Annotated in this window: 119 protein-coding genes and 2 pseudogenes; 59 read left to right on the top strand and 62 right to left on the bottom strand. The window is 70.4% G+C overall.

The features are described 5' to 3' along the window. The first annotated feature begins 143 nt into the window (after positions 1–143). Complete coding sequence (locus BLT36_RS03880; RefSeq protein ID WP_092092086.1) at positions 144–788, top strand: hypothetical protein; 645 nt, start codon at positions 144–146, stop codon at positions 786–788. Here BLT36_RS03880 and BLT36_RS03875 read toward each other — a convergent pair. The 8 genes from BLT36_RS03875 to BLT36_RS03845 all read right to left on the bottom strand — a co-directional run bounded on the left by BLT36_RS03875 (position 785) and on the right by BLT36_RS03845 (position 7,946). Then, positions 785–1,729 carry a hypothetical protein gene (locus BLT36_RS03875; RefSeq protein ID WP_139166355.1) on the bottom strand — a complete coding sequence of 315 codons (945 nt, stop codon included), beginning with the start codon at positions 1,727–1,729 and terminating at the stop codon, positions 785–787. The two genes, BLT36_RS03880 and BLT36_RS03875, sit on opposite strands and share 4 nt — an antisense overlap. Then, entirely contained in the window at positions 1,726–2,250 is a 525-nt protein-coding gene (locus BLT36_RS03870) for a hypothetical protein (protein ID WP_139166354.1), read from the bottom strand. The genes BLT36_RS03875 and BLT36_RS03870 overlap by 4 nt, the downstream gene beginning before the upstream one ends. A gap of 112 nt (positions 2,251–2,362) precedes the next feature. Next, positions 2,363–3,973, bottom strand: a complete 1,611-nt coding sequence (locus BLT36_RS03865) for a tyrosine-type recombinase/integrase (protein WP_175529470.1) — start codon at positions 3,971–3,973, stop codon at positions 2,363–2,365. Between the two features lie 196 nt (positions 3,974–4,169). Next, a complete protein-coding gene (locus BLT36_RS18585; protein ID WP_058726285.1) occupies positions 4,170–4,403 on the bottom strand; it encodes a hypothetical protein in 234 nt (77 codons plus the stop codon). After that, positions 4,393–5,697 (bottom strand): replication initiator, encoded by a 1,305-nt coding sequence (locus BLT36_RS18290; RefSeq protein ID WP_139166353.1) that lies wholly within the window; start codon positions 5,695–5,697, stop codon positions 4,393–4,395. The genes BLT36_RS18585 and BLT36_RS18290 overlap by 11 nt, the downstream gene beginning before the upstream one ends. 43 nt (positions 5,698–5,740) lie before the next feature. Continuing rightward, positions 5,741–6,148 (bottom strand): hypothetical protein, encoded by a 408-nt coding sequence (locus BLT36_RS03855; protein ID WP_092092077.1) that lies wholly within the window; start codon positions 6,146–6,148, stop codon positions 5,741–5,743. After that, on the bottom strand, positions 6,145–7,548 hold the full coding sequence (locus tag BLT36_RS03850; RefSeq protein ID WP_254787502.1) for an FtsK/SpoIIIE domain-containing protein: 1,404 nt from the start codon (positions 7,546–7,548) through the stop codon (positions 6,145–6,147). Before BLT36_RS03850 ends, BLT36_RS03855 begins: the two co-directional genes overlap by 4 nt. Continuing rightward, on the bottom strand, positions 7,548–7,946 hold the full coding sequence (locus BLT36_RS03845) for a hypothetical protein (RefSeq protein WP_058726288.1): 399 nt from the start codon (positions 7,944–7,946) through the stop codon (positions 7,548–7,550). The genes BLT36_RS03850 and BLT36_RS03845 overlap by 1 nt, the downstream gene beginning before the upstream one ends. Positions 7,947–8,096: 150 nt before the next feature. Between BLT36_RS03845 and BLT36_RS03840 the strand changes: the two genes are divergently transcribed. The 3 genes from BLT36_RS03840 (at position 8,097) to BLT36_RS03830 (ending at position 12,086) form a co-directional block, all read left to right on the top strand. Next, complete coding sequence (locus BLT36_RS03840; RefSeq protein ID WP_092092073.1) at positions 8,097–8,576, top strand: hypothetical protein; 480 nt, start codon at positions 8,097–8,099, stop codon at positions 8,574–8,576. Between the two features lie 235 nt (positions 8,577–8,811). Next, positions 8,812–10,680, top strand: a complete 1,869-nt coding sequence (locus BLT36_RS03835; protein WP_175529469.1) for a type I restriction-modification system subunit M — start codon at positions 8,812–8,814, stop codon at positions 10,678–10,680. Continuing rightward, positions 10,680–12,086: a restriction endonuclease subunit S domain-containing protein gene (locus tag BLT36_RS03830; protein ID WP_139166352.1), complete on the top strand. Its 1,407-nt coding sequence runs from the start codon at positions 10,680–10,682 to the stop codon at positions 12,084–12,086. Before BLT36_RS03835 ends, BLT36_RS03830 begins: the two co-directional genes overlap by 1 nt. A 375-nt stretch (positions 12,087–12,461) precedes the next feature. On the opposite strand, the gene BLT36_RS03825 is transcribed toward BLT36_RS03830, so the two are convergent. Next, positions 12,462–13,472, bottom strand: coding sequence for an aldo/keto reductase family protein (locus tag BLT36_RS03825; protein ID WP_092092067.1), 1,011 nt, complete (start codon positions 13,470–13,472; stop codon positions 12,462–12,464). 335 nt (positions 13,473–13,807) lie between these two features. On the opposite strand from BLT36_RS03825, the gene BLT36_RS03820 reads away from it, so the two are divergent. Both BLT36_RS03820 and BLT36_RS03815 read left to right on the top strand, forming a co-directional pair. Further along, complete coding sequence (locus BLT36_RS03820; protein ID WP_092092065.1) at positions 13,808–14,002, top strand: hypothetical protein; 195 nt, start codon at positions 13,808–13,810, stop codon at positions 14,000–14,002. 59 nt (positions 14,003–14,061) lie between these two features. Then, positions 14,062–15,054 (top strand): NAD-dependent epimerase/dehydratase family protein, encoded by a 993-nt coding sequence (locus tag BLT36_RS03815; protein ID WP_092092063.1) that lies wholly within the window; start codon positions 14,062–14,064, stop codon positions 15,052–15,054. Positions 15,055–15,270: 216 nt separating this feature from the next. Here BLT36_RS03815 and rocD read toward each other — a convergent pair whose 3' ends face one another. Continuing rightward, the gene (rocD, locus tag BLT36_RS03810; RefSeq protein WP_092092062.1) at positions 15,271–16,491 is read right to left on the bottom strand and encodes an ornithine--oxo-acid transaminase; all 1,221 of its coding nucleotides are present in this window, start codon (positions 16,489–16,491) and stop codon (positions 15,271–15,273) included. Further along, positions 16,491–17,384: a dimethylargininase gene (ddaH, locus tag BLT36_RS03805; RefSeq protein ID WP_092092060.1), complete on the bottom strand. Its 894-nt coding sequence runs from the start codon at positions 17,382–17,384 to the stop codon at positions 16,491–16,493. Before ddaH ends, rocD begins: the two co-directional genes overlap by 1 nt. A 245-nt stretch (positions 17,385–17,629) precedes the next feature. Here ddaH and BLT36_RS03800 point away from each other — a divergent pair, with 245 nt between their 5' ends. The 5 genes from BLT36_RS03800 (at position 17,630) to BLT36_RS03780 (ending at position 21,372) form a co-directional block, all read left to right on the top strand. Next, entirely contained in the window at positions 17,630–18,067 is a 438-nt protein-coding gene (locus BLT36_RS03800; protein WP_071293350.1) for an Lrp/AsnC family transcriptional regulator, read from the top strand. Between the two features lie 10 nt (positions 18,068–18,077). Further along, positions 18,078–18,446 (top strand): hypothetical protein, encoded by a 369-nt coding sequence (locus BLT36_RS03795; protein WP_092092058.1) that lies wholly within the window; start codon positions 18,078–18,080, stop codon positions 18,444–18,446. A gap of 18 nt (positions 18,447–18,464) precedes the next feature. Next, positions 18,465–19,298 (top strand): nitroreductase family protein, encoded by an 834-nt coding sequence (locus BLT36_RS03790; RefSeq protein ID WP_092092057.1) that lies wholly within the window; start codon positions 18,465–18,467, stop codon positions 19,296–19,298. Beyond that, positions 19,295–20,044 carry a YqjF family protein gene (locus tag BLT36_RS03785; RefSeq protein WP_092092055.1) on the top strand — a complete coding sequence of 250 codons (750 nt, stop codon included), beginning with the start codon at positions 19,295–19,297 and terminating at the stop codon, positions 20,042–20,044. The genes BLT36_RS03790 and BLT36_RS03785 overlap by 4 nt, the downstream gene beginning before the upstream one ends. 62 nt (positions 20,045–20,106) lie before the next feature. Beyond that, on the top strand, positions 20,107–21,372 hold the full coding sequence (locus BLT36_RS03780; RefSeq protein ID WP_139166351.1) for a phosphatidylserine decarboxylase family protein: 1,266 nt from the start codon (positions 20,107–20,109) through the stop codon (positions 21,370–21,372). A gap of 2 nt (positions 21,373–21,374) precedes the next feature. Here BLT36_RS03780 and BLT36_RS03775 read toward each other — a convergent pair whose 3' ends face one another. Continuing rightward, positions 21,375–21,893, bottom strand: coding sequence for a hypothetical protein (locus tag BLT36_RS03775; RefSeq protein WP_139166350.1), 519 nt, complete (start codon positions 21,891–21,893; stop codon positions 21,375–21,377). Positions 21,894–21,951: 58 nt separating this feature from the next. Between BLT36_RS03775 and BLT36_RS03770 the strand changes: the two genes are divergently transcribed. The 4 genes from BLT36_RS03770 to BLT36_RS03755 are packed head-to-tail and all read left to right on the top strand — an operon-like array spanning position 21,952 to position 24,118. Beyond that, on the top strand, positions 21,952–22,956 hold the full coding sequence (locus BLT36_RS03770; RefSeq protein ID WP_092092049.1) for an SDR family oxidoreductase: 1,005 nt from the start codon (positions 21,952–21,954) through the stop codon (positions 22,954–22,956). After that, a complete protein-coding gene (locus BLT36_RS03765; RefSeq protein ID WP_092092047.1) occupies positions 22,953–23,336 on the top strand; it encodes a hypothetical protein in 384 nt (127 codons plus the stop codon). Before BLT36_RS03770 ends, BLT36_RS03765 begins: the two co-directional genes overlap by 4 nt. A gap of 11 nt (positions 23,337–23,347) precedes the next feature. After that, on the top strand, positions 23,348–23,890 hold the full coding sequence (locus BLT36_RS03760) for a dihydrofolate reductase family protein (protein ID WP_092092045.1): 543 nt from the start codon (positions 23,348–23,350) through the stop codon (positions 23,888–23,890). Between the two features lie 30 nt (positions 23,891–23,920). Beyond that, complete coding sequence (locus tag BLT36_RS03755) at positions 23,921–24,118, top strand: hypothetical protein (protein WP_092092043.1); 198 nt, start codon at positions 23,921–23,923, stop codon at positions 24,116–24,118. Positions 24,119–24,163: 45 nt separating this feature from the next. On the opposite strand, the gene BLT36_RS03750 is transcribed toward BLT36_RS03755, so the two are convergent. Next, a complete protein-coding gene (locus BLT36_RS03750) occupies positions 24,164–24,892 on the bottom strand; it encodes a tyrosine-protein phosphatase (protein WP_092092041.1) in 729 nt (242 codons plus the stop codon). Further along, the gene (locus BLT36_RS03745; protein WP_092094291.1) at positions 24,885–28,448 is read right to left on the bottom strand and encodes a proline dehydrogenase family protein; all 3,564 of its coding nucleotides are present in this window, start codon (positions 28,446–28,448) and stop codon (positions 24,885–24,887) included. The genes BLT36_RS03750 and BLT36_RS03745 overlap by 8 nt, the downstream gene beginning before the upstream one ends. A 117-nt stretch (positions 28,449–28,565) precedes the next feature. Here BLT36_RS03745 and BLT36_RS03740 point away from each other — a divergent pair, with 117 nt between their 5' ends. After that, entirely contained in the window at positions 28,566–29,042 is a 477-nt protein-coding gene (locus tag BLT36_RS03740; protein ID WP_092092039.1) for a MarR family winged helix-turn-helix transcriptional regulator, read from the top strand. 39 nt (positions 29,043–29,081) lie between these two features. Here BLT36_RS03740 and BLT36_RS03735 read toward each other — a convergent pair whose 3' ends face one another. Genes BLT36_RS03735 through BLT36_RS03720 form a run of 4 tightly spaced genes read right to left on the bottom strand, consistent with a single transcriptional unit; the run spans position 29,082 to position 31,491 of the window. Next, complete coding sequence (locus tag BLT36_RS03735) at positions 29,082–29,804, bottom strand: anti-sigma factor (RefSeq protein ID WP_092092038.1); 723 nt, start codon at positions 29,802–29,804, stop codon at positions 29,082–29,084. Continuing rightward, positions 29,801–30,316, bottom strand: coding sequence for a sigma-70 family RNA polymerase sigma factor (locus BLT36_RS03730; RefSeq protein ID WP_092092036.1), 516 nt, complete (start codon positions 30,314–30,316; stop codon positions 29,801–29,803). The genes BLT36_RS03735 and BLT36_RS03730 overlap by 4 nt, the downstream gene beginning before the upstream one ends. Next, positions 30,313–31,002 carry a YceI family protein gene (locus BLT36_RS03725; protein ID WP_092092034.1) on the bottom strand — a complete coding sequence of 230 codons (690 nt, stop codon included), beginning with the start codon at positions 31,000–31,002 and terminating at the stop codon, positions 30,313–30,315. The genes BLT36_RS03730 and BLT36_RS03725 overlap by 4 nt, the downstream gene beginning before the upstream one ends. Before the next feature lie 48 nt (positions 31,003–31,050). Further along, positions 31,051–31,491: a hypothetical protein gene (locus BLT36_RS03720; protein WP_092092032.1), complete on the bottom strand. Its 441-nt coding sequence runs from the start codon at positions 31,489–31,491 to the stop codon at positions 31,051–31,053. Positions 31,492–31,573: 82 nt separating this feature from the next. On the opposite strand from BLT36_RS03720, the gene BLT36_RS03715 reads away from it, so the two are divergent. After that, entirely contained in the window at positions 31,574–32,431 is an 858-nt protein-coding gene (locus tag BLT36_RS03715) for an NAD-dependent epimerase/dehydratase family protein (protein WP_092092030.1), read from the top strand. 145 nt (positions 32,432–32,576) lie between these two features. On the opposite strand, the gene BLT36_RS03710 is transcribed toward BLT36_RS03715, so the two are convergent. Then, the gene (locus tag BLT36_RS03710) at positions 32,577–33,524 is read right to left on the bottom strand and encodes a DNA-3-methyladenine glycosylase family protein (protein WP_368086363.1); all 948 of its coding nucleotides are present in this window, start codon (positions 33,522–33,524) and stop codon (positions 32,577–32,579) included. A gap of 76 nt (positions 33,525–33,600) precedes the next feature. On the opposite strand from BLT36_RS03710, the gene BLT36_RS03705 reads away from it, so the two are divergent. The 4 genes from BLT36_RS03705 (at position 33,601) to BLT36_RS03690 (ending at position 37,224) form a co-directional block, all read left to right on the top strand. Beyond that, entirely contained in the window at positions 33,601–34,629 is a 1,029-nt protein-coding gene (locus BLT36_RS03705; RefSeq protein ID WP_092092028.1) for a 6-phosphofructokinase, read from the top strand. A gap of 58 nt (positions 34,630–34,687) precedes the next feature. Next, positions 34,688–35,665 carry an MDR family oxidoreductase gene (locus tag BLT36_RS03700; RefSeq protein ID WP_092092026.1) on the top strand — a complete coding sequence of 326 codons (978 nt, stop codon included), beginning with the start codon at positions 34,688–34,690 and terminating at the stop codon, positions 35,663–35,665. 88 nt (positions 35,666–35,753) lie between these two features. Then, the gene (locus tag BLT36_RS03695) at positions 35,754–36,422 is read left to right on the top strand and encodes a GntR family transcriptional regulator (protein ID WP_092092024.1); all 669 of its coding nucleotides are present in this window, start codon (positions 35,754–35,756) and stop codon (positions 36,420–36,422) included. Between the two features lie 16 nt (positions 36,423–36,438). Next, positions 36,439–37,224 carry an ABC transporter ATP-binding protein gene (locus BLT36_RS03690; RefSeq protein WP_175529467.1) on the top strand — a complete coding sequence of 262 codons (786 nt, stop codon included), beginning with the start codon at positions 36,439–36,441 and terminating at the stop codon, positions 37,222–37,224. A gap of 76 nt (positions 37,225–37,300) precedes the next feature. Here the strand turns inward: BLT36_RS03690 and hemL are convergent, their stop codons facing one another. From hemL to hemE, 11 genes are all read right to left on the bottom strand, one after another. Next, complete coding sequence (hemL, locus tag BLT36_RS03685; protein ID WP_092092022.1) at positions 37,301–38,650, bottom strand: glutamate-1-semialdehyde 2,1-aminomutase; 1,350 nt, start codon at positions 38,648–38,650, stop codon at positions 37,301–37,303. Beyond that, positions 38,647–39,702: a porphobilinogen synthase gene (gene hemB, locus BLT36_RS03680; RefSeq protein WP_302847103.1), complete on the bottom strand. Its 1,056-nt coding sequence runs from the start codon at positions 39,700–39,702 to the stop codon at positions 38,647–38,649. Before hemB ends, hemL begins: the two co-directional genes overlap by 4 nt. Continuing rightward, positions 39,699–40,508, bottom strand: a complete 810-nt coding sequence (locus BLT36_RS03675; RefSeq protein ID WP_092092020.1) for a uroporphyrinogen-III synthase — start codon at positions 40,506–40,508, stop codon at positions 39,699–39,701. Before BLT36_RS03675 ends, hemB begins: the two co-directional genes overlap by 4 nt. Before the next feature lie 31 nt (positions 40,509–40,539). After that, a complete protein-coding gene (gene hemC / locus BLT36_RS03670) occupies positions 40,540–41,595 on the bottom strand; it encodes a hydroxymethylbilane synthase (RefSeq protein ID WP_175529466.1) in 1,056 nt (351 codons plus the stop codon). After that, positions 41,592–42,824 (bottom strand): ferrochelatase, encoded by a 1,233-nt coding sequence (locus tag BLT36_RS03665; RefSeq protein WP_092092018.1) that lies wholly within the window; start codon positions 42,822–42,824, stop codon positions 41,592–41,594. Before BLT36_RS03665 ends, hemC begins: the two co-directional genes overlap by 4 nt. Next, positions 42,821–43,561 carry a hydrogen peroxide-dependent heme synthase gene (gene hemQ / locus BLT36_RS03660; protein ID WP_092092016.1) on the bottom strand — a complete coding sequence of 247 codons (741 nt, stop codon included), beginning with the start codon at positions 43,559–43,561 and terminating at the stop codon, positions 42,821–42,823. The genes BLT36_RS03665 and hemQ overlap by 4 nt, the downstream gene beginning before the upstream one ends. Before the next feature lie 96 nt (positions 43,562–43,657). Then, entirely contained in the window at positions 43,658–43,888 is a 231-nt protein-coding gene (locus tag BLT36_RS03655) for a hypothetical protein (protein WP_092092014.1), read from the bottom strand. Positions 43,889–43,926: 38 nt separating this feature from the next. Then, positions 43,927–44,385 (bottom strand): phage holin family protein, encoded by a 459-nt coding sequence (locus BLT36_RS03650; RefSeq protein WP_092092012.1) that lies wholly within the window; start codon positions 44,383–44,385, stop codon positions 43,927–43,929. After that, positions 44,382–44,636: a hypothetical protein gene (locus tag BLT36_RS03645; RefSeq protein WP_092092010.1), complete on the bottom strand. Its 255-nt coding sequence runs from the start codon at positions 44,634–44,636 to the stop codon at positions 44,382–44,384. The genes BLT36_RS03650 and BLT36_RS03645 overlap by 4 nt, the downstream gene beginning before the upstream one ends. Positions 44,637–44,734: 98 nt before the next feature. Further along, the gene (locus BLT36_RS03640) at positions 44,735–46,129 is read right to left on the bottom strand and encodes a protoporphyrinogen/coproporphyrinogen oxidase (RefSeq protein WP_254787314.1); all 1,395 of its coding nucleotides are present in this window, start codon (positions 46,127–46,129) and stop codon (positions 44,735–44,737) included. Continuing rightward, positions 46,126–47,271, bottom strand: coding sequence for a uroporphyrinogen decarboxylase (gene hemE, locus BLT36_RS03635; RefSeq protein WP_092092008.1), 1,146 nt, complete (start codon positions 47,269–47,271; stop codon positions 46,126–46,128). Before hemE ends, BLT36_RS03640 begins: the two co-directional genes overlap by 4 nt. A gap of 90 nt (positions 47,272–47,361) precedes the next feature. Between hemE and BLT36_RS03630 the strand changes: the two genes are divergently transcribed. Further along, a complete protein-coding gene (locus BLT36_RS03630) occupies positions 47,362–48,684 on the top strand; it encodes a glutamyl-tRNA reductase (RefSeq protein ID WP_092094280.1) in 1,323 nt (440 codons plus the stop codon). Next, positions 48,681–49,112, top strand: coding sequence for an NUDIX hydrolase (locus BLT36_RS03625; RefSeq protein WP_302847113.1), 432 nt, complete (start codon positions 48,681–48,683; stop codon positions 49,110–49,112). Before BLT36_RS03630 ends, BLT36_RS03625 begins: the two co-directional genes overlap by 4 nt. A gap of 3 nt (positions 49,113–49,115) precedes the next feature. On the opposite strand, the gene BLT36_RS03620 is transcribed toward BLT36_RS03625, so the two are convergent. Continuing rightward, positions 49,116–49,400 (bottom strand): hypothetical protein, encoded by a 285-nt coding sequence (locus BLT36_RS03620; protein WP_092092004.1) that lies wholly within the window; start codon positions 49,398–49,400, stop codon positions 49,116–49,118. Between the two features lie 106 nt (positions 49,401–49,506). Between BLT36_RS03620 and BLT36_RS03615 the strand changes: the two genes are divergently transcribed. The 3 genes from BLT36_RS03615 to BLT36_RS03605 are packed head-to-tail and all read left to right on the top strand — an operon-like array spanning position 49,507 to position 51,486. Then, positions 49,507–50,187, top strand: coding sequence for a DUF4232 domain-containing protein (locus tag BLT36_RS03615; protein ID WP_092092002.1), 681 nt, complete (start codon positions 49,507–49,509; stop codon positions 50,185–50,187). Beyond that, positions 50,132–50,602, top strand: coding sequence for a GNAT family N-acetyltransferase (locus tag BLT36_RS03610; protein ID WP_254787310.1), 471 nt, complete (start codon positions 50,132–50,134; stop codon positions 50,600–50,602). The genes BLT36_RS03615 and BLT36_RS03610 overlap by 56 nt, the downstream gene beginning before the upstream one ends. 29 nt (positions 50,603–50,631) lie before the next feature. Then, positions 50,632–51,486 (top strand): phosphotransferase family protein, encoded by an 855-nt coding sequence (locus tag BLT36_RS03605; RefSeq protein WP_254787308.1) that lies wholly within the window; start codon positions 50,632–50,634, stop codon positions 51,484–51,486. A 40-nt stretch (positions 51,487–51,526) separates the two neighbouring features. Here the strand turns inward: BLT36_RS03605 and BLT36_RS03600 are convergent, their stop codons facing one another. Further along, positions 51,527–52,483, bottom strand: a complete 957-nt coding sequence (locus BLT36_RS03600; RefSeq protein WP_254787306.1) for a serine hydrolase — start codon at positions 52,481–52,483, stop codon at positions 51,527–51,529. After that, on the bottom strand, positions 52,483–54,447 hold the full coding sequence (locus BLT36_RS03595; protein WP_092094275.1) for a M13 family metallopeptidase: 1,965 nt from the start codon (positions 54,445–54,447) through the stop codon (positions 52,483–52,485). Before BLT36_RS03595 ends, BLT36_RS03600 begins: the two co-directional genes overlap by 1 nt. An 81-nt stretch (positions 54,448–54,528) precedes the next feature. On the opposite strand from BLT36_RS03595, the gene BLT36_RS03590 reads away from it, so the two are divergent. Further along, positions 54,529–55,866, top strand: coding sequence for a uracil-xanthine permease family protein (locus BLT36_RS03590; protein WP_092092000.1), 1,338 nt, complete (start codon positions 54,529–54,531; stop codon positions 55,864–55,866). 28 nt (positions 55,867–55,894) lie between these two features. Here the strand turns inward: BLT36_RS03590 and BLT36_RS03585 are convergent, their stop codons facing one another. Continuing rightward, entirely contained in the window at positions 55,895–56,557 is a 663-nt protein-coding gene (locus BLT36_RS03585) for a GAP family protein (protein ID WP_175529465.1), read from the bottom strand. A gap of 197 nt (positions 56,558–56,754) precedes the next feature. Between BLT36_RS03585 and BLT36_RS03580 the strand changes: the two genes are divergently transcribed. Both BLT36_RS03580 and BLT36_RS03575 read left to right on the top strand, forming a co-directional pair. After that, positions 56,755–58,089, top strand: coding sequence for an MATE family efflux transporter (locus BLT36_RS03580; protein ID WP_092091996.1), 1,335 nt, complete (start codon positions 56,755–56,757; stop codon positions 58,087–58,089). 90 nt (positions 58,090–58,179) lie between these two features. Then, positions 58,180–58,575 (top strand): hypothetical protein, encoded by a 396-nt coding sequence (locus BLT36_RS03575; RefSeq protein WP_254787305.1) that lies wholly within the window; start codon positions 58,180–58,182, stop codon positions 58,573–58,575. A 61-nt stretch (positions 58,576–58,636) separates the two neighbouring features. On the opposite strand, the gene BLT36_RS18580 is transcribed toward BLT36_RS03575, so the two are convergent. After that, positions 58,637–58,780 (bottom strand): hypothetical protein, encoded by a 144-nt coding sequence (locus BLT36_RS18580; RefSeq protein WP_175529464.1) that lies wholly within the window; start codon positions 58,778–58,780, stop codon positions 58,637–58,639. Positions 58,781–58,786: 6 nt separating this feature from the next. Between BLT36_RS18580 and BLT36_RS03570 the strand changes: the two are divergent. From BLT36_RS03570 to BLT36_RS03545, 6 genes and pseudogenes are all read left to right on the top strand, one after another. Beyond that, a pseudogene (locus tag BLT36_RS03570) lies at positions 58,787–59,026 on the top strand (MATE family efflux transporter); the annotation flags it as partial. 84 nt (positions 59,027–59,110) lie between these two features. Next, complete coding sequence (locus tag BLT36_RS03565) at positions 59,111–59,845, top strand: DUF4129 domain-containing protein (protein ID WP_092091992.1); 735 nt, start codon at positions 59,111–59,113, stop codon at positions 59,843–59,845. 11 nt (positions 59,846–59,856) lie between these two features. Next, positions 59,857–60,336 carry a hypothetical protein gene (locus BLT36_RS18280; RefSeq protein ID WP_175529463.1) on the top strand — a complete coding sequence of 160 codons (480 nt, stop codon included), beginning with the start codon at positions 59,857–59,859 and terminating at the stop codon, positions 60,334–60,336. 29 nt (positions 60,337–60,365) lie between these two features. Then, on the top strand, positions 60,366–61,379 hold the full coding sequence (locus tag BLT36_RS03555; protein ID WP_092094273.1) for an AAA family ATPase: 1,014 nt from the start codon (positions 60,366–60,368) through the stop codon (positions 61,377–61,379). Further along, complete coding sequence (locus tag BLT36_RS03550; protein WP_139166347.1) at positions 61,376–62,704, top strand: DUF58 domain-containing protein; 1,329 nt, start codon at positions 61,376–61,378, stop codon at positions 62,702–62,704. Before BLT36_RS03555 ends, BLT36_RS03550 begins: the two co-directional genes overlap by 4 nt. Then, positions 62,701–63,234 (top strand): hypothetical protein, encoded by a 534-nt coding sequence (locus BLT36_RS03545; RefSeq protein WP_092091987.1) that lies wholly within the window; start codon positions 62,701–62,703, stop codon positions 63,232–63,234. Before BLT36_RS03550 ends, BLT36_RS03545 begins: the two co-directional genes overlap by 4 nt. Before the next feature lie 46 nt (positions 63,235–63,280). Here BLT36_RS03545 and BLT36_RS03540 read toward each other — a convergent pair whose 3' ends face one another. Beyond that, on the bottom strand, positions 63,281–64,402 hold the full coding sequence (locus BLT36_RS03540; protein ID WP_092091985.1) for a LacI family DNA-binding transcriptional regulator: 1,122 nt from the start codon (positions 64,400–64,402) through the stop codon (positions 63,281–63,283). Between the two features lie 93 nt (positions 64,403–64,495). On the opposite strand from BLT36_RS03540, the gene BLT36_RS03535 reads away from it, so the two are divergent. The 4 genes from BLT36_RS03535 (at position 64,496) to BLT36_RS03520 (ending at position 68,551) form a co-directional block, all read left to right on the top strand. Further along, positions 64,496–65,803, top strand: coding sequence for an MFS transporter (locus tag BLT36_RS03535; protein WP_254787303.1), 1,308 nt, complete (start codon positions 64,496–64,498; stop codon positions 65,801–65,803). Positions 65,804–65,813: 10 nt separating this feature from the next. Continuing rightward, positions 65,814–66,509, top strand: a complete 696-nt coding sequence (gene nucS, locus BLT36_RS03530; RefSeq protein WP_092091983.1) for an endonuclease NucS — start codon at positions 65,814–65,816, stop codon at positions 66,507–66,509. A 117-nt stretch (positions 66,510–66,626) separates the two neighbouring features. Beyond that, complete coding sequence (locus BLT36_RS03525) at positions 66,627–67,295, top strand: HAD hydrolase-like protein (protein WP_092091981.1); 669 nt, start codon at positions 66,627–66,629, stop codon at positions 67,293–67,295. Continuing rightward, positions 67,292–68,551, top strand: coding sequence for an MFS transporter (locus tag BLT36_RS03520; protein WP_092091979.1), 1,260 nt, complete (start codon positions 67,292–67,294; stop codon positions 68,549–68,551). The genes BLT36_RS03525 and BLT36_RS03520 overlap by 4 nt, the downstream gene beginning before the upstream one ends. Positions 68,552–68,589: 38 nt before the next feature. On the opposite strand, the gene BLT36_RS03515 is transcribed toward BLT36_RS03520, so the two are convergent. After that, positions 68,590–69,429 (bottom strand): SDR family oxidoreductase, encoded by an 840-nt coding sequence (locus BLT36_RS03515; protein ID WP_092091977.1) that lies wholly within the window; start codon positions 69,427–69,429, stop codon positions 68,590–68,592. A gap of 37 nt (positions 69,430–69,466) precedes the next feature. Then, positions 69,467–70,108 (bottom strand): nucleoside/nucleotide kinase family protein, encoded by a 642-nt coding sequence (locus tag BLT36_RS03510; protein WP_254787301.1) that lies wholly within the window; start codon positions 70,106–70,108, stop codon positions 69,467–69,469. A 55-nt stretch (positions 70,109–70,163) separates the two neighbouring features. Between BLT36_RS03510 and BLT36_RS03505 the strand changes: the two genes are divergently transcribed. Further along, positions 70,164–70,532, top strand: coding sequence for a VOC family protein (locus BLT36_RS03505; protein WP_092091975.1), 369 nt, complete (start codon positions 70,164–70,166; stop codon positions 70,530–70,532). A 52-nt stretch (positions 70,533–70,584) separates the two neighbouring features. Here BLT36_RS03505 and BLT36_RS03500 read toward each other — a convergent pair whose 3' ends face one another. The 4 genes from BLT36_RS03500 to BLT36_RS03485 form a co-directional block, all read right to left on the bottom strand. Next, complete coding sequence (locus BLT36_RS03500) at positions 70,585–71,025, bottom strand: NUDIX hydrolase (protein ID WP_092091973.1); 441 nt, start codon at positions 71,023–71,025, stop codon at positions 70,585–70,587. A 76-nt stretch (positions 71,026–71,101) separates the two neighbouring features. Next, on the bottom strand, positions 71,102–71,731 hold the full coding sequence (locus tag BLT36_RS03495) for a TetR/AcrR family transcriptional regulator (protein WP_092091971.1): 630 nt from the start codon (positions 71,729–71,731) through the stop codon (positions 71,102–71,104). A gap of 268 nt (positions 71,732–71,999) precedes the next feature. Then, positions 72,000–73,322, bottom strand: a complete 1,323-nt coding sequence (locus BLT36_RS03490) for a carboxylesterase family protein (protein ID WP_092091969.1) — start codon at positions 73,320–73,322, stop codon at positions 72,000–72,002. A gap of 76 nt (positions 73,323–73,398) precedes the next feature. Then, a complete protein-coding gene (locus BLT36_RS03485; RefSeq protein WP_092091967.1) occupies positions 73,399–74,607 on the bottom strand; it encodes an MFS transporter in 1,209 nt (402 codons plus the stop codon). Between the two features lie 216 nt (positions 74,608–74,823). On the opposite strand from BLT36_RS03485, the gene BLT36_RS03480 reads away from it, so the two are divergent. Next, on the top strand, positions 74,824–75,624 hold the full coding sequence (locus BLT36_RS03480) for a sugar phosphate isomerase/epimerase family protein (protein ID WP_175529462.1): 801 nt from the start codon (positions 74,824–74,826) through the stop codon (positions 75,622–75,624). Next, entirely contained in the window at positions 75,621–76,724 is a 1,104-nt protein-coding gene (locus BLT36_RS03475; RefSeq protein ID WP_092091963.1) for a Gfo/Idh/MocA family protein, read from the top strand. Before BLT36_RS03480 ends, BLT36_RS03475 begins: the two co-directional genes overlap by 4 nt. Before the next feature lie 114 nt (positions 76,725–76,838). On the opposite strand, the gene BLT36_RS03470 is transcribed toward BLT36_RS03475, so the two are convergent. The 6 genes from BLT36_RS03470 to BLT36_RS03445 all read right to left on the bottom strand — a co-directional run bounded on the left by BLT36_RS03470 (position 76,839) and on the right by BLT36_RS03445 (position 82,587). Then, positions 76,839–77,453, bottom strand: coding sequence for a TetR/AcrR family transcriptional regulator (locus BLT36_RS03470; protein ID WP_092091961.1), 615 nt, complete (start codon positions 77,451–77,453; stop codon positions 76,839–76,841). Positions 77,454–77,518: 65 nt separating this feature from the next. Then, a complete protein-coding gene (locus BLT36_RS03465) occupies positions 77,519–78,076 on the bottom strand; it encodes a MarR family winged helix-turn-helix transcriptional regulator (RefSeq protein WP_092091959.1) in 558 nt (185 codons plus the stop codon). Positions 78,077–78,125: 49 nt separating this feature from the next. Next, positions 78,126–78,308: a hypothetical protein gene (locus tag BLT36_RS03460; RefSeq protein ID WP_092091957.1), complete on the bottom strand. Its 183-nt coding sequence runs from the start codon at positions 78,306–78,308 to the stop codon at positions 78,126–78,128. A gap of 142 nt (positions 78,309–78,450) precedes the next feature. Then, positions 78,451–79,056 (bottom strand): hypothetical protein, encoded by a 606-nt coding sequence (locus BLT36_RS03455; RefSeq protein WP_092091955.1) that lies wholly within the window; start codon positions 79,054–79,056, stop codon positions 78,451–78,453. Between the two features lies 1 nt (position 79,057). Then, positions 79,058–81,016: a primary-amine oxidase gene (locus BLT36_RS03450; protein ID WP_092091953.1), complete on the bottom strand. Its 1,959-nt coding sequence runs from the start codon at positions 81,014–81,016 to the stop codon at positions 79,058–79,060. A 77-nt stretch (positions 81,017–81,093) separates the two neighbouring features. Further along, entirely contained in the window at positions 81,094–82,587 is a 1,494-nt protein-coding gene (locus BLT36_RS03445) for an APC family permease (RefSeq protein WP_092091952.1), read from the bottom strand. A 224-nt stretch (positions 82,588–82,811) separates the two neighbouring features. Between BLT36_RS03445 and BLT36_RS03440 the strand changes: the two genes are divergently transcribed. Both BLT36_RS03440 and BLT36_RS03435 read left to right on the top strand, forming a co-directional pair. Next, on the top strand, positions 82,812–84,326 hold the full coding sequence (locus tag BLT36_RS03440) for an APC family permease (RefSeq protein WP_092091950.1): 1,515 nt from the start codon (positions 82,812–82,814) through the stop codon (positions 84,324–84,326). Beyond that, a complete protein-coding gene (locus tag BLT36_RS03435) occupies positions 84,326–84,985 on the top strand; it encodes a helix-turn-helix domain-containing protein (protein WP_092091948.1) in 660 nt (219 codons plus the stop codon). Before BLT36_RS03440 ends, BLT36_RS03435 begins: the two co-directional genes overlap by 1 nt. Before the next feature lie 45 nt (positions 84,986–85,030). On the opposite strand, the gene BLT36_RS03430 is transcribed toward BLT36_RS03435, so the two are convergent. From BLT36_RS03430 to BLT36_RS03420, 3 genes are all read right to left on the bottom strand, one after another. Next, complete coding sequence (locus BLT36_RS03430) at positions 85,031–85,429, bottom strand: hypothetical protein (RefSeq protein ID WP_139166346.1); 399 nt, start codon at positions 85,427–85,429, stop codon at positions 85,031–85,033. Positions 85,430–85,442: 13 nt separating this feature from the next. Then, positions 85,443–85,661: a hypothetical protein gene (locus BLT36_RS18275; RefSeq protein ID WP_139166345.1), complete on the bottom strand. Its 219-nt coding sequence runs from the start codon at positions 85,659–85,661 to the stop codon at positions 85,443–85,445. Between the two features lie 741 nt (positions 85,662–86,402). Then, a complete protein-coding gene (locus tag BLT36_RS03420) occupies positions 86,403–86,609 on the bottom strand; it encodes a hypothetical protein (protein WP_092091942.1) in 207 nt (68 codons plus the stop codon). A gap of 403 nt (positions 86,610–87,012) precedes the next feature. On the opposite strand from BLT36_RS03420, the gene BLT36_RS03415 reads away from it, so the two are divergent. The 4 genes from BLT36_RS03415 to BLT36_RS03400 all read left to right on the top strand — a co-directional run bounded on the left by BLT36_RS03415 (position 87,013) and on the right by BLT36_RS03400 (position 90,307). After that, complete coding sequence (locus tag BLT36_RS03415; RefSeq protein WP_092091940.1) at positions 87,013–88,431, top strand: MFS transporter; 1,419 nt, start codon at positions 87,013–87,015, stop codon at positions 88,429–88,431. Further along, a complete protein-coding gene (locus BLT36_RS03410; protein ID WP_092091938.1) occupies positions 88,424–89,404 on the top strand; it encodes an alpha/beta hydrolase in 981 nt (326 codons plus the stop codon). The genes BLT36_RS03415 and BLT36_RS03410 overlap by 8 nt, the downstream gene beginning before the upstream one ends. Before the next feature lie 136 nt (positions 89,405–89,540). Then, the gene (locus BLT36_RS03405; protein WP_092091936.1) at positions 89,541–89,972 is read left to right on the top strand and encodes an Hsp20/alpha crystallin family protein; all 432 of its coding nucleotides are present in this window, start codon (positions 89,541–89,543) and stop codon (positions 89,970–89,972) included. An 11-nt stretch (positions 89,973–89,983) separates the two neighbouring features. After that, positions 89,984–90,307 carry a hypothetical protein gene (locus tag BLT36_RS03400; RefSeq protein ID WP_092091934.1) on the top strand — a complete coding sequence of 108 codons (324 nt, stop codon included), beginning with the start codon at positions 89,984–89,986 and terminating at the stop codon, positions 90,305–90,307. Positions 90,308–90,376: 69 nt separating this feature from the next. Here BLT36_RS03400 and BLT36_RS03395 read toward each other — a convergent pair whose 3' ends face one another. Both BLT36_RS03395 and BLT36_RS03390 read right to left on the bottom strand, forming a co-directional pair. Continuing rightward, positions 90,377–91,258, bottom strand: a complete 882-nt coding sequence (locus BLT36_RS03395) for a manganese catalase (RefSeq protein ID WP_092091932.1) — start codon at positions 91,256–91,258, stop codon at positions 90,377–90,379. A 31-nt stretch (positions 91,259–91,289) separates the two neighbouring features. Continuing rightward, positions 91,290–92,123 (bottom strand): SDR family oxidoreductase, encoded by an 834-nt coding sequence (locus tag BLT36_RS03390; protein WP_092091930.1) that lies wholly within the window; start codon positions 92,121–92,123, stop codon positions 91,290–91,292. Between the two features lie 154 nt (positions 92,124–92,277). Here BLT36_RS03390 and BLT36_RS03385 point away from each other — a divergent pair, with 154 nt between their 5' ends. Genes BLT36_RS03385 through BLT36_RS03375 form a run of 3 tightly spaced genes read left to right on the top strand, consistent with a single transcriptional unit; the run spans position 92,278 to position 93,819 of the window. Next, the gene (locus BLT36_RS03385; protein ID WP_254787300.1) at positions 92,278–92,544 is read left to right on the top strand and encodes a hypothetical protein; all 267 of its coding nucleotides are present in this window, start codon (positions 92,278–92,280) and stop codon (positions 92,542–92,544) included. Next, the gene (locus BLT36_RS03380) at positions 92,541–93,131 is read left to right on the top strand and encodes a DoxX family protein (RefSeq protein ID WP_092091928.1); all 591 of its coding nucleotides are present in this window, start codon (positions 92,541–92,543) and stop codon (positions 93,129–93,131) included. The genes BLT36_RS03385 and BLT36_RS03380 overlap by 4 nt, the downstream gene beginning before the upstream one ends. Position 93,132: 1 nt before the next feature. Beyond that, positions 93,133–93,819 carry an SDR family NAD(P)-dependent oxidoreductase gene (locus BLT36_RS03375; RefSeq protein ID WP_092091926.1) on the top strand — a complete coding sequence of 229 codons (687 nt, stop codon included), beginning with the start codon at positions 93,133–93,135 and terminating at the stop codon, positions 93,817–93,819. A 104-nt stretch (positions 93,820–93,923) separates the two neighbouring features. Here BLT36_RS03375 and BLT36_RS03370 read toward each other — a convergent pair whose 3' ends face one another. Beyond that, positions 93,924–94,256, bottom strand: a complete 333-nt coding sequence (locus BLT36_RS03370) for an ArsR/SmtB family transcription factor (protein ID WP_092091924.1) — start codon at positions 94,254–94,256, stop codon at positions 93,924–93,926. A gap of 87 nt (positions 94,257–94,343) precedes the next feature. Here BLT36_RS03370 and BLT36_RS03365 point away from each other — a divergent pair, with 87 nt between their 5' ends. After that, positions 94,344–95,558: an MFS transporter gene (locus tag BLT36_RS03365; protein ID WP_092091922.1), complete on the top strand. Its 1,215-nt coding sequence runs from the start codon at positions 94,344–94,346 to the stop codon at positions 95,556–95,558. Positions 95,559–95,614: 56 nt separating this feature from the next. Here the strand turns inward: BLT36_RS03365 and BLT36_RS18575 are convergent, their stop codons facing one another. Both BLT36_RS18575 and BLT36_RS03355 read right to left on the bottom strand, forming a co-directional pair. Next, positions 95,615–96,112: a GNAT family N-acetyltransferase gene (locus BLT36_RS18575; RefSeq protein WP_302847112.1), complete on the bottom strand. Its 498-nt coding sequence runs from the start codon at positions 96,110–96,112 to the stop codon at positions 95,615–95,617. Further along, positions 96,109–96,741 (bottom strand): TetR/AcrR family transcriptional regulator, encoded by a 633-nt coding sequence (locus BLT36_RS03355; RefSeq protein WP_092094267.1) that lies wholly within the window; start codon positions 96,739–96,741, stop codon positions 96,109–96,111. The genes BLT36_RS18575 and BLT36_RS03355 overlap by 4 nt, the downstream gene beginning before the upstream one ends. Positions 96,742–96,824: 83 nt before the next feature. Between BLT36_RS03355 and BLT36_RS03350 the strand changes: the two genes are divergently transcribed. Together BLT36_RS03350 and BLT36_RS03345 are read left to right on the top strand one after the other, a co-directional pair. Then, on the top strand, positions 96,825–97,235 hold the full coding sequence (locus BLT36_RS03350) for a nuclear transport factor 2 family protein (RefSeq protein WP_092091920.1): 411 nt from the start codon (positions 96,825–96,827) through the stop codon (positions 97,233–97,235). Positions 97,236–97,330: 95 nt separating this feature from the next. Continuing rightward, entirely contained in the window at positions 97,331–98,140 is an 810-nt protein-coding gene (locus BLT36_RS03345) for an alpha/beta fold hydrolase (RefSeq protein WP_092091918.1), read from the top strand. A gap of 859 nt (positions 98,141–98,999) precedes the next feature. On the opposite strand, the pseudogene BLT36_RS19160 reads toward BLT36_RS03345, so the two are convergent. The 3 genes and pseudogenes from BLT36_RS19160 to BLT36_RS03330 form a co-directional block, all read right to left on the bottom strand. After that, positions 99,000–99,266 (bottom strand): annotated as a pseudogene (locus BLT36_RS19160) (RHS repeat-associated core domain-containing protein); the annotation flags it as partial. Positions 99,267–100,277: 1,011 nt separating this feature from the next. Then, the gene (locus BLT36_RS03335; protein WP_139166342.1) at positions 100,278–100,511 is read right to left on the bottom strand and encodes a hypothetical protein; all 234 of its coding nucleotides are present in this window, start codon (positions 100,509–100,511) and stop codon (positions 100,278–100,280) included. After that, positions 100,511–104,896 carry an RHS repeat domain-containing protein gene (locus BLT36_RS03330; RefSeq protein ID WP_139166341.1) on the bottom strand — a complete coding sequence of 1,462 codons (4,386 nt, stop codon included), beginning with the start codon at positions 104,894–104,896 and terminating at the stop codon, positions 100,511–100,513. Before BLT36_RS03330 ends, BLT36_RS03335 begins: the two co-directional genes overlap by 1 nt. 514 nt (positions 104,897–105,410) lie before the next feature. On the opposite strand from BLT36_RS03330, the gene BLT36_RS03325 reads away from it, so the two are divergent. From BLT36_RS03325 to BLT36_RS03315, 3 genes are all read left to right on the top strand, one after another. Then, positions 105,411–106,037: a M15 family metallopeptidase gene (locus tag BLT36_RS03325; protein WP_092091910.1), complete on the top strand. Its 627-nt coding sequence runs from the start codon at positions 105,411–105,413 to the stop codon at positions 106,035–106,037. A gap of 226 nt (positions 106,038–106,263) precedes the next feature. Further along, the gene (locus tag BLT36_RS03320) at positions 106,264–107,475 is read left to right on the top strand and encodes a sensor histidine kinase (protein ID WP_175529461.1); all 1,212 of its coding nucleotides are present in this window, start codon (positions 106,264–106,266) and stop codon (positions 107,473–107,475) included. Further along, positions 107,472–108,146: a response regulator gene (locus BLT36_RS03315; RefSeq protein WP_092091906.1), complete on the top strand. Its 675-nt coding sequence runs from the start codon at positions 107,472–107,474 to the stop codon at positions 108,144–108,146. The genes BLT36_RS03320 and BLT36_RS03315 overlap by 4 nt, the downstream gene beginning before the upstream one ends. A 66-nt stretch (positions 108,147–108,212) precedes the next feature. On the opposite strand, the gene BLT36_RS03310 is transcribed toward BLT36_RS03315, so the two are convergent. Then, entirely contained in the window at positions 108,213–108,608 is a 396-nt protein-coding gene (locus tag BLT36_RS03310; RefSeq protein WP_092091904.1) for a MerR family transcriptional regulator, read from the bottom strand. A 58-nt stretch (positions 108,609–108,666) separates the two neighbouring features. Between BLT36_RS03310 and BLT36_RS03305 the strand changes: the two genes are divergently transcribed. Next, the gene (locus BLT36_RS03305) at positions 108,667–109,395 is read left to right on the top strand and encodes an SDR family oxidoreductase (protein WP_092091902.1); all 729 of its coding nucleotides are present in this window, start codon (positions 108,667–108,669) and stop codon (positions 109,393–109,395) included. On the opposite strand, the gene BLT36_RS03300 is transcribed toward BLT36_RS03305, so the two are convergent. Continuing rightward, on the bottom strand, positions 109,392–110,114 hold the full coding sequence (locus BLT36_RS03300) for a TetR/AcrR family transcriptional regulator (protein ID WP_092091900.1): 723 nt from the start codon (positions 110,112–110,114) through the stop codon (positions 109,392–109,394). The genes BLT36_RS03305 and BLT36_RS03300 overlap by 4 nt on opposite strands. Before the next feature lie 80 nt (positions 110,115–110,194). On the opposite strand from BLT36_RS03300, the gene BLT36_RS03295 reads away from it, so the two are divergent. Then, positions 110,195–111,037 carry an NmrA family NAD(P)-binding protein gene (locus tag BLT36_RS03295; RefSeq protein ID WP_092091898.1) on the top strand — a complete coding sequence of 281 codons (843 nt, stop codon included), beginning with the start codon at positions 110,195–110,197 and terminating at the stop codon, positions 111,035–111,037. On the opposite strand, the gene BLT36_RS03290 is transcribed toward BLT36_RS03295, so the two are convergent. Next, on the bottom strand, positions 111,030–111,533 hold a 504-nt coding region (locus BLT36_RS03290; protein ID WP_139166421.1), incomplete at its 5' end, for a triose-phosphate isomerase. The two genes, BLT36_RS03295 and BLT36_RS03290, sit on opposite strands and share 8 nt — an antisense overlap.

Genomic DNA, 111,533 nt, shown 5'->3' with positions numbered 1-111,533 from the left:
GCAGGAAGCCCCCGGTGAAGCCGGGGGTTTTCTTGTTTCCGGGGTCGGATTCGCTGCCGCTCCGGTGACGCTGTGCCGGTTCTGTGCCGGTTGCTCGTCGCCAGGCAACTCCCCCAGGGCCCCCGATCGAGCTAGCGTCGGAAATGGAAGACGCACGACGAGTACCCGAAGATGGAGCTCCGACGTTCGACTTCGATGCCGTCGACTTCGTCACCGCAGACCATCACTTCGGGCATGCTCGGATCATCGAGCACGCGAGGCGTCCGTTCGGCAACGTCGAGGAGATGAACTCCTACCTCGTCGAGCGATGGAACTCGATCGTCGCGCCGGATGCTGTCGTGCTACACCTCGGCGATCTCCTCATGGCCTCGATGAACGACATCGGTGATGCTCTTGCCCTCACGCGTCAGCTGCACGGCCGTCGGCTGCTCGTTTCTGGCAACCATGACTGGATCTCGCGAGCGACGCAGACACACACTCGCATCCAATCGATGATTCCGCTGTACGAAGCAGCCGGCTGGACGGTGCTTCCCGAAGTCCTGAACGGGTCTCGTCGAGGGCGACTGCTCCGAGCGTCGCACTATCCGTACGACAGCGCGGCACCCGACAAGTTCAGGAAGATCCGCCCGGTAGACGACGGAGTTCCGCTTCTCCACGGGCACACACACTCCTGGGCTCAGACTGACGGTCGCCATCTGATGCACGTCGGTGTCGACGCTTGGAGCTTCGTCCTCGTGACCATGGGCGACGTCGACGCTTGGCTCGTATCCCTGGGTGACGAACCCTAGGAGGAGACTCGGTGCTTCGATCCAGCCTCGTAGCTTCGGTCAGTCAGGAAGCTATGTAGGTAGTCATCCGCGAGCAGCCGCGGAATTTGGTGGCGGTGCTGCGGAGAAGAATCGAACAGAAGTGCCGGACCATCGGCAGTATCGGATAGAAGGATATCGTAGTCGGGATATTTCTTCACGAAATCGACCAGCGAGTCCGTCGTCAAAGCATCGGCGTAATCCGGATCAGCTTCAATCAATCGAGCCACGGAAGCCATCTTCGCGCGAAGAGTGGGGTCCTTCGAGACGGCTTCCTCGAGTTCAACGAGGCCAACGATTCTCACTTTTGCAGTGACGGTGGCCAGCGTCTTTCTGGCCAGCTCCTGCGACTTCTCTGGAGCTTGCAGCTTATTCTGAATAAGAGACACCGTCTCGAAGAACGCGAAGCCCCCACAGGTGAAGACGTCGAAGTTCGCTTCGTAATAGAGCAAGTCACCTCTCACCACACGGTAGACGCCGTCGTTGGGGAGCAGCGGGACACCTTGGCGTCGGGTGGCCACCCCGGGGCCCTTCAAACGGTACGCAACGACCATATTGTCGCCCGCCCCGAGAGAATGGACCATCGCCACCGCAGAATCGCCGCCAGAATCGATCGGCACGTCGCCGCTGCGAATTACGCTGTCCACAGCCGCCAACTCTGGAACGCTATCCAGGTCTTCAACCAGGACCTGAGATGAACTCGTCTGATAGGAAGGATCGTACGCAAGAAACTGCTTGTCAGAAAGACGGCTTCCGGCCCTCCAGATATCTTCCATCACTCTATTGCCCATGCGGCTTTCCAGATCAAACCGTGCCACTTCTGCGGTGGCTAACGAGTCTCCCCGAAGCGTGAAATTGCCTAAGCCACCCGTTCGGTCCGCGAGTGCCGCCACCAGCACGTCGCGCGCGGTTTCATCGGTCATCGATCCCCCTTGAGCTGTATGGCAACGCCTTGCGACAGGTACCGACAGGTGACCGCGCCCTCCTGAGGGAGATGATCAGCCCGCGTCAGAAGCATAGTCACAACACCGTTCGTTGCGGTGACTTCGAATAGATGGAAACCAGCGAGGGCAAGCGTCGGGTTCAAGTGATAGAGCCCGCCCCGCACATAGATCACGGCGACGAAGGCCACGAGCACGATCGATCCTGTGAACGCGGGCACTGCAGCGTTGCCGAGCACGGAAACAGCGACGGGAACGACGTAGCTGGAGGTGAAGGCCAGCACGCGGTCGTCTGCAGACCGGACAGTCTTCGTGCGGATCTCGCGAGGGGAAATGCCAGCCAGACTCCGGAAAGACATGCGGAGAGCCACAACTGCTCCAGCGCACGCCGCGATGCCTCCCCAGCCCCACCACCCGAAGTCACCGAGCCGAACGATCAAAATCACGGCAACCACCGGAGCGAAAGCGGAAGCGAGCAGCCCAGCACCGGCAGTCAGCCTCATGCTCAGACTGTACGGCGAGCTACCGACTTTGAGTAGCTCTCGCGCGTGGTGGCTGGCATCGGCGGGTACGGCCTGGCCAGAGCGCTCACCAGCATGCAAAGAGACGATCGAGCTAGATGGAGTAGCTCCAACCAGGCAAACGGGAAAGCGCACCCAACGAGTTCAAGGCCCACACATCAGGGACACCGAACGCATCACTCCAGAACTCCGTAAAGCCCGTCGTCTGGGCCAGCCAAAGTGGAGGTTCCGTCCGCGCGTCCTCACTGAGCGCGAGATAGTCCCCCTCAATAACTGTTGCAGCCCAGCGATTCGCGGTTGAATGCGATCGAATCAGAACGCCTCCCGCGCCGCGGAATTCATGGATTCGCCTCGACCCCGAGCGGGTCAAGCCAACCTTCACAACATGGGCCTCAGGAAAGTGGATCACGTATACATCGTGCGGCTTCCACCAGGGAAGCTCCGAGTCGGCGGGATTCGGAGGTAAACTTAGTTGGTTGACCGCGTTTCGATCGAGCAGCCGACGCCGGAGCCGTTGGTCAGATGGCGAATGCGCGGCCAGGTGGGTGACGTGCACAAAGTCGACTCCAGCCTCATGCGCTCTCGGATGGCAATCGGCCGCGAGCCAGCTTCGAGCTCGTTGCTTTGTAGGGATAACCGTCCACCACGTAGGCACCGTGAGCGCCTCCCGGGGGAGAGTAAGTCCGACGATTGATTGCACCTGCTGGTAGCTGAGGCTGACGGCCTGTTCCGAGCTATTCCGAGCCAAATATTCGTAGAGCGGGCGCCAGGGACCCATGCGAATCTCGGTGGACGTCATGACTGTGATTCTCCGCCGATCATCCGGTCGAGAGCGCCGCTCGCCCGAACCGCTGCGTCGGAACGAGCCCGGCTGTACCGCTCGGTGACCTGCATCGAGGAGTGGCCCAAGATCGCCTGTACGTCGTTGGCAGCACTGCCAGCGTCGAACAGAAGGGTTGCGAGCGTGCCGGAGGTCATGGATGCGGAAGTCAGGCCGGTCCAGAAGCACCCGGAGCTGCGGCCAGTCGACGGCACGGCGGACGTTGGAGACCTGCAGGCGTCCACCCTTTGGCCCCGTGAAGACCAGATCGTTGCGCCGCTTGCCCTCGATCTGCACAGTGATGGACGGCAGAAGGACACCGGGAAGCGGGACGGTTCGCTCCTTGTGGCTCTTCGGGCTCTGCTCGATCAGCTCACCATTACGCCCCGGCGAGAAGCTCCGACGTACGTGGATCACTCGTCCCGCCAGGTCGACGTCGGACACCCGCAGAGCACTCGCCTCGCCCGCTCTCATCCCGGTGAACACGAGTGCCGAGAGGTATGCACGGTAAGGACCGTCCTCGACCGCAGCGAGAAGCGTGCGGACCTCCTCGGAAGAGAGCGCCCTCGACCGAAAACTCCGTGCTCCGTCTTCGCGAGGCCGACGAACCAGTCGTGCCGGGTTCCCGCCGATCACGCCGAATCGGACCGCACCGTCGAGCAAGCGGCTGAGCATGGCAAGAGCGTCGTTGCGCGTCGAAGCCGATCCGCTCCACTGTCCGATTTCCTCATCTACATCGCCGGCAGAGATCGTCTCCAACTTGCGGTGCCCGAACCACGGCTGCACGCGGCGTCGCCAAGCCACGTCGTAACCACGAGCCGTAGCCGGACGGATACTCGCCTCGATCGTCGGCCAGTAGCGCGAGTGCCAAACATCGAGGGTCATACCGCCGTCTGGCTTGATCCGAGTTCGAGCTTCACTCCGCACACGCTTCGCTTCGGCAAGCGACCCAACGAGGAAGCTCCGCTCTCGATCCTCCCCGTTCAGACCTGTAGCCCAAACACGGACCTGGTACTTCCCGCGGTCAGTCCGGTACCTGATTCCTTCGGGGAGCGGCTTGCGAGTCCGCGGGTCCAGCCGCTCAGTGCGCTCGGCCACTGGTACCACCCGATTCGAGGAAGCCGACGATGGTCGAGGTCTTCCAGAGCATGTGTTTCCCCATGCGCGCGTCCGGGTACGGAACCCTGGACTGGCGGCGGAGCGCATCGAACGTCGAGAGCGGGACACGGCAACGAGCAGCCGCCTCGCGTCGCGTGAGGTAAACGTCCTCCTCGACGAGTGTCGTTTCTTCGTGAGCTTCCTGATCAGCGAACATCGCCCTCTCCTCTGTCTGGCCCCTTGGTGTTTCGCGAATCTCTCCATTCCCTCGCCGCGCGGGCAGCCTCGATCGCGAGAGCCTTGTCGCCCTGCGAGGTCCATCCCATCCCGGCGTAGGACCAACTCCCAATGACGAGCACGCTCTCGACTTCCCCCGCGTCAGGCTCACTCGCAGCCGCGGCGATGCGTTCAAGTCGCCACTGATGTCGTGCTTCCCGGAGAGAGCCGAGCGTTACCGAGTAGCGCCTCGACTTCGTTGAGAAGTGGCCACGAAAGCCGAGCATCCGCGACCAGCGTTCAAGAAGTACATAGGGCGACTGCTGGTCTGCAGCGACGCCGATCTGTTCGGCGATGTCGCGGAGCCTGACGAGGTGTGGACGGGGCGAAGCCCCCGCATCCAGATCCTCCGTCGCCTTGGTCGCGTACTTGGCGATGTAAGCGGCGACCGCACGATCCGACAGCCGTCCATCGAGACCTTCGCTTCGAACGATCGGCTTCACATCGATCTGTCGCCCCCAACGGAGCGCGTTCGGTAGGCGTCCAGAGGGAAGGCTAGGCGGTTGATACCGCACCGCACGCGCAGCCTGGCGGATCGCTTGCGTCAGGTGAGCGGTCGTCATGCGATCATCTGGCGCTGGGAAAGCATCATCGCTGTCGACACCGTCGAGTCGCACGATCGCGTGGAAGTGGACGGCGCCCCGCTTCTGGAACTCCGCCACTTTCGCGAACTGTGGTCGGACGAGGGTGGAAGCCTCTCGCTGACTCATGCCGAGGACTCTGGCGAGCTCCCTCCGAAGCTGGATGGTGAATCGCCTCCACAGCTCGGACGCGAAGTACTGCCACACGACGTGGCCCTCGTAGTCGTAGCAGTCTGGGCAGATCGCATCGCCGAGCTCGGGACTACCCCCTCCGTGTCCGGTCGCGCATTCCGGTCGACTACCGTGTGTGCAAAGTTTGGCCCTCGCGCAGGACACGCCGTGGACGGTGCCGAATGACGGAGCGGTGAGCGTCAGGAAGACCATCGGGTGGGCCGCGACTGAGTTGGGAACGCCCTTCATCCCGCCGGCTGCGCCAGCCATGATCATGTGCCAGGTGTCGCCCTTGTACTCGTGGCTGCACGAGGCGCAGCGTTGCGCGCGGCGGTTGCCGCAGCGGGTGAAGAGGACGTGATCCGGCTGGTCGGCCGACGAGAACCTGGCGCGCTCCTCCCCCGTCTCAGATCCGAAGGTCGTGGATGCTCCGACGAGCCACACCGGGTTCGTGCAGAAGCCCACCCGGGCGGCACCACGCATCCAACGATCGAACTCCGGACTACGGAGACGGCGCGCGACTGACTCAGCGAGGCCCATCAGACACCACCAGTTCGGGGACCGCGCATCCGATTGGGTACACGTGCCCAGTCACGTCGTCTGTGCGCAACACTGGACGGCAGACGTCGACCGCGGCGTGCTCCTTGCGTCGTTGATCGATCCAGTCGGTGAGCTGCGCGTCAGTGCACGACTGGTTCGCGATGTGCCCGTACCGCTGGACGAGTGAACGGTCTGCAGGATCCGGCGCGACGTAGATCGCGTGCTCTGCACCGTTCGTCGTGTCCCACGAGATGCGCAGGTTGCACATCGACGGTTTCGCCTCGGCCGCGGCTGGAGCGTGTTCCGCTGCGGTGAAGTGACCGACGATCGCACCGCCGGCGACGAGCACCCCAGCGACGACGATGACCAGTGCGGATCGTGCGATGTTCTTCATGACTCCTCCTTCGATCGAGCAGCGCTCCGCGTCCGACGTCGCGGCGGGGCAGGCTCACGCGCACTTTGTGTCTCAGGTACGAGCACCGGCTTGAAGCGCGGCGCTGCGAAGGCTCGTGCCGTTCGCGTGATCAGGGCATCGTCCGCGTATCCAGCCCGCACCCGCTGCGGTGTCGCGAGCTCGTCGGACAGGACGTAGGCGGTGCCGGGCGCGCCGATCGGTATCTCGTGGCAGAGCGCACCGGCAGCGACAGAGCCGTCACCGAGCACCATCGACGTTTCGGTCCGGTCGCGGAGACGAAGCCCGATCGTCTGGGTGAAGAGCCCCCGCGCGGGCAGCGTCTCCTTGCGTGGATCCTGCAGGCACGCGATCACCACGAAGCCGACAGCACGCCCTTGTGACGCCAGCGTTGCGATGCTGGCGTTCGCCCGGCGCTGCAGATCCCGGTCTGATTCGTACGCCGTCAGGGCAGCGAGTTCGTCGATCAGGACGATCACGAGGGGAGCCTCGGTGGAAGCTTCGTGCTGCCGAGTCGTCCCGGCGAGGTCGCGAGCCCGTGCCTGCATCTGAGCGACGGCTTCCTCGAGCATGGCCACCGCGTGCATCGAGTCGTTCGCGAAGCGAGTCAGGAGAGGCTTACCCATCCCGAGCTCCATGCCGCCCTTGAGGTCGACGCCCCACACTTCGACCATCCCGGACCGGACTGCCCCGGCGAGCCCCAAGAGGAGCGCCCAGACGATCGACGCTTTGCCGCTTCCCGAGGCACCAGCAACCAGCGTGTGCGGGCCGAGACGGAGCCTCCAGTCCTCACCCTCTTCGGTCCGGCCCATCGTGACCGCTCGTCCGTCCCATTCATCGCTTGGAGCAAGTACGAACGGTTCGGCAAGAGGGTCGGCGTAGTACAGGCGAAGTTCGAGCTGATCGATCCGCGTCCCGGACAAAGTGGCGCGACGCGCCCCGAATGCTGCCGCTATCCGGTTCAGGTGAGCTCCGACGTCCCCGGACGTGAGACCGCTCGGGAGGTACAGCGGCACAAGACACGCGTCTGCGTCCCAGCTCGGTGAACCGACACCGGCGGCGATGCGCGACCCACTCGGACCATGCGCGTCAAGCCGGAGTGTCTGCGCAAGAGCTGGCCACGCGGCCACGATGTGCCGAGAGATCGAGCGCTGCTGCGCTCGGTGGAGGGCTGCGTCGATGTTGCCCCACACCCGCAGACGGCGGAGCACGAAGATCAGTCCCACGAAGCCGTTGAGCCACCACACAAGTGGCAGCCAAGTGGTCACGAGTTCCACGAGGGTGAGGATCGTCAGTCCGATCAGCACCCACCGGAAGCGCCGGGCGAACCCCTCGAACTCGTCAGCCCAGTAGCGGGCCTCCTTACGAACGGACCAACGCATCACTCACCACCCCGGGGCTTCGCGGCGGCCTTCATCTCGCGAGCCCGGAGCGAGTACGCGACGCGTGGTCGACCGCCGTTCTCCTTCACGTACGGGGTGACCGACAGACCATCGAAGACCACCGGCCGGAACGGGAGGCCTTGGATCTCCGGCGGGGCGACCGGCTCGCTGATGCTGATGATCTTGACCGTGACCTCGTTCTGGCCCTTGCGCGCGTCAGGATCGGCGTCGATGACGCGCACCTGCCACATCGGCTGACCGGAGTTCTTGTCGAGGTCCTGCCCCTGACGCTGGCCGTCATCGGACCACTTCACGACCGGCTCGACCTCGCCCACCATGAACGCGCCCTTAGGGAAGTACGCGTCGAAGCTCACCGGGATTGCTGACTGGATCGCCATCTCTGGCTCCTCTCGATCGTTGCTGTTGATCTCAGTCTGAACACGTCTGCTCACGCTGTCAACAAATGTTTTGCCTCAACGCAGATGTTGCCGGGGTTTGCTCATCAGAAGACGTGGCCGCGAACGGTAGCCTGAGGGCCGGAGGCAAGCATGGAGTCAGCGATCGAGTGGGGCACCGTCCCGCCGCCCCTTCTTGCTGCCCTGACCACGCTCGCCAAGAAGGCCAAGAAGGATGCGGAACACCTCGGCCGGATCCGTTGGCCTGAAGGCCCTGCAGACATCCAGGACGAGCTCCGGGCAGCTATCTCCGACGCTCACAAGATCTCGAAGGCCGGAACTGAGCTTCGGGCAGTGCTCTCCGCGTACGCGCACCGAGTACACCAACCACGGCCAGTGATCTCGGACCTGGCGCGTGCTCAGGACACGGGATCGCAAGGCTTCATCCGCCGGTACTCCGACGCAACCCTGGCCGCTGTGCAGCAGCTCGTGTCGGACTCTCCCGACATCGAGACGGTCAGAGCGGGTATCCCGTCGCTCTCCCTCTACGACCTGCGTGACCTCGGCGGGCCGGTCGGTGACGCAGCCCAGCGGCGCATCGCAGCGAATGAGGGCGCGCGGGGCGACCTGTGAGAACTTTCTCTACTCGTTCAAGGCCGGCCTTCGGCCGGCGAGGCCTCGGCCACCTGCGGTGCGTGCGGTCCTCGCTTCGCTGCGGTCCGCGCGCTCCTCGCTCGCCGAGGCCTCGAGAGCCATCGTCGCTATGCCTTCCCTCTAAGCAACCGCTCCCCACTCTTTTGGACACAGCATGAGTAGCACTCCTTCCGTACGCACTATCTCCACCGGCTCCTACAAGGGAGCGCCCTCCATGGAGCTGCACGAGCACGAAGATGGCTCGAATGATGTGCTCATCATCGGGGCTGGCAGCCAGCCTATCGCCACCGGAGTCGCACTCATCGACGACCCAAAGGGCCTGAAAATTCGATGCCGGATCCGCAATCGCGATCTGAAGTACAAGCCAGAAGAGGTCATCCGGCAGATGACACTCAACTATCTGATCGACGACCTTGGATACGGAGCCGACCAGATCTCAGTTGAAGTGCCCGTTCAGATGGGCAGTACGGTACATGATAAGCCCGCGGACATCGTCGTATACTCCGAGTCAAACAAGACTGACGCACTAATCATTGTCGAATGCAAGCAGCCGACGCGTAAAGACGGAATCGAACAGCTCAAGTCGTACATGAACCCAACCGGAGCTCTCTTCGGCCATTGGTCCAACGGAATTGACGAAAAGTTCCTTCTCCGATCCGGCGCCAATGACTTCAGCAGGCCAATCTGGCGTTTGCCTCGCGCAGGAGAGACGCTGGAAGACATTGACGAGCCACTGACCAGAAAGTCCCTCGAGCCCGTCCGCGATCTGTACTCGGTATTCCGTGACATGGAGCAGGAGATTCTTGCCCATCAGTCTGTCGAGACCTTCAATGAAATCTTCAAGATTGTGTTTGCCAAGCTCTACGACGAGCGTGTGAATCTCCCCAACGATGATGCTGTCGCCCAATTTTGCATCGGACTTCAGGAGCCAGTAAGCCAGGCGGTCACTCGCGTGGGCTCTCTGTTTGACAAGGCCAAGGCGAAGTGGAAGGACGTCTACGGAGCGGGAGAAACCCTCTCTCTAACAGACCGCAACCTTGCCTACTGCATTCAGACTCTTCAGCAGTATCACCTTATGAAGAGCGGTGATGTACTAGGCGTTGCTTTCGAGCTGATGGTGAACCAGGAAATGAAGGGCGAGATGGGGCAATACTTCACACCCCGTCAAGTCGTGCAAATGATGACGGACATGATCAACCCGTCAATTAGCGAGACAGTGCTGGACCCGGCATGTGGTTCCGGCGGCTTCCTTATCTACCCCATGCGCAAGGTCTTCGAGCACATCAACGCGACGTGGGACGACGCGGACGATCGCGCCGAACAGCGGAAGGACTATGCGCAGGAGAACCTGATCGGTATGGACAACGATCAACGCCTTGTTCGCGTTGCAAAGGCCTACATGATCATGGAGAATGACGGTCGCGGCGGCATCGCTTCAGTCGATTCCCTCGATTACGCCGCGTGGCCGAGCACACTCAAATCCCGGATCGCCGGGCGCCAGCTGAGCGGAAGCGACCTCGCACCTAACGCACTCGTGAAGGGGACACGACGCCTACCCTCGGATGGTGTGGATGTCGTGCTCACCAACCCGCCGTTCGCGGGTGCGATCAAGTCGGCGACCACTTTGCGCCAATACGACCTCGCAGTCGTAGAGGGCCGCGCCTCGTTGAAACCGCAGATCGTTCGCGCTAACCTTTTTATCGAACGATGCCTCGACGTCCTGAAGCCGGGCGGAAGAATGGGGATCGTGCTTCCTCAGGGGATTTTCAATAATATTACGGATCAGGACCTCCGCAACTTTGTAGACAAGAGGGCGCGCATTCTCGCCGTAGTCGGCCTTCATCCCTATACTTTCAAACCGTTCACCCTTGCGAAGACGTCGGTCCTCTTCGTCAAGAAGTGGGGTGTCGATGAGCAGCCCCTCGATGATTACCCGATCTTCACTGCGGTCTCGATGCGTCCTGGAAAGACCAAGCTCGGTCGCCCTGCTTTCTTGGAGGATGGCGTCACGCTCGACTGCGATATGGATGAGATTGCGTCCGAGTTCCGTAAGTTTGCCGACGCAAATAGCCTTGGGTTCTGATGAGTGTCATTAGCCGCAAGGCTCTCGGAACCCGCGAGTCTTCTCGATTCGACGCAGAAGCTTTCAGACAGGATGACATCGACCATGAGGCGTGGCTACGCAACGACCATGCAGCACGCACGCTAAGCAGCGTGATTGGCGACCGAAAGCGCTCGCAATTTGACAAGCGGGGCCTAACCGATGATGTCTCCTACGTCTCAATCACCAGCATTGATGGGCAGGATGGAGCCGTTTTTGCGGACCTAATAAAGAAGGATGATCTGCCTAGTCGAGCGAAGTGGCTTATCTCGGCCGGGGACATTCTTGTGTCGCAGGTTCGTCCCGAACGCGGAGCAGTCGGCTGGGCAAGTTCAGACTTGCAGGGATCCATTGGATCGTCCGGATGTTATCTCGTCCCGGCGTCCAAGATGGACGCCATGGAGCGAGCAGCGCTGTTCCTATACCTCCGCACCGATTCTGCCCGACGTCAGATCGTCCGCAGGAACCGCAACTCCATGTATCCCGCGGTAGCAGCACAGGATCTGGACCAGATCCTGATTCCGGACTTCTCTACCGCAGACTTTGACCTTGCGGCGAAGAAGATGGACGAATTCGAGAAAGCTCTCGCGGAGATGCGTGCGCGCCGCGCAGAGGCACTGGATCTCATTTCGGACCTTCTACGGGTTCCCGGAATTCCGCCCTCCCCCTTTGATTCAGCCAAGCCGGTCGATACCACGGTCATCACACGCTCAGCCGTGCGCAGTGCATCTCGAATCGATGCTGAGTTCTTCCGCTCCGAGTATGGCGACTTTGCCGAGAAGCTTCAGCGCGCCGACCATTTCCCCTTGAATAAGTACTTTGAGCTCATTTCCGGGCGCGTGGTAAACGGCGACGATCCGGTGCCCATCATCAAGCAGGGGATGCTCACGAACTACGGTCCAAACGTGACCGCCGTCGAAGTCGAGTCCGCGAAGCGCGGTAAGGGAGTCAGCGCCAGGAAAGGCGACATCGCTCTCGCCTCAACAGCGCACGAAGTCGCATATGTCGGACGTAAGGTCGACCAGATCCGTGAACTACCATCCTTGCTGGACAACAACCAGGTTGTGGCGGAGCTTATGCTTATCCGCCCACGCAACGACAATCAGCCGGTTTCGACGTCCTACGTGACCGATTTTCTTCGACACCCAGCCGGACGGCATCAAGTCCAGCGATGTATCCGCGGCCTGCGAGGTGGTCATACCTATCCGCAGGACGTGGGCGCCTACGTGCTACTCCCGCACCCCGACGATGCTTGGATGGCTCGGTACGAGTTGGTGGCCTCTGCGGGCGAGACGGCGCGCGCGAGGGCGATTGAAAGTGTAAGAGTCGGCGTCCGCCATATGAGTGAGCGCTTCAACGGCTCTACGACCGTGCCACCCGGTCCATGACCACCCAGCCGGGCCGGTGTGGGGCCGGGAGGTCTGCTGAACGCATCCAAAACCAGTCGTCACCAACGAACACGACATCGGCGGAATCACGCAGCAAACGAGCACTCATGAGCACTCGTAGACCCGGCGCATACAACTGAAAATCGAAAGGTCCACGGATCGATGCCGTGTCCAGCCACCGGTGAAGGCCCCCTGCTTCGGCAGGGGGCCTTTTCCGTTGTCTGAGCGGTGTGACGTGATCGCCGCGCACAACCAAAGTCACCCCGAACCACGCAGCAGCGCAGTTCGGGGTGACTTTGGTTGTGCGGCTCGCGTTGGCGCCGGGTCGCCGACGGCCGGGATGCGCGGTGCCACTCCGCGCGTCGGCTTCGGCTGCTAGGCCTCGCGGGTCTTCGGGCTGCTGTCGTTCGTCTTCGCCGGGTCGCGCTCGACCACGGAGCCGAGGGCGTCGTCGATGCGGGACATCAGCTCCGCCGGGATCTCGACCCCGGCAGCGCCGGCGTTGTCGTGCACCTGCTCCGGTCGCGATGCGCCGATGATCGCGGACGCGACGTTCTGGTTCTGCAGCACCCAGGCCACGGCGAGCTGCGCCATCGACAGGTTCAGCTCGTCGGCGATCGGCTTCAGGTCCTGCACCGCTGTGAGCACCTCGTCGCGCATGAACCGCTTGATCATGTTCGCGCCGCCCTTGTCGTCCGTGGCGCGCGAGCCCTCGGGCAGCGGCTGTCCGGGCTGGTACTTGCCCGTCAGGACGCCCTGGGCGATCGGCGACCAGACGATCTGCGAGATGCCGAGCTCCTCGGACGTCGGGACGACCTCGCCCTCGATGACCCGCCAGAGGGCGGAGTACTGCGGCTGGTTCGAGATGAGCTGCACGCCGAGGTCGTCGGCGAGCTCGTGGCCCGCGCGGAGCTGCTCCGCCGTCCACTCGCTCACGCCGATGTACAGCGCCTTGCCCTGCCGGACGACGTCCGCGAAGGCCAGCATCGTCTCCTCGAGCGGGGTCTCGTAGTCGAACCGGTGCGCCTGGTAGAGGTCGACGTAGTCGGTCTGCAGGCGCTCGAGCGACCCGTTGATCGACTCGAGGATGTGCTTCCGGCTGAGACCCGTGTCGTTGTGGCCCTTCGGCCCGGTCGGCCCGAACACCTTCGTGGCGATCTCGAGCGACTGCCGCCGCTCCCCCTTGAGGGCCTCGCCGAGGACCGTCTCGGCACCGGTGTTCGCGTAGACGTCGGCGGTGTCGAACGTCGAGATGCCGACGTCGAGCGCCGCCCGGACGCAGGCGATCGCCGCGTCGTTCTCGACCTGGGAGGCGTGGGTGAGCCAGTTGCCGTAGGTGATCTCGGAGACCTTGAGGCCCGAGTTGCCGAGGTAGCGGTACTCCATGTGCGTGTCACTCCTGTCGTGGCCGCGTCGGTGCGGCTCGATCGGTGACAGTAGTCCTCGGGTCCTCAGCACGAGCCAGCGACTGTACGCTGATGTTTCAGGAGAGCAGGACAAAGACGAAACCCCGGCGATGTGGCCTGGGCCAGTGATCGTTCCGGGGTCTTCGTTGACAACGGTAGCAGAGAGGGCGTGATGCCGGACGGGTCATCGCGGAGCTCAGCTTCGGGTTCTGGCGGTACCTCGTCGAATCGCGGTACCACACCTCGCTCTGGGTGCCTGGCCTGCATCGAGCCTTTCCGCACGGGCCGGACAACCTGCGCATCCGACGGAGCGAGGTGGCGCGACGGCTCCAGCAGCTGCACTTCGTGCGGAACCGCGCCGCGCACCACGAACCCATCCACGCGCGGGACCTGCAGCGGGACCACGACTTCGCACTCGAACTGCTGGGCTGGGTCAGCCCGCATGCAGCGCTCTGGGCGGCTGACACGACTTCGCTCCGAGCCGTGCTCGACGCCCGCCCCAGCCCCTGAGGTGCAGGATCGGAGGGGTTGCGGTGCAGTGGTGCACCGCCGGGAGCGAAGGAGCATCCATGTCGGGACCGAGCGTGCTGTTCATCGGCGGCAGCGGGGTCATCAGCGCCGCCTGCGTCCGCGAAGCCGTCGAGCAGGGGTTCGACGTCACCGTGCTCAACCGGGGGACCACCGGGGGCAGGCCGATCCCGGATGCGGTCACGCGCCTCCAGGCCGACGTGTCGGACCGCAGCGCCCTGGCGGACGCACTCGACGACCGCCACTTCGACACCGTCGTGAACTGGATCGCGTTCACGCCGGACCAGGTGCAGGCCGACGTCGACTTCTTCGCCGGGCGGACGCGGCAGTACGTCTTCATCAGCTCGGCCTCGGCGTACCAGACGCCGGCGACGCACCTGCCGATCACCGAGTCGACGCCGCTGAAGAACCCGTACTGGCAGTACTCGCGGGACAAGATCGCGTGCGAGGAACTGCTGATGGAGGCGTACCGGGAGCAGGACTTCCCGGTGACGATCGTCCGACCCTCGCACACGTACGACGAGACGAAGCTGCCGCTGACCGGTGGCTGGACGGCGGTCGCCCGGATGCGCGCGGGGAAGCCGATCATCATCACGGGTGATGGCTCGTCGCTGTGGACGATCACGCACAGCCGCGACTTCGCGGTCGGGTTCACCGGGCTGCTCGACCGGGGCGAGGCCATCGGCGAGGCGTTCACGATCACGAGCGACGAGGCGCCGACATGGAACGCCATCGCGCAGGACATCGCGGCTGCGGCCGGGGTCGACGACCTGCGGATCGTGCACGTCCCGGCGGATGCGATCGCCGCGGCCGACCCGGAGTGGGGCGCGGCGCTGCTCGGCGACAAGGCGAACAGCTCGGTGTTCGACAACAGCAAGATCCGGTCGCTCGTGCCCTGGTACCGGCCGCGCACACCGTACCGGCACGGGGTGCGCGAGGTGATCGCCTGGTACGAGGCGCACCCCGAGGAGCAGGTCGTCGACGAGCGGCTCGACGCGCTGATGGACGAGCTCGCGGAGCGCTGGGCGGTCTGAGGCCAGACCGGCGCCAGGCGGCCGAGCCGGCCGGCTGGCGCGGGCCAGCCGCCGGCCGGCTGGCGCGGAGTCGGGCGCCGGCTGGCGCGGAGTCGGGCGCAAAACACCGGTGTTCGTCCGCCACACCCCGGAATGCGGGGGTTCGGCGCGCGAACACCGGTGTTTTGCGATCAGAGGGGCCGACGGGAGACGCCGATCAGAGGGGCCCGACGCGGGTCAGCGTGCGGCCAGCACCTCGCCGAGCGTCCCGATCGCGAGCCGCACCTCGTCGTCGGTGACGACGAGCGGCGGGGCGAAGCGGATCGTCGACCCGTGGGTGTCCTTCACGAGCACGCCCCGATCGGCGAGGTCCTTCGCGATCGCTTTGCCGGTGCCGAGCGCGGGGTCGATGTCGATCCCGGCCCAGAGTCCGGCGACCCGGTGGGAGACGACCCCCTTGCCGACGAGTTCGTCGAGCAGCCCACGGAGGAGCGGTTCGCCGTCGAGCGCCCGCTGCTGGAAGGTGCCTTCGCCGAGCATCGCCACGACCTCGGAGCCGACGGCCGCCGCGAGCGGGTTGCCGCCGAACGTGGATCCGTGCTCCCCCGGACGCAGCACACCGAGCACGTCAGCCGAGCCGACGACGGCGGACACCGGGACGATCCCGCCACCGAGCGCCTTGCCGAGCGTGATGAGGTCCGGCCGGACGCCGACGCGCTGCACGGCGAGGGTGTGCCCGGTGCGACCGAGACCGGACTGGATCTCGTCGGCGACGAACAGGGCACCGAACTCGTCGCAGATCTCGCGGACGGCCGGCAGGTAGGACTCAGGTGGGATGACCACGCCGCCCTCGCCCTGGATCGGCTCGAGCAGGACGGCGACGACGGTCTCGTCCATCGCCTCACGGAGTGCCGCGGCGTCGCCGTACGGGACGGTGCGGAACCCGGGCGTGTACGGCCCGAAGTCGTCGTGCGCCACGGGGTCGTCCGAGAACGAGATGATCGTCGTGGTGCGGCCGTGGAAGTTCCCGGACGCGACGATGATCGTGGCCTGGCCCGCGGGCACGCCCTTCACCCGGTAGCCCCAGGCGCGCGACACCTTGATCGCGGACTCGACGGCTTCGGCTCCGGTGTTCATCGGGAGCACCATCTCGGTGTCCGTCAGGGACGCGAGCCCCGCGGCGAACGGTCCGAGCTGGTCGTTGACGAACGCCCGCGATGTCAGGGTGACGCGGTCGAGCTGTGCCCGGGCGGCATCGAGCAGGCGCGGGTTCCCGTGCCCGAAGTTCACCGCCGAGTACGCGGCGAGGCCGTCCAGGTAGCGCTTGCCGTCGACGTCGGTCACCCAGGCGCCGTCACCGGAGGCGATGACGACCGGGAGCGGGCTGTAGTTGTGGGCGAGGGCACGGTCCTCGACGGCGAGCGCCGCCGCGGTCCGGGTGCCCAGCGCGCTGGTCATCAGGCGCCCCGGGCGACGGAGGTGCCGGTGCCGACCGGGTGCAGGTCGAGCGTGCAGCACTTCACGCCGCCGCCGCCGAGCAGCAGCTCGGACAGGTCGACGCCGATCGGGTTGTAGCCCTTCTCGCGCAGCTGTTCGGCGAACCGGACAGCCCGGGAGGCGATCACGACGTTGTAGCCGTCGGAGTACGAGTTGAGGCCGAGGATCGCGGCGTCCTCCTCCGTGGCGATGATCGCGTCCGGGAAGCGCTCGCGCAGGATCGCCAGGGACGGCTCGTCGAACGCCGACTCGAGGTACGCGATGTTCGACCGGCCGGAAGCATCGGGCTCGGGGTCCAGCACCGCGATGGCCGTGTCGAGGTGGTAGAAGTTCGGGTTGATGAGCTTGAGCGTGACCACCTCGCGGCCGTAGATGCGGGCGAGCTCCTCGTGGGAGGTGCTGTCCGAGCGGAAGCCGGTGCCGGCGAAGATCGTGTTGCCGACGAGCAGGAAGTCGCCCTCGCCCTCGTTGGTCTCCTCCGGCTCGGCGACGGTCAGGCCGGCGTCACGGAACCAGTCCATGTACGCGGGGCCCTCGGGCTGGCGCTCCGGGTACTGGAACTTCGCGCCGTACGCGACGCCGTCGAGCACGAACCCGCCGTTGGCCGCGTAGACCATGTCGGGCAGGCCCTCGATGGGCTCGATGTACTGGATGTCGAAGCCGAGCTGCTCGTACACGTCGACGAGCGACTGCCACTGCTCGACGGCCTTCGACGTGTCGGTCGGGTCCTCGGGGTGCATCCACGGGTTGATCCGGTAGCTGACCGTGTAGTGCGTCGGCTTGCACATCAGGATCGAGCGCTTCGTGGCCGTGCGGGCCGGGGCGGTGAGGGATTCGGGTGCGGTGTTCGACATCAGTCCTCCTGGAGGGACCGGGGCCCGAGCCTGCCAGGAACCGAAACTGGACGAGAGTGAAGTGCTCCGACGAGATGCAGGCTCACTCGCCGTAGCGGACCAGGTCAACGCCGCGTCGATCCTCGCACACCCCGTCCAGCAGGTGCAGTCCCCCACACTGCGGGTCAGTGGCACCCGTTCTGGTGACGCACGTTTCGTGCGCAGGACCCACCGGGCGTGCAACAACTCCGCGTACCATGGGCGCAATGGATTCGCTCGACCACCGCATCCTGGACCAGCTCCGGGAGAACGCCCGTGCCGGCTACGGCGACATCGGGTCGGTGGTCGGACTCTCGGCATCGGCCGTCAAGCGTCGCGTCGACCGGCTCGTGGGCGACGGGGTCATCCAGGGCTTCACGATCAAGGTCGACCCCGCTGTCGAGGACCGCGGCACCGAGGCCTGGGTCGAGCTCTACTGCCGCGGCACGGTCTCCCCCGACGAGCTCCGCTCGCTGCTCGACACGGTCCCCGAGGTCATCGACGCCGGCACCGTCACCGGCAGCGCCGACGCGGTCGTGCACATGCGCTCGAAGGACCTGTCTGCGCTCGAGGAAGCGCTCGACAAGGTCCGGCTCGCCCCGCAGGTGGACCACACGCGGTCCGCGATCGTGCTCTCCAAGCTGGTGAGTCGCGAGACCGCGTAACGTCCGGCGCATGGGACGGAAGACGGCCTGGAGGCGCGCATCGCCTCCCACGGGATCGCGTGCCGCCCGACGGCTGGTCACCGCTGCGAGCCTCGCGTACGTCGCGAACTGCCTCTGGGGCACCGCGGTCGCGGTGCGTCTGATCCGGACGAAGAAGCTCCGCGTCGTGCACCACGGCCTGTTCGTCGTGACCGCCACGCTCACCGGCGTCGCGGCGACCACCCCGGTCTGGACCCGCGACCGGAGCGCACTCTTCCTGCTGCCCGCACTCGTCCCGCTGGGAGTCGCCCCCCGAACGAACCCGCGCTCCGGAGCACACTGGAGAGTCGCGGTCGCCGCCGCGCCGTCCTACCTCGGGGCGCTCCTGTCGCGGCGCTGACCGACAGGAAGGACAGCAGTGGAGCTCTTCGAGGCGATCCGACGCCGACGCACGACCAACGGACCGTTCCTGCCGGACCCGGTCTCCCAGGAACACCAGCGGTTGCTCATGGAGCTGGCCGGCCGGGCTCCGTCCCAACTGAACAGCCAGCCGTGGCGGTTCGTGCTCATCGAGGAGCGCGAGACGATCGACCGCGTGGCTGAGATCAGTGGCAGCTCGATGACCCGGACCATGGCCGAGGGCACGTTCTTCGAACGGTACAAGCCGTACTTCCGGTTCTCACAGGCCGAGATGGACGAGCGGCGCGACGGGATGCTGTTCGACAAGCTGCCCGGGCCGCTCAAGCCGTTCACGAAGCAGGTGTTCACCAAGCGCGGGCAGCTGCTCATGAACACGCTGCGGGTGCCGCACACCCTCGGTGAGGAGAACCGGAAGCTCGTCGCCGGGTCGCCGCTCCTCCTCGGTGTGATGCTCGACCGGCACGAGTACCGGAAGGAGGAGCTCTCCGGCTTCTACTCGGTGTTCAGCATGGGCGCGGCGATGGAGAACATCTGGCTCGCCACCACCGAGCTCGGCCTCGGCATCCAGTTCGTGTCCTTCCCGATGGAGACCCCCGGTGCGTGGGAGGAGATCGAGGGTCTGCTGCACGTGCCGGACTCGCTCGAACTGATGGCCGTGTACCGGCTCGGTTACCTGCCGCCCGAACGACGACGGCCCGCGATCGACTGGACCTCGAGCGAGCGGAAGCGCCCCTCGCAGTACGTGTTCCGCGGGACCTGCGACACCCCGCAGCAGGGGTGGGACGACGCACCCGTCGCCGGCCACATCGCCCCGGAGGTGACCACCTCGTGACCGACGCCCGACCCACCGGAGCCCCGCCAGTCGCCCCGGGCCTCACCGGACGTCCCTGGATCGAACAGGCGTGGCGCGACGTCGTCTTCGTGCACTGGCGCGTCGACGTGTCGGCGGTCGCACCGCTGCTGCCGGCGGGGACCCGGCCGGACACCCTCGGCGTCGACGGCACCGACGACGGGGTGACCACCTGGGTGGGCCTCATCGCGTTCCGGTTCGAGGACACCCGGTTCCCGCCCGTCTCGGTGGGGAGCATCGGCGACTTCGTCGAGATCAACGTCCGCGTCTACACGGTCGACGACCGTGGCCAGCACGGCGTCGTGTTCCTGTCGCTCGACGCCGGCAAGCTCGCACCGACCCTCGGAGCGCGCGTCGCGACCGGCCTGCCGTACCGGTGGGCGATCGCCGAGCAGCGGAGCCACGACGGCCGCGTCGCGTACGCGATGCGTCGGCACGGCACGCACCTGCGGTCCCTGCTGGACGTCCGGGTCGAGGAGCCGATCCCCGAACCGACAGCGCTGGAGACCTTCCTCACCGCACGCTGGGGCATGCACGTGCGAAGGGGCGGACGGACCCGGTTCTGGCCGAACGAGCACGAGTCGTGGCCACTCCACCGCGCATCGGTCGTGTCGCTGCGCGACGACCTGATCGGTGCCGCCGGACTGCCGCTCGGCCTGACCACGCTCGAGCCGGACTCGGTGCTGTACTCCCCCGGCGTGACCACCCGGTTCGGTCTCGGTCGCTGACCTCGCCGAGCGGGCAGCGCTGCTGGGACCGCTCGCGGCGCGTCCTCAGTACGTTCCGAGTGGTGACAGGTGCATCCGAGGACGTCCGCCGCCGCGCCGGGTGGCTCCCCGCCGAGCAGGCCCACCTCGAGTCGTGGTTGCGCGGTCAGCGTGACCGGCTCGCCGACCGTGACCCGGACCAGGTACTGCACCCCGCAGTCGCCGCGCTCCGCGACGTGATCGAGTCGGACCCGGTGCTCCGCATGGAAGCGAACGAGATGATCGCGCAGGTCCCGAGCGGGCGGGTCTACGCCGAACGCCACCTCGAGAGCGTCGAGGAGCTGCTCGTGCTCATCGACGAGGTCATCCGGAGCGCGCCCGAGTGGTCCGAGGAGCAGATGGTGATGACGCCGCTCGACGGCGTCCTCGACTGGACGAAGGCCACGCCGGCCGGCTTCGCGTTCTACCGGGACCCCCGGGTCAACGACGCGCTGCGCGGTGTGCTCGACGCCTGGTGCACCTTCCTGTCGTCGCCGGAGTCCGCCGACGTCATCGTCGACTCGCCCTCGGGTTGGCGAAGCGACGCCGCACGCCGGGCCGTCGGCATGGACCAGTTCGAGCACGACCCGGACGACGAGCACTGGGGCTTCTCGTCGTGGAACGACTTCTTCACCCGACGGTTCCGCGACGGTGAACGTCCGGTGGCCGCGCCCGACGACGACGCCGTCGTGGTGAGCCCGTGCGAGGCGACCCCGTACCGGATCGCCAGCGGGGTGAAGCGCCGCGACGAGTTCTGGGCGAAGGCCGAGCCGTACTCGCTCGACGAACTGCTCGCGGGCGACGAGTCGGTCGACGCGTTCGTGGACGGCACGGTGTTCCAGGCGTTCCTGAGCGCGGTCGACTACCACCGCTGGCACAGCCCGGTGTCGGGGCGGATCGTGAACGCGTGGCTCCAGCCGGGGACCTACTACTCCGAGGCGGAGTCGCAGGGTGCCGACGCCGCCGAACCGACGCTGTCGCAGGGCTACCTCGCCCACGTCGCCACCCGCGCGATCGTCGTGATCGACGCGGACGACCCAGCCGTGGGACTCATCGCGGTCGTGTTCGTCGGGATGTCGGACGTGTCATCGTGCGTGATCGGGGACGGGATCGAGCCGGGTGCCCACGTTCGGAAGGGCGACGAGCTCGGGTACTTCCAGTTCGGCGGGTCGACCGTGTGCGTGCTGTTCGGGCCGGGGGTCGTGGAGTCGTTCTCGCTCGAGGCCATCCCGCAGGCGCCGGACGAGGCGCCCTCGCTGCTGCACGTGCGGGCGCACCTGGCGACGGCGCGTCGGGGGTCGGCCGGCTGAGGTCAGCGCCGTGGCGCGCTCGCGGCCCGGCGGAACTGGACGACGGCCACGACGACCGACACCAGAGCGACGGCACCGCCGCCGCCCACCCAGACGGACACGCGGTGCTGCGGGACGTCGGGCAGCGCGACGCCGAGGAGCACGAGGACGATCGCGACGCTCCCCGTCACGACCGAACCCCACGCGAGCGTGAGTCGGTCGATGCGCGGCACCGATCGGGCGAAGCGGAAGACCTGCGCGGTGGCGCCGAGCACGCCGACCGCCACACCGACCGAGGCGCCGACGACGAGGCTCGCGCTCGCCACCGCCACAGCGACGGTCACCCCCGTGGTGATGCGTGCGACGTGCGCGCGCCACGCGGCCTCGAGCGTCTGCTCGTCGTGCGCGGTACGTCCGGTGACGAAGAGCACGACCGCGGCACCGGCCACCACGGCCGCGGTGGGGATCCAGATGGTCGCCGTGAACCGGTCGCCGAACACGATCTCCACCACGACGAGCGACACGGCGGGCGCTCTGGTCACACCCGTCGGGGGACACCGGCTGAGTGACGGCGGACCGCGGCTGCGTACAACTGGGCGCATGACACGTGTGGCAGTGGTGACCGGTGGATCCGCAGGACTCGGACGGGCGACCGTCCGGGAGCTCGCCTCCCGGGGGTGGGACGTGGCCGTCCTCGCTCGCGGGCAGGAGGGCGTCGACGCCGCCGTCGCCGAGGTCGAGGCCGCCGGCCGCCGTGGGCTCGCCCTCGTGGCCGACGTCTCCGACCGCGACGCCGTGGAAGCCGCTGCCGACCGTGTCGAGCGGGAGCTCGGGCCGATCGACCTGTGGGTGAACGGCGTGATGGTCGGCGTGTTCGGGAAGTTCCTCGACACCGCGCCGGAGGACTTCGAGCGCGCCCTGCACGTCACCTACCTCGGGTTCGTGAACGGCACGCGAGCGGCGCTGTCCCGGATGGTGCCGCGCGACCGCGGTCAGGTGATCCAGGTCGGCTCCGCGCTGGGCTTCCGCGGCATCCCGCTGCAGGCCGCCTACTGCGGGGCGAAGCACGCCATCGTCGGCTTCACCGAGTCGGTCGTCTCCGAGCTCATCGAGCAGGGCAGCCACGTGCAGGTGTCCCGGGTGGACATGCCGGCGCTCAACACGATCCAGTTCCAGTGGGTGAAGTCGAAGCTGCCGCACCACCCGCAGCCCGTCGCCCCGATCTACCAGCCGGAGGTCGGTGCCCGAGCGATCGCCGCCACCGCCGAACGCCCGCGTCGCCGGACCTGGGTGGGCGAGTCCACGGTGTACACGATCCTCGGCAACCGGATCAGCGGGCGCTTCGCCGACTGGTACGCGGCGAAGACCCTGGTGTCGGGACAGCAGAACCCGGAGAAGGACGGCCTCGAGCTGCGGGACAACCTGTACGAGCCGGTGCCGGGCGACCACGGCGCGCACGGGGTGTTCGACGAGTCGGCGCACGCCTGGTCGCCGCAGACCTGGTGGGTGGAGCACCGTCGGCTCGGCAACGGACTGCTCGGCGCCGTGCTGGGTGCCGCGGGCACCGTCGGCGCCGTCGCCCTCGCGGCGGGACGACGCCGATGACGGCGCGGTCACGGCTCCGCGCTGCGGCGAGGCGGCGGGGACGAGCGGTCGAGTTCGCTCGCGCCGCCCTCGGGGTCTGGCACCTCATGCGTGCCCAGCGTGCCGGTGACCAGCACCCCGTGCTCGACCGCGTCCTCGGTGTCCGGCAGCTCGCGCAGGCTGCCGTGGTGCTCCGTGCGGGCACGGCGGACGCCCACACGGCCAGTGCGCTGGTGGATGCCGCACACGGGGTGACGATGGTGCCCCTCGCGGTGCTCGATCCCCGAGGGCGCCGGTTCGCCTGCGGGCAACTCTGGATCGCGCTGGCGCTGACGATCGCCGAGGTCGCCGTGGTCGGCCGCGGACGTGCCGGACGTGATCGTGTCGGGGGCCGTCGGTAGCGTCCTGGGGCATGACCACCACCTACTACGTCGCGTCGTCGCTCGACGGGTTCGTCTCGGCACCCGGTGACGACCTCGACTGGCTGATGCAGTTCGGGTTCGAGCCCTTCCAGGAGCACTACGACCGGTTCTTCGCGGGCGTCGGTGCGATCGTGATGGGCTCGACGACGTACGAGTGGCTGCTCGCCCACGACGACACCTGGGCGTACCCGGACCTGCCGACGTGGGTGTTCACCTCCCGCGAGCTGCCCGTGCCGGACGGCGCCGAGGTGCACTTCGTCTCCGGGTCCGTCGGCGACCACCAGGCCACGCTCGAGCGGGCAGCCGGTGAGCGTGACGTCTGGGTCGTCGGCGGCGGACTCCTGGCGGCGCAGTACCAGCAGGCGGGGCTGCTCGACGAGCTCCGGGTCACCGTGATGCCGATCGCCCTCGGTGCCGGCACGCCGCTGCTGCCGGTGGCGGCGCCCACGCCGGTGTTCGAGCTGGTCGGGACGACCCCGTTCGCCGGCGGCCCGGTCGAGCTCCACTACCGATCTGCGCACTCCCGGTCCTGACGCACACCGCTGCGGCGTAGCGTCCGTGCCATGAGCGACAAGGAACAGACCGAACCCGTCATGGACGGCGCCACCGACGCCACGAACCACGAGAAGCTCCGAGGGCTCATCGAGCAGGTCGACCACGACCACCACGGCGAGGGCGCCGGGGCGATGGCGGACCACCTCCGCGACCGGATGGACGAGACCGGCGTCGAGGACGAGGACGCCGGGGACGCGCAGGACTGAGCCGGATCCGTCCGGCCGGCGCGTGCTCTGACCTGGAGGCGCGACCTACGCGACACGCGCACGGAACGTGCGCAGCGCCTCCAGGTCGTCAGCGTCGAGACCGGACCGTTCGACGAACCGGTCGACGTCGAACCCGTCGAGCGCGGCGCGGAACGCGCCCTCGACCGTCGTGCCGTGCTCCGCGCACAGCGCCTCGATCCGCTGTTCGTTCGACGGGACCCCGATCGACGCCAGCAGCGCCGGGGCGTTCTCGACGGTCACGAGGTAGTCGCGGACGATCGCCTCGGGTTCGACACCAGCGATGGTCAGGAGTGCGAGCGCGATGATCCCGGTACGGTCGCGGCCGCCGGCGCAGTGGAAGAGCACGCCACCGGGTTCGGCTCGGGCGATCGCCCGCAGCGCCTGCCCGGACCGTTCGGGCAGCTCGGCGAGGTGCGGCCCGTAGTACAGCGGCGTGCCGACCAGACCGGTCTCCCAGTACGCCTGCCAGAAGGACGGCGCCTGGTCGAGCCCGTCGTGGTCGACGACGACCGTGGTGAGCCGCTCCGGCCGCACACCGGTGTCCTTCGCCGTCTCGGACGGTGCCCGCAGGTCGACGATCGTCCGGATGCCCGCCTCGTACAGCGCGTCCCACCCGGAGCTCGTCAGCCGGTCGACACCCTCGGACCGGAAGACCTGCCCGCTCGGGGTGGTGCCGCCGCCCTGCAGGGGCAGCCCGCCGAGGTCACGGCCGTTGAACAGGCCGTCCGCGTGCAGGGTCCTCGGGTCAGACATGCAGCTCGGAGAGGTCGGGGTCGAGGTCACCGAAGCGGTGCGCCGTGATCGACACCGACTGCTCGCGGAGGAAGGGCAGCATCTCGATGATGCCCGACTCGACCACCGGCGCGTCGTGGATCGCCACGTCCGCGCTCGCGCCGAGCGCCTCCTCGAGTGCGAGCGGGTCGCCGCCGATGAGCCGGATGCGTGCGCCCGGTCCCCCGAACGCCGTGTGCTTCGGCCGGTCCTGCCCCTGCGCCAGCACGGTCTCGAGGGCGTCCTGGGGCTCGTCGTCGCCGCTCGACCAGGTGTCCTGGAAGACGGCGCCGGACGCCGCTCGGCGGAGGAACTCGTCGTCGGACTCGACGAGGTGGTCGACGACGTCGAGGGGCGAACGGCTGGAGGCCAGCAGCTGGGTCAGCGGTCCGGGCAGCGGTCGCGCGCTGCTCAGCAGCACGTGGGCGCGGGCGGCGGTCGCGGCGGCGAGCACCCGGACGAGGTCGCCCGCCGAAGCGCGCTCGGCCTGCCGGACGATCACGGACTGCGGGCGCCACTGGAGCACGTTGCGCTCCACCACGAGCCCGGACGGGTCGTGCGACCCCCCGAACTCCGTCTCACGCGCCCGGACGTCGCTGATGGCGCCGGCCCGGACCTGGTCGAACTCCTCGAACGACAGACCGCTCCGTGCGGCCTCGATCACGGCGGTGACGCGCGGCGGCAGACCGTGCAGCTGGATGCTCTTGTGCACGGTGCGCGGGAGGGGTTCCCAGCGGCCGAGCGTCGCGACGTACATCGACCCACCGGCCTTCGTGCCGGTGCCGACGGCTGAGCGCTTCCACCCACCGAAGGGCTGGCGACGGACGATCGCACCGGTGATCCCGCGGTTGACGTACAGGTTGCCGGCCTGCACCCCAGCGATCCAGTCGGCGACCTCGTCCGCGTCGAGCGAGTGGATCCCCGCGGTGAGGCCGTAGTCGGTGCCGTTCTGGATGGCGAGGGCCTGCTCGAGGGTCTCCGCGCGCATGACGCCGAGCACCGGGCCGAAGTACTCGGTCTGGTGGAAGTCGCTGCCGGGACGGACGCCGTCGCGGATGCCCGGGGACCAGAGCCGTCCGGAGTCGTCGAGTGGGACCGGCTGCACGAGCCAGGACTCGCCCGGCCCGAGCTCGGTGAGGCCGGCGCGGAGCTTCCCCGACGGCTCGGCGATCACCGGCCCGACCTGCGCGGTGGGGTCGTCCGGCCACGCGACCCGGAGCGTGCGCGTGGCGTCGACGAGCTGCCGGCGGAACCGCTCGCTCTCGCCGACGGACCCGACCAGGATCACGAGCGACGCGGCGGAGCACTTCTGCCCGGCGTGGCCGAACGCCGACTGCACGATGTCCTGCACCGCGAGGTCGAGGTCGGCCGACGGCGTCACGACGATGGCGTTCTTCCCGCTCGTCTCCGCCGTCAGGGGCAGCCCGGCGCGCCACCACCGGAAGGACCGTGCGGTGTCGGCCGAGCCGGTCAGGATGATCCGGTCGACGGCCGGGTGCGCGATGAGGTCCCGCCCGAGCTGGTCCTCGTCGAGGTCGACGAGCTGCAGGAGCGAGTGCGGCACCCCGGCGTCCCAGAGCACGTCGGCGAGCAGGGCACCGCAGCGCTTCGCCTCGGGTGCGGGCTTGAGGATGACCCCGCTGCCCGCGGCGAGCGCGGCGAGGACCCCGCCGGCGGGGATCGCGACGGGGAAGTTCCACGGGGACACGACCACGGTGAGGCGGGGCGGAACGTACCGGGCGCCGTCGCCGTCGAGGTCGACCAGACGACGGGCGCTCTCGGCGTAGTGGTGGGCGAAGTCGACCGCCTCGCTGACCTCGGAGTCGGCTTCACCGAGGGTCTTGCCGGTCTCCGCCGCCATCACCTCGATGAGGTCGGCGCGGCGCGTCTCCAGCTCGTGCGCGATGAGGTCGAGGAGTTCCGCGCGGTCGGAGGAGTCCTGCCGCCCCCAGTTCACACCGGCCTGGGCGGTGCGGGCGACGATGCGTTCGAGCGTCGAGCGGTCGGCGACCTTCGCCCCGCGGATGGTCTGGGCGCCGAGCTGGGACCGGGGGACCCGACGGAGGACGTCGAGCGCCCAGGCACGGTTGGCGGCGATCGCCGGGTCGGTGTCGGGCGTGTTCTCGAAGGCGATCGGGTGGGCGGGCTCGCCGAGCGGTGTGTGCCGGTCCTGCGTGCGGTGCGTGGCCGGCACCGGTTCGTCGAGGGCCTCGATCGACGCCTGCCACCGGCCGCGCTCGCGGTCGAAGACGCTCTCGTCGTGGTCGATGTCCTCGGCGCTGGCGATGAAGTTCTCGGGGTTCGCGCTCTCCTGCAGCCGCCGGGCGAGGTACGAGATCGCGGAGTCGAACTGGTCCGGCTGCACGACGGGCGTGTACAGGAGCACCTGGCCGACGTCGGCACGGACGGCTTCGGCGTGCGTGGCCGCCATGCCGAGCAGCATCTCGACGTCGACCGCGTCGGTGACCCCGCGGCGCTGGGCGAGCACCCACGCGGTGGCGAGGTCGAACAGGTTGTGCCCGGCGACGCCGATCCGCACGGCGTCGGTGCGTTCCGGCGTCAGCGCGGTGTCGAGCATCCGGAGGTACGCGGTGTCGGTCTCGCGCTTCGAGCCCCACGTCGCCAGCGGCCACTCGTGCAGGATCGCGTCGACCCGCTCCATCGCGAGGTTCGCGCCCTTGACGAGCCGCACCTTGATCGGCGCCCCACCGCGGGTACGGCGGGCACGGGCCCACTCGGTCAGGGAGTCGAGGGCGGCGGCGGTGTCGGGCAGGTACGCCTGCAGCACGATGCCGGCTTCGAGCCCGAGGAACTCGTCGCGGTCGAGCAGGGTCCGGAACACCGCGAGGGTGACGTCGAGGTCGCGGTACTCCTCCATGTCGAGGTTGATGAACTTCGGCACGGGCGACGCCGCCGCCAGTCGGTAGAGCGGCACGAGTCGGTCGACGACCCGTTCGACGGTCTGGTCGAACGCCCACATCGACAGCTGCGGCACCACCGAGCTCACCTTGATGGAGACGTAGTCGACGTCGTCCCGCGCGAGGAGGTCCATCGTCCCCTGCAGCCGGCGGTCGCTCTCCGCGCTGCCGAGGACGGCTTCGCCGAGCAGGTTCACGTTCAGCCGGGTGCCGGGTCCGCCGACCTTCGCGAGCGCCGGTCCGAGCTTCGCCGGGGTCGCGTCGATGACGAGGTGCCCGGTCATCCGTCGCAGGATCTTCCGCGCGGTGGGGATGACCGCCCACGGCGCCATCGTGGCGAAGCCGCCACCGAGCGTCACCGCGCCGCGGAGGTACCAGGCGAGGAAGTCCGGGACGTCCTGGCTGACCTTCTCGAGGTTGCGTGCGGCGACCCGCGGGTCCTCGGGGCGGATCACCTTGTCGACGAACCCGCGCGTGAAGTCGAGACCGTGCTCGTCCCGGAGCGCGGCTGCCAGGCGGGCGGCCCCCGGGTCGGCCTTCAGCCCCGCGGACGCGGACAGCCACCGACGCACGAGGGCGACGGCGTCGTCGGTGCAGTCCTGCAGTCGGGCGCTCGGCATGCACCGATCGTATGCCGCGCCACCGACCGCACCTCGGAGCGAGCCGTGCGCGCCCCGCGAGTCATCCGTGCGGATGATCATGGAAGCAGGAGAGCCGGAGATCGATACGCTGGCGCCATGTCGAAGCAGGGCGCCGAAGGCCACGACTGGGCCACGTGGGACGCCTACCACGACGTGTGGCGGCGGCTCGACCGTGCGCTGGACCAGGCCGTGCAGCAGGGGGCGGGGATCTCGATCCCGGAGTTCGAGATCCTCATCGGGCTGCACCGGGCGCCGGACCACCGGTTGCGGGTCCGCGACATCTCCGCGGGCATCGGCTGGGAGAAGTCACGGGTCAGCCACCAGGTGACGCGCATGGTCTCCCGCGGCCTGGTGGAGCGGGCGGACTGCCCGACCGACGGCCGTGGCAGCTGGGTGGACATGACCCCGGACGGTCGGCGCGCGGTGCTCGCCGGCATCCGCGCGCACACGCGTGCGCTCGAGGAGCTGTTCTGGAGGCCCGTGGGGACCGACGCCGAGACGCTGCGGTCCGTCTCCGCGCGCGTCCAGGACGCCATCGGTCCGGATGAGTCCGAGCCACAGCCCGACGAGTGACCACGCACCCGGGCGGGTGAGCCCGGGCTCCGGCGCCGACTAGAGGTCGACGTCGGCGAGCGCGCCGCTCGCACCCCGGAGGCGCACCTGCACGCTCGCGATGTCCGACCGCGGGATGTCCGTCGACGCCGACAGCCCTCGGGCGTCGGCGCCCGCGGCCGTCCACGACGCCACCGTCTGCTCGGAACCGTCGGTGCGCACCACGACGAGGTCGTAGAGCACCGACCCGTCCGCCGACCACGTCTTCCCGCCGTAGGAGCACCCCCAGTCGAACCGGGTGCCCCACTGCTCCCCGCTGACCGCGAGGTCGACGTCGAGGCCGCGTTCACCGACCATGGCGTACCGGTCGGTGGCCGTGCTCGCGGACGGCGCTGACCCGGCCTGCACGCTGCCACGATCGGCAGCCGTGCCGACCGCGAGCCCACCGAGGACCGCCGCGACCACCGCGAGCCCCGCGGTGGTGGCGACCCAGACGCGGCGGTGACGCCGACGGTGTCGAACGCGGTGCGCGACCGAGGCGAGCGTGTTCTCGGAACGCGTGTCGGGCCTCCCGTCCGGTGCTGCGATCTCGATCGCCTGGTCCGCCGGCAACTTGCCCAGCAGGCCGGGCAGGCCGACCAGCTCGGCGACGGCGGCCGTGCAGCGGTCGCACGTCTCGAGGTGCCGCTCGTACGCCAGCCGCTCGTCGGGCGGGAGTGAACCGAGCACGTACGCAGCGTCCCACTCCGCGAAGTGCTCGTGCGCTGCCCTGTCGTCCGTCATCGGGTCACTCCTCGTTCCTGCAGTGCGAGCCGCAATGCCCGCAGTCCGTAGTGCAGCCGCGACTTCGCGGTGCCCTCCGGGATGTCGTGTCGTCGTGCGATCTCGGGCACGGTGTGGCCGAGCCAGTACGCGTCGACCACCACGCGACGGTGGTCGGGCGAGAGCGACGCGAGCGCGTCCGCCACCACGATGCGGTCGAGGACCGCGTCGGTCCGGTCCGACTCGGCACGGTCGACCGGCTGCTCGGTTCCGTGCTCACGCCGGTTGCGCGCCGAACGCGCGTCGTCGATGACCAGGTTCCGCGCCACCGTGAACAGCCACGCACGGGCGCTGTCCGGGGTCCGTTCGAGCACCGCGGGACGCTGCCACGCGCGCACCATCGTCTCCTGCACGACGTCCTCGACCGCGGAGCCGTCCCGCGTCAGGTGCCGGACGTACCGGGTCAGCGCGTCACCGTGCTCGGTGTAGAGCGCCCGGAGCAGCTCGTCGGCGGATCGGCTCGTCACGGTCACTTCCCGAGGTCGAGGGAGAACTCGACCGAGCCCTTCCCGTCCACCTTCACGAAACCGAGGGAGGGTGCCTGGACGCCGTAGTCGGAGAAGGTGATCGGCACCGACCCGGCGACCTGCACGGTCCCGCCCTCGGCGACCGCGACCTGCGCGTCCGCGGTGACCGGCTGCTCGACGCCGTGCAGTTCCATCGTGCCGGTCAGGGTGACGTCCTGTTTCGTGCCGTCCAGCGCCTTCGAGACGTCCACCGGCTTCGTCAGCGTGAACGTCGCCGTCGGGAACCGGTCCGTCTGCAGCGCCGTCGACCGGAAGTACTCGTCGCGAGCGGACTCGGGAGTGCTGATCTTCGCGACCTGCACCGTGACGGTCGCCTTCGTGAGGGAGCCGCCGTCGACCTCGGCGGTGCCCTTGACGTCCTTCGTGCGTCCGACCACGTTCACATCCTGGCCCTGCAGGACCTCGTGCACCCGGTACCCGGCGAACGACGTGCCCGTGCTCGTCCAGGTGCCGTCCGCGTCCGAGGCCGCGAGGCTCGACGACGAGGTCGGCGCGAGGGAGGGCGCGGCCTCGGCCTGCCCGTTGACGGTGTTCGCGTAGATGACCGGGCCGGCGATCGCGGCGGCTGCGGCGATGACGACGACGCCGGTGGAGATGCCGATGATGACCTTGGTGCGTGTGCGGAGTCCCATACCCCGACGACGAGGTGGCGGGACGGATCGTTCACCGGAGATCGGAACTCACCCGACGCCTTCGCTCGACACCCGCCAACCGTCGACGTGGTGGCGGAGGCAGAGCCCCCACGTGTACGGCCCCGGAGTCATCCCGGTGGCACCGGACTGCCGCATCCCGTAGTCGAAGCACTGCTCAGGAGCGGAGCGGGCGGACAGGCTGCGCAGGGTCGTCCACGAGGACATCGTGGGGTCGCCCTCGCCGGTCCACTGCGTCCAGAGGCTGGCCGGGCACCAGGCCGTGTCATCCGGTGCGGACAGCGCTCGCATCCCGTGACAGTCCCGACGGACGGCAGCGTCGAGGAACGCCCGCGCGACGGTTGCGGCCGAGGCGTCCGACGACGGGAGCGGCGCGGAGGGACCGGAACGTCCGGGGACGGTGACCACGACGACGCCGGCGAGGGCGACCGCGGCGAGCGCCGTGGCGAGGACGAGCGGGATGCGGCGCACGGGGTCAGGATCGCACGGGGGTGCGGCGACCGCCAGGCGAGCGTGGAGCGCGACCGCCAGGCGACCGTGGCATGGTCGATCCGTGCAGAACTCCACCACCGTCGTCATCGCCGGCTGCGGCGACCTCGGGACCGAAGCCGGGCTCCGCTTCGCCGAACAGAGCCACACCGTGATCGGTCTCCGGCGCCGCGCCGAGCTCCTCCCCGCGCCGATCGTCGGCCGGAGCACCGACCTCCGTCGTGACATCCCGGAGATCCCCGCCGACACCGCGGTGGTCGTCGTCGCCCTCGCCGCCGGCAGCCGTGCCGTCGACGAGTACCGCGCCACCTACGTCGACGGGCTCCGCAACGTGCTCGACGGCATCGATGCCTCCGCGGCCGACCCGCGTGTGATCGTGGTCTCCTCCACCGCGGTCTACGACGTGGCCGACGGCAGCGAGGTCACCGAGGAGACCCCGGCTCGGGGTGGCACCCCGACCGCAGCCGTGCTGGTCGAGGCAGAGGCCCTGCTGCGGGAGCGTGCGCCGGATGCCGTCCTGCTCCGACTGTCCGGGGTGTACGGGCCCGGTCGCGAGCGACTGATCGACCAGGTCCGGTCGGGGTCCGCACGACTCGCGTCGGGTACATCGCCGCACACGAACCGGATCCACCGGGACGACGCGGCCGCTGCGCTCGTGCACCTGGCGGCACTGCCCGACCCGGCGCCGCTCTACCTCGGCACGGACGACGAGCCGAGCCGCCTGGACGACGTGCTGCGGTTCCTGGCGGAGGAGCTGGGGCAGCCCGAGCCCGAGCGGGGCGACGGCGACGCACGCCAGGCGGGCGGCGACAAGCGGCTGTCGAACGCGCTGCTCCGCTCGACGGGCTGGACCCCGCGCTACCCGACGTTCCGCGAGGGCTACCGCGCCGTCATCGCGGGCGACGGCGCGCGCCACCCGTAGCGGCTCGCCCCACACGAGCCCACACGAGCCCGCACGAGCTCGCCGAGCTCGCCGAGCTCGCAAGACACCGGTGTTCGCAGATCGAACCCCCGCATGCCCGGGTTCGGCGCACGAACACCGGTGCTTTGCGGCTCCGGCAGCCGGGCTAGTGGTACCGGTGGTCCTGGATCGTCATCCGCGGACCGAACGACGGCTTCCGGAAGCCGGAGCCGCCGATGAGCCGCACGACCCGCTCCCGGTGTCCCCGCCACGGTTCGAGCAGTTCGAGCATCCCGTCGTCGTCGACCGGGCCGCCGGTCAGCGCCCACCCGACGAGCGCGGGCACGTGGTAGTCCCCGACGCTCGGGGAGTCCGGGTCGCCGTGGGCACGCTGCGCGGTCTCGGCAGCGGTCCACTTCCCGATGCCCGGGATCGACTGCAGCCGCGTGGACACCTCGTCGCCGCCACGACCGAGCGCGAGCGTCCGTTCGAGTGCCGGAGCGACCCGGACGGCACGCATGACGGTGGCGGAGCGACCCGGTTCGATGCCGGCGCGGTGCCACTCCCAGCTCGGGATCCGCGCCCACTCGGCGGCGGAGGGCGGCACCACCATGCCGACGGGCGCCGGCCCCGGAGCCGGTGTGCCGTACCGCCGGAGGAGGTACCGCCACGCTCCCCAGGCCTGCCGGGACGTGACCTTCTGCTCCATGATCGCCGGCACGAGCATCGCGAACACGGTGTTCGTGCGGAGCAGCCGCAGACCCGGTTGCCGGTGTCGCGCGGCGGCGAGGAACTCGTGTCCGGAGACGTCGAGCGACGACCAGTCGTCCCCGCGGCCGAGCAGCTCCGGTGCGTGTGCGACGGCCCACTCGGCGCCGTCCCCCCACGCCGACACCGCGATCTCGGCACCGGTCGGCCGGACCGCGACGGAGGCCGGACCCCCGGGCGTCCGGAGCGCGAGCCACACGATGGACCCGACCACCCTGAAGGCGGGGTCCCCCGAGCCACGTTGCAGGGGCCGCAGGGTCGACGCGACGTCCACCGCGCCTCCAGGCCGGTACACCGTGTCGACACGCGACGCGTCGACGGACGCGGCGGAAGCGAGCAGGGACACCCCAGGATGGTAATGCGGAACCACCGTCAGTCATGATGGGGCTGTCCCTCCGCCCGACGACGACCACGGAGTCCCCATGCGCATCGGCATCCTCACGTCCGGAGGCGACTGCCCCGGCCTGAACGCGGTCATCCGCGGCATCGTCCTCAAGGGCATCGCCATCTACGGACACGACTTCGTCGGTTTCCGGGACGGCTGGCGCGGTGTCGTCGACGGCGACATCGTCCCGCTGGGCCGCAAGGACATCCAGGGGATCGCGAAGCAGGGCGGCACGATCCTCGGGACGAGCCGCACGAACCCGTTCGAGGGCCCGAACGGCGGTGTCGAGAACATCGAGAAGACGCTCGCGCGGCACGGCATCGACGCCATCGTCGCGATCGGTGGTGAGGGCACCCTGGCCGCGGCGAAGCGCCTCACCGACGCGGGGCTGAAGATCGTCGGCGTCCCGAAGACGGTCGACAACGACCTCGGCGCGACCGACTACACGTTCGGGTTCGACACCGCTGTCGCGATCGCGACCGAGGCGATGGACCGCCTGCGCACCACCGGTGAGTCGCACTCGCGCTGCATGGTCGCCGAGGTGATGGGCCGGCACGTCGGCTGGATCGCACTGCACTCGGGGATGGCGGCGGGCGCGCACGCGATCCTCATCCCGGAGCAGAAGACGAGCATGGAGCAGATCGCGAACTGGGTGCGGGCCGCGTACGACCGTGGGCGTGCACCGCTCGTCGTGGTCGCCGAGGGCTTCGTCCCCGACCACGAGGACAACGCGCACACGGAGCGCGGTCTGGACGCCTTCGGACGGCCGCGGTTGGGTGGGATCGGGGAGCGCCTCGCGCCGCTCATCGAGGAGATGACGGGCATCGAGACGCGTGCGACGACGCTCGGGCACATCCAGCGGGGTGGCACGCCGACGGCGTACGACCGGGTGCTGTCGACGCGGCTGGGCCTGGCGGCCATCGACTCGGTGGTCGAGGAGCGCTGGGGCCGGATGGTCGCGCTGCAGGGCACGGACATCGTGCACGTGTCGTTCGAGGACGCCCTGGGCGCGCTGAAGACCGTTCCGCAGGACCGGTACGACGAAGCCGCCATCATGTTCGGCTAGAGCGGTCGCGTCGCGCGGGTGCGGTCGCCGGCCTGGAGGCGCGGGTAGCGTCCGACAGGTGACCCGCGCAGTCCTCGTCTCCAGTTCCACCGCCCCTGCCGTCACCGAGATCGACGTCCCGGATCCGGGTGAGGGTGAGGCGCTCGTCGACGTCGCGTTCTCGAGCGTCAACTACAAGGACGGGCTCGCCCTGGCGGGCGATCCCGGTGTCGCGCGCCTCGATCCCCTCGTGCCCGGGATCGACGTGGTCGGGACCGTCTCGGCACTCGGCCCGGGCGTGCACGACGTCCGCATCGGCGACCGCGTGGTGCTGAACGGCGCTGGGGCCGGGGAGACCCGGCACGGCGGCTGGGCGGCGCACGCCGTGGTGCCGTCGGCCTCGCTCGTGGTGCTGCCCGAGGCGATCCCGGAGGACTTCGCAGCCGCGATCGGCACCGCGGGGTTCACCGCGGCGTTGAGCGTCCTGGCACTCGCGCGCTTCGTGGAGCCGTCCGACGGACCGGTGCTCGTCACGGGCTCCTCCGGCGGGGTCGGCTCGGTCGCGATCCCGCTGCTGGCGGCGCGCGGGTACCGGGTCACGGCCTCCACCGGACGACCGGCCAACGCGGACGCACTCCGGATGCTCGGCGCCACCGACGTCGTGGACCGCGCGACCCTCAGCGAGCGCGGCAAGCCGATGCAGAAGGCGACCTGGGCCGGGGCGGTGGACAGCGTGGGCGGCGCGACCCTGGCGAACCTGCTCGCGTCGACGAAGTGGGGCGGTGCGGTGACCGCGTGCGGTCTGGCGCAGGACGTCGCACTGCCGACCACCGTGCTGCCGTTCATCCTCCGCGGCGTCTCGCTGCTCGGCATCAACTCGGTCGACGCCCCCGCGAGCCTCCGTCGCCGCGCGTGGGCACTCCTCGCCGAGGAGCTCGACCCCGCGCTGCTCGCCCGGGTCACCCGCACGGTCGGGCTGGCCGAGGCGATCGAGATCGGTCCGGAGGTCGTCGCGGGCCGCGTGCACGGCCGGACGATCGTCGACCTCTCGTACTGACGTACTGGTATTGTGTTATTCCACAAGCGCTTGCATATTGACACGTTAGGATTGGAATTCCGTACGCCCGTCATGTGAGGAGCACTGGATGCCGGTCCCGAAGTCCACCGTCGAGAACTCGCCCCGCAGGCTACTGCGCGACGTCGTCCTCGAGAAGATGCTCACCGCCATCCAGGACGGCACGCTCCAGGCCGGCGAGCGGCTCAACGACGACGAACTCGTGCAGTGGCTGGGTGTCAGTCGCACCCCCATCCGCGAGGCCATCGCCAAGCTCGTCGACTACGGCCTCGTCGAGATGGAGGCGAACCGGTACACCCGCGTGGCGACTCCGACCCGCGAGCAGTTCGACGACGCCGTCCAGGTGCTCTTCGGGTTCACCGAGCTCGCGGCGCGCTGGGGGATCCCGAAGCTGGACGAGTCCGACGCCGCCGCCTTCAGCGAGATCCTCGAATCCGTCCGGGGCTTGGCCGAGGCCGAGGACAAGCGGGTCAACGCCGAGACCGTGCGGCTCGTGATGTTCCTCGTCGAACGAGCCGACAACGCGCTCTTCACGTCGTTCGCGAACACGCTCATCCCCCGGGTGCAGTTCCTCGCGCTGACCTCCGACGAGTTCCTGTTCTGGGACGTGAAGCACAGTGTCGACCCGCTGCGCGCCGCCGTGAAGGCCCGCGACGGCGAAGCGGGCGGTGCGGTGATCCGCGCGATGGGCCGGGCCCTCGCCGGACACCTCGAGACGATCCGCGACGCGCGCGCCTGACGGCACGCGGAGCCCCGTGGACGACGTCCTGATCCACGCGGCCGGCGTCCGGGTGACCCGGTCCGGCCGCGACCTGCTGCACGGCATCGACCTGACCGTCCGACGGGGTGAGCACTGGGCGCTGCTCGGACCGAACGGCGCGGGCAAGTCCACCTTGCTCGCCGTCCTCGGCGCGAACAGCCACCCGACCGCCGGCACCGTGGAGGTCCTCGGACGACAGCTCGGCCGCGTCGACGTCCGGGAGCTCCGCACCCACATCGGGCACGTCGACCCACGGCACCGGATGCTCTCGCCGCTCACCGTCCTCGAGACCGTGCTGACCGGGCTCACCGGCACGACGGACGTCATGCTGCGGTGGGAGCCGACGGCGGCGCAGGTGGCATCGGCCGAGCAGCACATCGCCGACGTCGGCCTCACCGCACGCCGGGACGCTCGGTGGCCGGTGCTGTCCCAGGGCGAACGCGGGCGGGCCCTCATCGCCCGGGCGCTCATGTCGGAACCGCAGCTGCTGCTCCTCGACGAGCCCGCCACCGGACTCGACGTCGCGGCACGGGAGCACCTCCTCGAGACCGTCGACGCGCTCCGGCACCGGCACCCCGAGCTCGGCAGCGTCATGGTGACCCATCACCTCGAGGACCTGCCGGTGTCGACGTCGCACGCGATGCTCCTGCGCGACGGGGTCGCCGTCGCACAGGGCACCTCGGACGAGGTCATCACGTCCTCGGCGGTTTCGCACGCGTTCGACTTCCCGCTCGCGATCCTGCGCGCCGAGGGGCGCTGGGCGGCACGGCGCGCGTCCTAGCCACTCGCAGGGTCGGGGTCTCGCTCCTCCGCCGTCGCGGCCACCACGCTCCTCCGCCGTCGCGGCCGCCGCGCTCCTACGCCGTCGCGGCCGCCGCGGCCTTCGCTGCCACGGGCAGGGCGTCGAGCACCCGCCCGATGGCTCGCTCGTCGTGGGCGGCGGTGACGAACCACGCCTCGAACACGCTCGGCGGCAGGGTCACCCCGGCGTCGAGCATGGCGTGGAAGAACGGCGCGTACCGGAAGGTCTCCTGCGCCCGGACGTCGTCGTAGTTCCGCGGCGCGGTGTCGGTGAACGCGAAGGAGAACAGGTTGCCGGCACGCTGCACGGTGTGGGCGACACCCTCGGCCGACAGGGCATCCGAGGTCGCCGTGGATATCACCGACGCCGTGCGGTTCAGCGACTCGTACACGGCGGGCGTCGCGGCACGGAGCGTGGCGATGCCCGCGGCGACGGCGAGCGGGTTCCCGGACAGGGTGCCCGCCTGGTAGACGGGGCCGAGCGGCGCGAGGAAGTCCATCACCTCGCGGCGACCACCGAGTGCCGCCAGGGGCATGCCCCCGCCGATGACCTTGCCGAACGTGATGAGGTCGGGCTTCCACCCGGCACCGTCCGGGACGACCTTGGACGCTTCGAGACCCCACCACCCGGCGGGACCGACGCGGAAGCCGGTCAGCACCTCGTCGACGATGAGCAGCGCCCCGTGCGACTGCACGATCTGCGCGAGGGCACGGTTGAACCCCCGCTCGGGCGCGAGCACGCCCATGTTCGCCGCGGCGGCCTCGACGATCACGGCGGCGATGCGCTCGGAGTGCTCGTCGAACGCCCGGCGGACGGCATCGAGGTCGTTGTACGGCAGCACGAGGGTCTGCGCGGCGGTCTCGGCGGTGATGCCCGCACTGCCGGGGAGCGCCAGGGTGGCGACGCCCGAGCCGGCCTCCGCCAGCAGGGAGTCGGAGTGCCCGTGGTAGTGCCCCGCGAACTTCACGAGCAGGTCACGGCCGGTGTAGCCGCGGGCGAGCCGGATCGCGGTCATGGTCGCCTCGGTGCCGGTGGACACCATGCGGAGCTTCTCGATCGGGCCGTCGCCGTCGACGGAGACCCGCTGCTTGACGAGTTCGGCGAGCTCGGTCTCCCCCGGGGTCGACGCGCCGAACGACAGCCCGCGAGCAGCCGCCTGCTGCACCGCCTGCACCGTCTCGGGGTGCGCGTGACCGAGGATCGCCGGGCCCCACGACGCGACGAGGTCGACGTACTCACGCCCCTCGGCGTCGGTGACGTAGGCGCCCTTCGCCGAGGTGAGGAACCGCGGGGTCCCGCCGACCGAGCCGTACGCGCGCACCGGGGAGTTCACGCCGCCGGGGATGCTGTTCTTCGCACGGCTGAAGAGCTGACCGTTCGTGGTGGTCGTCGATGCGGTGGTCATTCGGGGGCCTTCCCGGTCGAGGCGATGCCGGCGACGGCCGCGGTGCTGCCGGAGGTGCGGAGTCCCGCTTCCTCGTTGAGCTTCCGGGCGATGTCGACGGCGAAGTAGGTGAGGATCGCGTCGGCACCGGCACGCTTGATGCCGACGAGGGCCTCCATCGCGGCGGCGTCACGGTCGATCCAGCCGTTCTGGGCGGCTGCCGTGATCATCGCGTACTCGCCCGAGATCTGGTATGCCCACACCGGCACGGACGAGGTCGCGGCGGTCTCGGCGAGGACGTCGAGGTAGCTCATCGCCGGCTTCACCATCACGATGTCAGCGCCCTCGTCGATGTCGAGCGCGACCTCGCGGAGGCCCTGCCGTCCGTTCGCCGCGTCGATCTGGTACGTCCGCCGGTCGCCCTGCAGCGAGGAGTCGACGGCTTCGCGGAAGGGGCCGTAGAACGCCGAGGCGTACTTCGCCGCGTAGGCGAGGAGCGCCGTGCCGCTGTGTCCGGCACCGTCGAGGGCGTCCCGCGCGGCGGCGATCTGACCGTCCATCATGCCGCTCATGCAGACGAGCTCGGCGCCCGCCTCGGCCTGCGCCACCGCCATGTCGCGGTAGCGGAGGAGCGTGGCGTCGTTGTCGACGGAGCCGTCCGCGGCCAGGACGCCGCAGTGCCCGTGGTCGGTGAACTCGTCGAGGCACAGGTCGGACTGCACGACGAGGGCGTCACCGACCTCTTCCTTCGCCACGCGGATCGCCACGTTGAGGATGCCGTCCGGGTCGGTCGCACCGGAACCGGTGGCGTCCTTCGTGGTGGGGACGCCGAACAGGTTCACCCCGCCGATCCCCTGCTGCGCCGCCTCGCCGAGCGCACGGCGGAACGAGTCGAGCGAGTGCTGCTCGACGCCGGGCATGCTCGAGATCGGGATCGCCGCAGTCGCGCCCTCGCGGATGAACATCGGCAGCACGAGCTCGGCGGGGTGGAGCCGGGTCTCGGCGACGAGCCGTCGCATGGCGGGGGTCGCGCGGAGTCGACGGGGGCGGACCTGGGGGAACTGGCCGGTCACGGGTGGCCTTCCTGATCGGGGGCGGATGGGTCGAGGGCCTCGACGACGGCGTCGAGCAGGGCTTCAGCGGAACGGGCTCGGGCCACCGTGTGCACGGGGAGACCGGCGGTGCGGGACTCGTCGGCGGTGCCGGGGCCGATGCAGGCCACCAGGGTGCGGGGGTCGAGCGGGGTCAGCCGTCGGGCGATCTCGCGGGCGACGCTGCCGCTCGTCACGAGCACGGCGTCGGGCGGTGGATCGAGGGCGATCGGCTCGTCGCCGGTCCCCACGGTACGGTACGCGACCACGTCGTCGACGTCGATCCCTCGCGTGCGCAGCGCATCGACGAGGGTGGGTGCGGCGATGTCGGACCGCGGGAAGAGGACGGTGCCGTCGGTCGCCGGCAGGGCGTCCGCGAGTGCTGCTGCGGAGGCCTCGGCCGGGACGAGGTCGACGACCCACCCCGCCTGCCGGGCGGCACGTGCGGTCGGCTCGCCGACCGCCGCGACCCGCAGGGCGGACGGGAGGCGCGGCACCCGTTCCGCGACGACCCGTACCGCCGTCGCACTGGTCACCACCAACCACACGTACCCGGCCACGTCGGATCCGTCGCCGCTGGTGGGCGGTGATCCGTGCCTCCCGGCTGCCCCGGAGGCGACCAGACGGCGGACCGCAGCGTCGAGCTGTGCGGGATCGGCGGGCGGTGCGTCGGCGATGAGGGGGACGACGACCGGGTCGAGCCCGCGGTCGCGCGCGGCCGCGGACACCCGTTCTCCCCATGCGCCGCCACGCGGGACGAGGACGACCGGGGGTCGTGCCTCGTCCACGCGGGGGGCGTTCGGGTCCGTGGTGGTCGTCCTACTCAGCCGGGGTCGCGAGACCCGGGCCGGCCGTGTGCGGACCGTCGGTGGTGTCCTCGGCGACCGAGGAGGCGAGGTCGGCGAGGTCCGCTGCGCCGTTCTCGAGGAGTTCCTCGGCGACGCGCCCACCGACCGCGAGTGCTTCGTCGAGCCGGTCCTGCGCGGACCCCTCGAGCACGGACGCGTGCGACGCGGTGCGGTACTCGGAGCCGTCGGGACGGTAGACGGTCGCGGAGACGAGCAGCAGCTCGGCGTCCACGATGGCCGTCGCGCCGATCGGCGCGGAGCAACCCGCCTCGAGCTTGGCGAGGACCTCGCGCTCGGCCGACACCGTCAGACGGGTCGGCGCGTGCTCGATCTTCCGCAGCGCTGCGAGGAGGTTCCGGTCGGACTCGTCCGCACGGGTCTCGATCGCCAGTGCACCCTGGCCCGGCGCACTCGGCCAGAAGCCCAGGTCGAGCAGTTCGGTCGCGGCGTCGAGCCGGTCGATCCGGGTGAGGCCGGCGGCGGCGAGCACGACGGCGTCGAGGTCGTCGTCCACCCGTCCGAGGCGCGTGTCGATGTTGCCGCGGATGTCCACGACGTCGAGGTCCGGGCGCTTCGCCTTGAGCTGCGCGACGCGGCGGGGCGACCCCGTGCCGACCTTCGCGCCCTCGGGCAGGGACTCGAGCGTCGCGGCGTTCCGGGCCACGAGCACGTCGCGGGCGTCCTCGCGCTTCGGGACGGCAGCAATGGTGAGGCCCGGGTACGGCGCCGTCGGCAGGTCCTTCAGCGAGTGCACGAGGACGTCGACCTCGCCGGCGACCAGGGCCTCGCGGAGCGCGCTCGCGAACACGCCCGTGCCGCCGAGGCTGGCGAGCGACGCGCGGTTCGTGTCGCCTTCGCTCGTGACCGTGACGAGTTCAACCGGACGGCCGGCCGCCTTCGCCAGACGGTCGGCGACGTCCTGCGACTGCGCGACCGCCAGCCGGCTCGCACGCGTCCCGAGGCGGATCGGGGCCGGGCCGTCGGCCGGGGTGGAGGCGCCGGGGTCGTCCGCCGTCGTGTCGGTCACGGGGCGACGCCGGCCGCGGCGGGCTTGAACCCGGCGCGGACGTTCTCGCAGCAGCCCGGACGGCACACGTCGTACCAGGGGCCGATGTCCGTCAGGTGCGGACGCTCCGACGTGGGCGTTCCGTTGACGCGCTCGAGCACGAGGTCCACCAGGCCCGCGACGTAGGCCGGGTCGACACCCGGGGTCTGCGTGCGGAGCGACCAGAAGCCGAGCTCCTGGGCGGTCTCGGTGGCCTCTTCGTCGAGGTCCCACATGACCTCCATGTGGTCGCTCACGAAGCCGAGCGGGACGATGAGCACGGCGCGGGTCGGACCGCCCTTGAGCTCCTCGTTCATGTAGTCGTTGATGTCCGGCTCCAGCCACGGCTGGGTCGGGGGGCCGGAGCGCGACTGGTAGACGAGCTTCCAGTCGGGCTTCGACGTGCCCCGGAGACCGGCGTGCTCGGGCAGCTCGAGGAGCTCCGCCCACGCCTGGTCGAGGACGACCTGCGCGACGGCCTCGTGCTGCGCCTCGTACGCGCCGTGCTCGTCGAACCCGCGGTAGTCCGGTCCGGACTTGGCGGCGTCGGTCGAGGGGATCGAGTGCGTCGAGAAGAGCACCCGCAGCTCGGTCGCCACGTCGAGGCCGTCGTTCTCGGCGATCGCCTGGGCGAGACCGTCACGGACGCCGTCGACGAACGGCCGGACGAAGCCCGGGTGGTCGAAGAACTGCCGGACCTTGTCGACCTGGATGGTGTCGATCAGGCCGGTCTCGGTGAGGACGCGGGCGTAGTCCTCGCGGTACTGCCGGCAGCTCGAGAACGACGAGTAGGCGCTCGTGGCGATCGCGATGAGCTTGTTGTAGCCCTTGTCGGCGGCCTCGGTGAACGCTTCTTCGAGGTAGGGCGCCCAGTTCCGGTTGCCCCAGAGCACCGGCATGTCGATGCCGCGCGAGGCGAGTTCGGCCTCGAGCGCCGCCTTCAGCGCACGGTTCTGTGCGTTGATCGGGCTGACGCCGCCGAAGTGCCGGTAGTGGTGGGCCACTTCCTCGAGGCGCTCGTCCGGGATGCCGCGACCGCGCGTGACGTTGCGGAGGAAGGGGATGACGTCGTCCTGGCCCTCGGGGCCGCCGAAGCCGGCGAGCAGGATCGCGTCGTACGCGGTGGGGACCTCGACGTGCTCCGGGCCGGACGCGGCGGCTTCCGTGGCGGCGAGCACCTGTCCGTTCGTGATCTGGCTCGTGTCGGTCACGACAGCACCTCCGGCAGTTCGGCGGTCGTCACGCGACGACCGGTGAAGAAGGGCACCTCTTCGCGCACGTGCATGCGCGCCTCGGTGTAGCGCAGGTCGCGCATCAGGTCGACCAGGTCGACGAGGTCGGGGCTCTCGAGCGGCAGGATCCACTCGTAGTCGCTCAGGGCGAACGTGGCGATCGTGTTCGTCAGCACGCGACGGTACTTCGCGCCGGCGATGCCGTGGTCGCGGAGCATCTTCGAGCGCTCGTCCTCCGGCAGGAGGTACCACTCGTAGGAGCGGACGAACGGGTACACCGTGATCCACGCCTCGGGGTCCTTGCCACGCAGGAACGCGGGGGTGTGCCGCTTGTTGAACTCGGCTTCACGGTGCATCGCCATCACGTGCCACACGGGCTCGGCGTCCTGGAAGAGGCCGGTGCGACGGATCTCGCGCAGCACCGCCTGGATCGCCTGCGCGTCGTCGCCGTGCAGCCACACCATCACGTCGGCGTCGGCGCGGAAGCCGGAGACGTCGTAGAAGCCGCGGACGGTGACGCCGCGCGAGGCTGCGCTGGCGACGATCGCGTCGAGTTCGGCCACGGCGTCGTCGCCGACGCGGTGGATCGGGCCGAGCGGACGGCGGAAGACGGCCCAGAGGGCGTACGCGGTCAGCAGGTTCGGGTCGATGCCGGACGTCGGGTCGACGTCACCGGCGGGCGCTTCGTGTGCGGGCGACGGCGCGGTGGAACTCATGGAATCCATTGTCCTATCGGTTGCCAGGGGGAAAAGTTCGTCGACCCCCAATTGCCGACGAGCGCTCCGCTCGTCAGCGACCACCGATCGGGCGGTCTACCGCCGTCGGAGCACCGTCACGACGATACCCCCGACCACCGCCACGCCGGCTGCGAGCCCCGCAAGGTACGGGACCGGCTTCTCGTCGATGCCGCGCTTCAGCTTGGAGGCAGCGATGCCGATCTGCTTCGGGACGTTGAGCTTGTCCTCGATCGCGTCGAGGGTGTCGAACAGCTGCGCGCGGGTCGCCGCGACGCGGTCGGCCAGGTCGTCGTGCTGATCGGTCACAGTTCCTCCGTCGGTGGTGCTGGTGTGGGGTGCGGTGGTCAGAACCGACCGCCGACGTCCGGCTTGCGGGCGCCGTTCTGCGTCGGCGGGGTCGGCTTCTTGCCCATGCCCTTCACCGCGTTGACGTCGTTCTTGACGCTGTCGATCGTGCGCTTCGGTGTGAGCGGGAGGCCCTTCTTGAAGCGCTTCCACCCGACGAGACCGAGGATCGCGGCGACGATCAGCATCACCACGGCGATCACCAGCGCCGCGAGCCACGCGGGCATCACGGTCGCGAGGCCCATCACGGCGGCGGTCAGCAGCACGCCGATGGCGTACAGGACGATGACGAGCGCGCCCACGAGCAGACCAGCGGCGAGGCCGAAGATCTTGGCCTTCGTCAGCATCTCGGCCTTGAGCAGGTTCAGCTCGCCCGTCACCAGCTCCTTGACGAGCTTCGGGACGTCGCCGACCAGGCCGAACAGCGAACGCGGCTTGCGGTCGCGGGTGTCCGTCATGAGGTTGCGGTGTCCTTCTTCTGCCCGACCTTGCGGACGACCTTCTTCGTCTGCTCACCGACGAACTCCGCGACGTCCGGGGTCTTGTCGGCGATGAAGTCCTCGGCGACGTGCACGCCCTTCTGGACGCCGTTGCTGTTCCAGATCTTGCCGCTGACGGTCTTGATCTGCTCGTACCGCGCCCGTCCGGCTCGCGATCCCAGGACGTACCCGAGTGCTGCGCCGGCGACGAACAGGAGCTTGCCTCGCATGTGCGAATCCTCCGTTGGGTCAGTGTGCGTGGTCATGCGCCGAACGGAATACGTCCGGCGTTCCTGCAACAGTAGCCCTCCACCGGGGTGCGGTCCGCTCAGGAATCCAGGATGCGTCCAGCGGCGGTCCGGGCGGACGCGACGATCCCGGCGAGCCCTCGGCCCGTCGAGGCCTCGCCAATGCCGACGACGCCCTCGGCGAGGCCCGCCGCGGTGCGGTCCGGGCCGTTCCAGTGCACCCGTGCGGCACCGACGACGGCGCCGGGGTCGATCGTGACGCCCAGCAGGGCGGTCGCGTCGCGGGTGGCGCGGGTCCCGACGGCGTCCTGCGGATCGACCTGGAGGCTCGTGGCCACGGCCGCCCCGCCGGTCGCGTCACCGGCTGCGGTCGCGTCGCCGGCTGCGGGCGCGTCGCCGGCTGCGGTCACCTCCCCGGCTGCGGTCGCGTTCGGTGTGGTCGCGTAGCTCAGCCGGAGGACGTGCTTCCCGGCGGCGGTCTCCGCCAGCCACGGCCACTTCACGGTCGCGTGCGTGATCGCCTTCGCGGCGACCCCGTGGGCGTCCGGGTGCACGAGCATCCCCGTGCCCCGCGGCGCGGCGTCGAGCTCCGGCTGGTCGACGACGAGGGTCACGAGCTCGATGCCCGTCCGCTCGGCCGGGGTCGTGCGGGCCGGGTCCGGTGTCGAGGCGAGGACGTGCTCCGCGACCAGGCGTTCGGTCCCGCCGTCGGCCGTCACCACCTCGACCGCGTGCTGCTCGATCGTGGTCGCCCGGGTGTGCAGTCGGACGTCGACCCGGTAGGTCTCCATGTCGGCGACGAGCTCGTCCACGAGCCGGACGATGCCGCCGCGGATCCCCTGCACGGCGGAGCCGGCGGTGGCACGGGCGCGCAGGGCTAGGACGGCCCGGGCGAGTGAGCCCTCGCGGAGGAGCGCCGCGCGGAGCCCGGGCGCCACGCGGTCCGGGTCGAGGTGGTCCGGGTGCGTCGAGTGCACGCCGGCGACGATCGGGACGACCAGGTCGTCGAGGACCCGCTCCCCCATCCGCTTCCGGACGAGTTCGCCGAGCGACGGGGCCTTCGCGCCCACGGGGGACGGCAGCAGGGAGTCCATCTGCGCACGGAGCGCTGCCCGCTGCCCGACGACCGCCAGGACGTCGGCCGCCATCGGGGTGCCGGGGATGCCGAGCAGCCCGGTCTGCGGGATCGGGTGGGTGTCGCCGTGGCGCGTCATCAGCCACGCGCCGCGCGGATCCGGCGTGGTGATCTCGTTGCCAAGGCCGAGTTCGACGGCGAGTCGGCCGACCGCGTCGTTGCGGGTCGCGAAGGAGTCCGCCGCCATGTCCAGGTCGAGCCCGGCCACGGTGTGCCGACGGACCATCCCACCGAGCACGCCGGAGCCCTCGACCAGGACCACGTGCGCGCCGTTCTTGGCGAGGTCCCGCGCGGCGACGAGTCCGGCGACCCCGCCGCCGACCACGACGACGTCGGTCACGCTGCGGCTCCGGTCGTCCCGCCCGCCTCGGGGGCGTCCACGGCCGTGCCGTCGCCGAGCTCGTGGACGAGCGCGACGATCCGGGTGAGCACGGCGGGGTCGGTCTCCGGCGGCACCCCGTGCCCGAGGTTCACGACGTGCGCCCGGGCCGCGCCACCACGACGGACGACGTCGCGGACGTGCGCCTCGAGTACGGACCACGGGGCGGACAGCATCGCAGGGTCGATGTTGCCCTGCACGGTGACACCGGTGCCGACCCGGGCGACCGCCTCGTCGAGGGGCAGTCGCCAGTCGACCCCGACGGCGTCGACGCCGACGGTGTCCGTGCCGAGGGTCGTCATCTCGCGAAGGACCTCGCCGCTGCCCACCCCGAAGTGGATGCGCGGGACGCCGAGGTCGGCGATGTGCGCGAGCGCCGCAGCCGAGTGCGGTGCGACGGACGCGAGGTAGTCGGCGCGGGAGAGCGAACCGACCCACGAGTCGAAGAGCTGCGCGGCCGAGGCCCCGGCGAGGACCTGCGCCCGGAGGAAGGCCCCCGACACGTCCGCCGCCCAGGCGAGCAGGCGCGACCAGGTCTCCGGCTCGGAGTGCATCAGCGTGCGCGCGCGGATGTGGTCCTTCGACGGGCCACCCTCGACCAGGTAGGCGGCGAGGGTGAACGGCGCACCGGCGAACCCGATGAGCGGGGTGTCGCCGAGCTGCTCGACCGTGCGTGCCACGGCCTCGGAGATCGGGGCGAGCGCCGCCGGGTCGAGCGGTTCGAGCGCGTCGACGTCCCGAGCCGAGCGGATCGGGGACCCCAGGACCGGCCCGCGACCGGGGACGATCTCGACGTCGACGCCCGCGAGCTTGATCGGCACGACGATGTCGCTGAAGAAGATGCCCGCGTCGACCCCGTGCCGGCGCACCGGCTGCAGGGTGATCTCCGAGGCCATCGCGGGGTCGAGGCAGGCGTCGAGCATGGCCGTGCCGACCCGGAGTTCGCGGTACTCGGGGAGCGAGCGCCCGGCCTGCCGCATGAACCACACCGGCAGGGTCTCGGGGCGGTCGCCGCGGAGCGCCCGGACGAGCGGCGAGCCCGACGTGCGCCCGGTGCTGAGCGGGTGCGAGGCGGGCAGAGCGGTGGTCGGTGCGTCGGTCACCGGACGATTCTCCCATCGGCGAACGGGACGTATCCCGTGCACGCAGGATGCGCACGGGAGCCGGAGCCGATGCGAGTTACCATGGACGACGTGCTCATCTGTCTCACGGCGTCGCACCGCAACGCCAGCTTCGACCTCCTGGAGCGACTGAGCATCGGCGCACCGACCGCCGCGAGCCGTCTCGTGACGGACTCCGACGTGCTGGACGGGGCCGTCGTCCTCGCCACGTGCAACCGCTTCGAGGCCTACCTCGACATCGCGGGCGACGACCGCGACTCCGCCGTCTCGGCCACCGTCGATGCCGTCGCCGCCGCGAGCGACCTCGACCCCGCCGAGGTCCTCGATTCGGTCAACGTGCTCGGCGGCAAGGACGTCGTGCAGCACCTCTTCGCCGTGTCGAGCGGCCTCGAGTCCGTCGTCGTCGGCGAGACCGAGATCTCCGGGCAGGTTCGTCGCTCGCTCGAGGACGCCCGCTCCAACGGCACCACCACCTCCGACCTCGAGCGCCTCTTCCAAGAGGCCGCGCACACCTCCCGCGGCGTCAAGACCCGGACCCGCATCGGCGCCGCCGGCCGGTCGCTGGTCCGCCTCGGCCTCGAGCTCGCGTCGTCCCGCGTCACCGACTGGGGCCGCGCCCGCGTGCTGCTCGTCGGCACCGGCAGCTACGCGGCCACCACGATCGCTGCCCTGCGCGACCGCGGCGCCACCACCATCCAGGTCTTCTCCCCCTCCGGCCGCGCCGCCTGGTTCGCGGCGAAGCACGACCTCGTCGCCGCGCACGACCTCCGGCACGCGATCGCCGCGAGCGACGTCGTCATCACCTGCACCTCCAGCGAGGTCCCGGTCGTCGCGCCGGCCGACCTCGACGACGGGGTCCGGCGCATCGTGATCGACCTCGGGCTCCCCCGCAACGTCGACCCCGCGGCCGCCGGCGTCGACGGTGTCGAGCTGCTCGACCTCGAGACCATCAGCATCCACGCACCGATCGCCGAGCTGAACGCCGAGTCCGAGGCCCGCGCGATGGTCGACGACGCGGTCTCCCGGTTCCGCGCCCAGGCCCTCGAGCAGTCCACCACCCCGGCGCTCGTGGCCTTCCGCAAGCACGTGTTCGACATCCTCGACGACGAGATCGAGCGCGCGAAGCGACGGAGCGACGGCGACACCGAGTCCGCCGAGCAGACCGAACGTGCCCTCCGGCACCTCGTCGGCGTCCTGCTGCACCGTCCGTCCGTGCGGGCCCGCGAGCTCGGCCGTGCCGGACGCGGCGAGGAGTTCGTCGGCGCCCTCGACGCCCTCTTCGGCGTCCGCCCCGAACCCGAGGCGGAGCTGCCGTCCCCGGTCGTGCCGCTCGCGGAGCGCACCGCGCCCGACCGGTCCACCCGCGATCGCGACGACCAGGCGGACGCGAGCTGAGCCTCCCGGCCGCCCCGCGCACCCTGCGCGTCAGTGCGCTGCTGCTGGTGCGTGACCGGAAGGTGCTGATGGTGCGCGCGCGAGCGCGCGACGTCCTCTACCTGCCCGGCGGCAAGGCGGAACCGCACGAGACCGACGTCGAGGCCGCTGTCCGCGAGGCGTACGAGGAGACCGGTCTGCGGCTGACCGCCGACGACGTCGACGCGTTCGGCACCGTGACCGAGCTGGCGCACGGACAGGGGCCCGGCACGATGGTCGCTATGGCCCTGTTCCTGGTCCGGCCTGGAGGCGCGCTGGACACCGCCACGCCCGTCGCCTCGGCAGAGGTGGACGAGGTCGAGTGGGTCACCTCGGCAGACGCCGACCGGTGCCCGCCCGCGGGTGTCGAGACGCTCCGCCGCCTGGTGGCGGCGGAGCTCATCGACTAGGCGTCAGCCCTGGTCGCGGTCGGTGTAGTGGCCGACCTCACCGTCCGACGTGGGCTCGGCCTCGCCGGGGATGTCCGACTCGACGTACTCCCCCTCGGCCTTGCCGTCGCCGGCGCCCTGGGGCCGCGCTTCACCGGGGATGTCGCTCGAGACGAACTCACCCGCGGGCTCGTTCGTCGTCACGGGCGGTTCCCCCGGGATCTCGCTGTCCGTGAAGGCTCCGGCGCGCGGCTCGACACCGTCGGCCCGACCCTCGTCGCCGCGTGCCTGTTCGTGCTTGCCTGCCATGTCCGACCTCCGTCGCTCGTGTACCTGGCTCGTCCCCCGCGAGTGTGCTCCCGGTGCCTGAGCGCGAACCGAACCTCTGCGCGTCCCGGGGTGATTGCGTTGTGTCATGCAACGCAGCAACCGATCCCTGATCCTGGTGTCGTTGGTGGGAGCCGCGGCTGCCACCGTGCTGACCGGGTGCTCGTCGGGCGGGACCAGCACCCCGACGGCGACCGAGACCGTGACCGCCACACCCGCTCCGACCACGTCGTCGTCGGGTTCCGCGGCGTCGTCGCCTGCGGATCCGTCCAGCTCCGCATCGTCGGTCGCGGGCGGCACCGGCACCGGCGGCTCGGCGGGCGGACCGGCGCGCTGCGCCGCAGACGACCTGACCGGCTCGATCGAGCCCGGCAGTGGCGGGGCGGCCGGCAGTCAGATCGTGCACCTCGCGCTCCGCAACACCGGCGCGACGACGTGCACGCTGCAGGGGTGGCCCGGCGTCTCCTTCGTCGGCGGTGGCGACGGCGCCCAGATCGGTGCCGCAGCGCGGCAGGAGAAGTCCGCTCCGCACCCGACCGTGACCCTGCGGGCCGGCGACACCGCGGTGGCCCCGCTGCAGATCGTCACCGCGAGCAACTTCGCCGCGGCCGATTGCGGACCGAAGGCAGCCGACGGGTTCCGCGTCTACCCGCCGGGCTCGAAGGCCTCGCTGTTCGTGCGCGACACGGGCCTCACCGCGTGCAGCGTGTCGAGTGCGCAGGTGCTCTCGGTCCAGGCGCTGGTGCCGGAGGGGCAAGCGACGGAGTGACCGTCCTGATCCGGCCCGGACACCCCGACGCCGCCGAGCTCCTGGCGCTCTACGACGCGGTGGGTGGAGCGCCTACACGCAGCAGCCGGACGACCTCGTCGCGGCCGTCGCAGCGTCGCACCTCGTCCTGACGGCCCGGGACACCGCCGGTGCGCTCATCGGGCTCGTCCGGACCGTCTCGGACGGGATCACGATCGTGTACGTGCAGGACCTCCTCGTCGTCCCGACACACCAGCGCTCCGGCGTGGGCGGACGGCTCCTCGACGCCGTGCTCGAGCGGTACGCGGGCGTCCGGCAGACGGTCCTCACCACCGACGCGGAACCGGGGCAGCGGGCGTTCTACGAGTCCCGCGGGTTCGTCGAGGCGCACGACGTCGAGCCGGCCCCACTGCGCTCGTTCGTGCGGCTGCGCTGAGTCCGCCGCGGGACAGTACGCTCGTCGCCGTGTCCCAGACCACCTCGGCCCCGTCGTCACCGGCACTCGTGGATGCGGCCGCCCGGCTGCTCGGACGACCGCTGACGCTCGACCGTGCGCTGACCGGCGGCCAGCACGCACGCACGCTGATGGCCGTCGACGGAGACGAACGGGTCGTCGTGCGGATGTTCCCCCGCGGGGACGACGCCGTCGACCGCGAGCGCGAGGTGCTGGGTCGCCTCGGCCCGCTGGGCTCCCTGGTGCCCCGGCTGTCGGCGCACGGTGAAGCGGACGGACACCCCGTCATCGTCACCGAGGCCGTACCCGGAGGACCGCCCGCCCCGACGCTCGACCCTGTGGTGATCGGGGAGCAGCTCGGCGTCGCCCTCGCCGCGGTCCACGGGCTGGACCCGGTCGGCCTGCCCGACGAGGTCCGCCAGCCGACCCAGCGAGCGGGCCGGCTCGCGGCGGCGGCGCACGAGGCCTGGCAGGAGGCCGACCTCGACCGGGTGCTCACGCACGGCGACTTCTGGAGCGGCAACACCGTGTGGGCGGGCGATCGGCTGACCGGGGTCGTCGACTGGTCCGGGGCGCTCTCGGCGCCGCGCGGAGTCGACCTCGCCTGGTGCCGGCAGGACCTCGTGCTGCTCGGCTCCCCGGCTGCGGCCGACCGGTTCCTGGCGGCGTACGAGGCGACGGCCGGTCGGCGGGTCCGCGACGTGCACGCGTGGGACGTGGTGGCAGCCGCACGGGCCGACACGTACGTCGAGACCTGGGCGCCGAACTACGCCGGCATCGGGCGGCCGGAGGTCACCGGGCGGGTGCTCCGGCAGCGCTTCGACGCCTGGGTCGCGTCCCTGATCGGAAGCCGCGTCGGGAGCTGAGCGCCCGGCCGCCGCCCACCGGGCGACGCACGCCAGCCGGTCAGCGGTGCGGTGGTGCGTGCACGGCCTCGAGCACCTCGGTGCCCATCGCCCGCAGCGCCTCCACCACCGACAGTCGCCGCTGCAGCGAAGCGTCGTCGAAGGTGACCGTCACCGCGTAGCTGACCGACGACGACGGCCCGCGGAGGATCCCCGCCTCGGCCCGGACCCCCGTGCCCGCTCCGGTCACCGCGACCGCCTGCAGCCCGTGGTCGAGCGCACGGTGCGCCAGCGGATCGAGGCCGAACGACCCCGCGACGAGACTGAGGTCACTCGCGAGCGACAGCCAGCCGAGCACCCGGTTCGAGACCGCTTCGTCGACGACCTCGCCGAGCGCGAGCCCACGCATCAGCCAGGCGAGCTCACCGGTCGGCGCGACCGAGGCGTCCGGGGCGTCGTCCGGCCCGCGGCGGTCCCGCACCCGGTCGATGAGCGCGGTCCGCTCGATGCCGAGCGACTCGGCACGCTCGCGCACAGCGTCGATCCCGACGGTGGACAGCAGGGCGTTCATCGCCCAGGCGTCGGCCGTCGCACCCACCAGGGTCGCGAGGTCCGGCACCTGCATCGTCGGCTCCTGCAGGAACTGCCACAGCCCCGCACCCGTCGCGGTGTCGCGCGCCATCCGCTGCAGTCGGTCGCCGTGGAGCCCGCCGTCCTCGAGACGCGCGGCGACCTCGACGAGCAGCAGCACCCGGCCGAGACTCGCCACCGGCTGCACGAGGGTGTCGTCGACGGCCAGCAGCGCCTTGCCGGTCGAGGTGTCGATGACGGAGGCGCTGACCCCCGCACCGTCCCTCGCCAACGTGCCCAGTGCCTCCAGGGTCGCCCCGAACCGCTCGTCGGCACCGCCGCGGTGCCGACCGCGGGTGCGACCGTCCGCACCCACGGCGTGCTGTCGTCGACGCGACCGTCGAGCCGCTCCCGGCTCCGACGACGGAGCCGCGTCCGGCTCGGTCATCACCAGATCGAGACGCGCTCGGCCGGGTCGAGGAACATCGCGTCCCCCTCGGTCACGCCGAAGGTGTCGTACCAGACGTCGATGTTGCGGACGACCTGGTTGCAGCGGAACTCGTTGGGCGAGTGCGGGTCGATGCTGAGCAGACGGGCTGCCTCCTCCGGACGGATCGCCATCCGCCAGGCCTGTGCCCAGCTCAGGAAGAACCGCTCGGCGCCGGTGAGCCCCTCGACCACGGGGGGCTCCTGACCGTCGAGGGACAGCAGGTACGCCTTCCACGCGATCGACAGTCCGCCGAGGTCGCCGATGTTCTCGCCGATCGTCAGGGCACCGTTGACGTGGCCGTCCGGGACCTCGGTCGGCACGAGGGCGTCGTACTGCGCGATGAGGGCCTTGGTGCGCTCCTCGAACGCCGTGCGGTCGGCCTCGGTCCACCAGTTCTCGAGACGCCCGTCACCGTCGTACTGCGAACCCTGGTCGTCGAAGCCGTGCCCGATCTCGTGGCCGATGACGGCACCGATCGCCCCGTAGTTCGCGGCGGCGTCACGGCCGGCCTCGAAGAACGGGAACTGCAGGATCGCCGCCGGGAACACGATCTCGTTGAAGCCGGGGTTGTAGTACGCGTTGATCGTCTGGGGCGTCATGAACCACTCGTCGCGGTCGATCGGCTTCCCGATCTTCCCGAGCTCGCGGTCGACCTGGAACGACGCCACCGCGCGGACGTTGCCGATGAGGTCGTCGGCCGTCACCGGGAGTGCCGAGTAGTCCCGCCACTTCACCGGGTAGCCGATCTTCGGCGTGAACTTGTCGAGCTTGTCGAGCGCGCGCGCACGGGTCTCGTCGGTCATCCAGTCGAGCGCCGAGATGCTCTGCCGGTACGCCTCGACCAGGTTCGCGACGAGGACGTCCATCGTCGCCTTCGACGTCTCGTCGAAGTGCTCCTGCACGTAGATGCGGCCGACGGCTTCGCCCATCGCGCCCTCCACCAGGGAGACGCCGCGCTTCCAGCGCTCCCGCTGCTTCGGTGCACCCGTGAGCGCGGTGCCGTAGAAGGAGAAGTTGGTCGCGGAGAAGGCGCTCGTCAGGTAGGCGGCCGAACCGCGGATGACCTGCCAGCGCAGCCAGTCCTTCCACATCTCCAGCGGCTCACCACGGAGGAGTTCGGCGAGGCCCGTGACGAACGAGGGCTCGCGGACGACGACCGTCTCGAACGCCCCGGCCGGAGCGTCGATGGCCTGCCACCACTGCTGCAGGTCGACGTCCCCGGCGAGCGCCGCGACCTCGGCCCAGGGCAGCTTGTTGTAGGTCTTCTGGCTGTCGCGCGTGGTGACGTTGTCCCAGTGCTTCGACGCCAGTGCGGTCTCGAGCGCGATCACGTTGTCGGTGCGCTCCCCACCGTCGACGAACCCGGCGAGGGGGAACATCGCGGCGACGAACTCGCGGTACTTCGTCCGGATGTCGGCGAAGCGCTCCTCGCGGTAGTACGACTCGTCGGGCAGACCGAGTCCGGACTGCTCGAGGAAGACGACGTAGGACTCCGGGGCGCCCGGGTCGTTGTCGACGAAGAGCTGCAGGAAGCTGGGCAGCCCGATCCGCTCGAAGCGGCCGACCATCCGCACGACGTCGTCGACGGAGTCGATCGCCGCGACCTCGGCGAGGAGGGGTTCGATCGGCGCGGTGCCGAGCGCCTCGAGCCGTTCTTCGTCGGTGAAGGAGGTGAAGAGGTCACCGACCTTGCGCTCCTCGGTGCCGGGCGCAGCCTGCTGGGAGCGCTCGATGATGTCCCGGACGGCGATCTCGGCTTCCTCGGCCAGCACCGTGAACGAGCCGTACCGCGCCTTGTCGTCGGGGATCGGTGTGGCGTCGATCCACGAGCCGTTCACGTGGCGGTACAGGTCGTCCTGCGGGCGGACCGTGGCGTCCAGCTCGTCGGTGTGGATCCCGGAGGTGCTTGCGACGTCGGTCATGCGGTCCACGATAGCCACCGTCGCCATGGGGCAGGTCGATCCGCGTCGTCACCTGTGGACGGCTGCCGGTACGGTCGTCGCATGGGACTCCCGTGGAAGCTGCACGGAGACGGCAAGACCGTCTCGGCGACGACGATCGTGGCACCGGACGAACGCCTCACCTGGCCCCGCACGATCGGCCTGGGCGTGCAGCACGTGGTGGCGATGTTCGGGGCGACGTTCCTCGTCCCGCTCCTCACCGGGTTCCCGCCGTCGACGACACTGGTCTTCAGCGGCATCGGCACGATCCTGTTCCTGCTCATCACCGGCAACCGGCTGCCGAGCTACCTCGGGTCGTCGTTCGCGTTCATCGCACCGATCGGCGCCGCGACGAAGATCGGCGGCATCCCGCTCGCGCTCTCCGGCATCATCGTCGTCGGTGCGCTGCTCGCGATCGTCGGGCTCGTCGTGCACCTGGCTGGTGCCGGCTGGATCGACCGCCTGATGCCGCCGGTGGTCTCCGGCGCGATCGTGGCCCTCATCGGCTTCAACCTCGCCCCAGCCGCCCGCGACAACTTCACGAAGGCACCGGTCATCGCGGTCATCACCCTCGCCGCGATCATCCTGGTGACGGTCCTCTTCAAGGGCCTGCTCGGACGCCTGTCCATCGTGATCGGTGTCGTCATCGGGTACGTCGCCGCCCTCGTCGCCGGCGAGGTCTCGTTCGACGCGGCCACGAAGGCGCCGTGGATCGGCCTGCCGACGTTCACCGCCCCGGCGTTCGATCCCGGCCAGCTCGCGATCTACCTCGGCTTCGTGCCGGTCGTCCTCGCACTCGTCGCCGAGAACGTCGGCCACGTGAAGGGCGTCGGTCAGCTCACCGGCCGCGACCTCACCCCGCTCACCGGACGGGCGCTCTTCGCGGACGGCATCTCGACGGTGCTCGCGGGCGTCGGTGGCGGGTCCGCGACGACCACGTACGGCGAGAACATCGGTGTGATGGCGGCGACCCGCGTGTTCTCGACCGCCGCGTACTGGGTCGCGGCGATCGTCGCCGTCCTGCTCGGGATGTCCCCGAAGATCGGCGCGGTCATCTCGTCGGTGCCGCCGGGGGTCCTCGGCGGTGCCACCACCGCGCTCTACGGCCTGATCGGCGTCATCGGCATCCGCATCTGGGTCGAGAACCGGGTCGACTTCTCGAAGCCGAAGAACCAGCTCACCGCCGGCATCGCGCTCATCATGGGCATCGCGGACTTCACGTTCTCGTTCGGTGGGGCCAGCTTCGGCGGCATCATCGTCGGCACGGTCGCCGCGATCGTCGTCTTCCACCTGATGGACGTCATCGGCCGGGCTCGCGGGACCGACGAACCCTCGACCGAGGTCCCCGACCCGGCCCACGCCGCCACCGGAGCCGTCCCCGCGGAACCGCGCGCGGACTGACGAGGGCGCGGGACCGTCCGAGGGCGGGTCAGCGCAACCCGACCAGCCCGATCACCAGCTGCACCACCGCCAGCACGACGAGCAGGACGACGAGCGAGATCGACCCCCACCGGGCGATCCAGTCGCGCACGGCGGCGAGCACCCGCTGCGCGCCGGACCGCATCGTCACCGCCAGCACGACCGGCAGCAGGACCGCGGCCCCGGACACGGCCACGAACAGGACCGCCACCAGCACGGTCTCCGGAGCGCTCGGATCCGCATCGCCGAACGCCAGTCCGGCGGCCAGCGCCAGCACGAGTGACTTCGGGCTGAGGAACAGGAGCGCGCCGAGCCCGAACGCCCGGCCTGGTCCGATGGCCTCCATGGCGTCCGCCCACCTCGAGCTCGCCGGCGACCCGTCCGGCAATCGCCGCCGCAGCCACTGCCACACGGCGAGTCCGGCGAGCAGCACGGCCGCGCACAGCGCGATCACGGCCTGCACCCGCGACCCCGCGACCGCCTGCGAAGGCAGCGACTCGCCCACGAGCACCGACGCCACGAGCGCGACGGCGACCGCGGCGATCCATCCGAGCGCGCACGCCAACGCCGATGCGGAGCCGCGCCGGTGGCCGAGCAGGAACACCACCGACGCGATCGGCAGCGGGCTGAGCGCGATCCCGACCGCTCCGGGGACCAGCGCGAGGACGTCCACGGCAGGATCGTATTCCCGGGCGAGCTCCCGTGCCGACCCCCGTGGTCCGCAGCCGGACGCAGCCAGCCGCCCGACGACGTGGGGAGCGACGGCCTGGAGGCCCGTGGCGGCGCCGCCACGGGCCTCCAGTCCGTCACGGGTGACGCCCACCCCGTCGGCCGGCCACGTCGTGTCGGCATCGCCGCCAGAATGGGTCGGTGCACCGACCGACGCGACACGCTGCGACCGCCCAACGGCGCGCGGTCGACCGCGACATCGTGCGATTGGCGGTGCCCGCGCTCGGGGCGCTCGTGGTCGAGCCGCTGTTCCTGCTCACCGACACCGCGCTCGTCGGCCACCTCGGGGCGACACCCCTCGCCGCCGTCGGACTCGCGAGCGTCGTGCTGCAGACCGTGACCGGACTGCTCGTGTTCCTGGCGTACTCGACGACCCCGGCCGTGGCGCGCGCGCTCGGCGGTGGCGACCGTCGCGGAGCCGTGCACGCGGGCATCGACGGCATGTGGCTCGCGCTGGTGCTGGGTGTGGTCCTCGCGCTCGTCGGGTGGCCGCTCGCCGGACCGCTCGTGTCCCTGTTCGGCGCTGCTCCCGAGGTGTCGGCGGCGGCGACCGCCTACCTGACGCTGTCGCTCATCGGACTCCCCGGGATCCTCGTCGTGACCGCGTCGACCGGACTGCTGCGCGGGCTGCAGGACACGAGGACCCCGCTCGTCGTCGCGACCGTCGGGTTCGTCGCGAACGGGCTCCTCAACGCCGTCCTCATCTACGGCGCCGGCTGGGGCGTCGAGGGCTCCGCCGCGGGCACCGTCATCGTGCAGTGGGCGATGGCCGTCGTCTACGTGCGCATCGCGATCCGTGCAGCCCGGTCGTCGGGAGCGCCGCTGCGACCCGGCGCCTCGGGCGTCGCACGGGCCCTGCGATCCGGCGCCTGGCTGTTCCTCCGGACCGCGTCACTGCGCGTGGCGATGCTCGCGACCGTAGCGGCGGCCGCCGGGCTGGGGACCACCGGGCTGGCGACGACGCAGGTCGGGCTGACGGTGTTCTCCACCCTGGCGTTCGCGCTCGACGCCCTCGCGATCGCCGGGCAGGCGCTCGTCGGGCACGGGCTCGGGGCACGGGATGCATCGCGGGTGCGGTTGGTCACGCGGCGGCTCGTGCTGCTCGGGATCGCCGGTGGTGTGCTCCTCGGCCTGCTGACGCTGGCGGCCAGCGGGGTGCTCGGGCCGGTCTTCTCCGACTCGCAGGCGGTGCGCGACGCCCTGCCCGTCGTGCTGGTGCTCGTCGCGGTCGGGATGCCCGTCGCCGGGTACGTGTTCGTGCTCGACGGGGTCCTGATCGGCGCCGGGGACGCGCGGTACCTGGCCATCGCCGGAGGCGTGAACCTCGTCGTGTACCTGCCGCTGCTGTGGTGGGCGGGCGGCACACTCGCCGGGCTGTGGGCGGCGTTCGCGCTCGGGTACATCGGGGTCCGGGCGGTGACGCTCGGGGTGCGCGCGCACCGGCGGGGGTGGGTGGAGGCGGCGTTGAGCCGCTGAGGTACCGGTGTCGGGACGCGGACGAGATAGCCTCGGTGGGCTACAAACGCTGCAAATGCAACAGGAGAAACATTGTCTACACGCTCGTCCGTGGTTCCGGCCATCCTCGTCGCTGCCCTCACCATCGGTTCCCTCGCCGCTTGCGCCACTGCACAGGGATCGAACGACACCGCCACCCCCACGGCCACGTCCTCGCCGAAGTCCGAGCCGCTGCCCGCAGACTTCCCGAAGAGCGACGTCCCGCTCATCCCCGGAACCGTCGCGGTCGCCGGTGGAGACGAGGTCAACGGCTGGTCCGTCACCATCGATCCGACTTCGAAGACGGGCTTCGCTGACGCGCGGGCCGCACTCACCGCCAAGGGGTTCACGCAGAGCGCCAGCGCCAGCGCCAGCAAGAACCGTGCGCTCTTCAGCAGTGACGAGTACACGGTCTACATCAGCACGCCGGGCATCTCCGTGACCTACACCATCACCGCCAACGAGTAGCACCGGTCGCACTGTCCAGCGGGCAACCGTCACCGCTTGACGCCGGGAGTCGCCCGAACGGTCAGGCTCGATCCGGGCGGTCGTCCGCGGGCGGCGGCCCCGTCGTGTTGCCGATCCGCAGCTCCGACGTGAACGACGCCAGCTGCGGCTCCGCCCCCTCGAGCATGGCCAGGGCAGCGCGGGCGGCGGCCTGCCCCTTCTGCACGAGATGCCCGTCGCCGGGTACGTGTTCGTGCTCGACGGAGTGCTGATCGGCGCCGGGGACGCGCGGTACCTGGCGATCGCCGGAGGCGTGAACCTCGTCGTGTACCTGCCGCTGCTCTGGTTGGCCGGCAGCACGCTCGCCGGGCTGTGGGCGGCGTTCGCGCTCGGGTACATCGGGGTCCGGGCGGTGACGCTCGGGGTGCGCGCGCACCGGCGCGGCTGGGTGGAACAGGCGTTGGCGCGGTGAGGGGATGGTCGTGGGCGGCAGCCGCCGTGGCGGAAGGCAGCGAGCGCCGGGACCCGCGGTCCGCACCCGGGGTAGCGTGACGGCATGGCGCACGACGACGGTCCGCAACGCGGCGGCTTCCCGTTCGTCCCCGTCATCGCCTTCGCCCTCGGCGGTCTCGTCGTCGCCGCGGCGGCCCTCGGGGCACATCCCGTCCTGACCGGCGCCCGGTGGTCCCCGACCGTCGCCCGGGCCACCGCGCCGCCGCCGGAGCAGGTCGCATCAGCGCCGGCCAGCACCGCGCCGCAACCGCTCGGGGCACCGTCCGCCCACCACGTCGACGCGACCTGGCTCCTCGTCGTCGCGGTGGTCGTGATCGCCGCGCTCGCCGTCCTGGCGGTGGTGTACGTCCTCCGCGGCCGACGCCGCCGTGGCAGCCCGGAACGGATCGACGTCGCCGGACTCGCGGTGGACGTGACCACGGACCCGTCGGCCGAGGTCGGGCTGCAGCACATCCGCCGTGGGCTCGGTCGCGCGCTCGCGGTGCTGGCGGAACACCGCGACCCGTCCGACGCCGTCACCGCGGCGTGGCTCGGACTGCAGGAGTCCGCAGAGGACGCCGGGTTCCGACGCGGTTCAGCGGAGACCCCGACCGAGTTCACCACGCGCATCCTCCAGCAGCTCCACGTCGACGAGACCGCCCTGAGCACCCTCCGTCGCTGCTACCTCGCGGTTCGGTTCGGCGGCGTACCGGCCACCGATCAGGACGTCGAGGCGGTCCGTGCCGCACTGCGGACACTGGAGCAGCAGTGGGCCGTGGCACCGACGGAGCGATCGTGAACCCCCGGGCCGTGGCAGGCGTCCTCGTGCTCGCTGTGATCGCGTCCGGCGTCGTCTGGTTCTTCGGCGTCGGCGTCCCGCTGTCCCTCGCCGTCGGCGGCGTGGTCGCCGCCGTGGGACTGACGTGGACCGCGATCCGTGACGGTCCGTCGCTGGCCTGGCCCGTGCCTCCCGTCCGATCCGCACCCGGCGCCCGACGCGACCTGTCCGAGACCGCCTGGGCCCTCCGGTCCCGCGGCGGCGTGCCGGAGCGGGCACTCGCCCGCGTCCGTGCCGTCGCTCGCCGTCGTCTCCGGACGCTCCACCGCCTTGACCTGGACGACCCGGACGACCGCGCCGCGATCGAGGCGGTCCTCCCGCCGGCCGTCGTCGCGGTGCTGCGGAGCGAACGGCGGCCCGAACTCGACCTCGCCGCGTTCGGGACCGTCCTCACCGCGGTCGAGTCGCTCGCACCCCTCACCGACCGCACCACGACCGAGAGGCAGCCGTGACCGTGCCCCAGCCCCAGAACGAGGCCCCGATGGCCATCGCCGACGTCGCCGCCCGAGCCCGTGACGTCCTCGACGCGGTCGGCGACGTCGTCGTCGGGATGCGTGAGCCGCTCGCCCTCGCCTTCGCGAGCGTCCTCGCCGGCGGGCACGTGCTCTTCGAGGACGTCCCCGGGCTCGGCAAGACCCTGGCGGCGCGGAGCCTCGCCGCCGCGTGCGGGCTCGACTTCCGTCGGCTCCAGTGCACCCCGGACCTGCTGCCCGCCGACATCACCGGGTCGTTCGTCTACGCCCCTGCGACCGCCGAGTTCGTCTTCCGGCCGGGCCCCGTCTTCACCGGGATGTTCCTCGCCGACGAGATCAACCGGACGTCACCGAAGACGCAGTCGGCGCTGCTCGAGGCGATGGCGGAGGGGCAGGTCACGGTCGAGGGTGAGCGCTTCCCGCTCCCCCGACCGTTCCACGTCATCGCGACGTCGAACCCGATCGAGTACGAGGGGACGTACGCCCTCCCGGAGGCGCAGCTCGACCGGTTCATGGTGCGGCTCGCCGTCGGCTACCCGACCCGTGAGGGCGAGCAGCGCGTGCTCCTCAACCGGATCGGTCGGCGGCACGAGGTCGCGGAGGTCGACGCCGTGGTCAGCGCGTCCGAGATGCTCCGCATGCAGGCCAGCGTCGAGGGCGTGCACGTCGACGAGGACATCGCCCTGTACTGCGTCGACCTCGCGAGCGCGACGCGGAGCCACCGCGACGTGCAGGTCGGGGCGTCGCCGCGCGGGGCGCAGGCGCTCATGCTCGTGGGCCGTGCACGCGCGGTCATCGACGGGCGGGACTTCGTCACGCCGGAGGACGTCAAGGGCACCGCGGTCGCAGTGCTGGCGCACCGGATCTCGCTGACGCCGCAGGCATGGGCGAACGGGGTGGACCCGGCGGGGATCGTTCGCGGCATCGTCGCGCAGGTGCCGGGGCCGCCGGTGGTCGGGGTCGGTGCGTCCGGCGCTGCGGGTGCGTCCGGTGGGTCCGGTGCCGGCCTGGAGGCGCGGTGAGCGTTCCCGACCCGCCTCCCGCCGGCCAGGCGCCCGGATCCGACGGCGCACCGGTCTGGGCGCGCAACCCGGCGCTCGTGTTCGGGCTCGCAGCCGGGGTGTTCCTCGCCGGTCTCGCCCTCGTCACCGGACGCCCGGAGCTCGCCGTCGTCGCGCTGCCGGCCCTCGTGACCGCCGGCTTCGGCGCCCGTCGGCACCTCGGCCGAGAACCGGTCCGGGTGAGGACGACGCTCGCCCCGTCCGACTCGGGCCGCGGCGTCGGGTACCGGACGGAGGTCGCACTGCCGGCCTCCGCCGAGGCCGTCGCCCTCGAGCTCCGCGTCGCGGTCGACCGACGGCACGTCGTCGTGGTCGATCGCCGGACGGCGGCGTCGCTCTCCGGGACCGTGCCGGTCTCGCACTCCGGGCCCCAGGAGATCCTGCGGACGCACGTCTCGCTCCTCGGACGGGGCGGCACCGCGGTGTCGGTACCGGCTGCGGGACCGATCGGTGAAGCGGTCGTCCCGCCGCCGCACCTCCGCATGCAGCACCTGCCGATGCCGCGTCGCGTGACGGGCATCACCGGTGCGCACGACACCGCCCGACCGGGCGACGGCGGCGAGTTCCGCGACGTGGCCCTGTTCACCCCCGGGGACCGCCTCCGGCGGATCGACTGGCGGCGCACCGCACGGCGTGCCGAACGCCCCGGGGACCTCTACGTCCGGCGCACCTTCGCCACCGCCGACGCGCTCGTCGTCCTCGTCGTCGACGGCCGCGACGACCTCGGCTCCGACGTCGCGGAGTGGGGCATCTCCCGCCACCGGGCGCACGAGGCGACCTCGCTCGACCTCGCGCGCGAGGCCGCTCTGTCCCTCGCGACCGCGTACATCGCCGCCGGGGACCGGGTTGGCTTCCGCGCCCTGTCCGGCACCGCGCGCTCGGTGGAACCGGGCGGTGGGACGCGGCACCTCGAACGCCTGAGATCGACCATCGCCACGGTGACCCCGACGGGCGACGCGACGGCGGCGGCGAGGATGCCCCTGGTCCCGGCCGAGTCCCTCGTGGTCGTCCTGTCCACGTTCATCGACGACCAGGCCGCGACGATGGCGATGACGTGGGCGGCCACCGGGCACCGGGTCGTCGCGGTGGACGTGCTCCCGACACCGGACGTACGCAGGGCGAGCAAGCACGAGCGGACGGCGTTCCGGCTCGTCGCCCTCGAACGCGACGACCGGCTGGCGGACATGGCCGCCGCCGGTGTCGAGCAGATCCACTGGCAGACGGGCGACGACGGCTCGCCCGCAGTGCAGCTGCGGCTCCTCAGCCGCCCGCGGCGGGCCGGATGAGGGCCGGCTCGCGAGCGGAGCGGACCGGGGCCCCGTCGATCGGCGCGGCCGTCCCGGCGTGGACGATCGGTGCGCTCGGCCTGGCGGCGGGGCTCGTCGGATCGGCCGTCGTCATCGGAGCGAGCGGTTGGCTCGTCGTCGCCGCGGTCCTCGCCGTGGCCGCTGCGCTCCTGCCCCGCGGTCCGTTCGCCGCCCTGCTCGTGGTGCAGCTCGCCATCGCAGGGCTCAACGGGACGAACCTCCCGGTGCTCCTCCTGACGACGCACCTCGTCCTCGCCACGAGCCTGCTCTGGGCGTGGACGCCGCGGACGGCTCGCGTGCAACTGCGAGCGCTCCGGCCGTCGGGCCTGCGGTTCGCATCGGTGCAGATCGGTGCGCAGGCAGTCGCCTTCGTGGTGGTCGCACCGTCCGCGGGTGCCGGGCCGATCGGGGGCGTCTGGCTCGCGGTCGCCGGTGCGGTCGGGCTCCTCGCACTCGCGCTCGGCCTGTTCGTGCCGACGCTGTTGCAGGACGGGGACCCGGAATCCTGAAGTGCGATGTCGCGATGCCACCCGCGTCGCGGCCGGGCCAGCTCCCCTACGCCGGCGGCGGCCCCGTCGTGTCCCCCACCCGCAACTCCGACGTGAACGACGCCGGCTGCGGCTCCGCCCCCTCGAGCATGGCCAGGGCGGCGCGTGCGGCGGCCTGCCCCTTCTGCACGAAGGGCTGCACGAGCGTCGTCAGGTGCCGGATGGGAGTGCGGTGGAGCAGGCTGTCGTCCACCGTGATGCCGTCGAACCCGACGACGCTGACGTCCTCCGGAACACGGAGCCCGGCGTCGAGTGCGGCCGAGATCACCCCGACGGCGATCAGGTCACTCTGGGCGATGACCGCCGTGGGACGCGCCCCGTCGGTCTCGAACAAGGCCACGCCGGCGAGCCGTCCCTCTTCCACCGAGCTGCCCGCGGTCTCGATCGCGGCCGCGGACGGGTAGACCTCCCGCACACCCCGCAGCCGTTCGAGCGTCGTGAAGGCGATGCCGGACGCCTGGCGGGCATCGTCGATCGGCCCACGTCGGCGTGCAGCCTCGAGGGGCAGCGTCACGACGGTCACGTCCCGGTGCCCGAGCCCCTGCAGGTACTCCGCAGCACGGCGTGAGGCGTCCCGGTTGTCGAGCTGCACGGGCACCGCGCCCTCGATCTCGTCCGCCTCGATCGCGACGACGGGGATCTGTCGACGACGCAGCACGGCGACCGCGGGGTCGATCCGGACGTTGCACCCGACGAGCACGACGGCGTCCATCGGGGCGTCCACGAGGGGACCGGCACCCTGCTCGTCGTCGAGCGGGCTCCGCACGAGCAGCAGCGACACGCCTGCGGCACCGGCGACCTCGGCGATGCCGTCGAGCGTCAGGACGTTGACGGGATCGCGAAACGCATCGCTCAGGCGCTCGTCCATCACGACACCGATGACGCCGGAGCGGCCTCGGCGCAGCGACCGGGCGCGGGGATCGGGACCGCCGTAGCCGAGCTCGGCGGCGGCGGCGAGCACGCGGGCCTTGGCGTCCTCGGACACGGGGCCACTCCCGCTGAACGCGAGCGAAGCCGTCGACGGCGCGACACCGGCGGCACGGGCGACCGCGGCCAGCGTCGGGCGCGACGAACGGGTGACGCCGCCGCGGGAAGGCGACGCGCCGAGTCCTGTTGCCGGTTCGTCCATCGCCCGTTAGCGTAACCGGAACACGCGGTCGAATCGATTCGACCGACGCAGGACACGCAGCACGACCCGCACCGCAGCACGATGGGAACCACCATGACGACGCCGTCCACCCGCACCGTCCCGACCACCAGGGCCTGGATCATCGCGGTGTTCGTGGTGTTCACCCTGTCCGGCCTCGACATCGCGACCTGGCTCGGCCGGATCCCGAGCGTCCGCGACTCCCTCGGCGCGAGCACGTTCGAGATGGGCCTGCTCGTGCTCGGCATGGCAGTCGGCTCGATCGGCGGCCTGACGTTCGCCGGCCACATCGTCGCGAAGCTCGGAGCCCGCCGGGGCGTGCAGATCGCCGCGGCCTGCCTGGCGCTCGGCATGGTGTTCGCCGGCGTCGCGGTCACGCTCGAGTGGGGCTTCGCCGCCATCTGGATCGCGCTCATCGCGTTCGGGTTCGGCAACGGCCTGTGCGACGTGTCGATGAACGTGTCCGGTGCTGCCGCCGAGAAGGCCGGTGGGCGCACGATCATGCCGCTGTTCCACGCCGCGTTCAGCCTCGGCACGCTGGCCGGCGCCGGCCTCGGGGCCCTGGCAGAAGCGCTCGAGATCCCGGTCGCGTGGCACTTCATCGTGCTGGTGATCGTCACGAGCGCCGCCATGCTCGTCGCCGTCGCGAAGTTCCAGGACGAGCACCGCTTCGCGGAGCCGGTCTCCACGGACACCAGCCCGGTCGCGACGCCGCTCACCCGCTGGCAGGTGTGGGCCCAGCCCTCCACGCTGCTGATCGGCGTGATCGTGCTCGGCATGGCGCTGGCCGAGGGATCGGCGAACGACTGGCTGCCGCTCGCCATGATCGACGGCCACGGGCTCGACAACGCCGCCGGCGCCGCCGTCCTCACGGTGTTCCTCGCGGCGATGACCGCCGGTCGGGTCGCCGGCAGCCCGCTCATCGACAGGTTCGGCCGGGTGCCGATCCTCCGCATCAGCGCCGCCGTCGCGGTGGTCGGCCTCGGCATGCTGATCTTCATCGACAACGTGCCGCTCGCGATCGTCGGCGTCGTGCTCTGGGGCCTGGGCGCCAGCCTCGGGTTCCCGATGGGCATGTCGGCCGCGGCGGACGACCCGCGCACCGCCGCCGCGAAGGTCAGCGCGGTCGCGACGATCGGGTACGTGGCGTTCCTCGCGGGACCGCCCCTCATCGGGTTCCTCGGTGAGCACATCGGACTGCTCGGTGCGCTGCTGGTCGTCTTCGTGTTCATCATCGCGGCGGGACTCGCGTCGGGTGCTGCCCGTGAGACCGGCGCCGCCACCCGCCCGGCCCGCCGCCGAGGCGACGTGGACGGCGGAGGCGAGCCGCGCCTCCAGGCCGACCGCGTCAGCGCAACCGAGGACGCGGCCGACCGCAGGTAGGCTTCCCGGCGTGCGTCTCGTCATCGCCCGCTGCTCCGTCGACTACGCGGGGCGGCTCTCAGCCCACCTGCCGCTCGCGACCCGTCTGCTCATGCTGAAGGCCGACGGTTCGCTGCTCGTGCACTCCGACGGCGGCAGCTACAAGCCGCTCAACTGGATGAGCCCGCCCTGCTCGATCGAGATCACCGAGCCGGACGACGAGCAGTCGAGCGCCGGGATCACGCAGGTGTGGACGGTCACGCAGAAGAAGACGCAGGACAAGCTCATCGTGTCCCTGTACGAGGTCGTCGCCGACGAGACCCACGACCTCGGCGTCGACCCGGGGCTCGTGAAGGACGGGGTCGAGGCGCACCTGCAGCAGCTCCTCGCGGAGCAGATCGAACTGCTCGGCGACGGGCACACGCTGGTCCGTCGCGAGTACATGACCGCGATCGGGCCGGTCGACATCCTCGCGCGGGACGAAGCCGGGGCGAGCGTCGCCGTCGAGATGAAGCGGAACGCCAACATCGACGCGGTCGAGCAGCTCACCCGCTACCTCGAGCTCATGAACCGCGACCCGCACCTGCGTCCGGTGCAGGGCGTGCTGGCAGCGCAGACGGTCGCGCCGCAGGCGCGCACCCTCGCCGAGGACCGCGGGATCCGCGTCCTCGTGCTCGACTACGACGCGATGCGCGGCATCGAGGGCGGGCACACCCGCCTGTTCTGAGCGGATGTTCGCGCCGTCGCGCGTTCGCGCGTTCGCCGGTTCCGAGACCACGGGCCTGGAGGCACGGATCGCCTCCGCCACGTCCGCTCGGCAGCGCGCCGGTAGGGTGGACAGGACATGACCAGCCCGTTCAGCGCAATCCTCTTCGACCTCGACGGCACCATCAGCGATTCCGCTCCGGGCATCCTCGAGAGCCTCTCGTACACGTTCCGCAAGGTCGGCGTCCCCGTGCCCGACCACGCGACGCTGATGTCGTTCGTCGGTCCGCCGATCATGGACACGTTCCGCACGGCCATGGGGATGGACCTCGAGCAGGCGGAGCACACGCTCGCCGTCTACCGCGAGCACTACTTCTCGCACGGGGCGCTCGACTCCGAGATGTTCCCCGGGATCGACGTGGTCCTGAAGACGCTGCACGAGGCCGGGCTGCCGATCTCCACGGCGACCAGCAAGCCCGAGACGCCCGCGACGTACATCCTCGAGCACTACGGGCTCACCGGGTACATCGACATCATCACGGGTGCGAGCGACGACGAGGTCCGCTCCTCGAAGGCCGACGTGGTGGAAGAAGCCCTCCGCCGACTGGCGGCCCGCGGCGTCGACACCAGCCGTCCGGTGCTCATCGGCGACCGGAAGCACGACGTCGAGGGTGCCACCGTGCACGGCGTCCCGGTGGTCTTCGCGGAGTGGGGCTACGGCTCCCCCGCCGAGGCCGAGGGCACGATCGCCAGCGCGGCGACCCCGCTCGACCTGCTGCCGATCCTGCTGCCGACCTCGGCTTCGTGAGCACCTCCGTCCGCACCGGGCTCCGTGGCGCTGCCTGGCTGCTCCCCGCTGCGATCGTCCTCATCGCACTGAACTTCCGCGGTCCGATCGTCGCGACGGCCCCGGTCATCGGGGACGTCCGCGCCGACCTCGGGCTGACCGCGACGGTCGCCGGGCTGCTGACGACGATCCCGGTCCTCTGCTTCGCCCTCGCGACGCCCTTCGCCAGCTGGGTGATCGCGAAGGCCGACCCCGAGCGCGCGGTGTCCCTGTCGCTCGTCATCGTGCTTGCCGGCACCGTGGTCCGGTCGATGCCCTCGGCGGCCGCCCTGCTCATCGGCACCGCCGTCATCGGCATCGGCATCACGATCGGCAACGTCGTCATCCCGGTGGTGATCCGGCGGGACACCTCGCCGGAGCGCGTCGGCCTCGTCACCGGCGTCTACACGTCGGCACTCAACGTCGGGTCGATGATCACCTCGCTCGGCACCGCCCCCGTCGCGGCCGCGTGGGGATGGCCGGTCGCGATCGCGATCTGGGCCGTCTTCGCCGTGATCGCCGGGTTCGCGTGGACCTACGCGGTCGGCGGTCGCGCCGCGTGGCTCCGTCCGGCGCCCGCCGGTGAGCCCGTCCCCGTCACCGGGCCGATCGACCAGGTGCTCGGGACCGGATCGATCCGGACGGTGTCATCACCTGCCGCGGCCGGCGAGCCCGTTCGACCCGCCCGTCGCCTCATCACCTGGGGCCTGACGCTGGCCTTCGGCGGGCAGGCGTTCTCGTACTACGCGCTCACCGCCTGGATCCCGACGCTCCTGCACGACGAGATCGGGTTCTCGAAGGCATCGTCCGGCGCGAGCTCCTCGGTGTTCCAGATCCTGGCGGTCGTCGGCGCGCTCGGCGTCCCGGTGCTCGCGTCGAAGTGGCGCCCGCGGGCGATCATCGCCCTCGTGGCGTTCCTCTGGCTGGCGATGCCACTCGGGCTGCTGTTCGCCCCGCAGCTCTGGCTGCTGTGGTCGGTGCTCGGCGGCGCTGCGCAGGGCGGTGGCATCACGGTGATCTTCATCGTGATCGTGCGGATCGTCTCGAGCGACGCCGATGCCCGCCGGATGTCCGCGTTCGTGCAGGGCGGTGGGTACCTGATCGGTTCGGCGGGGCCGCTCGTCGCCGGGTCCCTGCACGGGGCCACTGGCGACTGGACGGCGCCGCTGCTCGTGGTGCTCGCCGCGGTGCTGACGCTCGGCATCGTGGGGACGTTCGCAGCGCGTCGGGTGGCGTGACGCGGTGGCGTGACGCGCGTCGCGTCGGGTGACGCAGATCAGCGCGCGGACGCCTCGAGCACCTCGCGCAGCGTCAGGGGCCGGCGCCCCGTGATCCGCTCCACGTCGCCGGACACCCGCGCGAGCGCACCTTCGGCGATCGCCGTGTAGGTGCTCACCCACGCATCGGCCTGCCACGGCTCCGGATCCCACTGCGCCCGCGAGGCGTAGGCCTCCTCCAGCGTCTCCGGGTGGTACGTCACCGCGCGCCCCCGGACCTCGGACACGGTCGCCGCCGCCTGCTCGAGCGTGATCGCCGCCGGCCCGGTCAGTTCGTACGTCCGGTCGAGGTGCGCCGACGGGTTCCGCAGGACCTCGGTCGCGACGCGGGCGACGTCGGCACGGGCGACCGCGGCCATCGCACCGTCCGCCGCGGGACCGCGGATTACGCCGTCCTCGCCGACGAGGTCCTCGACGAAGTCCAGGTAGAACGAGTCCCGCAGGAACGTGTGCGCCATCGAGGTCGCGCGGATCGCCTGCTCGGTCGCCCAGTGGTCGCGACCCAGCGTGAAGGTCGCGTCCGCCGCCGCGCCCGCGAACGACGTGTAGACGACGTGGCGGACCCCCGCGGTCGCGGCAGCGCCCACGAACGAGCGGTGCTGCGCGAGACGGTCCTGTGCCTCGGCGCCGGAGACCATGAGGAGCAGGTCGACGCCCTCGAGCGCGGTCCGGCTCGCCTCGGCGTCGCCGAACGACGCGACCGCCACCTCGGTGCCGGGCAGGTCGGGTGCGCGCGACGCGTCGCGGACGACCATGCGGAACGGCACGCCGTCCGCCGCGAGTGCGCGGGCGACGGCGCCGCCGATCTTGCCGGTGGCACCGGTGAGTGCGATGGTCATGGTCGCTCCTGATCTGTCGGTCACGCGGTGCGTGGGGTCACGTCCGCACGGTCCTGGAGGCGCGGATCACCGTGGTCTGCACCCTCGCCGCGTTCACGCCGTCGACCTCCACCGCCCAGCTGCGGGCCGCCTCGTGGTCACGACCGTGCCGCATGTGCCGGCCGACCAGACGATCGACGCGGACGGTGTCGTCGACGGTGCAGAACCAGGTCTCGGTGAAGAGCTCGCGGAGTGCTGCCCAGGGTTCACTGTCGTCGAGGAGGTAGTTGCCCTCGGACACCACGAGCCGCGCTGCCGTCGGCACCGGGATGCTGCCCGCCACGGGTTCGTCGACGCGGCGGTCGAAGTCCGGCGCCCAGACGACCGGCTCGTCGGCCGTGACCAGGCGTCGGACCAGCGCGACGTACCCGTCGCCGTCGAACGTGTCGATCGCACCCTTGCGGTCGTGCCGGCCGAGGGAGTCGAGCGCCTGGTTCGACAGGTGGAAGCCGTCCATCGGGACCTGCACCGCCGTGCCGCTGCCGAGGGCGTCGTCGACGGCGACGACGATCCGCCGCGCCAGCGTGGACTTGCCGGCGCCCGGCGCCCCTGCGATGCCGAGGACGGTCCGGCCGGCGCCCTCGGCGAGTGCGACCGCGCGGTCGACCGCTTCGTCGACGGACATCTCGGGCGGGAACACGCATTCATCCTGGCAGAGCACACCGACGGCGGTCCGGCGGTGGTTCACTTGCCGCATGGTCGATGCGACGAAGGCGTTCAGCGGGTTCTCGGTGCGTGACGTGTCCGAGGCGAAGGCGTTCTACCAGGACGTCCTGGGGGTCGAGGTCTCCGAGGACCACGGCATGCTCACCCTGCACCTCGGCGACGGACACGGCGTGCTCGTCTACCCGAAGGGGCCGGCCCACGAGCCGGCGTCCTTCACCGTCCTGAACTTCCCGGTGCCCTCGGTCGACGACGCCGTGGACGAGCTCGCCGCGAAGGGTGTCTCGTTCCTGCACTACGAGGGGATGACCGACGAGAAGGGCGTGAACCGCAGGGGCGGCCCGCTCATCGCGTGGTTCACCGACCCCTCCGGCAACGTGCTGAGCGTCCTCGAGCTGTAGCGACGCGATCCCCGCACGCAGTCCGCAACCACGCACGAGACGGTGTCCCACCTCAGCGGCTGAGCGCGCCCGCCCAACCGAGGGCGATCGGGACGACCAGTCCGTGGCGGTGGTGCGGCAGGTCCGCGATGGCCATCCAGGCGGCCTCGTCGGTCGAACCGTCGAGCTCGGACCGGAGCGCACCCCCGACGATCGACGCCCGGAACACCACCTGCACGGCCTTCATCGGTCGGCCGTTCGCGTGGATCCGGCGTTCGGCGGGGACGATGTGGTGCCGGATGCCGAGGAGCGGTCCGACGGTGGCTTCGTACCCGGTCTCCTCCCGGATCTCCCGCACGACTGCCTGCTCGACGGTCTCGTCGAACTCGACGCCGCCGCCCGGCAGCGTCCACGTCCCGGCCTCGGGGAACCGCAGCTTCGCCAGGAGCACGCGGTCGCCCTCGGTGATCACGCCGTAGGCGGCGAGCCGGGTGTCGTAGTCCGTGTACTCCATCTCCCGACCATGCCAGGAAGCCAGTCCGGAACGGTCGAGCCGCGCCGCGCCTCCAGGCCGAGTCGACCGCCTGCGGTCAGGAGACGATCGTCGTGACGTCGGTCGGCGGGGCGGTCGAGGCGGCGGCCGCGGCGGCGGCCCAGCCGACACGCATCCGTGCGACGGCCCGGTCGAAGCCGGCCAGGGGATCGGCGTCGTCGCGGATCATCGACTGCAGCTGGAGTCCCTCGAACAGGGCGACGAGCTGCTCGGCCGCGTGCCGGGGTGAGGCGCCGCGGGGTTCGCGCCCGGCGACGACGTCACGCACGAGGGCGAGGGTGATGTCCTCGAACGAGCGGGTGTACTGCGCGCGGAACCACCCGGCCGCGGGGTGGTCCGGATTGGAGGCGGCGCTGAGCAGGGCGACGCGGAGTCGGACGAGGGCGGGTTCGTCACAGCCGGCCTCGAGTCGGGCGCGCAGGTACGCCACGGCGCCGGAGCGTTCGGCGACGACCCAGAGTGCCCGGCGGCTGCCGTTGTTCCAACGGTCCATGACGGCGACGACGAGGAGCTCCCACAGCGGGTAGACCCGTCGGACCTCGGCCTCGGTCACACCGGCGTGCGCCGCTACCTGGGCGGGACCGACGGTGTGGAAGTCGGCGGCGCGGTAGGCGTCGATCGCGCCCGTGACGATGCGGGCACGAAGATCTGCATCGGACTCGGGCATGCCGTCGATTCTCCGGCCCCGGTGACGGGAGCGCGACCGCCTGTTCTGGGGGCGCTGGCCGAGTCGGGTCCGCCGACGGCTGGGGGTCAGACCCGGCCGCGCGGAATCGGTGCGGCAGAGCGACAGATGTGCGGCATCCAGTGCGGAGGCGCCCGCACGAGCGACAGATGTCCCCGGAAGTCCGGCGGCAGACTGTCGCTTTGGCGGGAGGGAGGGGAAGGGGCGCGGGGGGCGGGAAGGGGCGCGGGGCCCGGGCGGACCCCGCGGCTCACCCGCGGTCGAAGGTCAGCGTCTCGTCGTCGGGCGCGGTGACCCGCCCGGTCCGGGCGAACTCGGCCCACACCGCGCGGAAGGCCGTGCCGCGCCGCTCCACCTCGGGCCAGTCCCGCTCGGGGACGAAGCGCGTGCCGGCCCAGGCCTCCCGGCCGCCGAGCAGCAGTGGCAGGTCGCTCATGTGCACGGCGCCGGTGGGCTTCGTCGTCACGCCGCGGTGCAGCCGGTACGAGATCGCACGGCCACCGGCGGCCCGGTGTCGTGCGGTGAAGCGTCGGACGTCCCGCCCGTAGATGACGTCCGACAGTGGCCGGACGAGCAGCCACCGCAGCAGGGGCCGCACCACGCCGATCCGGGCGACGGACCGGAGGCCCGGGATGAGCGGCACGTACATGCCGGTCTCGTCGCTGCCGGAACCGATGAGGACGTCGACGTCCGGCGCCACCGCGCTCCACGCGTCGTCGAGGTCGCGTTCGGCGGGCAGCGGCGCGAACCCGTACTGGGTGCCGTAGGGCATCCCTCCCGGCAGGCCGAACGGCGCAGCGGCCTTGGTGCCGAGCGTCTGCCGTTCGAGCAGGTCGTCGAGCGGCGTGTCCGGGTGCACGGCACCGACCGCGCGGACCATGGCACGGTTCATCCGTGCACGGCCACGGGACAGCCCGAGCGGCGCGCTCTGGATGATCGCGCGTCGGAAGAGCCCGGCGGTGCCCTCGCTGATCATGAGGTGGGCGGCCGCGTCCCCGCCGGCGGATTGGCCGAACACCGTGACGAGGTCGGGGTCTCCGCCGAACGCGGCAATGTTCGCCTGCACCCAGCGGAGCGACTCGACGATGTCGAGGAGGCCGAGGTTCGCGGGGACGGCGTCGCCGTCGCCGAGGAACCCGAGGACACCGAGCCGGAAGGTCACGGACACGAAGACCACGCGCTGCTCGGTGACGAGGTCGCGGGCGTCGTAGATCGGCAGGTCGCCACCGCCGATGACGTACGAGCCGCCGTGGATCCAGACCATGACGGGCAACTGCTCGCCCGGCTGGACGTCGGCGGGCACGGTGATGGACAGGCGCTGGCAGTGCTCGTCGACCTCGAGGCCCTCGATCGGTCGGAGCAGCTGGTCGACGAAGGTCGCGGCGGGCTGCGGCGACACCGGCGACGGTGCGGTCGCTGCGAACGGTTCCGTGAAGGGCGGGACGGGCTCCGGCGCCGCGAAGCGATCCGCGTGCGCGTAGGGGATCCCGAGGGCACGGACGACGCTCCCGTCGACGACGCCGGTGATGCGTCCGGCAGGTGGGTCGAAGGTCAGCGAGGCGGCGTCGAGCATCCGCTCACGCTATCGAGGTGACCAGGAGGGGCCCTGGAGGCGCGGGGCGGGGCCGCCACGGGCCTCCAGGCCCTCGTCAGTCGCGACCGGCGACGGGCCGCAGCGAACCGGACGCCGCGAACGCCGCGACGAACAGGACGGCGACCAGCCAGAGCGCGCTGAGCGCGCCGACGTGCTCGGCGATCGCGCCCACGACCGGCGGACCGGCGAAGTTCGCGAAGTAGCCGATCGACGCGACCACGCTGACCCGCTTCGCCGGGTTCGGGCCGCTCTGCGCGGCGGCGGACATGCCGAGGGGGAACCCCATCGAGACGCCGACCGCCCAGAGCACCACGCCGATCAGCGTGAGCCACCAGCTGCCGCCGACGATGAAGAGGACCGCGCCGACGATGCCGAGGGCGGTGGTCCACCGGATGGTGCGGACACGTCCGAGCCGGTCCACGACGGGTCCGGCGAACACGCGGGTGGCTGCCTCGGACACGGCGAACACCGTGAAGAACAGGGCGCCGACGGCTGCGCTCTGGCCGTGCCCGTCGGTGGTGGCGAGGGCGAGCCAGTTGTTGGCGGAGCCCTCGCCGAGTTCGACGCCGAGCATGACGACGCCGATGAGCAGGAGGCGCACGTCCGTCCACCCACGCGCCCACTGCGTGAGGCGCTGCCGCGGGGTGAGCGTGTGGTCGGGCGCCTCGGCGCGGCTGCCGTCCGGGACGCCGCGCACGGCGATGACGCCGACCACGAGGATGACGACGGCCTCTCCCATGAGCTGGGCCGACGGGCTGATGGCCAGCCATGCGCACAGGGCTGCGATCCCGGCGCCGAGTGCCGCGCCTCCCGACCAGGCGGCGTGCATGAGCGGGAGCAGCGTGCGCCCCGCGAGCGCCTCGATCGCCGTGCCCTCGATGTTGGCCATCACGTCGAGGCACCCGATGCCGGCGCCGGCGACCACGAACGCGACCGTCGCGAGCGGGACGGAGTGGACCGCCGCCGCGACGCCGAGGACCGCGATGGACGCGGGCACGAGCACGACGACGGCGCTGAGCGCCCGCCTGCTGCCGAGGCGACGGAGCAGCGGCGCGGCGCTCAGGAGACCGCCGATCGAACCGACGGTGACACCGCCGAGCATGAGCCCGATCGTGCCGACGTCGACGCCGAGCTCGACGCGGAGCTCGGGGAGACGCGGACCCCAGGCAGCCAGGCTCACCCCGCCGATCGCGAAGGCGACGATGACGGCGTTCCGCCACCGGGCGAGCTGTCTGCGGTCCACGTCGACGCCGAGCGAGTGCATCCCGCCATCGAACCCGCTTGAGGGGGATCACGGCAAGGGCTCGAGGACCTCGGCTGCTCCCGCACCCAGAGCATCAGGTGGGGAGCACGCCGTCACACGGGGCAGCAAAAACTACACAGCGGGTGGTTTTTGGGGTAGCGTCGTCCTCGATCTCGCCGCGGAGCATCGCTCCTCGTCGGGTCGCGACACCCAGTCAGGACCGAAGGAGCCTCTGCAATGCCCACCACTTCTGTGCAGCTGTACTCGCTGCGCGACGCCATCGCCGAAGACCTCGACAAGGCCATCGCCCGGGTTCGCGACATCGGCTACGAGAACGTCGAGCCCTACGCGTTCGTCGAGCGCGCTGCCGACCTCGAGCGCGCGTTCGCCGCCACCGGCCTCAAGGCGCCGTCCGGCCACGTCGCCGTGATCGACGCCGAGGACACGGCACCGATCTGGGACGCCGCGGAGCGTCTCGGCATCCACACCGTCATCGACCCGTTCATCCCGACCGACCGCTGGCAGACCGCCGACGACGTCGCGAAGATCGCCGAGCGGGTCAACGAGCTCACCGCCGAGGCCGCGTCGCGTGGCCTGCAGTTCGGCTACCACAACCACCAGTGGGAGTTCACGAACAAGGTCGACGGCCGCACGGTCTACGAGCTCTTCGTCGACCAGCTCTCGCCGGAGACCGTCCTCGAGGTCGACACCTTCTGGGCGACCGTCGGTGGCGCCGACGCCCCCGCCGTCCTGCGGTCCCTCGGCGACCGCGTCGTCGCGATCCACGTCAAGGACGGCAAGGTCGACGGTGACATCCGCACCGCACTGCCCTCGTCCGAGAGCGCCCTCATCGTCCCCGAGGCGCTCCAGCGTGCCTTCGAGAACCAGACCCCGGCCGGCCAGGGCGACGTCGACGTGACGTCCATCCTCGCTGCCGCGCCCCAGGCGATCCGCGTCGTCGAGTTCGACGCGTACAAGGGCGACGTCTTCGAGGGCATCACCGAGTCGCTCACCTGGCTGAAGGCCAACGACAAGTGAGCCGTGTCGGGATCGGCATCATCGGTGCCGGCAACATCTCCACGCAGTACCTCGAGAACCTGACGAAGTTCGCCGACGTCGAGGTCCGCTTCGTCGCCGACGTCCTGCTCGACCGTGCCGCTGCCCAGGCAGAGGCGTACGGGGTCGGCGCATCCGGCAGCGTCGAGGAGCTCCTCGCCCGTGACGACGTCCAGATCGTGATCAACCTGACGATCCCGGCAGCGCACGCCGAGGTCGACCAGCAGATCATCGACGCGGGCAAGCACGTGTGGAGCGAGAAGCCGATCGCGACCGACCACGCGTCGGCCGCCGCGGTGCTCGAGTCGGCCAAGGCCAAGGGACTGCGGGTCGCGACGGCGCCGGACACCGTGCTCGGCGCGGGCATCCAGACCGCGCTCCGGGCCATCGCCCGCGGGGACATCGGCGAGCCGCTCTCCGCGACGACGTTGTTCCACGTCCCCGGACCCGAGGCGTGGCACCCGAACCCGGACTTCCTCTTCGCCGAGGGAGCCGGGCCGCTGTTCGACATGGGGCCGTACTACGTGACGACCCTGGTGCACGCGTTCGGCACCGCCTCCCGCGTGCAGGCCGTGTCCTCGAAGTCGCTCGACCGTCGCACGATCGCGTCCGGCCCCCGTGCCGGCGAGACGTTCCCGGTCGAGGTCCCGACGCACCACGCGGCCCTCATCGAGTTCGCCGGCGGCCAGTCCGCCCAGTCGACGTTCTCGTTCCAGCACGCCCTGCCGCGCATGGGCTTCGTCGAGATCAACGGCACGCTCGGCACGATCTCGCTCCCGGACCCGAACACGTTCGAGGGTGCGTCGCAGCTCTGGCGGTACGGGCAGGAGGAACCGGAGACGCTCGAAGCGGTCGGCTCCACCTGGGGTCGTGGCACCGGCGTCGTCGAGCTCGCGCGGGCCATCGCCGAGGACCGTCCGGAGCGCGCCTCCGGTGCGGTCGCCCTGCACGTCCTCGACGTGCTGCTCGGCATCCGCGACGCTGCGGCGTCCGGCTCGGCGGTCGACATCACGTCGACGGTGGACCGGATCCCGCCGCTGCCGGAGGACTTCGACCCCGCGGCCGCGGTCCTCACCGCGTAGCGCATGTGACGTCGTCACCTGCGGCGCCGTCGAAGCGCCGTCGAGTGAGCAGGAGTGGTCGGGTCCCGTTCGGGAACCCGACCACTCCTGCTCACGGACGCACGAGCGTCGCGGTCAGCTTGCGGGCGGCACGATCTGCTCGAGCAGCCGGAGCACGCGTTCGCCGTCGACGGCGTCCGGGTCGAGCAGCCACTGCACCTGCAGCCCGTCCGACGCCGCGATGCTCAGCGACGCCAGGTCGACCGGGTCGAGGTCGGCACGGATCCGACCGGCCGCCTGGTCCGCCTCGATGAGGGTCGCCAGGTCTGCGCGGAGCCGGGTGAACCGCTCCCGCATGAACGCACGCGTGGTCGGGTGCCCCTCTTGCACGGCATCGGCGGCGAGCGTCGTGTAGAGCTGCACCAGGCCCGGCACGGCGCGGTTCCGCGACGCGCTCTCGCGCATGTCCCCGATCGCGGACTTCATCCGGTCGGGCGCCCCCTGTTCACGGACCTCGTGCTCGCGGTAGACGGCGAGTAGCAGTTCGTCACGGCTGGGGAAGTAGTGCCGCAGCGCCGCGTGGGTGATCCCGAGGGCTTCGGCCACGGAGCGGAGCGAGGACGCGTCGACGCCCTGGTCGGCGATGATGCGGATCATCTCGTCGAGGATCTGGGTCCGTCGCTCGGCCCCCTTGCGGTACCCGCCGCGTCGCGGCGTGGCCGCTTCGTCGTCGTCGGCGGGGTGCGTCATCCTGCCAACTTACCGCTGGAAGGTTTTTTCCGGGAGGCGCGTGGGGACACCGTCCGGGAGCCCCGTCAGTTGTCGTTCAGCTCCGCGTCGCCGTCCGGGTCGACCACGTACTCGTCGACCGGCGCGGGCCCACCGCCAGCCAGGGCCTCGGTGATCTGCTCGAGGCAGCGGGCGAGGACGCCGTTCTCCTCGTTCGACAGGTGGTCCATGACCTCGACCACGGCTTCGTGGAACCGGGCGTAGGACGCGTCGATCTTCTTGGCCGCCTGCACGGTGGGCTCGAGCACCTGCGCGCGGCGGTCCGTCGGGTGCGGGGCGCGGACGAAGTCGCCCTTCTCGACGAGCCCGTCCACGATCTTCGTCACCGAGGCGTTGGAGACGTTGAGCATGACGGCGAGGTCCTTCGGACCCATCGCCCGACCGTCCCGGTGTGCCTGGAGCATGTACCGGACGGCGAGGAACTCGTTCTTCGTGAGTCCGCTCTCGCTGCGGGCCTGCTCGAGCTGCTGCTCCTCCGCGTGCTGCAGCCGGAGGAGGGCATCGACCGCGACCTTGGCGGCACGCGACCGGGGTTCCCGGGCGTAGAGGTGCATGTGCTCACGGCGGACGACGGTCAGCGGCATCTGGTCGGGTGTTCTCTCTGCCTGGTGTTCTGGGTGTGTCTGCTGGACCCTACGCGGCGGTGACCGAGAAGAAGTCGGCGTACGACGGCTCGGAGCGCCCCGACAGGAGCGAGGGGTCCTGGATGCGCCGTTCGACGTACGCGTCGATGACGGCGGGATCGGTGAGGCCGACGCGGGTGTGCGTCCCGACGAGTCGTGCCTGTCGCGGCATCCCGGTGTACGTGCTGTGCATAGCGATCCCGCCTTCCTGCTGCCTTGCTGTCCCCTGCGGACGACAGAACTGTTTCACGGGCTGAACGATCAGTGCAACGAACTGTTCGCGATCTGTACGTTTCACGCACTGAATGGTTCTCGCGCTCGAACGACCCGTCCCGTCACACCATCGCGACGCTCATCACGGCGACCGCGATGCCCATCGTCAGCGTCTCGATCAGGGGCAGCGCCCGGGCCCGATGCCGCACCCCGTCGCGCACCATGTGTGCGGTGAGCAGCAGGTAGCCGAGGGTGAGTCCGACGAGGACGACCTGCCAGGTGACGCCCACCGTCCCGGCGTGGTGCTGCGCCATCGCCATCCCGGACATCGCCGACGCGCCGCCCGCCGCCGATGCTCCGACACCGACGGTGCCACCGACCCCCAGCGCCCCCATCACCAGCAGCCCGAGCGCCGCGTGCAGTCGGCCGAACCGACCATGCGCGGAGGCGACCCGGACGGCGGGAGCCGACCCGCGCCTCCAGGCAGTCGGGGCCGACCCCGTCTGGATCCGGTGCACCGCTGCCAGCGTGACGGCGAGGAGTGCGAGCACCACGAACCAGACGACGCCGGGCAGCACGCGCGGCGCGAACACCCCGTCCACCATCGACGCGACCATCACGACGGCGGCGACCACGTCGACCGCACGGCCGGGGCGCCACGCCCCGACCGTGCAACAGGCTCCCGCCGACGCCGGGACGATGGCGGCGAGCCCGATGAGGTCGCTCACGTCAGTGCCCGTCGTGGTGCGAGCAGTGCGACGCGGCCGAGGTCGACGCGGGGACGTTGAGCGCCGGGTTCCGCGGGAAGAACCCGTACGGCTTCAACGTGAACTTGGCGTAGTCCACCGGCATCACGGGCCAGTCCTCCGGCCGCGGGAAGTGCGTCGGCCCGAAGGTGTGCCAGACCACGATGTCCTCGCCGTCGAGGGGCCGGTCGCCCTGCACGTACCGGGCGACGCCGTCCCCGCCCGGGTTCTGGTGCACGAAGTCACCGGCGGCGAAGCGCTCCGCCGGGTCGTACTGGGTGACGTACAGGTGCTTGCGGGCGAACTCGGCGCGGGCGGCGACGGACGACGAGTCGTCGGCGAGCAGCACCGGGGCGTCCTGCGGGTACAGCACGTACCCGGTGGGGCGGTCGAGGTGGTTGCGCTCCTCGGTGTTCGAGATGAACCACGTGCGGGCCTTCGACGCGTCCGCGAGACGACCCGACGTGGCCTCGGACGACAGGCGGGTGACCGACTTCGTGAACGCGTTGCCGTGCTCGTTCCCGGGCCCGACCGGTACCCGGACGGCGTCGACCTCGTCGACCGCGTTGGACAGCCCGTCGACCATCATGTCGAGCCGCGCCGAGAACAGGTGCTGGTGGTACGGGGCACCGAGGCCGGGCGCCACCTCGGACGCGTACGGGTAGTCCGCGCCGGAGTCCGAACGCCCCGGGTACGACGAGGTGAAGAGCACGCCGGTGAGCTTCGCCTCGCACTCGATCGTGCCGTCGAGGTACAGGTACCAGTAGAACCCGTAGTCGTAGTTGCCCACGGTCGTGAAGAACGAGATCACCAGGCGGCGGGAGCGGCGGACCTCCTGCGAACCGGTGTAGATGTCGCCGTGCTTCCAGAGGGTGCCGAAGTCCTCCTCGTGCATGCAGATGCCGTTCCGGATGGTCTGCGGGTTGCCGAGCTCGTCGGCGAGGACGGCGTCGAAGTACTGGATCTCACCGACGCAGTCGCAGCCGAGCTCGAGCGAGTTCGTGAAGCGGCCGAACAGGTACTCGCCGGTGTCGAAGTAGTTCTGCCAGAACCGCACGGGCGACGGGTCGCCGTACGGCACGAGCATCTCGTCGATCGAGGCCCGGTAGACGATCGGCCGGAGCCGCTCGCCGTCCTGCCACGACAGCTGGCGGAGCACGAGGCCCTCACGGGCGTCGAAGCCGATCTGGAAGCGCCAGTTCGCCCACTCGACGAACTCGCCGTCGACCGAGAACGAGGGTCCCTCCGGCTGCGTGATGACGATCGGCTTCAGGGCGAGCGGCTCGCCCTGGAGCTCCGGGTCGTCGAAGTTGCCCGACGTCGCCGGGATCGGCATGTCCGCCACGTCGACGATGCGGGTGACGGTGCGGTTCGCGGCGTCGACGTAGACGGACAGGCCGTCGACCGGGTGCGCCCAGACGTGGTCGGCCGGGTGGTCCTGCCGGAACGCGAGGACGCGCAGGATGCGCCGGCCTTCCTCCTCCGGGTAGTCGTAGTACCCGGCGGACAGCGGGACGCACTTCACCTCGTCCGGCGTCAGGCCACGCTTCGCCAGCGCCTCGACCCACCGCTCGTCCGCGTTCGCGATCTCGCCGACGGCGTCGAACTCCTCGATGAGGACGGGGAGCTGGCCGCGGGAGCCGTCGAGCACGTCGGTCGACAGGACCGAGCCGGACGTGATCGACACGACGCTGTCCGTGGACCGGCCGGTCGCCATGTCGAGCAGCATCACGCGGGCGCGGCGGTCCGGGAGGGGGCCGTCGCCGGCCTGCCAGGCGAGCACCTCCCGCTTGTGCGGTTCCTCGAGCCCGACGTACGCGAAGCGGGTGGTGTCGGTCCAGTCCGGCTGCGCCGTGACCAGGTCGCGGACCGCCGTGAACTCGTCCGGCGTCAGGGTCGCGAGCGGGTGGGTGGTGGCGGTGATCGGGTCGGTGATGGTCATGTGCGTGGTGCTCCTTGCGCGTTGCGTCGGGCGTGGGGAAGGGGTGTCGGCCTGGAGGCGCGGGTCGGCTGGTCGGGTCAGCTCTCGGTGGCGAGACGGTCGAGCATCAGGTCGTAGCGGCTGCGGTTCCGACGGCGCAGCACCACCGCCTGCACCACGCCGATGGCGGGGACCACGACGACGAGGCCGGTGAGCACGATGCTCACGACGCCGAAGACGCTCTTCCCGGAGCCGTCGACGTCGCCGACGAGCGTCGGGAAGTTCGCCCAGATGAGCGCGGCCGACGCGATCAGTCCGACGAACCCGAGGAGCGGCGCGGCCACGGTGTTCCAGATGCGGGTGTCGGAGCGGTTCCGGCGGAAGTACACGATCACGGCGAGGCTCGTCGCGGCCATCAGGATCGCGACGCCGAGGGTGGCGACGCCGGCGAACCAGCTGAAGACCTGCAGCACCGGGTCGAGCCCGAGCACGGCGAACAGGACCATCAGGACGGCGGCGGTGACCGTCTGCACGATGCTCGAGGTGTGCGGGGAGGCGTGCTTGCGGTGCACGTCGGCCAACCGCCCGGGCAGCAGCGAGGCGTTCGCCATCGAGTGCTGGTACCGCGTGATGACGTTGTGGAAGGACAGCACGCAGGCGAACATGCTCGTCAGCAGCAGCACGTTGAGGACGGCCTCGCCCGCACTGCCGATGTAGCGCGCCGCGGTCGTGAGGATGAGCGAGCCCGGGTCCTTCGCGGCCTCGGCGAGCACACCGTCGGGCCCCCACGCCATGACGAGGCCCCAGGACGCGAGCGTGTAGAACACCCCGATGCCGATCACAGCCGTGTAGGTCGCCCGCGGGATGGTCCGCTCCGGGTCCCTGGCCTCGTCGCGGAAGATCGCCGTGGCCTCGAAGCCGATGAACGCCGCGATCGCGAACATCAGCCCGACACCCGGCGAGCCCGACATCACCTGCGCCGGCTCGAACGGTGCCAGCGACAGCCCGTCGGCACCACCGCGGAACACGATCGCGGCGACGAGCACGAGCACGATGCCGACCTCGCCGACCAGCAGGACACCGAGGACCCGGCTGGACAGGTCGATGTGCCGGTAGCCGAGCACGCCGACGAGCGCCACGACCACCAGGGACCAGACGTACCAGGGGATGTCCGGACCGCCGAGGCCGGTGACGGTCACGCCGAGCAGGTACCCGATGTAGCCGTGCACGCTGACCTGGATCGTCGTGTACGTCAGGAGCGCGAGCGTCGCGGCACCGGCTCCGGCGGGACGACCGAGCCCGTGGCCGACGAAGGTGAAGAACGCCCCGGGCCGCGGCACGTGCCGGGTCATCGCCGCGAGACCGACCGAGAACAGCAGCAGCACGACCGCCGACGCGGCGTACAGCGACGGGAACCCGACACCGTTGCCGAGGAGCATGCCGAGCGGGGCGGCACCGCCGACGACGGTGAGCGGGGCGGCGGCCGCGACGACCATGAACACGATCGCGGTGACGCCGAGCGAACCGCGCATGGTCCGGTGCGGCGCGGGAACGGCTCCGAGTGACGCGGGGTCCTTCGTGATGCTGGACATCGTGGCCTTCCGGTTCGGGTGGGGCGGGGTGACGGTGGGGTGCCGCTTCCGTGGAGCAGCGGGTGCGACCACGGTCCCGCGCTGCGGTTGCGGTCCCGTTCCGCCGCCGTGAAACCCCGTCGCACCCGAATGGGACCGCCCGCGCACCGCTGTCTCATTTGCGTGAGACACCCGCGAAACACGGACGGCACACCGGTGCAACGACCCCGCCGTACCGTTGCCGCATGACCGCGCTCGACCGTGCCATCGCCGACCCGCCCCGGGTGCCCGGTGTCGGCACGCGCTCCCCGGTCGACGGCCTGTCCCGCCGCAGTGTCGGCCCGGTCGACGTCTTCGCGCAGTCGGTGTCCGCGGTGGCCCCGTCCGCCGCGGCGACCACGATCCCGGTGCTCGTCGCGACCGTCGCCGGACCGGGGGCCACGTGGTCGCTGCTCGCGGCGATGGCGTTGTCGTTCCTGGTCGGTCGCACGGTGAACCAGTTCGTCCGGCGCGTGGCCGGCACCGGCTCCCTCTACACCTACGTCTCGCTCGGCCTCGGGCCGGTCGCCGGCGTGGTCGCGGGCGCAGCGCTCCTGCTCGGCTACGGGTTCATCGCGATGTTCTCGCTCACCGGCAGCGGGTACTACCTCGACTACCTGCTGTCTCGCTTCGTCCCCACCGCCGGGGACAGCGCGCTCGTCACCTCGGTCGTCGTCGTGGTCATGGGTGCCGCGGTGTTCGCCGTCATCGCGCTCGGCGTCCGGCTGTCCACCCGGCTGACGCTCCTCGTCGAGTCCCTCTCGGTCGCCGTCATCGTGGTGCTCATCGTCGCCCTCGTCGCCCGGCTCCACCCGGTCGACGCCTCCGCGCTGGCGCTCGGACCGACCGCACCCGCACCGTTCGCGGTCGGCACGGCCCTGGCGGTCACCGCGTTCGTCGGGTTCGAGAGCGCGTCGGTGCTCGGCGTGGAGGCACGACGACCGTTCCAGGCGATCCCCCGCGCGATCTCGTGGACCGTCCTCGTCGCCGGGGTCCTCTACGTGGCGAGTGCGGCGGCGCAGCAGATGGGGTTCGCCGCGATGGGCGGCGACCTCGCGGCGAGCGCCTCGCCCGTCAACGAGCTGGCGAACGCGTCCGGCGTGCAGTGGATCGGGTGGCTGCTCGACCTCGGCATCGCGGCGTCGTTCGCGGCGTGCGCGATCGCCTCGACGACGGCACTCGTCCGGGTCCTGTTCGCGATGGGTCGCGAGGGAGTGCTCCCCCGGGCGTTCGGGCGGGCGTCACCGCGCTTCCGGACCCCGTTCGTCGCGGGTGCGGTCGCGTGCGCGCTGCTCACCGTGCTGCCCGTCATCGGCCTGGCGTTCGGGATCCCGACGTGGTCGCTGATGGAGGCCGAGCTCGTCGTCGCCGCCCTCGGCTACCTCACCGCCTACGCGCTGACGTGCTTCGCAGCGCCGGCGTTCCTCCGCCGGATCGGCGAGCTGACGGCCGGGGTCGCCGTCGTCGCCGTCAGCACGGGTGTGCTCCTCACCGCGGTGCTCCTCACCTACCTCGGCGTCGAGGCCGCATCGCCGCACTGGCCGAGCGTCGCCCTCGCCGTCGGGTCGGTGGCGGCCGTGGTGACCGCGTTCCTGGTGGCCACGCGTCGGCGGCCCTGGTGGCGGGGTGCGAGCCGCGCCGTCTACGACGTGCCGGTCGAGGCGGACCTGCTCCGCGCCTCCAGGCCCCCGGCGGGGACCGACCACACGACGGAGGCGTGATGAGCGAACCCGGCCTGCGCGCCCGGCAGCCGAAGGCGATCCAGAACGCCCTCGCCGTGCTGGAGGCGGTCGCGCACGCCGGGCCCGGCATCACCGCTCAGCAGCTCTCCGACGCCCTCGGGATGCCGCGGGCGACCACGTACCGACTCATCACCCTGCTCGTCGAGGACGAGTACCTCGTGCGGCTGCCGGACCTGCGTGGCTTCGCACTCGGGCACAAGGTCGCCGACCTGGCCGGGGTGTCCGCACCGGCGGCGGTCGCTCCCCTGCCGCCGCTCCCCCGTGCCGTGCGGTCCGTGCTCGCCGACGTGCGCTCCGCCGTCCGTGCCGGCGTGCACCTCGCACGCTACGACGACGCCGGACTGCGCGACCTCGACGTCGACCCGGACTTCCCGCTGCTCGACGAGGGTGCCCTGCGACGGCAGCCGGACCGGAGCGCCATCGGCCGACTGCACATCCTCGGCGGGGGCGGACCGGTGCAGCAGACGGGCGCATTCGCGAAGGGGTTCGGGTGCCTCGCCCTGCCGGTGCTCGGGGAGGGCGGTGTCCTGGTCGCGGGTCTGACGCTCTCGGCGCCCGCGGCCCGGATCGACCGGCCCGGGGAGGCGCTGGCGGTGCTGCGCGGGGCGGTGGCGAAGCTGGAGCCGTTGCTCGGCTGACGACTGCGGCCGGGCTGCACCGCTCGGCGGGGCGCAGCGACGACCTCAGGAACGATCGCGACGAGCGACTTCCGGCGCGACGAGCGCGACGGCGACCGATTCCCCGATGATCACTCCCGCCGCGGCGTAGCCCCATGCGGGCGAGTCGTTCCCCATGCGGACCGTCAGCGCGATCAGTGCGACGGTGGCGGAGCCGATGAACACAGCCGTCGCGAAGGTTCGAGGCAACGCCGCCCGAGACCAGGTCGGCCCCGGCCGGATCAGCCGCGGCACGGACACGATCACCGTGATGGCGACCACGAACCCGACGCCCATGACCGGGCCGACAGCAGCTGCCAGCTCCGGGACCGCCGCGGATGCCGCAAGAGCGGCGAACCCCAGACAACTGATCAGCAGGCCTCCACGAGTGCGCGGCACGTAACTGGGTCGAGTGGTGGTGGTCATCGTGTCGTCTCCGTCACCACTGGCGGCATGGTTCGATGATCGGCCAGACAGGCGCAGCGCTCACGAACCGACGGATGCCGGCGTCGGTCATCGCCGTTCGGATGGCTTCGGTTTCCGTATCCGTGACGCGGGACTCGGCGGCGTTCGCGGGACCGGCGACGAGCATCGACCCGAACATGGCTGCGATGGCGGCCGCGACAAGGGCGGTGCGTCCTGGGGTGGTGGTGAACAACTTCGTGGCGGTCCTTCCGTTCCGAGCGGCGGTGCTCGGTAACTGAGACGCCCGGTAGCCGATCGGCGAATGAGACGAACAACCTCGATCGGCGAGTGCGCCAGCGTGAGGAGCGCCCGCGCAGCGGCGTGGAGGGTCGATCGCCTGGGTAGGCACCCCGAGCTCGCTTCGCAGCGCGGTGGCGACCTACCGGTCTGCCGGATTCAGCCGAAGCTGTAGCCGACTGTCGGACCTCCGACGAACTCCGCGATCACGCTCGCGAGGAGGACCGCGCTCATCGTGGCGACGACGATGAGCGTTGCCACGAATGCACGCGACCGCCTGGCGGGCCTCCACAACAGCAGTGCGAGGAACGCGAGTCCCAGACCGGGAACGACGGCATTGCTGAGTGCTTGCAGGAGGATCAGAACGGCAAGCAGCGCCGGCCGCACCCGTCCTGCAGACCCTCTCGGCCGGAATGTGTCGCCGCTCATCGCTGGCCCGCTTTCTGACGGTCGACATGGGACTCGTCGAGCGAGATCTTACGAGGGAGCCGCGCGCGCCTGCTTCACCTCCGCCCGGCAGCTCGCCCGCGCACTCGACCGAACCGACCTACCGGCGTGAGAACAACGGGGCGCCCGCAACGCTTTCTCCCGCTGAGCCGACAGGTCGTGATCGAGATGCCCCGAGTGTGCCGCAACCCTTGAGGGCGGTGAGGTGGGAGCTTCTCGAAAGTCGATCGTCGAACGAGGCAGGCGCGAGCTAGTCCCACAGGTAGCCGGTAGCCGGATCGATGTCCTTGAGGAAGGCGCGTATCTGGGACGTCGCCTCCTGATCGGTCATCAGGTTCGCGAGCATCGCCGCTCGATCTGCCTCGGTTCCGGCACCGGCCAGAGTTCCACCGAAGCCGTAGTCAGGGTTCGGCCCCTTGATCCACGTGAACTGGAACGAGTCGGCGCGGATCGTCAACGAAAAGGTCTCTCCATCAACCACGAAGTCGCGTCGTGTCGCGGGTTCATGCCTTTCTGACATCGCAGCTCTCCCGGTCTGAAATGAAGCCGCAGCGATTCTTGCAGGCGTTCGACGATGTCGGACCTCGTCACGACGCGTGGATCGCGGCTGTCGTCGTGGGCTCGGCGTGGCTCCCGCGCTCATGGCGGCCTGCTGTCCGGCTGGCGCTTCCGCGGCCCGTCCGTGTATGGTCTCGATCACTGAGGTAAAAGGCGCCGCTCACCGCGGCGCACCAGCACGCGGCATCGAACGAGTCGCCACTTCTTCTCTCGAAGGAGTGTGCCCCGTGTCGCCCAGCCCATCTCTCTCCCGCGGTCGCTTGTCGGCAAGCGCTGCGCCGGCTCGTCTCTCCGACGCCTGGATGGCCCTCGCTGGGTTGTCGGCGGTGTTCCTGTTCGAGATGCTCGACAACTCCGTGCTCAACGTCGCCCTGCCGACGATCGGCCGCGACCTGGGGTCGTCGACGACGGGCCTGCAGTGGGTGTCGAGCGCCTACTCGGTCGCCTTCGGCGGGCTCATGTTGCTCTTCGGCGCCGTGGCGGACCGTGTCGGCCGCCGCCGGGTGATGCTCTCCGGGCTGGTCCTGCTCGCGGTGGCGAGCCTCTCGACCACGGTGATCTCGACGACCGGACAGCTCATCGCCGTACGGGTCGTCATGGGCGTCGCCGCAGCGATGACCACGCCCGGGTCGATGGCGTTGGCGTTCCGGCTCTTCGACGACGAGGGTCTCCGCGTGCGGGCACTCACCGTCATCTCGACCGCGGGGCTCGTCGGCCTGGCCGTCGGACCGACCGCCAGTGGTTTCGTGCTCGCCGTGGCACCGTGGCAGGTGCTGCTGCTGGCCAACGTGCCGATCGCGCTGCTCGCCCTCGTCGGCATCCGGCTCGGTGTCGCTCGTGACGAGCCCGCTGGACTCCGACGCGACCCGGTCGACGTCGTCGGTGCGCTGCTCGGGACCGCCACGGTGGCCGGGGCGCTCCTGACGCCGACCGTGCTCGTCGATGCGGGGAGCGCGTCCCCGTGGGGCTCGCTCACCCTCATCCTCACCGCCCTGTGCGCGGCAGGCTTCGTCGTCCGGGAACGGACGGCACGGCACCCGCTGATCGACCTGCCGCTGCTCGCCCGCCCCCTGGTGTCGAGCGGCCTGGCGTTCAAGGCCGCGTCCGGCCTCGCCGTCGCCGGGCTGTCGTACCTCGTGACACTGCAGCTGCAGTTCGCCTGGGGGTGGCCGCCGGCCCTTGCCGCCGTCGGGACGCTGCCGCAGGTCGTCGTGCTGCTGGCCGGGGGCAGGTTCGTCGGACCGTTCGTCCAGCGGGTCGGCCTCGGCCGGGCTGCCTGGATCAGTGCAGCCGGGGTCGTTTCGGGCCTCGCAGTCTTCGGCGCCCTGAGCCGCCACGGCTACGTGTGGGTGCTCGTCGCGCTCGTGCTCGTCGCCGCCGGCATGCGCGTCGTCGGCGTCGTCGCGGGTGCCTCCGTGCTCACCGGCCTGCCCGTGGACCAGACCTCGGTGGGCGCCGCGCTCGTCGACACCTCGAGCGAACTCGCAGGAGGCGCCGCGGTCACCGCAGCGGGGACCATCGTCGCCGCCTTCGTGACGGGGAGCATCACCACGACCCACTGGACGGCCGCCCGCCTGGGCGACTTCCAGGACGCCCTCGCAGCCGCGGGGCTCGGGCTCACCGTCGTCGCCGCCCTGCTCGTCGTCATCGGCGTGCTCCAGTCACGGAACACCGACCTGACCCGATCGACCACCCACGCCGAGGAGACCGCCCGTGCCTGAGACCACCACGCTTCCCCGCCCACCGTTCGACCCCGAATTCGTCCCCTTCCTCACCGCGATGGACGAACGCGGCCGCTTCCACCTCACCACCGAGATGCTGCCGCCGATGCGACAGCTCGACATGACCGAAGCGCAGCTCGACGAAGGGCTGCACGCCCGCGGCCTGGAGCGGCGCAGCGTCACCGTCCCCGGACATCTCGGCGACCCGATCACCCTCGCCGTGATCCAGCGCATCGGCCGGACGGGACCGGCGGCCTGCGCCTACGCGATCCACGGCGGCGGGATGGTGTTCGGCCACCACCTCGGCAACCTCGACTCCTACGACGAGTGGCTGCTCGTGCACGACGTCGTCCTCGTCAGTCCCGACTACCGCCTCGCGCCGGAACACCCCGACCCGTACCCGGTCGAGGACTGCTACGCCGGTCTCGTCTGGACCGCCGAGCACGCCGACGAGCTCGGCATCGACCCGGCCCGCATCGTCCTCGTCGGACAGAGCGCCGGCGCCGGCCTCGCCGCCGGCACCGCCCTCCTGGCCCGTGATCGCCAGGGGCCGGGCGTCATCGGGCAGGTCCTCGTCAGCCCCATGCTGGATGACCGTGACGCCACCTTGTCCGCACGGCAGTTCGACGGGGTGGGCGTCGCCGACCGTGAGATGACCGGGTTCGGATGGGACGCCTACCTCGGCGACCGACGCGGTGGCGACGATGTCTCCGTCTACGCCGCACCCGGCCGCGCGACCGACCTCGCCGGGCTCCCGCCCGCGTACGTCGACTGCGGCAGCGCCGAGGTGTTCCGCGACGAGACCGTCGCCTTCGCCGGCGCGCTCTGGGCCGCCGGGGTCCAAGCGGAGCTGCACGTGTGGCCGGGCGCGTTCCACGGGTCGACGAGCATGATGCCGGAAGCGGTTCTGTCCCAGCGGGCCACGCAAGCGCTGAGGGACTTCACCGAACGGCTCCTCGACTCCGCCGCCTGACCGCCTGCGGCCGACCCCTCGAGCTGCGTTCCGAGCGGTTTCCGAGCGTGTTCTTGGCACTCTCCAGGGTCGAGTGCTAAAACGTTGGCAGTTGAGTCGAGGGGACTCAACAGCAGACACGAAGGAGTTGATTTCGATGACGATGAACTTCGACCCGTTCCGCGAGCTCGACCGTCTCGCTGGTTCCCTCCTCGGGTCCACCGGACCGCGCTCGATGCCGATGGACCTCTACCGCACCGGGGACCACTACGTCCTCGACGTCGACCTGCCCGGCATCGACCCGGGCTCCGTCGACATCGACGTGGACGGCTCCGTCCTGACCATCCGGGCGGAGCGCACGCTCGGTGCACCGGAGGGCTCGCAGTGGCTCACGAGGGAGCGGCAGCCCGGCACGTACGTCCGCCAGCTCACCCTCGGTGACGGGCTCGACACCGAGCGCATCGCGGCCGGCTACGACAACGGCGTGCTGAGCGTCACCCTGCCGGTGAAGGAGTCCGCGAAGCCGCGGAAGATCGCGGTCACCACCGGTGGCGGTCGCGAGCAGCTCGCCGTCGGCACCGGGGAGTAGGAGCGACAGCGGTGTTCGACCTCGTCAACGCGCTCGCTGCGGTGGCCGCCGTGACCGTCGCCCTCACGCTGTCCAGCCTCGACCGGCGCACGGCTGCCCTGCTCGGCGCGACCGGGAGCCTCGCCGGGAACTTCCTGCTGTGGCTCGCGCTCCCACGCGTGTGGGAGCAGTCGCCAGTCCTGCCCTGGGTCGCCGCGGTCGCGGGCACGGTCCTGCTCATCGCGGGGTGGAGCGCCGTGCGCGCGTACTGGGGCCTGTTCGACCCGCCTCGTCCGGAGGGAACGGACACCGGAGCGGTGGTGACGGTCGGCGGGGCCGGCCGGCAGCTCCGGTGACCGGCAGCAGACAGACGGGAGGCCCGGTGCACGTCGTGCGCCGGGCCTCCCGTCCGTCTGCGGGTGCGATCACTCCTTGTTGAGGGTGTCCTGCACCACTCCGGCCGTCTTCTCGACGATGTTCGGCAGCTCGGTCGTGCCGTAGAGGCGCACGTCCGGGTGGGTGGGCGGCGGCATCGGCACCGACGACGTGGGGCCGTCGTGGTACGAGTACTCGCCCTTGCCGTCGAACGAGGGGCCGCTCGCCCACGGGCCGTCGGCCGCCTCGGCGCCGTCGGAGAAGTTCAGGTACTGGTAGCTGAACTCGGTGTGCTCCTTCGACTGCGGGAAGTTGCTCGGGACGGGGAAGTCCTCGACGCCCTTCTCGCGGAGCTCGGCGGCGGCGGACGCCCACATGTTCTGGTGCATCGTGTCACGGGCGATGAGGAAGCCGAGGAGGTCCCGGACCCCCTTGTCGTCGGTCATGTGGTAGAGCCGGGCGGCCTGCACACGTCCCTGCATCTCGGCGTTCTCGTTCGCCGTGAAGTCGGCGAGGAGGTTGCCGCTGGCGGTGATGTACGAGCCCTGCCAGGGGTTGCCGTTGCTGTCCACGGGGCGCGCACCGGCACCGGCGACGATGGCGTGCTGCACGTCGGTGCCGCCGACGATCGCGGCGACGGTCGGGTCGTCCTGCAGCGCGTCCTCGGTGATCCCGAGGGGCGACTTCTCGAGCAGTTGCGCGATCATCGTCGCGAGCATCTCGACGTGGCCCATCTCCTCGGCACCGATGCCGAACACCAGGTCGCGGTACTTGCCCGGGATGTGCATGTTCCACGCCTGGAACTGGTACTGCAGGGCGACGGAGATCTCCCCGTACTGCCCGCCGAGCACCTCCTGGAGCTTCCGTGCGTAGACCGCGTCGGGCTTCTCGGGGGTCGCCTTGAACTGGAGTTCCTGCTTGTGGAAGTACAAATCGTGCTCCTTCGTTCTCTTCGGTGGTGGGTCAGAGGATCGGGGTGCCGCCGGTGACCGCGATGCGGGCGCCGGAGACGTAGCTGCCGTCGTCGCTGGCGAGCAGGACGTACACGGGCGCGAGCTCGGCGGGCTGCCCCGCGCGTCCGAGCGGCGACTGGCTGCCGAACTGCTCGACCTGCTCCGGCGGCATCGTCGACGGGATGAGCGGGGTCCAGATCGGCCCGGGGGCGACGCTGTTCACGCGGATGCCCCGCGATCCGACGAGCTGTGCGAGGGCGGCCGAGAAGTTCGCGATGCCGGCCTTCGTCACGTCGTAGGGCAGCAGCGTCGGCACCGGGTTGTCGGAGTTGACGGAGCTCGAGCCGATGATCGAGGCGCCGGCGGGCATGTGCGGGAGCGCGGCCTTGACGAGGTGGAAGTAGGCGCTGAGGTTCGTCGCGAGGGTGTGGTCCCACTCCTCGTCGCTGATCTCCTCGAGCGTCTCGTGGGTCATCTGGTACGCGGCGTTGTTGACCAGCACGTCGATCCCGCCGAGCTCCGAGACCGCCTGGTCGATCACCGACCGGCAGTAGGCGGGGTCGCTGACGTCGCCCGGGCTGAGGACGGCCTTGCGCCCGGCGTCCTCGATCCAGCGCTTCGTCTCGTCGGCGTCCTCCTGCTCCTCCGGCAGGTAGCTGATGAGGACGTCGGCACCCTCGCGGGCGAACGCGATCGCGACGGCCCGCCCGATGCCGCTGTCCCCGCCGGTGATGACGGCCCGCTTGCCGGTGAGCTTGCCGGAGCCGCGGTACGACTCCTCGCCGTGGTCGGCCTTCGGGGTGAGTTCCTGTTCGCTCCCGGGCGGCTGCTGCTGGTCGGGCATGGCGTTCCTCCACTCGTGTCGGTCCGTGTGCAGGGGCGATGGTCGGCGTCGCGGTCTGGGTGCCTGTCCGGAGTGGACGATTGACGCGGCGATCCTGGCCGGATCGCGCGGCGCGGTGGCAGGATGACGAGGACGGACAGGGCCGGGTGACGCCATGACGACGACGACGCACGTGATCGAGCCGCTCACCCCTGACGGCGCGCTCGACCTCATCGCCCAGGCGGGAGGCGGCGAGGTCGTCTCGTTCCCGAACGAGCTCACACCGGGCAAGCGGACCTCGTCGTCCTTCTTGCACAACGGGACCAGAGCCATGTTCGAGCAGGCTGGGTTCACGTTCGAACGACACATCGGCAAGAGCAAGACCGTGCTGCGGAAGACGATCGTCCCCGCACACGACCGACGAACAGGAGGAACTCCATGAGCACGAGCACCACCACCGCCTCGGTCACCGCCAAGACCCTGCTCCGCATCGCCCTCGGCGCCGTCCTCGTCTCGCACGGCTCACAGAAGCTGTTCGGCGCGTTCGGCGGCGGCGGCATCGAGGGCACCGCCCAGGGGATGCACGCGATGGGCTTCCGTCCGGCCCGTCGGAACGCCGTCCTCGCCGGCCTCGGGGAGGCCGGGTCCGGCGCCGGACTCGTGCTCGGCCTCGCGACACCGATCGCGGGTGCGGGTGCCGCGACGACGATGGGCGTCGCCTCGAGCGTGCACACCCCGAACGGCTTCTTCAACGCGGACGGCGGGCTCGAGTTCCCGGCGTACCTCGGCTTCACCGCGGCGATGTTCGCGCTCGGTGGCCCCGGTCCGGTCTCGCTCGACCACGCCACGCGGCACGTCTTCGACCGCCCGTGGCTCCGCGCGATCGCCCTGGCAGCCGTCCCGGTGGCGATCGCCGTGCAGGTGGCGCAGCGCCGGAAGGCACTCGCGGCGGACGCCGCGACGCCGCCGGCCGACTCCCCCGCCGAGACACCCGAATCCCAGGGTTCGACGGACCCGAAGGGCGCCTGAGGTGGACCTCGAACTCACCGGCCGCGTCGCGCTCGTCGTCGGCGGGAAGGGCTACATCGGCGCAGCCGTCGCCGAACGTCTCCGTGCCGAGGGGGCGACCGTCGTCGTCGCCTCCCGCAGCGCGTCCGACTCCGCGGACAGCGTCGGCATCGACACCGCCGACCAGGGCTCGGTCGACGCGGGCGTGGCGAAGGTGCTCGAGCAGCACGGCCGGATCGACGTGCTCGTCGTCACCGCCGCGCCGAGTGCGGGGACCCTCGACCCCGCGAAGAAGTCCGACCCGGAGCAGGTGCTGACGGCGATCGACGGGAAGGCGCTCGGGTTCCTCCGGGTCGCGAACGTGGTGCTCCCCGGGCAGCGCGACGCCGGCTTCGGACGGGTCGTCGTGGTGAGCGGGCAGAACGCGTACCTGTCCGGCAACATCACCGCGTCACTGCGGAACACGGCCGTGAACGTCATCGCGAAGAACCTCGCCGACGAGTCCGCCGGCTCCGGCGTCACGGTGAACGTCGTGAACCCGGGGACGGTGACGGACGAACCCGCCGCCGAGGTGCAGCGGGGTGCCGGCGGCGAGTCCAGCCCGCAGCAGATCGCGGACCTCGTCGCGTTCCTCGCCTCACCGCGGTCCGCGGTGTCCGGCGAGTCGATCTCGATCGCGCACCGGGTGCTCGGCCAACTCACGATCTGACGGCCTGGAGGCGCGTGGCGGCGCCGCCACGCGCCTCCAGGCCCGCATCTGGTCACGCTGGGACGGCGACCCGTGGGACACGACGGCCGCGCACGGTCACGGCGTCAGGACGCCGGCGCGTCCTCGACCGCTTTCGCGCCGGCGATCGCGTCGAGCAGGCCGGGGAACCGCGCGTCCACGTCTGCCCGTCGCAGTGAGACGCCTCGTCGGTTGCCGTAGCTGAGGTCGTAGGTCAGCCCTGCCTGCCGCAGGACCCGGAAGTGGTACGTGCTCGTGGCCTTGGTGACCGGGAGCTGGAAGCTCGTACACGTCCGCTCGGTGCCCTCGGGTTCGGCGAGCAGGTCCTGGACCACCTGTCGCCGGTTGGGATCCGACAGGGCACTCAGGACCTGTCCGATCTCGATCTCGTCGCGGGTCGGCAACCGTTCTTCGCTCACACTCACTCCCCTCAGGTACGACTTGCATCGTACCATCGGCTCGTGCTTCACTCCAGGTACGACATTCGTCTTACCTGGAGTGAACGCATGACCACCGAGACCATCGGCGACACCCGCCGGCTGCAGGACACGAGGCTGCCGTGGGCCGGCCTCCTCGCCCTGTTCTTCGCCGGCTTCCTGAGCATCATCAACGAGACGACCCCAGCGGGACTGCTCCCCGAGATCGCCGCGACCCTGCACGTCACCGAGGCGGTCGCCGGCCAGACGGTGACCGTGTACGCCCTGGCGACGGCGGTCAGCGCCGTGCCCCTGAGCATCGCGCTCCGTCGGTGGGGCAGGAGGACCCTCCTCGTGACCGCCCTGGCGGCGTTCGTGGTGTCGAACCTCGCCATCGCCGTGACCGATGACTTCGCCGTCATCCTGGTCGCACGGTTCGTCGCGGGCGTGGGCGCCGGGCTCGTCTGGACCAACCTCGCCGCCGCCGCCGCACGGCTCGTGTCGGAACGACACCAGGGACGGGCGATGTCCATCGCGAACGCCGGGACACCCGTTGCACTGTCACTCGGTCTCCCCCTGGGGACCCTGCTCGGCAACACGACCGGCTGGCACTTCACGTTCGCGGCGACCGGGATCGCCGGCGCGGCGACCATCGTGTGGGTCCTCATCGCACTCCCCGCACTGCCCGCGGTCGTCGTGCCCCGGCAGCCGCGCGGGGAACGCCCGCGGAGCCGCTTCCTGCGCGGAGCTCCGGGCGTGCTGACGATCCTCGCCGTGATGAGCGGCTTCTTCCTGGCGCACAACGTCCTGTACACGTACATCGCCGCGCTGGTCGACACCGCCGGCATCGCGAGCCAGGTCGAGTGGGTCCTCCTCTCGTTCGGGGTCGCCGCGTTCGTGAGCATCCTCGTCACGGGACTGTGGATCGACCGGCACCACCGTCACCTCACCGTCGGCGGCTTGCTGCTCCTGGCGGCGGCGTTCCTGCTGCTCGGTTTCGTGACGGTCAGCCCGGTGCTCGTGTACGTCGCGGCCGTGCTGTGGGGGCTCGGCTTCGGAGGAGGAGCGACCTGGTTCCTCACCGCGGGCTTCCGAGCCGCGGGATCCGACTCGATCGCTGCCGTCATGGTCACGCTCGTCAACGCCATGATCGGCGCTGGCGCACTCGTCGGTGGTGCGCTCATCGGCGCCTTCGGCACCGGCTCGCTGTCCTGGGTCGCGTTCGCCGTCATGGTCCCCAGTGCGATCGCCGCGATCGTCGCGCGTCGGCACGCGTTCCCCCCGACGGGTGGACGAGGGGCGTAGGCGCGGGTCCGGGTCCTGGTCCGGGTCCTGGTCCTGGTCCGGACCCGGACCCTGTCTCAGTCGCGCTCGAGTGCGTACCCGCGCTCCCCGTCCGACGCGGACTGCAGCCGCATCCCCAACCGCTCCATGAGGTGCCAGGACGACCGGTTCTCCTCTCGGCAGGTGGCGGTCACCCGGTCGAGCGCGAAGACCCGGAACGCGACCGGGACGAAGGCCCCGAGCGCCTCGATGGCGTAGCCCTGGCCGTGGTACCGAGGGTCGAACTGGAAACCGAGGTCGCCGACCACAGGGCCGCTCCCCTCCGGAGGAACCCAGATGCCCACGTCACCGATCACGCGCCGCTCGGCGATGAGCTCGACGACCCGGCCGTGCCACGCCCCGCGCTCGTCAGTGCCTCGCCGCGCCTGCTCCGACACGAAGGCCGATGCTTCCTGCTCGCTCATGGTCCCGCCCGGTTGGAACCGGCGCACCTCGGGAAGTCCCTGGTAGGCCAGGAAGGCGGCACGATCGGTCTCCGCGAAGCGCCGGACACGGACTCGACCCGGGTCGCTCAGCGTGCCGACCCCGCCGGGTGCATCGCCAGCGTCTCCCGGAACGCGTCGGCCGTCGTGCTGACGAGGTCGGACGGGTCGGTGGCGAGGAGACGGCCGCTGGAGTAACAGGCGACCGCGAGTTGTCCCGCGATGGTGGCGACCCTGGGCGGAGCGCCGTGCTCGACGAGCACCCGTGCGAACTCGCTCGCGACGTACTGGTGCTTCACTGCCTCGCGTGCGCGGAGTTCCTCGTGCGCGTCGACGAGCAGGACGTGCCGTCGGTAGGTCGCGCGGTCGGCGGTCGCCTCGGCGCACAGCTGGAGTACCAGCGGTTCGAGTGCACTCACGGCGCCGGCGAGCGACTCGACGGACTGCGAGGGATCCAACCCCGGAGACGTGACGGCAGCGATCGCGTCGAACATCGCCTGCTCCTTGGCGAAGACCACCTCGGTCTTGTCGCCGAAGTGTCGGAAGAACGTGGTCCGCCCCACCTCGGCACGCTCGGCGATGTCCGTGACCGAGACGGCGTCGAAGCCTCGCTCCGCGAACAGTTCGTCGGCCGCTTCGATGATCCGCCGGCGCGCGGCACGCTGCTTCCGCTCGAGCAGGGACAGCGCAGGCTGCTCCACGGGGTCTGGTTGCTCGGCCATGCCTCCACCGTACCGACCGATCACACTTGATACCAAGTGGAATCGAGTGTGTTACGGTACTGAGTACCAAACGAGGAGGAACCATGCTCACTGACGTGGATCGCCAGCAGATCTCGGAGACGCTCGCCCGCCATGCGTTCGTCGTGGACGAGAACCAGTTGGACCAGCTCGGGGAGGTGTTCACCCCCGACGCCACCTACGACATGACGAGCACGGGGATGGGTGCCTTCCAGGGCCTCGACGCCCTGCGGGCCGCGGCCGGGCAGCTGTTCGCCTCCGGGCACGCGCCGCTCTCGCACTTCGTGACGAACATCGTCATCACCCCTGTCGACGAGACGGCGGCCTCGGTGCGGTCGAAGGGGCTGATGATCATGCACGACGGGGCCGTGCACGGGGTGGTGTACGACGACACGGTCGCGCTCCACGACGGTCGTTGGCTGATCGCGAGTCGGGTGATCCTGCCGATCCGCGCTGCTGTCGGTGACGACCACTGAGGCAGACCACCACCCTCACCAGCGGCTGACCCGGGCTGCTCGTCACACGGGGACACCCCGAGCGGGCACGTCCTCGTGGACGGTAGGTTCGAGGCGTGCTCGCGTCTGCCCGGGGTTCCGGTCGTCCCCTCGTCGTCCTCCACGGGTTCGGGGTCGACCACCGGATCATGCTGCCGCTCGAGCAGACGACGGGCGACCTGCCGTGGCGTCGGCTCTACTTCGACCTCCCGTGGGCCGAAGGAGCTCCCGGCTCGACGGCGGCGAGCGCCCTCGACGTCGCCGACGAGGTCATCGCGGACATCCGCGCGCTCCTCGGGGACGAGCCGTTCGCCCTGCTCGGGCAGTCGTTCGGCGGGATGCTCGCCCGCCACGTCGCGCACGAGCTCCGCGCCCAGGTCCTCGGGCTCGCCACCATCGCCGGCGTCGTCGAGGCAGACCACAGCGCTCGGCGGGTCCCGGACCGCACGGTCCTGGTCGTCGAACCGGCCGCGCTCGACCTGGCGGGCGATGCGCTGGAGGACTTCACGGCCGCCCACGTCGTCCAGACGACCGAGACCCTCACCGCGTTCATGACCTCCGTCCTGCCCGGTGAACAGGGCTCCGACCAGACGGTGCTGGACCGCATCGCGGAGCACTACGGCCTGCCCGTCCAACCCGAGGTCGCTCACCCGCAGCCGTTCACGGCCCCGTCGCTCCACCTGTTCGGGCGGCAGGACGACGTGGTCGGCTACGAGGACGGATGGCTGCTGCGCGAGCACTACCCGCGCGGGACGTACGCGGTCCTCGACACCGCGGGCCACGGTGTCCACCTGGAACGGCCCGCGTTGACCGGGGCCCTGATCCGGGACTGGCTCGAGCGCGTCGACGACGTCCGGCCAGCAGCAGCTGGCAGCGGGGTCGGGTGACGGACGAGCGGCCGTGACCGCGATCGCGATCGTTTCGACGGAGACCGTCCCGTCGAGGGGTGCGCTGGCGACCGGACCCGACTCCGTCGAGCCGGACACCGTCTCCCTTCAGCGCATCGCGGAAGACCTCAGCGACAAGCGAATCCTGTTCCCGCGGGTCAGAGTCCTGCTTTCGGGTCGACGTTCGCGCCTGCTCGAGCAGCTTCTCCAGGATGCGGCTGCCGTCTCGCAACCCACTTGCAGGACAGCGATCATCGAGCGCACTTGCGATACACGGTTACGAAACTCGCCGACCGAGAACTTCCGCCGTTCCCGCACCCATGACCAAGGTGTCGGCGAGACGTCTCGCAACCCTAGCGATGCGAGACGTCTTGTCGGGCGCCATCGTCGTCGTCGACGTGATGCGAATCGTCAATCAGCCCACGATCCATGGCGCCAATTCTCGTCAGCCGAAGCCACTCAGCGGCTGTGCCGGCGTGCACACGGTTAGACGGCGAACCTCAACGAGGAGGCCGAGGACGCCCGCCACGCGCCCAAGGCACGAGGGTTCCTACGATGAGCATGACAGCGCCAACGAAAACGAATATGACGCCGGCGACCACGTTTGCTTGACTCACGAGAAATGCAAGACCGACCAGGAGAAGGACACTCCCGGTCACAAGGCCGTAACACCCCCTCGTCTGATCGTCAGTCATATCGGTGACGCTACTCCGATCCAATGGACACCCACCAGATGATGCGGGTTGAGAGCGGCGGGGAAAGACGCCTCGCCCGACGAGCGAGACGTCTTTCCTAGGGGGCTCCTCGTCAGAAGGTCTGACAAGGCGCCACGTAGCCGGCCTTCCACCGAGCGCCGGTCTCACGATCCCTCGCGATCTGAGCATCGCAAGCGTCGGTATCCGTGTACACCTCGTAGCGACTGTCGAGAACGCCGGCTGATGGGGTCGGCGGCGGCGTAGGCGTAGCGGTTGCCGTTGGAGGGGTCGAGGGGGCTGTCGAGGGGGCTGTCGAGGGGGCTGTCGAGGGTATCTTGCTGGGTCCAGGACCCCCAGTACGGGTCGTACCAGCGCTGTCCGAACTTCACGAGCCCGGTGCGGGTGTCCTCGATGCCAGCCTTGAACGCGAAGGGGTTAGCTGCGAGTCTTCGGGATAGTGCTTATCGTGCGCGAGGTCTCGGACAATAACGAGCGAACAGCGAAGAGGACCTCGCCGCTGATGTGAGGTCCTCTTCCTGGTCACGTGGGGGGGGGGGAGCGCGACGGCGCTGCCAGCGCTCCGACAGCGACTATCCCGCTCACATCCAAGACCGCTCGCACATCAACTTTGGCGCAAGTTTCGTTTCCTCACCCAGATGAACACGCTGCCCCAGACCACACATATTGCAGCTGCAATGAATGAAATAACGGAAGCTCGCGCCCAATTGGCGTTTACCAGCGGGAGAACGATGAAAACGATCGCGAGGAAGTAAGTAGCAATGGTGACCATCAGACTCAGCGACGCCCGCCGCTGCGAACCAGATTTCGTCATACCTTCTCCTTAGAGGAATAGTGCCGCGCCGCCAACAGCGATGCCACCGGCCACGGCGCCTACAACAGCGCCTTGCCAGAGTCGCGTTCCAACTTGTCCCGCACTTTCTCCTTCGAGAAGCCCAACGGAGGCGTTTCCGACGGCAGTCCCCACGGTGCTACCAGCAACAGCTCCCAGCGCGCATCCAGTGCCGAGTGATTCTGCGCCTGTCGCCACGCAGATCGAGCCAGCTACCGCCACTCCAACGACTCCACCGATCACGGTGCTAGCCAGGTCCTCACCAAAGCCGAGACCGACGGGGTCAAAAAAGTTGGTTGGGTCGTCACCGGCGTAGGCGTAGCGGTTGGCGTCGCACTCGCGGCCTAAACGAACGAGTCAACCAATCCTGCAGCATTCCCGTCCCTCGGGTACATCGCCATGGTGAGGGTGCTCCTAGCGGCGGAACAGATTGGAGTCACTCAGGTTCAAGCTGCTAGCGAGCGTCCATCACCCGTTCATGACCTTGGCTTGCATCCGGAACCTCTCGCCATCGAGTCCAGGACCAGCCGACGCGACCGTCAGGGCTCGGCTTCGCCGGTAGTGGACCTGTCAGTCTTCGCTAGCTACTCTCCTAAATTGTGAACAGCGCGAGTGCCCCAAGTGCTAGCCCGAAAAGCACGAAAAAGATTCCAGCCCCTCGAACCCCCCAAAGCGCCGATCGACTGCTGGCGAGATCCAACGAAAACAGCGACCTGATACCTCTCTGGATAGAGGCACTCACCGATGCGGCTGCCAGGAAAACAACCACCCCAATGATCGTTATGATCAGGCCGGTGACGAGCATCTCGCCCTGCAGGTCGCTCATCACCAAGTACTCGTGTAATCGCTAACTGAACTGACGCCGATACCCGCTCCAACAGTTGCCGCGGCACCAGCAGCGGGATTGCCCCCTTCGAGGTCGGTCGATCGGGTTCCTTGGAAACCGAAACCACCGGCGAAACCAAGAGTCGTGTCCTGCGTCTTGCCCTCTGTCAAATGCCCAGTCTGCGCGCCGAGGTATCCAGTGATGCCAACGTCTCCGCCTCCCCCGATCCCTCGCGTGAAACCCCACTGACCGCCTGCCTCGTGGCTGATCTGGAAGTTGAAACAGAAGCCCGCACATCCAGACACGCCTGCCGTGAGATAGTCCCGACCGCTAGGGTCGGATGCATTGATAGGATCATCCGCGGCGTATGCATATCGATTTGCGTTTGTTGGGCTGAGGGGTACGTCAAGGGTGTCGCGTTCGAGCCATCCGCCAGTGCCGCTAGTCTGCCACCGGTATCCGAACTTCGTCATCCCGTTTGCGTCGCTGGAGCGGAGTCCGGATTTGAATCCAAATGGGTTCTGCTGCCACTCCCTACTCGCCGTGCTGTCCGTCGAGATCCTCTCGCCTCCGTATGGGTCGTAGGAAACCGTGTACGCCGTCTTCCCGGTGTCAGCAATCGCGGCGGCTGGACTACCGGTGCCATCGACGATCCACATGCTCGTGGTGCCATCGGAAGTCTGCAGATCGAGCGGCTGCCCCGTTGTCGGGTCGCTGATCATGCTCGCGATCCCATCGTTCGCAACCTCGAGTGTGCGAAGAGAAGTTCCATAGGTGTAGTCGTACTCCGCGCCGCCGTCCGTGGACTGATGCAGCAGGTTGCTCATGTCAGCACCGGCGTAGTCGTAGGTGGTCTTCACGCCGTCCTTCGTGGAGGAGGTCAGCTGCTGCGCACCGTTGTAGGTGAACGTTGCCGACGGTGATGCGGTGAGGTTCCCGACTCCGTCGTACGTGTACCCAGTGGTGGTGATCTGCCCAACCGCGTTGTAGGTCAGCCCTTGCGAGCTGGTCGCATCGCCGGTCTTGATAGCGGTGAGCCGGTTCCCGGCGGCGTCGTAGGTATACGCCCAGGTGACGTTCGTCTCGCCGCTAGCCTCGGCGGCCTTCGTGAGGCGACTGTTCGAGTCGTACGTGTAGGTGGTGGTCTGCCCGGTGACGTTGTCCTTGACCCATTGGATCTTGTCGGTGTCGTTCGGACTCGTGCTCGCAGTGCAATCACTGCCGGCGGTGATCCCGGTGATGTAGCAGTAGGACAGGTCTACGACGGGCTTCGACTGGTCGCTGGCTTGCCATGCCTGGACGCGGGTGACCTTATTGGAGGCGCCGTAAGTGATCTTCTGGTGCGCTTGCCACGACGTCGGGCTCTCCGTCGGGTTGGCGTTCGGAACCGCCTTTAGCCAGGTGTCGGTGCGGCGGCCGTGGTCATCGGTCCAGTACAGCTGCTCCGCGGTGTCACCGTTCCCAGTTGGGTACGTCGTGGACTGCAGCGCGTTTGCCGGGTCGTATGCGTGGGTGAGAGTGCCGTGTTGGTCGGTGACCTGTACGGTGTTCCCGGCCAAGTCGTAGCTGTAGGACACGGTCCCGCCGCCGGCGGTGTTCACCGTGCTGATCAGCCGGTTCCGCTGGTCGTAGCTGTTAGTGACGGTGCCGGTCGCGGACTGCTCGGTAAGCTGGTTCCCGTTGCCGTCGTAGGTGTTCGTCACCGTCGGCGTGCCGTCGCTGAACACGGTCGTCAGCATGCGGTCGTCATTGTCATACGTGTAGGAGGTCACGCCGCCGTCGCCATCGGTGTGGCTTTTCACCCGGCCGAGGTCGTCGTACGCGTACTTCTGCACACCGAGGCTCGTTCCCGCCGGCGGAGTGATCGAGCCGAGCTGGTTGTTCGCGTCGTACGCGTAAACAGTGCCGGACGTGTTCCCGGGAGCGACCGCCGTCTTCACGGCCCCCCAAGCGTACTTGTCGCCGTTGTCTTTGCTGTTGTAGGTCAGCTTCGCGGTCGATGCTTCGGGGCCGCTGCCGGTTCCGGTCGAGGACTGGTTGCCCGGGCCGTCGTAGCCGTAGCTGGTCTTGTTCTTCGAGCTGTCCGTCGTGGAAGCCGGCAGGTATGCGGTCGGCGATGACGACCCGTAGGTGGCGGAGCCTGTGCTGCCGGATGCGGACTGCGACTGCGTCAGCGACTGCCCGTTGTTGCCGTCGTAGGTGTTCGTCGATGTCGAGCTCGTCGTGCCGGCGCCGACCGTCGAGCTCGCGACGCCGTTGTTCGCGAAGTTGTAGGTGCGGGACCGTTCACGGCCGGCAGCGTCCACCGCCTTGGTGACCAGGTCGTTGCTGTCGAGCGTGTAGGTGGTGTGCTTCGCGGCTGCGACCGTCGCGGACTGATCCGACCGCGGGTCCGCGACCTGCGTCGTCGTGTCGTTCGCGTACGAGAACCGCGTCACCGCAGTCCCCGGCGAACCCGCCGTGGTGTTGCGCTGCTGCACCTGCGTGGCGCGGTCGGAGCTGTCGTAGGTGAAGGTGGTCACCCCGCCCGTCGGCGCCGTGATCGAGGTCAGGTCCCCGTTCGCGTACCCGAAGGTGGTCTTCTTGCCCGTGGCGTCCGTGTACGTGGTGATGTCACCGTTGCTGTTCTTCACCCAGGACACGCTCCGACTGCTCGACCCACTGGTCTGGGAGAACGTCTGCGTGCCGCCCGAGTACGCAGACTTCGCCGTCTTCGCACCACTCGTTCCGGCTGTCGAGACGAGGGTCGTCAGGGAGTACCCGTCGCTGGTGTTGAAGCTGGTCTGGTTACCGTTCCGGTCAACGATCGAGGTGGGCTGCCCGGCGAGGTTGAAGTGCGTCACCGAGTTCGTCGTCCACCCCTTCAGCGTGTACTCGTAGTTCGTGCCCGACGTGTTCACCCGTGACAGGGTCTGCTGCAGCCCCGCCGGGGTCGTGAACGCGCCCTGCGTGCCGGTCGGTTTGAACTGCCACGCCGTGCCCGCAGCGTCCGTGTAGACCACGCCGGCAGCGTTCGCGGTGAGGTCCCCCGCGCCGGCGAGGGCGTACTGCCACCGGTTCGCGTCCATCGTGTTGCTGTTCGCCACGTTCGCCGCACGCGAGTTGTACGCAGCCCCGATCGTCGCGTTCCCCGTCACCCCCGGCAGCGCCAATGCACTGGTCGTGACGAGCACGTTGCCCGTTCCCACGTCCACCGAGGCGGTGGTCTGGTCCGAGATCGGGAACGGCAGCGTCGTCGCGGACGTCCGCTGACCCGTCCGACCCGTGTCCGCCGGCCCCGCAGGCAACGAGTTGTAGGTGCCCTGGAAGTCGATGACGTAATCCATCGCCGTCGGCCCGTTGTTCCGGACCCGGATCTTCCCGTTCGCCCCGACCGCGGTGACGATCGTGTTCGAGATGATCGAGGTCGCATCACTGTTGATCGCGGACCCCGTCGGGACCGCCGCACCGTCTGCGTAGACCTGCGCGTACGTGTCGCTGGCACTGTTGTTGACCGCGGTGAACGTCAGCGCAGCCGCCGACAGACCCGATTCGACCGAGGGCGCACCAAGGACACCGCCAACCTGCACGGTGAACGTCGCACCGGAGGCAATGCTCGCCGTCTTCCGCGTGTCGATCAGCCGGCCAGTCTGCGGCGTGAAACCGCCACCGGGATTGGAGGGCAGGAAGTAGCCCTGCACGTCAACGAGGACGTCGATCAGCCCACCACCGGTCGCGGTGTCGATCGTGACCTTCCCATCGGAGCCGACCGCGACCTGCGCGCTCATCGCCGTCGACCACCCCTTGGTCGAGTTGTAGTTCAACGAGCCGGTGCTCTTCGTCCCACCCGACGGTGACGGGCGCACCCAACCAGGCAGGCCCTCCTGGTTGATCACGATGATGTTCGCCGCGATCGCCGCTGCACCCGCAGGAATCCCGTTCCTACCGGTCACCTGGAACGTGATCGAGTCACCGCCATCCAGCTGCGCCTTCGGCGCCCCCAGTGCGCTCCGCGTGTCGACGATCCGCGTCGGTGCCATCGGCACCAGGCCGCCAGCGCCAACACCGTTCTTCGTCGACGTGTAGTAGCCCGTGACATCGATGATGAGCCGCGTCTGCGCGGTCTCGGTCATGACCTGCAGCGAACCGTCATCACCGACCGCGAGCAGGGACGAGTTCGACGTGTTGCCAGGGATCCCGGAGTTGTAGACCATCATCAGCGTCGACGCATCCGCCGACGAAGGCCGGCCGAACAGCTGCCCCTGCCCCTGCGGGTTCACGACCGTGACCATCATCGTCACCGCACCCACACCCGACGACGGCAACCCCTTCACACCCGCAATCGGAACGCTTGCGTAGGTGCCCTTCCCCGTCGCGCCGTCGAACACCCGCGCGTTCGTGGTCATCGGCACGAACTGACCACCCGTACCCGTCACCGCAGCATGCGCAGCCTGCGGCGGACTCACCACCGCCAACAGCGACCCGAGCAACGCCACCAACGTGACGACCGCGAGCATCACCCAACGAGAACGAACAGACAACGGCGACGTCGCGAACACGCGCAGAACCCCTCAACAGGCCGCGACCAGCAATGCCGCCCCCATGACGGCGCCGTGCAACCAAAAGTTACGCTACGGAACTACCCCCGCCACCGAACCCCCAAATACACCGAACCCCCAAATAAGGGGGTCGAAACCAGAAGCCGTGACCCACTACGCGCCCGGGCGGCACGACACAAAGCGCTAGATGTCAGCCCTGATCGCGACGACCGGGCGGAACTGGAGGCGCGAGGCGGCGCCGCCACGCGCCTCCAGGCCGACTCCTGCTCACGCTGGGAAGTGACCGGTTCCGTCGACGGGACCATGCGCTTGGGCCCCGCGCCCGACGCGGACGAACCGGGTCGGTCCGCACGCTGGGGACATGCACCACCAGTCACGTCCTCATGTCATCGCCTCCTCCATCGTCTGCCTCCTCGCGCTCACCGTCGCCGGGTGCGCCGCCGCCTCGATCCACGACGGTGACGGCTCGCCGAACCCGACCAGCAGGTCGCGCGGCGCACCGGCGGAGGTCCCGACCGGTGACGTCACGCAGGTCGCCGGTGTCTCGGTCAGCAGCGCCGACGGCTACTCCGCTGACAGCCACCCGTTGGCGGAGATCGCTGACACCCCGGAGATCGCGAACCTCGACCGGGACCTCCGTCGGGCGGTGGACCGTGCGACGGAAGCTGCTGCTGCTGACGGGGTCGAGGTGCGCATCAACTCCGGGTGGCGGACTGCCCGGTACCAGCAGGCGCTCCTCGACCAGGCCGTCGAGGAGCACGGCTCACTCCGCGAAGCACGCCGTTGGGTGAACACCCCGGGGCGGTCGGCGCACGTCCAGGGGCGGGCGGTCGACGTCGGGCAGATCGACGCGGCCTCGTGGATGCAGGAGCACGGATCGGACTTCGGGCTGTGCCAGACGTACGAGAACGAGTCGTGGCACTACGAGCTGTCGACGGACCCCGGCGGCACGTGCCCGGCCATGCTCCGCGACAGCACCGCCGGGTGAGTGCGCGGAAGTGCGTTTCAGCCGGTCGGATGAACGCCTTCCCCCTCAGGCCTGATGCCGCCGACCCCCTCCACCCCGGAGGCTGATGGCATGGAGTCCTCGACGAAGCACACGATCGCCACGCTGCTGCTCTGCGCCGCGATCGTCGCAGTCACCGCCATCGCGCTCGTCGCGATGTCGCCGATGCCGTGACCCCCGCGTCCGGACGCCGTGCGATGATCGAGCCGTGACCGAACGGCGCACGTTCATCCGGCCGCTCGCCACCCGGTCGATCATCATCGACGTGGTCTGGGCGGTCATCGCGGCGCTCGCGTTCCTCGCCCCGATCGACCTCGAACTCGAGCACGCGAGCCTCTCCGCCGTCGTCGCCGCCTCCGGTGCCATCGCCCTGCGCCGCATCTCGCCGTCGGCCGCGATGCTCATGACGGTCGTGCTCGGCGTCATCCAGGTGCAGGGGTACGAGCGACCGTCCCTCGTCGACCTGGCGCTCTTCGTCGTGATCGGCACGACCGCGATCGTCGGCTCCAAGGCCGAGGTCGTGCTCTCCGGTCTCCTCGCCCTCGTGGCGGGTGTCGGCGCGACCGCGTACCTGGCCCTGACCGGGTTCCGCTTCGCCGTGCTCGTCACCGGCCCCGGTGACCAGGCCTTCCTCGCGCTGGCAGCGCCGGCGACCTCGCTCGTCAGCGTGTGGGCCGGCGGCCTGGCCGTGCGGGCCTTCCGCTCCCGCAACCGCGAGTCGGAGCGCCGCGCGGACGCCGAAGCCGCAGCGTCCCGAGCAGCCGAGGTCGCCACCCGCGCCGAAGAGGTCGCCACCCGGGCGATCGACGAGGCCGAGGCGGAGCGCATCCGCGCCGACATCGCACGGGACGTGCACGACGTCGTCGGACACTCCCTCGCCGTGATCATCGCGCAGGCCGACTCGGTGCCGTTCCTCGACGACGAGGCCCGGATCCGCGAGGTCAGTGCCACCATCGCCAGCACCGCCCGCAGCTCGCTCGTCGAGGTCCGGCAGGTCCTGGGGCACATCGACGGTTCGGGGACCGACACCGACCCGGGCTCGCTCGACGAGATCGTGCAGGGCATCCGGGAAGCCGGCGTCGAGGTGGACCGCACCCTGCGCGGCGCCGCCCGGCCGCTCGGTCCGGACAGCGGGACCGCCGCTCGCCGGGTCCTGCAGGAGATGCTCACGAACGCGCTCCGCCACGGCGCCCCCGGCCAGCCGGTCGTGGTGCGCGAGACCTGGCGGAGCGCCGATCTCGTGCTCGAGGTGGAGAACGTCGTCGGCGACGGCACCACCGCGGGCTCCGGGCGCGGGGTCGAGGGCATGCAGTCCCGGCTCCACGCCCTCGGCGGGTCCTTCGACGCCGCCGTCCTGGACGACGTGTTCGCCGCACGCGCCCGCATCCCGTTCGACGCCCATGGGGGGACCATCCGATGACCGATCCGATCCGCATCCTGCTCACCGACGACCAGGCACTGTTCCGCGCGGGGCTCCGCGTAGTGCTCGACGCACAGGACGACATGGTGGTCGTCGGCGAGGCCTCGGACGGCGCCGAAGCACTCGCGCGCATCCCGGAGCTCCGACCGGACGTGATGCTGCTCGACATGCGGATGGCCGGCATGGACGGGCTCGAGACAGTCCGGCAGCTGTTCTCCGGCGCGGTGAACGGGCCGCTCCCCCGCGTGGTCGTCCTCACGACGTTCGGGCTCGACCCGGCAGCGGCGACGGCGATCCGCCTCGGCGCGAGCGGGTTCCTGCTGAAGGACACCACGCCGCCGTTCCTGTTCGCAGCCGTCCGCGCGGTGCACGAGGGCAGCTCGGTGATCGCTCCGAACGACCTGTCGCAGCTGTTCGGTGCCGACGTGGAGCGCGCGCCGCTCCCGCAGCCGCCGGCCTTCCAGACGCTGACCGACCGGGAGCGCATCGTGTTCGGCTGGGCATCGCGGGGGCTGTCGAACGCGGAGATCGCGGCGAAGGAGTTCGTCACCGAGTCGACCGTGAAGACGCAGATCTCGAGCATCCTCGGGAAGCTGGCCCTGCGTGACCGGGTGCAGCTCGTCGTCTACGCGCACGACCACGGGCTGGCCGGCGCGCGTGACGACGCCTGATCGTCTCGGGGCGAACCGCTCGCGGGGCAGGGCGTCGTGCGAACGGGCGGCGCAGGATCCTCGCCGTCAGCCGGCGGCCGCGTTGGCCGACGAGCGGCACTCGTCCGGTGACCGTCCCGCGATCGACTCCGCCGCGATCTCGCGGAGCCGCGCGAGGCGATCCTGGGTCGCGGTGAGGGCCTCGACCTGGTGTCGGATGCGCTCACTCTCCTCGTCGAAGTGGTCGAGCATCGTCGGTGTCGCGACCCCGGTGTCGAGGAACGGCAGGAGCTCGATGATCCGGCGGCTGGGCATGCCCGCTGCGTAGAGCATCTGCATGAAGCGCACCCGCGTCACGTCGGACTCGCGGTACTCCCGGTGCCCGCCCGTGGTCCGCTCGGACTCGAGGAGGCCCTGTTCCTCGTAGTAGCGCAGCGACCGCACGCTGACGCCGGCGCGTGCTGCGAGTTCTCCGATCCGCATGCTCTTCCCGGCTTCCCTGCTTGATCCTCACGTCAACGTCAGGTTCTACCGTACCGGTATGGACATCTCTGGAGCCACTGCCCTCGTCACCGGCGCGAACCGCGGTATCGGACGCCACCTCGCCGCCCAGCTGATCGCACGCGGGGCGACGGTGTACGCGACCGCCCGACGACCCGAACTGATCGACCTCGAGGGCGTGGAGCGTCTCGCCCTCGACATCACGTCGCCGCAGTCCGTCGCCGACGCCGCTGCTGTCGCGACCGACGTCGACCTCCTCGTCAACAACGCCGGGATCGCCACCACCGCGACCCTGCTGGGCGACCTGGACGCGGCCCACGCCGACATGGACACCAACGTCTGGGGCACCCTGTCGGTGATCCGCGCCTTCGCCCCCGTCCTGTCCGCGAACGGCGGTGGGACCATCGTGAACATCGCCTCGGGCGCCTCCTGGCTCGCCATGCCGGGGGCGTCCGCCTACGCGGTGTCGAAAGCCGCCCTGTGGAACATGGGCAACGCGTTGCGTCACGAGTTGGCCGACCAGGGGACGTCGGTGATGTCCGTGCACCTCGGAGTCGCGGACACGGACATGACTGCGGGGGTCTCGATGGCCAAGATCGACCCCGCGGACGTGGCGCGGGCGACGCTGGACGGGGTGGAGCGCGGTGAGTACGAGGTCGTGGTGGACGAGCAGACCGCGTCGATCAAGCAGATGCTCGCCCGCGACCCCAAGGAGCTGTACGCGGTCCTGGCCCAGATGCTCGCGCCGGAGGAGCAGCCCCGGGGTTAAGCGCTCGCGATCCGGTCGAGCCACTCGGCGAGCATGGTCCGCTCGGCCGACGACAGCACGTCGAGGTCCGGTGCCGCGGCCCGGAGGGTGATCGCTGCGCTCGTCACCGCAGCGGCTCGATCCGTCCCGGCCTCCTCGTCGCGGACGATGATCCGCCCGAGGACGGCCGCGAACGCGTCGTCCGCCAGGGAGGCGTCCCGCTCGGCCTGGGGCTTGGACAGGATCGACAGCACGGCGCCGGTGCCGGCGGCGTGCATCAGGTCCACCGCGCGGTGCTCCGGGACGGCGAGCCGTCCGGCCTCGGCGACCCGGCGGACGCGTTCGGCGAGCAGGGCGGTGCCAGCCCGCGCTGCGGCCGAGCGCCGTCCCCGCTCGGGATCGCTGAGGAGCACGAACAGGTCGGGGTTCGCCAGGCCGAAGCCGATGGTGGTCGTCCACCCGACGCGGAGGTCCTCCAGCGGGTCGACCTGCTCGTCGCGTGCCGCTCGGACCGCATTGGCCTTGACGGCGGTGAAGGTCGTCATCGCGTGTTCGGCGACGGCTTCGAGCAGACCGTCCTTGTCGCCGAAGAGCCGGTAGATCGTCGGTGCCTGCACCCCGGCGCCCTCGGCGACCGCTCGAGTCGTGACCGCGGCCGCACCCTCGTCGCGGAGCATGCGCCCGGCGACCTCGACGATGCGTGCTCGTGTCTCGTCGCGCTGCGTCCCCTGGTCGATCACGGAACAACGATAACAACACACTGCTACCAGTGTGTTACCGTCGATAACACCAAGTAGTTATCAACGAATCGGAGTCGACCATGATCGTCATCACCGGAGCCACCGGCGCCCTCAACGGCGCCACCACCGACCACCTCCTCGAACGCCTCTCGCCGTCCGAGGTCGCGGTGGTCACCCGCGATCCCGCCAGGGCCGACCGGTTCGCCGCACGGGGCGTCGAGGTCCGCCGCGGCGACTACGCGGAACCGGAGACCCTGCCGGCGGCGTTCGCGGGTGCCGACCAGCTCCTGCTCGTGTCGTCGAACGAGCCGACGGCCGACGCCGTCGCCCTGCACCGCGCCGCCGTCGACGCCGCGGTCACGGCGGGGGTCGGCCGGGTCCTCTACACGAGCCACCAGGGCGCAGCGCACGGGTCGCCGTTCGCACCCGCCGACGACCACGCCCGCACCGAGGACCTGCTCCGCGAGTCCGGCCTGCCGTGGACGAGCCTCCGGAACGGGTTCTACGCGCACAGCACCGGGTGGCTGATGGGCCCGTGGCAGACAACCGGCGTCGTGTCCGTCCCGGTCGACGGCCCCGTCTCGTGGACCGCACGCGAGGACGCCGCCGAAGCCGCAGCCCGCATCCTCCTCGCCGACGAGCCGTACGACGGACCGGTGACCCTGACCGCACCGGCAGCGCCGACCTTCGCCGAGCTCGCCGACGCCGCGTCCGCCCGCACCGGACTGACGATCCGGTACGAGGTCCTCGGCGAGGACGAGTGGACGGCGCGGGCGATCGCCGCCGGGCAGGACCCGCACATGGTCGGCTTCCTGCTCGGCATGTTCCGCGCGGCGGGCCAGGGGCTGTTCGCCGGGACGGACCCGCTGCTCGGGGAACTCCTCGGCCGTGCACCGCGACCGGTGGAGGACCAGCTCAACTGAGCGCGGTCACCTCGTCGAGGATCGTCCGGATCGCTTCGGGGTCGTGGGCGAACCGGCCGAGGAACAGCCCCCCGATCCGGCCCTGACCCCGGGTCAGCAGGCCCGGCCCGGCGCTGCCGCCGTAGATCACGGCGCTGCCCGCGAGCTCCGGCCGGGACGCCAGGTGCGCCTCGATGCCGGCGAGCACGTCGACGATGTGGTCGTCGGGCGCCGGCTGCGGCGCGCCGATCGACCAGACCGGCTCGTACGCCACGATGACGGAACCGGCCAGTCCGTCGGCGACGGCCGTCGCGGTGAACCGGTCGAGCTGCGCGGTCACGTCGGCGACCGCGGTCTGACTGGAGGCACGACTCGCCTCCCCGACGCAGATCAACGGCCGCAGGTGGTTGCGGAACGCGGCATGCACCTTCCCCGCGATCTCGTCGTCGGTCTCGTGGAACAGGGACCGCCGTTCCGCGTGGCCGATCTCGACGAGGTCGACCCCGATCTCACGGAG

This window comes from Curtobacterium sp. UNCCL20, assembly GCF_900101675.1.
Taxonomy (GTDB): Bacteria; Actinomycetota; Actinomycetes; order Actinomycetales; family Microbacteriaceae; genus Curtobacterium.
Note: the sequence above shows the minus strand (reverse complement) of the source record. Positions and strands in the feature narration are given on the sequence as shown.

Coding starts and splice junctions, on each gene's coding strand:
- BLT36_RS03840 (WP_092092073.1), top strand. CDS start 8,097: ATGGAGTCAGCGATCGAGTGGGGCACCGTCCCGCCGCCCCTTCTTGCT.
- BLT36_RS03415 (WP_092091940.1), top strand. CDS start 87,013: ATGGCCCTCGCTGGGTTGTCGGCGGTGTTCCTGTTCGAGATGCTCGAC.
- BLT36_RS03535 (WP_254787303.1), top strand. CDS start 64,496: ATGACGACGCCGTCCACCCGCACCGTCCCGACCACCAGGGCCTGGATC.
- BLT36_RS03620 (WP_092092004.1), bottom strand. CDS start 49,400: ATGGCAGGCAAGCACGAACAGGCACGCGGCGACGAGGGTCGGGCCGAC.
- BLT36_RS18290 (WP_139166353.1), bottom strand. CDS start 5,697: ATGCGTGGTGCCGCCCGGGTGGGCTTCTGCACGAACCCGGTGTGGCTC.
- BLT36_RS03330 (WP_139166341.1), bottom strand. CDS start 104,896: ATGACCACGAACGCGCGGGTGTTCGACGGCGCGACGGGGAAGGGCACC.
- BLT36_RS03695 (WP_092092024.1), top strand. CDS start 35,754: ATGCCGGTCCCGAAGTCCACCGTCGAGAACTCGCCCCGCAGGCTACTG.
- BLT36_RS03755 (WP_092092043.1), top strand. CDS start 23,921: ATGAGCGACAAGGAACAGACCGAACCCGTCATGGACGGCGCCACCGAC.
- BLT36_RS03870 (WP_139166354.1), bottom strand. CDS start 2,250: ATGAGGCTGACTGCCGGTGCTGGGCTGCTCGCTTCCGCTTTCGCTCCG.
- BLT36_RS03355 (WP_092094267.1), bottom strand. CDS start 96,741: ATGGCCGAGCAACCAGACCCCGTGGAGCAGCCTGCGCTGTCCCTGCTC.
- BLT36_RS03565 (WP_092091992.1), top strand. CDS start 59,111: ATGGCGCACGACGACGGTCCGCAACGCGGCGGCTTCCCGTTCGTCCCC.
- BLT36_RS03380 (WP_092091928.1), top strand. CDS start 92,541: ATGAGCACGAGCACCACCACCGCCTCGGTCACCGCCAAGACCCTGCTC.
- BLT36_RS03460 (WP_092091957.1), bottom strand. CDS start 78,308: ATGCACAGCACGTACACCGGGATGCCGCGACAGGCACGACTCGTCGGG.
- BLT36_RS03855 (WP_092092077.1), bottom strand. CDS start 6,148: ATGAAGAACATCGCACGATCCGCACTGGTCATCGTCGTCGCTGGGGTG.
- BLT36_RS03465 (WP_092091959.1), bottom strand. CDS start 78,076: ATGCCGCTGACCGTCGTCCGCCGTGAGCACATGCACCTCTACGCCCGG.
- BLT36_RS03745 (WP_092094291.1), bottom strand. CDS start 28,448: ATGCCGAGCGCCCGACTGCAGGACTGCACCGACGACGCCGTCGCCCTC.
- BLT36_RS03545 (WP_092091987.1), top strand. CDS start 62,701: ATGAGGGCCGGCTCGCGAGCGGAGCGGACCGGGGCCCCGTCGATCGGC.
- BLT36_RS18585 (WP_058726285.1), bottom strand. CDS start 4,403: ATGTTCGCTGATCAGGAAGCTCACGAAGAAACGACACTCGTCGAGGAG.
- BLT36_RS03405 (WP_092091936.1), top strand. CDS start 89,541: ATGACGATGAACTTCGACCCGTTCCGCGAGCTCGACCGTCTCGCTGGT.
- BLT36_RS03365 (WP_092091922.1), top strand. CDS start 94,344: ATGACCACCGAGACCATCGGCGACACCCGCCGGCTGCAGGACACGAGG.
- rocD (WP_092092062.1), bottom strand. CDS start 16,491: ATGACCAGCGCGCTGGGCACCCGGACCGCGGCGGCGCTCGCCGTCGAG.
- BLT36_RS03850 (WP_254787502.1), bottom strand. CDS start 7,548: ATGCGTTGGTCCGTTCGTAAGGAGGCCCGCTACTGGGCTGACGAGTTC.
- BLT36_RS03480 (WP_175529462.1), top strand. CDS start 74,824: ATGCCCACCACTTCTGTGCAGCTGTACTCGCTGCGCGACGCCATCGCC.
- BLT36_RS03830 (WP_139166352.1), top strand. CDS start 10,680: ATGAGTGTCATTAGCCGCAAGGCTCTCGGAACCCGCGAGTCTTCTCGA.
- BLT36_RS03440 (WP_092091950.1), top strand. CDS start 82,812: ATGACCGCGCTCGACCGTGCCATCGCCGACCCGCCCCGGGTGCCCGGT.
- BLT36_RS03555 (WP_092094273.1), top strand. CDS start 60,366: ATGGCCATCGCCGACGTCGCCGCCCGAGCCCGTGACGTCCTCGACGCG.
- BLT36_RS03765 (WP_092092047.1), top strand. CDS start 22,953: ATGACGGCGCGGTCACGGCTCCGCGCTGCGGCGAGGCGGCGGGGACGA.
- BLT36_RS03800 (WP_071293350.1), top strand. CDS start 17,630: ATGGATTCGCTCGACCACCGCATCCTGGACCAGCTCCGGGAGAACGCC.
- BLT36_RS03835 (WP_175529469.1), top strand. CDS start 8,812: ATGGAGCTGCACGAGCACGAAGATGGCTCGAATGATGTGCTCATCATC.
- BLT36_RS03590 (WP_092092000.1), top strand. CDS start 54,529: ATGGGACTCCCGTGGAAGCTGCACGGAGACGGCAAGACCGTCTCGGCG.
- BLT36_RS03470 (WP_092091961.1), bottom strand. CDS start 77,453: ATGACGCACCCCGCCGACGACGACGAAGCGGCCACGCCGCGACGCGGC.
- BLT36_RS03495 (WP_092091971.1), bottom strand. CDS start 71,731: ATGCCCGAGTCCGATGCAGATCTTCGTGCCCGCATCGTCACGGGCGCG.
- BLT36_RS03435 (WP_092091948.1), top strand. CDS start 84,326: ATGAGCGAACCCGGCCTGCGCGCCCGGCAGCCGAAGGCGATCCAGAAC.
- BLT36_RS03385 (WP_254787300.1), top strand. CDS start 92,278: ATGACGACGACGACGCACGTGATCGAGCCGCTCACCCCTGACGGCGCG.
- BLT36_RS03815 (WP_092092063.1), top strand. CDS start 14,062: ATGTCGGGACCGAGCGTGCTGTTCATCGGCGGCAGCGGGGTCATCAGC.
- BLT36_RS03445 (WP_092091952.1), bottom strand. CDS start 82,587: ATGTCCAGCATCACGAAGGACCCCGCGTCACTCGGAGCCGTTCCCGCG.
- BLT36_RS03515 (WP_092091977.1), bottom strand. CDS start 69,429: ATGACCATCGCACTCACCGGTGCCACCGGCAAGATCGGCGGCGCCGTC.
- BLT36_RS03795 (WP_092092058.1), top strand. CDS start 18,078: ATGGGACGGAAGACGGCCTGGAGGCGCGCATCGCCTCCCACGGGATCG.
- BLT36_RS03335 (WP_139166342.1), bottom strand. CDS start 100,511: ATGAGCGACCTGCAGGGCGAGATGCTCGTCACCGGCCTGATCATAACG.
- BLT36_RS03540 (WP_092091985.1), bottom strand. CDS start 64,402: ATGGACGAACCGGCAACAGGACTCGGCGCGTCGCCTTCCCGCGGCGGC.
- BLT36_RS03740 (WP_092092039.1), top strand. CDS start 28,566: ATGTCGAAGCAGGGCGCCGAAGGCCACGACTGGGCCACGTGGGACGCC.
- BLT36_RS03390 (WP_092091930.1), bottom strand. CDS start 92,123: ATGCCCGACCAGCAGCAGCCGCCCGGGAGCGAACAGGAACTCACCCCG.
- BLT36_RS03825 (WP_092092067.1), bottom strand. CDS start 13,472: ATGGAGTACCGCTACCTCGGCAACTCGGGCCTCAAGGTCTCCGAGATC.
- BLT36_RS03485 (WP_092091967.1), bottom strand. CDS start 74,607: ATGCACTCGCTCGGCGTCGACGTGGACCGCAGACAGCTCGCCCGGTGG.
- BLT36_RS03600 (WP_254787306.1), bottom strand. CDS start 52,483: ATGACCGAGCCGGACGCGGCTCCGTCGTCGGAGCCGGGAGCGGCTCGA.
- BLT36_RS03595 (WP_092094275.1), bottom strand. CDS start 54,447: ATGACCGACGTCGCAAGCACCTCCGGGATCCACACCGACGAGCTGGAC.
- BLT36_RS03500 (WP_092091973.1), bottom strand. CDS start 71,025: ATGGAGTACACGGACTACGACACCCGGCTCGCCGCCTACGGCGTGATC.
- BLT36_RS03295 (WP_092091898.1), top strand. CDS start 110,195: ATGATCGTCATCACCGGAGCCACCGGCGCCCTCAACGGCGCCACCACC.
- BLT36_RS03650 (WP_092092012.1), bottom strand. CDS start 44,385: ATGACGGACACCCGCGACCGCAAGCCGCGTTCGCTGTTCGGCCTGGTC.
- BLT36_RS03750 (WP_092092041.1), bottom strand. CDS start 24,892: ATGTCTGACCCGAGGACCCTGCACGCGGACGGCCTGTTCAACGGCCGT.
- BLT36_RS03735 (WP_092092038.1), bottom strand. CDS start 29,804: ATGACGGACGACAGGGCAGCGCACGAGCACTTCGCGGAGTGGGACGCT.
- BLT36_RS03525 (WP_092091981.1), top strand. CDS start 66,627: ATGACCAGCCCGTTCAGCGCAATCCTCTTCGACCTCGACGGCACCATC.
- BLT36_RS03430 (WP_139166346.1), bottom strand. CDS start 85,429: ATGACCACCACCACTCGACCCAGTTACGTGCCGCGCACTCGTGGAGGC.
- BLT36_RS03305 (WP_092091902.1), top strand. CDS start 108,667: ATGGACATCTCTGGAGCCACTGCCCTCGTCACCGGCGCGAACCGCGGT.
- BLT36_RS03310 (WP_092091904.1), bottom strand. CDS start 108,608: ATGCGGATCGGAGAACTCGCAGCACGCGCCGGCGTCAGCGTGCGGTCG.
- BLT36_RS03645 (WP_092092010.1), bottom strand. CDS start 44,636: ATGCGAGGCAAGCTCCTGTTCGTCGCCGGCGCAGCACTCGGGTACGTC.
- BLT36_RS03325 (WP_092091910.1), top strand. CDS start 105,411: ATGCACCACCAGTCACGTCCTCATGTCATCGCCTCCTCCATCGTCTGC.
- BLT36_RS03350 (WP_092091920.1), top strand. CDS start 96,825: ATGCTCACTGACGTGGATCGCCAGCAGATCTCGGAGACGCTCGCCCGC.
- BLT36_RS03315 (WP_092091906.1), top strand. CDS start 107,472: ATGACCGATCCGATCCGCATCCTGCTCACCGACGACCAGGCACTGTTC.
- hemL (WP_092092022.1), bottom strand. CDS start 38,650: ATGACCACCGCATCGACGACCACCACGAACGGTCAGCTCTTCAGCCGT.
- BLT36_RS03490 (WP_092091969.1), bottom strand. CDS start 73,322: ATGCTCGACGCCGCCTCGCTGACCTTCGACCCACCTGCCGGACGCATC.
- BLT36_RS03760 (WP_092092045.1), top strand. CDS start 23,348: ATGACCACCACCTACTACGTCGCGTCGTCGCTCGACGGGTTCGTCTCG.
- BLT36_RS03505 (WP_092091975.1), top strand. CDS start 70,164: ATGGTCGATGCGACGAAGGCGTTCAGCGGGTTCTCGGTGCGTGACGTG.
- BLT36_RS03615 (WP_092092002.1), top strand. CDS start 49,507: ATGCAACGCAGCAACCGATCCCTGATCCTGGTGTCGTTGGTGGGAGCC.
- BLT36_RS03880 (WP_092092086.1), top strand. CDS start 144: ATGGAAGACGCACGACGAGTACCCGAAGATGGAGCTCCGACGTTCGAC.
- BLT36_RS03770 (WP_092092049.1), top strand. CDS start 21,952: ATGACACGTGTGGCAGTGGTGACCGGTGGATCCGCAGGACTCGGACGG.
- BLT36_RS03875 (WP_139166355.1), bottom strand. CDS start 1,729: ATGACCGATGAAACCGCGCGCGACGTGCTGGTGGCGGCACTCGCGGAC.
- BLT36_RS03705 (WP_092092028.1), top strand. CDS start 33,601: ATGCGCATCGGCATCCTCACGTCCGGAGGCGACTGCCCCGGCCTGAAC.
- hemQ (WP_092092016.1), bottom strand. CDS start 43,561: ATGAGTTCCACCGCGCCGTCGCCCGCACACGAAGCGCCCGCCGGTGAC.
- BLT36_RS03845 (WP_058726288.1), bottom strand. CDS start 7,946: ATGGCGATCCAGTCAGCAATCCCGGTGAGCTTCGACGCGTACTTCCCT.
- ddaH (WP_092092060.1), bottom strand. CDS start 17,384: ATGTCGAACACCGCACCCGAATCCCTCACCGCCCCGGCCCGCACGGCC.
- BLT36_RS03725 (WP_092092034.1), bottom strand. CDS start 31,002: ATGGGACTCCGCACACGCACCAAGGTCATCATCGGCATCTCCACCGGC.
- BLT36_RS03450 (WP_092091953.1), bottom strand. CDS start 81,016: ATGACCATCACCGACCCGATCACCGCCACCACCCACCCGCTCGCGACC.
- BLT36_RS03865 (WP_175529470.1), bottom strand. CDS start 3,973: ATGACCCTCGATGTTTGGCACTCGCGCTACTGGCCGACGATCGAGGCG.